Origin of the sequence: Streptosporangium vulgare, from assembly GCF_042428775.1 — a bacterium.
Lineage (GTDB): Bacteria > Actinomycetota > Actinomycetes > Streptosporangiales > Streptosporangiaceae > Streptosporangium > Streptosporangium vulgare.
Map to the genome: position 1 here is coordinate 109257 of NZ_JBHMBS010000016.1, position 86521 is coordinate 195777.

The 86521-nt window shown below is 70.1% G+C and carries 65 protein-coding genes; 16 read left to right on the top strand and 49 right to left on the bottom strand.

Annotated elements, in window-relative coordinates:
* Positions 1 to 457: 457 nt before the first annotated feature.
* The 3 genes from ACFFRH_RS28885 to ACFFRH_RS28895 form a co-directional block, all read right to left on the bottom strand.
* Positions 458 to 5014, bottom strand: coding sequence for a non-ribosomal peptide synthetase (locus ACFFRH_RS28885; protein WP_344747160.1), 4557 nt, complete (start codon positions 5012 to 5014; stop codon positions 458 to 460).
* 228 nt (positions 5015 to 5242) lie between these two features.
* Positions 5243 to 5944 carry a LuxR C-terminal-related transcriptional regulator gene (locus tag ACFFRH_RS28890; protein WP_344747161.1) on the bottom strand — a complete coding sequence of 234 codons (702 nt, stop codon included), beginning with the start codon at positions 5942 to 5944 and terminating at the stop codon, positions 5243 to 5245.
* Between the two features lie 13 nt (positions 5945 to 5957).
* A complete protein-coding gene (locus ACFFRH_RS28895) occupies positions 5958 to 9104 on the bottom strand; it encodes a non-ribosomal peptide synthetase (RefSeq protein WP_344747162.1) in 3147 nt (1048 codons plus the stop codon).
* 438 nt (positions 9105 to 9542) lie between these two features.
* On the opposite strand from ACFFRH_RS28895, the gene ACFFRH_RS28900 reads away from it, so the two are divergent.
* On the top strand, positions 9543 to 9701 hold the full coding sequence (locus ACFFRH_RS28900) for a hypothetical protein (RefSeq protein WP_344747163.1): 159 nt from the start codon (positions 9543 to 9545) through the stop codon (positions 9699 to 9701).
* Positions 9702 to 9740: 39 nt separating this feature from the next.
* On the opposite strand, the gene ACFFRH_RS28905 is transcribed toward ACFFRH_RS28900, so the two are convergent.
* The 3 genes from ACFFRH_RS28905 to ACFFRH_RS28915 all read right to left on the bottom strand — a co-directional run bounded on the left by ACFFRH_RS28905 (position 9741) and on the right by ACFFRH_RS28915 (position 15149).
* On the bottom strand, positions 9741 to 12590 hold the full coding sequence (locus tag ACFFRH_RS28905; RefSeq protein WP_344747164.1) for an AfsR/SARP family transcriptional regulator: 2850 nt from the start codon (positions 12588 to 12590) through the stop codon (positions 9741 to 9743).
* 559 nt (positions 12591 to 13149) lie between these two features.
* Positions 13150 to 14487 (bottom strand): MFS transporter, encoded by a 1338-nt coding sequence (locus ACFFRH_RS28910; protein WP_344747165.1) that lies wholly within the window; start codon positions 14485 to 14487, stop codon positions 13150 to 13152.
* Positions 14484 to 15149, bottom strand: a complete 666-nt coding sequence (locus ACFFRH_RS28915) for an ArsR/SmtB family transcription factor (RefSeq protein ID WP_344747167.1) — start codon at positions 15147 to 15149, stop codon at positions 14484 to 14486. The genes ACFFRH_RS28910 and ACFFRH_RS28915 overlap by 4 nt, the downstream gene beginning before the upstream one ends.
* A gap of 224 nt (positions 15150 to 15373) precedes the next feature.
* Between ACFFRH_RS28915 and ACFFRH_RS28920 the strand changes: the two genes are divergently transcribed.
* Together ACFFRH_RS28920 and ACFFRH_RS28925 are read left to right on the top strand one after the other, a co-directional pair.
* Positions 15374 to 17269, top strand: coding sequence for a propionyl-CoA synthetase (locus ACFFRH_RS28920; RefSeq protein ID WP_386160934.1), 1896 nt, complete (start codon positions 15374 to 15376; stop codon positions 17267 to 17269).
* A gap of 153 nt (positions 17270 to 17422) precedes the next feature.
* Entirely contained in the window at positions 17423 to 19636 is a 2214-nt protein-coding gene (locus ACFFRH_RS28925) for a WD40 repeat domain-containing serine/threonine protein kinase (RefSeq protein WP_386160935.1), read from the top strand.
* Positions 19637 to 20369: 733 nt separating this feature from the next.
* On the opposite strand, the gene ACFFRH_RS28930 is transcribed toward ACFFRH_RS28925, so the two are convergent.
* The 13 genes from ACFFRH_RS28930 to ACFFRH_RS28990 all read right to left on the bottom strand — a co-directional run bounded on the left by ACFFRH_RS28930 (position 20370) and on the right by ACFFRH_RS28990 (position 36382).
* The gene (locus ACFFRH_RS28930) at positions 20370 to 21728 is read right to left on the bottom strand and encodes an extracellular catalytic domain type 1 short-chain-length polyhydroxyalkanoate depolymerase (protein WP_386160936.1); all 1359 of its coding nucleotides are present in this window, start codon (positions 21726 to 21728) and stop codon (positions 20370 to 20372) included.
* A 20-nt stretch (positions 21729 to 21748) separates the two neighbouring features.
* Complete coding sequence (locus ACFFRH_RS28935) at positions 21749 to 23146, bottom strand: endo-1,4-beta-xylanase (RefSeq protein ID WP_386160937.1); 1398 nt, start codon at positions 23144 to 23146, stop codon at positions 21749 to 21751.
* A 494-nt stretch (positions 23147 to 23640) separates the two neighbouring features.
* Complete coding sequence (locus tag ACFFRH_RS28940; RefSeq protein WP_344745442.1) at positions 23641 to 24870, bottom strand: cation:proton antiporter; 1230 nt, start codon at positions 24868 to 24870, stop codon at positions 23641 to 23643.
* A 68-nt stretch (positions 24871 to 24938) separates the two neighbouring features.
* Positions 24939 to 25271 (bottom strand): hypothetical protein, encoded by a 333-nt coding sequence (locus ACFFRH_RS28945; protein WP_344745443.1) that lies wholly within the window; start codon positions 25269 to 25271, stop codon positions 24939 to 24941.
* Positions 25272 to 25279: 8 nt separating this feature from the next.
* A complete protein-coding gene (locus ACFFRH_RS28950) occupies positions 25280 to 26446 on the bottom strand; it encodes a DUF418 domain-containing protein (RefSeq protein ID WP_386160938.1) in 1167 nt (388 codons plus the stop codon).
* Between the two features lie 384 nt (positions 26447 to 26830).
* Positions 26831 to 27907, bottom strand: a complete 1077-nt coding sequence (locus ACFFRH_RS28955; protein ID WP_386160939.1) for an N-acetylglucosamine kinase — start codon at positions 27905 to 27907, stop codon at positions 26831 to 26833.
* A 5-nt stretch (positions 27908 to 27912) separates the two neighbouring features.
* Positions 27913 to 28800, bottom strand: a complete 888-nt coding sequence (locus ACFFRH_RS28960; RefSeq protein WP_386160940.1) for an alpha/beta hydrolase — start codon at positions 28798 to 28800, stop codon at positions 27913 to 27915.
* Positions 28801 to 29104: 304 nt separating this feature from the next.
* Positions 29105 to 30499, bottom strand: a complete 1395-nt coding sequence (locus ACFFRH_RS28965; RefSeq protein WP_386160962.1) for an NAD(P)/FAD-dependent oxidoreductase — start codon at positions 30497 to 30499, stop codon at positions 29105 to 29107.
* A 260-nt stretch (positions 30500 to 30759) separates the two neighbouring features.
* Positions 30760 to 31611 carry an ABC transporter permease gene (locus ACFFRH_RS28970; RefSeq protein WP_344745447.1) on the bottom strand — a complete coding sequence of 284 codons (852 nt, stop codon included), beginning with the start codon at positions 31609 to 31611 and terminating at the stop codon, positions 30760 to 30762.
* Positions 31608 to 32459, bottom strand: coding sequence for an ABC transporter permease (locus ACFFRH_RS28975; RefSeq protein WP_386160941.1), 852 nt, complete (start codon positions 32457 to 32459; stop codon positions 31608 to 31610). The genes ACFFRH_RS28970 and ACFFRH_RS28975 overlap by 4 nt, the downstream gene beginning before the upstream one ends.
* 42 nt (positions 32460 to 32501) lie before the next feature.
* Entirely contained in the window at positions 32502 to 33710 is a 1209-nt protein-coding gene (locus ACFFRH_RS28980; RefSeq protein ID WP_386160942.1) for a polyamine ABC transporter substrate-binding protein, read from the bottom strand.
* A gap of 43 nt (positions 33711 to 33753) precedes the next feature.
* Positions 33754 to 34899: an ABC transporter ATP-binding protein gene (locus ACFFRH_RS28985; protein WP_344745449.1), complete on the bottom strand. Its 1146-nt coding sequence runs from the start codon at positions 34897 to 34899 to the stop codon at positions 33754 to 33756.
* A gap of 25 nt (positions 34900 to 34924) precedes the next feature.
* Positions 34925 to 36382, bottom strand: coding sequence for a gamma-aminobutyraldehyde dehydrogenase (locus ACFFRH_RS28990; RefSeq protein ID WP_344745450.1), 1458 nt, complete (start codon positions 36380 to 36382; stop codon positions 34925 to 34927).
* Between the two features lie 193 nt (positions 36383 to 36575).
* Here ACFFRH_RS28990 and ACFFRH_RS28995 point away from each other — a divergent pair, with 193 nt between their 5' ends.
* Positions 36576 to 37070, top strand: a complete 495-nt coding sequence (locus ACFFRH_RS28995; RefSeq protein ID WP_344745451.1) for an Lrp/AsnC family transcriptional regulator — start codon at positions 36576 to 36578, stop codon at positions 37068 to 37070.
* Between the two features lie 210 nt (positions 37071 to 37280).
* On the opposite strand, the gene ACFFRH_RS29000 is transcribed toward ACFFRH_RS28995, so the two are convergent.
* Both ACFFRH_RS29000 and ACFFRH_RS29005 read right to left on the bottom strand, forming a co-directional pair.
* A complete protein-coding gene (locus tag ACFFRH_RS29000) occupies positions 37281 to 37889 on the bottom strand; it encodes a DivIVA domain-containing protein (RefSeq protein ID WP_344745452.1) in 609 nt (202 codons plus the stop codon).
* A 349-nt stretch (positions 37890 to 38238) separates the two neighbouring features.
* On the bottom strand, positions 38239 to 40995 hold the full coding sequence (locus tag ACFFRH_RS29005) for a glycosyl hydrolase family 95 catalytic domain-containing protein (RefSeq protein WP_386160945.1): 2757 nt from the start codon (positions 40993 to 40995) through the stop codon (positions 38239 to 38241).
* 623 nt (positions 40996 to 41618) lie between these two features.
* Between ACFFRH_RS29005 and ACFFRH_RS29010 the strand changes: the two genes are divergently transcribed.
* From ACFFRH_RS29010 to ACFFRH_RS29025, 4 genes are all read left to right on the top strand, one after another.
* Positions 41619 to 43742, top strand: coding sequence for a ThuA domain-containing protein (locus ACFFRH_RS29010; protein ID WP_386160947.1), 2124 nt, complete (start codon positions 41619 to 41621; stop codon positions 43740 to 43742).
* 48 nt (positions 43743 to 43790) lie between these two features.
* The gene (locus ACFFRH_RS29015; RefSeq protein ID WP_386160949.1) at positions 43791 to 47165 is read left to right on the top strand and encodes a galactose-binding domain-containing protein; all 3375 of its coding nucleotides are present in this window, start codon (positions 43791 to 43793) and stop codon (positions 47163 to 47165) included.
* A gap of 269 nt (positions 47166 to 47434) precedes the next feature.
* Positions 47435 to 48271: an ABC transporter ATP-binding protein gene (locus ACFFRH_RS29020; RefSeq protein WP_386160951.1), complete on the top strand. Its 837-nt coding sequence runs from the start codon at positions 47435 to 47437 to the stop codon at positions 48269 to 48271.
* On the top strand, positions 48268 to 48939 hold the full coding sequence (locus tag ACFFRH_RS29025) for a hypothetical protein (RefSeq protein WP_386160952.1): 672 nt from the start codon (positions 48268 to 48270) through the stop codon (positions 48937 to 48939). Before ACFFRH_RS29020 ends, ACFFRH_RS29025 begins: the two co-directional genes overlap by 4 nt.
* A gap of 111 nt (positions 48940 to 49050) precedes the next feature.
* Here ACFFRH_RS29025 and ACFFRH_RS29030 read toward each other — a convergent pair whose 3' ends face one another.
* The 4 genes from ACFFRH_RS29030 to rlmN all read right to left on the bottom strand — a co-directional run bounded on the left by ACFFRH_RS29030 (position 49051) and on the right by rlmN (position 53744).
* Positions 49051 to 50448, bottom strand: a complete 1398-nt coding sequence (locus ACFFRH_RS29030; RefSeq protein WP_386160963.1) for an alpha/beta fold hydrolase — start codon at positions 50446 to 50448, stop codon at positions 49051 to 49053.
* A 581-nt stretch (positions 50449 to 51029) separates the two neighbouring features.
* Complete coding sequence (locus ACFFRH_RS29035) at positions 51030 to 51722, bottom strand: hypothetical protein (RefSeq protein ID WP_386160953.1); 693 nt, start codon at positions 51720 to 51722, stop codon at positions 51030 to 51032.
* Positions 51719 to 52291: an RNA polymerase sigma factor gene (locus ACFFRH_RS29040; protein WP_386160954.1), complete on the bottom strand. Its 573-nt coding sequence runs from the start codon at positions 52289 to 52291 to the stop codon at positions 51719 to 51721. The genes ACFFRH_RS29035 and ACFFRH_RS29040 overlap by 4 nt, the downstream gene beginning before the upstream one ends.
* A 328-nt stretch (positions 52292 to 52619) precedes the next feature.
* Positions 52620 to 53744, bottom strand: a complete 1125-nt coding sequence (gene rlmN / locus ACFFRH_RS29045) for a dual-specificity RNA methyltransferase RlmN (RefSeq protein WP_386160955.1) — start codon at positions 53742 to 53744, stop codon at positions 52620 to 52622.
* Between the two features lie 72 nt (positions 53745 to 53816).
* On the opposite strand from rlmN, the gene ACFFRH_RS29050 reads away from it, so the two are divergent.
* Positions 53817 to 54908 carry a suppressor of fused domain protein gene (locus tag ACFFRH_RS29050; protein ID WP_344746384.1) on the top strand — a complete coding sequence of 364 codons (1092 nt, stop codon included), beginning with the start codon at positions 53817 to 53819 and terminating at the stop codon, positions 54906 to 54908.
* A 36-nt stretch (positions 54909 to 54944) separates the two neighbouring features.
* Here ACFFRH_RS29050 and ACFFRH_RS29055 read toward each other — a convergent pair whose 3' ends face one another.
* From ACFFRH_RS29055 to ACFFRH_RS29080, 6 genes are all read right to left on the bottom strand, one after another.
* On the bottom strand, positions 54945 to 55769 hold the full coding sequence (locus ACFFRH_RS29055) for a phosphatidate cytidylyltransferase (protein ID WP_344746385.1): 825 nt from the start codon (positions 55767 to 55769) through the stop codon (positions 54945 to 54947).
* An 80-nt stretch (positions 55770 to 55849) separates the two neighbouring features.
* Complete coding sequence (gene frr, locus ACFFRH_RS29060) at positions 55850 to 56407, bottom strand: ribosome recycling factor (RefSeq protein WP_344746386.1); 558 nt, start codon at positions 56405 to 56407, stop codon at positions 55850 to 55852.
* 266 nt (positions 56408 to 56673) lie between these two features.
* Entirely contained in the window at positions 56674 to 57441 is a 768-nt protein-coding gene (gene pyrH / locus ACFFRH_RS29065) for a UMP kinase (protein WP_386160956.1), read from the bottom strand.
* Between the two features lie 50 nt (positions 57442 to 57491).
* Entirely contained in the window at positions 57492 to 58325 is an 834-nt protein-coding gene (tsf, locus tag ACFFRH_RS29070; protein WP_344746387.1) for a translation elongation factor Ts, read from the bottom strand.
* A 109-nt stretch (positions 58326 to 58434) separates the two neighbouring features.
* Entirely contained in the window at positions 58435 to 59382 is a 948-nt protein-coding gene (rpsB, locus tag ACFFRH_RS29075) for a 30S ribosomal protein S2 (RefSeq protein WP_344746389.1), read from the bottom strand.
* Between the two features lie 227 nt (positions 59383 to 59609).
* The gene (locus ACFFRH_RS29080) at positions 59610 to 60230 is read right to left on the bottom strand and encodes an ArsR/SmtB family transcription factor (RefSeq protein ID WP_344746391.1); all 621 of its coding nucleotides are present in this window, start codon (positions 60228 to 60230) and stop codon (positions 59610 to 59612) included.
* A gap of 118 nt (positions 60231 to 60348) precedes the next feature.
* On the opposite strand from ACFFRH_RS29080, the gene ACFFRH_RS29085 reads away from it, so the two are divergent.
* A complete protein-coding gene (locus ACFFRH_RS29085) occupies positions 60349 to 61638 on the top strand; it encodes an MFS transporter (protein WP_344746392.1) in 1290 nt (429 codons plus the stop codon).
* Between the two features lie 203 nt (positions 61639 to 61841).
* Here the strand turns inward: ACFFRH_RS29085 and ACFFRH_RS29090 are convergent, their stop codons facing one another.
* On the bottom strand, positions 61842 to 63254 hold the full coding sequence (locus ACFFRH_RS29090; RefSeq protein ID WP_344746393.1) for a CoA transferase: 1413 nt from the start codon (positions 63252 to 63254) through the stop codon (positions 61842 to 61844).
* A 379-nt stretch (positions 63255 to 63633) separates the two neighbouring features.
* On the opposite strand from ACFFRH_RS29090, the gene ACFFRH_RS29095 reads away from it, so the two are divergent.
* Positions 63634 to 64161, top strand: a complete 528-nt coding sequence (locus tag ACFFRH_RS29095; protein ID WP_344746394.1) for a murein hydrolase activator EnvC family protein — start codon at positions 63634 to 63636, stop codon at positions 64159 to 64161.
* A gap of 76 nt (positions 64162 to 64237) precedes the next feature.
* Here ACFFRH_RS29095 and dprA read toward each other — a convergent pair whose 3' ends face one another.
* From dprA to ACFFRH_RS29180, 17 genes are all read right to left on the bottom strand, one after another.
* On the bottom strand, positions 64238 to 65305 hold the full coding sequence (gene dprA / locus ACFFRH_RS29100) for a DNA-processing protein DprA (protein WP_344746395.1): 1068 nt from the start codon (positions 65303 to 65305) through the stop codon (positions 64238 to 64240).
* 518 nt (positions 65306 to 65823) lie between these two features.
* A complete protein-coding gene (locus tag ACFFRH_RS29105; protein WP_344746397.1) occupies positions 65824 to 67503 on the bottom strand; it encodes a YifB family Mg chelatase-like AAA ATPase in 1680 nt (559 codons plus the stop codon).
* Between the two features lie 122 nt (positions 67504 to 67625).
* The gene (locus ACFFRH_RS29110; protein ID WP_344746398.1) at positions 67626 to 67979 is read right to left on the bottom strand and encodes a YraN family protein; all 354 of its coding nucleotides are present in this window, start codon (positions 67977 to 67979) and stop codon (positions 67626 to 67628) included.
* Positions 67980 to 68253: 274 nt separating this feature from the next.
* Positions 68254 to 68577, bottom strand: a complete 324-nt coding sequence (locus tag ACFFRH_RS29115) for a DUF2469 domain-containing protein (RefSeq protein WP_030511723.1) — start codon at positions 68575 to 68577, stop codon at positions 68254 to 68256.
* Positions 68578 to 68616: 39 nt separating this feature from the next.
* Positions 68617 to 69306 (bottom strand): ribonuclease HII, encoded by a 690-nt coding sequence (locus ACFFRH_RS29120; RefSeq protein WP_386160957.1) that lies wholly within the window; start codon positions 69304 to 69306, stop codon positions 68617 to 68619.
* A 64-nt stretch (positions 69307 to 69370) separates the two neighbouring features.
* The gene (gene lepB / locus ACFFRH_RS29125; RefSeq protein WP_344746401.1) at positions 69371 to 69964 is read right to left on the bottom strand and encodes a signal peptidase I; all 594 of its coding nucleotides are present in this window, start codon (positions 69962 to 69964) and stop codon (positions 69371 to 69373) included.
* A 9-nt stretch (positions 69965 to 69973) separates the two neighbouring features.
* Positions 69974 to 70840, bottom strand: a complete 867-nt coding sequence (gene lepB, locus ACFFRH_RS29130) for a signal peptidase I (protein ID WP_344746402.1) — start codon at positions 70838 to 70840, stop codon at positions 69974 to 69976.
* Between the two features lie 156 nt (positions 70841 to 70996).
* Positions 70997 to 71350: a 50S ribosomal protein L19 gene (gene rplS, locus ACFFRH_RS29135; RefSeq protein ID WP_344746403.1), complete on the bottom strand. Its 354-nt coding sequence runs from the start codon at positions 71348 to 71350 to the stop codon at positions 70997 to 70999.
* A 191-nt stretch (positions 71351 to 71541) separates the two neighbouring features.
* Positions 71542 to 72342 carry a tRNA (guanosine(37)-N1)-methyltransferase TrmD gene (gene trmD / locus ACFFRH_RS29140; RefSeq protein ID WP_344746405.1) on the bottom strand — a complete coding sequence of 267 codons (801 nt, stop codon included), beginning with the start codon at positions 72340 to 72342 and terminating at the stop codon, positions 71542 to 71544.
* Position 72343: 1 nt separating this feature from the next.
* A complete protein-coding gene (rimM, locus tag ACFFRH_RS29145; RefSeq protein ID WP_344746406.1) occupies positions 72344 to 72880 on the bottom strand; it encodes a ribosome maturation factor RimM in 537 nt (178 codons plus the stop codon).
* Between the two features lie 93 nt (positions 72881 to 72973).
* Positions 72974 to 73216: an RNA-binding protein gene (locus ACFFRH_RS29150; protein ID WP_329091253.1), complete on the bottom strand. Its 243-nt coding sequence runs from the start codon at positions 73214 to 73216 to the stop codon at positions 72974 to 72976.
* Between the two features lies 1 nt (position 73217).
* Positions 73218 to 73721, bottom strand: coding sequence for a 30S ribosomal protein S16 (rpsP, locus tag ACFFRH_RS29155; RefSeq protein WP_344746407.1), 504 nt, complete (start codon positions 73719 to 73721; stop codon positions 73218 to 73220).
* 1297 nt (positions 73722 to 75018) lie between these two features.
* Entirely contained in the window at positions 75019 to 76575 is a 1557-nt protein-coding gene (gene ffh / locus ACFFRH_RS29160) for a signal recognition particle protein (protein ID WP_344746408.1), read from the bottom strand.
* 85 nt (positions 76576 to 76660) lie between these two features.
* Complete coding sequence (locus ACFFRH_RS29165; RefSeq protein ID WP_031158879.1) at positions 76661 to 77221, bottom strand: GTP-binding protein; 561 nt, start codon at positions 77219 to 77221, stop codon at positions 76661 to 76663.
* A 13-nt stretch (positions 77222 to 77234) separates the two neighbouring features.
* Complete coding sequence (locus ACFFRH_RS29170; protein WP_350975940.1) at positions 77235 to 77633, bottom strand: DUF742 domain-containing protein; 399 nt, start codon at positions 77631 to 77633, stop codon at positions 77235 to 77237.
* An 84-nt stretch (positions 77634 to 77717) separates the two neighbouring features.
* Positions 77718 to 78131 carry a roadblock/LC7 domain-containing protein gene (locus ACFFRH_RS29175; protein WP_326646986.1) on the bottom strand — a complete coding sequence of 138 codons (414 nt, stop codon included), beginning with the start codon at positions 78129 to 78131 and terminating at the stop codon, positions 77718 to 77720.
* A gap of 43 nt (positions 78132 to 78174) precedes the next feature.
* The gene (locus ACFFRH_RS29180; protein ID WP_344746409.1) at positions 78175 to 81174 is read right to left on the bottom strand and encodes a sensor histidine kinase; all 3000 of its coding nucleotides are present in this window, start codon (positions 81172 to 81174) and stop codon (positions 78175 to 78177) included.
* 657 nt (positions 81175 to 81831) lie between these two features.
* Here ACFFRH_RS29180 and ACFFRH_RS29185 point away from each other — a divergent pair.
* The 5 genes from ACFFRH_RS29185 to ACFFRH_RS29205 all read left to right on the top strand — a co-directional run bounded on the left by ACFFRH_RS29185 (position 81832) and on the right by ACFFRH_RS29205 (position 86421).
* Positions 81832 to 82821: an ABC transporter substrate-binding protein gene (locus ACFFRH_RS29185; RefSeq protein WP_344746410.1), complete on the top strand. Its 990-nt coding sequence runs from the start codon at positions 81832 to 81834 to the stop codon at positions 82819 to 82821.
* Positions 82818 to 83606: an ABC transporter permease gene (locus ACFFRH_RS29190; protein WP_344746411.1), complete on the top strand. Its 789-nt coding sequence runs from the start codon at positions 82818 to 82820 to the stop codon at positions 83604 to 83606. The genes ACFFRH_RS29185 and ACFFRH_RS29190 overlap by 4 nt, the downstream gene beginning before the upstream one ends.
* Positions 83606 to 84397 carry an ABC transporter permease gene (locus tag ACFFRH_RS29195; RefSeq protein WP_344746412.1) on the top strand — a complete coding sequence of 264 codons (792 nt, stop codon included), beginning with the start codon at positions 83606 to 83608 and terminating at the stop codon, positions 84395 to 84397. Before ACFFRH_RS29190 ends, ACFFRH_RS29195 begins: the two co-directional genes overlap by 1 nt.
* A gap of 9 nt (positions 84398 to 84406) precedes the next feature.
* A complete protein-coding gene (locus tag ACFFRH_RS29200; protein ID WP_344746413.1) occupies positions 84407 to 85189 on the top strand; it encodes an ABC transporter ATP-binding protein in 783 nt (260 codons plus the stop codon).
* A gap of 227 nt (positions 85190 to 85416) precedes the next feature.
* The gene (locus ACFFRH_RS29205; protein WP_344746414.1) at positions 85417 to 86421 is read left to right on the top strand and encodes a methyltransferase; all 1005 of its coding nucleotides are present in this window, start codon (positions 85417 to 85419) and stop codon (positions 86419 to 86421) included.
* Positions 86422 to 86521: the final 100 nt, after the last annotated feature.

Consider the following 86521-nt stretch of genomic DNA (forward strand, 5'->3'; position numbering starts at 1 on the left):
CGCCCGGCACGGAGGGAACTCGGCGTGTCACGGCGGCCAGGGACGACGCCCGGCACGGAGGGAACTCGGCGTGTCACGGCGGCCAGGGACGACGCCCGGCGCGGAGGGAACTCGGCGTGTCACGGCGGCCAGGGACGACGCCCGGCACGGGTAAGGCTCGCCGCCCAGGCCGAGGACGACGCCCGGCACGGGTGAGGCTCGCCGCCCAGGCCGGGGAGTGACCAGGCGGCGGTGGATCCGAGCACTCGTCTCCGGGGCGGTGAGCGAGTGAGCATGCGGTGTGACCCCCACACCCTCACGGCCCTCCCCGAGGCTTCCAGGCTCGTACGGGGAGGGCCGATCTTGGACGTTGACGCTCACGTCGACGCTCACGCCGCCGCCGGGCACGGACCACGCCGCCCCCGAGACCATCGGCGGTGTCGCCGATCGGGGGCGGCGTGCTCGGGCCGGAGGCGTCCTACGGCAGCATCGCCCGGAGCGCGCGCACCGAGCCGGAGGAGTGCGACGCCATGAGTTCGAGGGTCCTCACCACACGGTCGGCCAGCGTCCGGACCCGCTCGCGGTCAAGTCCCCCGTCGTGGAAGGCGAACCGCAGTGAGACCGGCTGACCGCTCTCCACCAGGAGGGTGAGCGAGAGCGGGTAGTGCACCTCTTCGTACCCCAGTGCTCGCTGGAACGTCCGGGCGGAACTCGCGTCCGACACGTCCTCGACGACGAAGATGTTGTCGAAGGGCTCGCCCTGGGCACCCGGCACCCTCCGCTGGAGATCGGCCAGGGAGTGGTGGCCGTGGCGCACGGTTTCGCTCAGCTGGTCCCTGAGGTCCGCCAGCGCCGTGGCCACCGTCGCCGAGCCGTCCGGATCCCAGATCACCGGCACCGTGTTCATCACCAGCCCCACGATGCGGTCGATCTTCGCGAGGTCCCAGGTCCGTCCGTCGACCACGCATCCCACCATGACGTCGTCCCGGCCGAGGGCGGCCGACACCGTGACCGCCCACGCCGCGATGGTGGCGACGGCGGGCGTCACGCCGTGCCGGCTCGCCAGACGTTGGAAGTGCGTCCTGGTATCCGCCGACAGGTCGACGGTGAGCAGGCGCTCCCCGCCTCCGGCGGCCTGGCCGGGCGGTTCGAGGTAGCAGGCACGACTGCCCGCGAGGCGCCCGGTCCAGTACCCGCGCGCCGCGCGCCGCCGCTCCGGGTCGCGCAGCCACTCCACGTAGCGGCGGTACGGAACCGGCGCCGGCAACGCTTCTCCGCCACCCGTGAGCGCCGTGTGCATCCGGCTCGCCTCGTCGGTCAGCACGCCGACGCTCCAGCCGTCGATCCACAGGTGATGGCAGTTGAGCACCACCTTCAGCCGGTCGCCGTCCGTGCGGGCCACCGTCACCCGGGGCCGCCAGCCCCGGCTCTCGTCGCTCGCCGTGTCGATGAGGTCCTCCGACCAGGGGGCGATCCCGACGTCCACCGACTCCACCGGATGCACCACCTGGACCGGCCGGTCCAGGCCCTGCCAGTGCACGCCGCTGCGGAGCACGGGGTGCCGCCGGACCAGCTCGCGCCACACGTCGGCCACCGCGGACTCGTCGAGGCCGGGGGCGCACTCGATGATGTGACACCCGCCGTAGTCACCGCCCATCAGGCTGTGCAGCAGCATCCCGCTCTGGAGGGGGGTGAGGTCGTACAGGTCGTCCACCCGGCCGGTCTCCTTGAGGATCCGGTCCAGTTGCTCCCGCGTGACCGACGCCAGCGGGAAGTCCGACGGCACCCGCGCCGCGCGTACCCCTGACCCGCGCCGGACCAGGAGCTCGATGGTGCTCATGCAGCGCCGTGCGACCGACTCGATCGTCTGCCGTCTGTGCAGCGCCGGCGCGTAGAGCCAGCGGAAGGTGAGCCGGTCGCCGGCGACGTCGACCTCCAGTTCGATGTCGTGACTGCGCTCCTGGCGGGCCGACCGCTCCTCGCCGGCGGCTCCGACGGCCGCGCTGAAGCTCTCCGCCTGGAACTGGGTCTCCAGATGGCCCGAGTAGTTGAACATGATCATGCCCGGGTTGGCCGGCTCGGCCTCGATGTCGCACTCCAACCGGTCCGCGGGCCCGGCGACCATCGCCTGTTTCACCCGGTGCACCGCGTCGCGCAGCCCCGGGTCACTCTCCGCGTCAAGGGTGAAGGAGTCGAGCGTCACCCGGTGCACCCCGGCGAACCAGCCCACCGCGTCAGAGCGATCGGGGCCGGGAAGGCGGCTGTCCCGGCCGTGCCGTTCCACGTCGAACGTCACCGACGGCAGGTCATGGGCCGCGCTCAGGGCGTCGGCGAGCGCGGTGAGGAGCACGACCTCGACCGGGCTGCTGTAGTCGCTCGGCGTCACCCGCAGCAGCTTTCGCGTGGTGGACGTGTCCAGCCGCACCTCGACGCACTCGGCGCCCCCCACGGTGTTGGCGCCGTCCGGGTTGTCCCGGGGAAGGGAGACCGGCCCGCGCGCCGCGTCCCGCCCGCCGCCGGACGTGGCCGCTTCGCGCGGGCGTACGACGGCGAGCGCGCTCGCCCACTGCGAGAAGACGAAGGAGTCCTCGGGCAGGCCGGGGTCACGTCCGGCGACGAGGTTCGTGTACGCGACGTCCAGATCGCGCACGATCCTCGGCCAGGAGAAGGTGTCGACCGCCAGGTGGTGAACGGCGATCAGCAGAAGGCTCGGGCGTTCGGCGCCGGAGATCAGCGCGGCGCGGATCACCCGTCCGCTCTCGATGTCGAGCGAGCGCTGCAGCCGGGTGGCCGCCTCCTGGAGCGCACGGTCCGGATCGGCGTCCTCATCGAGATAGACCTCGGACAGCAGCTCGAACCCGGGCGGCGCCTCGCCGGCCTCCTGCCGCCACCCGTCCGCGCTTCGCGTGAAGCGCAGCCGGAGCGCGTCGTGGGCGTTGACCAGCGCCTCAAGGGCGGTCTCCAGCGCGAAGACCTCGGGCTCGTCCTCCCACTCCAGGAGGACGGACTGGTTGTTGTGGTCCCGGTCCACCGGCTCGCGGTCGACGAACCACTGCTGGATCGGCGTCAGTGGCAGCGGCCCGCTGACATCGACCGTGGTCTCGGCCACCGTATCCGACCGCACCACCAGGGACGCCAGAGCGTGGAGCGTCGGACAGCGGAACACGTCGGTGAGGCTCAGCTCGTAGCCCTGCTCGCGCAGTGCCGACGCGAGGCGGACCGTCGAGATCGAGTCGCCGCCGAGCTCGAAGAAGTTCGCGTCGGGGTCCACCGTGCTCACGCCCAGGACGGACTTCCACGCCTCGCGCAGCACGTCCTCCACGCTTCCCGCACCCGGGTCGTCCGTGGCCGGCTCGGGCTCGGGACTCCGCTCGGCCTCCTGCCGCGCCAGTGCGGAGCGGTCGACCTTCCCGTTCGCGTCGAGCGGGATCGAGGCCACCGTGGCGTACTGCCGCGGGATGGCGTAGTCCGGGACGTGATCCGCCATCCACTCGACCAGCCCCTCCGGCACGGCCCCGTCGACGACCAGGTAGGCCTTCAGGACGAGCGGCGCGTCGGGCCCGCCGCGGTGCCCCACGACGGCCGCGTCACGGATGTCCGGGTGCCGCCGGAGTGCCGACTCGGCCTCGCCCGGTTCCACGCGGTAGCCACGGATCTTCAGCTGGCGGTCCGACCTGCCCAGGAAGAACGCGTTGCCCTGGTCGTCCCAGGTCGCCCGGTCGCCGGTGCGGTACATCCGGGCCCCCGGCTCCGGGGCGTACGGGTCGGGAACGAACTTCTCGCCGGTCAGGTCCGGCCGGCCCAGGTAGCCACGGGCACAGCACACCCCGCCGATGAAGATCTCCCCCTCCACGCCGGCCGGGACCGGCCGGAGGTCCTCGTCCAGGATGTACATCGAGGTGTTCTCGATCGGTTTGCCGATCGGGATGGTCTCCCCGGAGAAGCCGTCCGGGGTCATGAAGAAGGCGTTGGCCACCGAGGCCTCGGTCGGCCCGTACTCGTTGAGCACGGGTGTCGCGGAGTCGAGTGCGCGCCACCGCCGCAGCGACTGCACCGGGAAGAGGTCGGCCCCGACGGCGAGCAGCCCCGCGAGGCTCCGCGCCCCTTCGGTGCCGGTCATCGACGTGACCAGGTCGAGCTGTCCGGGTGTCAGCTTGATGAAGCCGTACGGTCCCGAGGACAGCATCTCGGAGATCTGCGCCGGCAGGTCCTGGTCGTCGGGGACGAGCCGCACCGCCTGGCCGCACCACAGGGGGGCGTAGATGTTGGGCACGACCATGTCGAAGCCGACCGAGGAGAAGAGCGGTGCGCCGCCGGTGCCGAGCGTGGTGTAGGTCTCGACCGCCCAGTCGAGGTAGTTCGCCACCCCGTGGTGAGGGCACATCACGCCCTTGGGCCGGCCGCTCGACCCGGACGTGTAGATGACGTAGGCCAGTTGCTCCGGCCTGACCTCCTCGTCCAGGTTTCTCCGCTCGGCCGGGCCGGCGGTCGCCGCGGACTCCAGCAGCTCGTCGACGCACAGGGCGGTCGAGCCGGCGAACTCCTCGTCACCGACGTGACCGGCGTCGGTGACGACGACGGTGGGCCGGGCGTCCTCCACGATGTGCCGCCGCCGCCGATCCGGGTCACCGGGCGACAGCGGCACGTACGCGCCACCGGCCTTCATCACCGCGAGGAAGCTGACCAGCAGCTCCACGGACCGCGGCAGGCACACGACGACCAGCGACTCGGCCCTCACGCCGTGGGCGCGCAGCCGGCGCGCCAGCACGTTCGCCCGCGCGTTGAGCTCCTCGTAGGTCAGCGTCACCCCGCGGGCGCGTAACGCGACGCCGTGCGGAGTGCGGGAGGCCTGGGCCTCGAACCCGCCGTGGATCGTCTCCGCCCGGACGGCTCGCCGTGGGGCCCACCCCCCGGGTAGGTCGTTCGGTGCCGAGGCCCCGTGGGCACCGGCCACCGCCGCCCGGGTGACGACCGCTGTGCCGGGCCCGGCAGATGTGTCCGGAGCTCTCGACTCGCCGGACTCCGTCATCGTCATCGTCTCTCCAAGCTTCTGATCGGCCGATATCTGACACGACTGGCGATCAACCGTCGCTCGCGCGGCTCTCGGATCGCGGAATCCGGAAGGCCACGATCTCTTCGGCGGCTCGCACGCGGGCCGTGTTCCCGTCCCGTCGCCGGCTTCGCCACCGGCGCCGGGCCGCACACGCGGCGTCCGGCGGATTCGGCCCGCCGCGCCACCGCGTTCCGCCGCGGTGCGGACCACTCAACGCCGCCCCCGAGTACGGGACAGGGCCGAGAACCGTACGTTCCCGGACGGCACGGGGCGGCGGACCGGCCGGTGGGCGAGCATCACCACTTCGAGCCGGCTGGTCAGGCCGAGCCTCTTGAGGATTCCCTGCACGTGTGTCTTCACCGTCGAGTTGGCCAGCGTGAGTGAGGCGGCGATCTCCGTGTTGGACATACCGCGGGCGAGAAGGCGGAAGACCTCCCGCTCCCGCGGTGTCAGCAGGCGCATGTGCGCCGCCTCGTCCGCCCTCTCCTCCAGTGCGCGGTGGGCGAACTGTTGCGCCAGGCGCCGCTCCACGGGGAGGTAGCCGGTGGCGAGCAGCCTGACCGAGGAGACCAGGTCGGCAGAGCTCATGCGTGACCGTTTGAGGACGCACGCGCCCAGCCTGATCAGTTCCAGATTGCCCTGGGCACCGTCGTCGGTGAGCAGGACCAGCGGCCGGTCCGCCAGGTCGACGAGCGACCGGATCCGCCGCGCGTGGACTTCGCCGCCGGCCGGGGGTCCGGAGGCGTCGATGATGAACAGATCCGGATCCGTCCGTCGTTGCAACTGCGGTATGTCGGCGAAGTTCGCCGACTCACCCACCACGTTGACCGTGTGGTCGACCGACAGCATGGACCGGATCCCGTCACGGACGAGTGCTTCGGCGGCGATGATGGCTGCCTTGGTGTGCGTCACCCGACGTCCTTTCTTATCGTCGCAGCTCGACCGGCGAGGACGAGTGCCATTCCGCGATGGTCGCGTCCGCCCCACCGCCGTCTGCCAGGAACCGAAGGAGAGACCGAAGGTCACCGGAGAACCGCTCGACGGAAGCCGCGTCGAAGAGGTCGGTGGCGTAGGTGAGCGAGCAGGAGATCCTCTCCTTCGACTCGACGCAGGTCAGGTCGATGTCGAACTTCGACGAGGACATCGGCCAGTGCAGACACGTCGCCCTGGCGCGCGGCGGCTCCCAGCGGGGCATGTCGTTCTGCGTCTCGTAGGAGAAGAACACCTGGAAGACGGGGTTGCGGTCCAGGTGCCGTTCGGGCTGCAGCTCCTCGACGACCTGACCGTAGGACACCAGGTTGTGCCTCATGGCGCCGAGGGTCGCCGCCCGCACGTCTCCCAGGACGTCGCGGAAGGTCCGCTCGTCGGAGACCGCGCACCTCAGCACCACGGTGTCGGTCAGGAAACCGACCAGCTCCTCGAGCTCGGGAAGCGAACGGCCGGTCATCGCGGCCCCCACCGCGATGTCGCCCTGCCCGCTCCAGCGGGCCAGCACGACCTTGAAGGCGGCCAGCAGGACCATGAACGAGCTCGAGCTCTCCTCGGCGCAGAGGCTCCGCAGACCGAGGACCACCTCCGCCGACAGCGTGAACTCCACCGACGCGCCGTGCCCGGACCAGTAGGGGGGCCTTGGCCGGTCGATCGGCAGCTCCAGGGTGGCCAGATCCTTCAGTCGCTCGCGCCAGTACGCCAGGTGAAGATCCGACTCCCCGGCCGACTGATCCCGTGCCCACACGGCGAAGTCGAGGAACTGCAGACCGGGTTCCGCGAGCTCGTCCCGCGGCTCGCCGGCCGCCTGGCGGTACAGGGCCTCCAGGTCGCGCATCACCGTCGGGAGCGAGCTGCCGTCGATGGCGATGTGGTGGAAGACGAGCAGGAACAGTACGTCGCCGGGGTGGCGGTGGTCCGTGAAGAGCCGGGCGCGGACGAGCGGCGCCGTGCCGAGGTCGAACGGTTCCTCGGCGAAGGCGCGGACCTCCTCGGGGATGGCGTCCGCGGGTCCCCCCGGGGGAAACCCGACGGGCTCCCGCGACAGCCGGAACCGGACCGCGTCCGCCGGCTGGACGACCTGGCGGGGGCCGTCCTCCCCGGGGACGAACAGCGTGCGCAGGATCTCGTGACGCCGGACCAGCGCGTCGAGCGCCTCTTCGAGCGCCTCGGCGTCCACCTCACCCGTCAGGTGCCAGAGCGACGGCACGTTGTAGTGGTAACCCGAGGGGTCGAGGCTCTGGATGATCCACAGCCGCTCCTGCCCGGCCGAGAGCGGTCCCTCGATCCGCCCGTGGCACCGCGTCGGCGCCGGGGCGCTGTCCACGGCCGGCTGGAGGGAGCCGGTCGCGGCCGCCATACCGGCGACCGTCGGGTGCTCGAAGACCGCCCTGAGCGGCACCTCCTTCCCGGTCGCGGCGCTCACCCGGGAAGCGAGCCGGAAGGCGAGCAACGAATGTCCGCCGAGGTCGAAGAAGTTGTCGTGCACGCCCACGCTGTCGACCTGCAGGACCTCGGCCCAGATCGCCGCCAGCAGGGCCTCGGCCGGGGTCGCCGGCTCGGCGGGGGGTTCCGCGGACGCGGAGCGCACCGGGGCCGGTTCGGGCAGCGCGTTCCGGTCGATCTTGCCGTTCGGCGTCAGGGGGAAGGTGTCGAGCTCCACGACGGCCGCGGGCACCATGTACGCCGGCAGTACGGCCTGGAGCGCCCTGCGCGGTTCGGCGGTCTCGCCGGCCTCGGCGGTGGTCGTCACGTACCCGATCAGCCGGGCGTCGCCCGCGGCGTCGGAGCGGGCCACGACCACCGCGCCGGACACCCCGGGCAGCGCGGCCAGCGCGGACTCGACCTCACCCAGCGCGATCCGGTATCCGCGGATCTTGACCTGGTCGTCGGCGCGCCCGAGGAACTCCAGCGAGCCGCCGGGCGACCACCGGCCGAGGTCTCCGGTCCGGTAGAGACGTCCGCCGGGCGGGCCGAAGCGGTCCGGGACGAACTGCCTCTCGGTCAGCTCCGGCCGGTTGAGGTATCCGCGGGCGACCCTGTCCCCGCCGATGACGATCTCCCCCACCTCGCCCGGCCCGACCTCCGCTCCGTCCTCGCCCACCAGATGGACGCGGGTGCGGGGCACCGGCCGGCCGATGGGGACGGGATCGCCCTCGGCCACCTCGCTCACGTCCTGGACCAGGGCGGTGATGGTCGCCTCGGTCGGGCCGTAGACGTTGAGCACGCGTTTTCCGGCGAGGCCGGTGCGGGCCGCGTGCACGATTCCGGAACGGATCACGTCGCCGCCCGAGACGACCAGCCGGACGGTGTCCAGGTCGGTGCTCTCACGCAGCACCGCCTCCAGGTAGACCGGCGTCATGTTGAGCACGGTGACGGAGTGTTCGCGCACGTACCGGATCACGTCCTGGGGCGCGACGACGTCATCGGGCCGGATGACCGCGGTCGCCCCGCAGACGAGCGGTGTGAGCATCTGCTCGATGGACACGTCGAAGGCGGCGCTCACGGACACGAGGGTCCGATCGTCCTCGGTGCAGCCGAAGGCCTCCGCGATCGCGCCGAGGTGGCTGGTCAGGGCGGCGTGTTCGACCATCACGCCCTTCGGTTTCCCGGTCGAGCCCGAGGTGTATATGACGTACGCGACATCCCGCGGGCCGGCCGTCGGCGGCGGGCCTTCCGTACGGGCCGCGTCCGGACCCAGCTCGTCGAGGAGGACGATCCGGGCCCGGCCGTTCGTCAGCCCCCGGGCGAGGGTCCGGGTGGTCAGCACCACCGGTGCGCCCGTGTCCTCCAGGACGAACCTGTTTCGCTCCGCGGGATACTGGGGGTCGAGGGGCACGTAGGCGCCCCCGGCCTTCAACACCCCGAGCAGCCCCACCACCATGTGCGGCGAACGCTCGACGCAGACCGCCACGGGAACATCCGGGCCGACGCCGGAGTCCTTCAGCAGCCAGGCGACTCCGTTGGCCCGCGCGTCCAGCTCGCCGTAGGTCAGCGTCCGCGTACCGGAGATCACCGCGGGGGCATCCGGCCGGGCCTGTGCCCGGACGGCGAACAACTCGTGGACGGAGCCCTGATCAGGCATTGACGTATTCAACGCTAATTGCTCCAGACATCATTGGCGGCTGTCCCGAAAGCCGTGGAGTTAACTTGGTCGACGCTCCGATGACCGCGAAATCGGACCGCTCCTCGGGCAGGTATTCGGTGACCGTTTTCCGATAGGTCCCGGTGTCACCGTGCGATCGGCCGCCGGACGGCGGGAATTTCCCTCGATTTCCCTCGGTGCGCCCCGGCCACCCGTCCTCTTCGGCATTGCCTGCCTCCCGCGGCCGGCGACGGCGGCCATGAGTCGGTCTCCTGACCTCCTACAGTGGGAATCCCGCTGTCATGGGGCTATCGCGGCGCTATCACGGCCCGGCGGCGGGTCGGGTAAGACACGGGATAGGGACACGAACGACGGCCTCGATAACGTCCGTGACGTAACAGGAAACACCGGGAAACCCGAGGTAAAGGGGTCCGAGCCATGCGGGCAAGGAAGCTGATCATCACCGTCGTCGTCGCAGTCGCCACGCTGCTCGGCCCCGCCGCCGCCATCGCGAACGCCGACACTCCCTGGGACGGCCCCACTCCCACCGACACTCCCTGGGACGCCCCCACCCCTACCGACACTCCCTGGGACTGAACCACCGGACCCGGTCTCGCCGGCCGACAGGCGGCGGGGTCACCTACGGTCGAGGAGGGCCGCCAAGATCTCGTCGGCTCTCCTCGACCACTGTTCGGCCTGTCTCTCCTGGAACATCGCGAGCGCCTTTTCGGCGATCTCCACCGCCTGGACGACGTCCCCGCGGGCGGCCAGCACCTCGGCCAGGTCCAGCCGGACCTGTGATGCCCCCAGGTGGTCCATGACACTTTCGCGGATCTCCAGTGCCTGCCGCAGCGTGCGCTCGCTCAGGTCGAAGGAGCCGCGCCTGCCGTACACCAGACCGAGGTTGTGCAGCGCGTAGCTCTCGCCGATGACATCACTGTTGTCCCTGACCATGCGCAGGACCGCCCGCTCCATCTGCTCGGCCCGTTCGAAGTCCTCGTTCAGCAGGTGGACCTTGCCGAGCTTGTGCAGCACCTGAGCCTGGACGCGGGTGCTGCCCGTCCGTTCGGCGATCTTGAGCGCGCGGTCCAGCCGCGACTCGGCCTCGCCGTACTCCCGACGGTCCAGCTCGATCTGGGCGGTGTTGGCCAGCACGTGCGCCTCCCCGACCAGGTCGCCGACCTCACCGAACCCGGTCAGCGCGGTGTCGTACAACCCCGCGGCCTTCTCCAGAGCGCCCTGCCGGTAGTGGAGCATGGCCAGGTTACGCGCGGCCAGCGCTCCCCCGTGGATCTCGCCGATCTCGTGGAAATGCGTGCGCGCCGACTCCAGCAGCGGCAGGGCGAGGGACGGGCGCCGCTGGTTGAGATGCATCGAACCGAGTGAGCACATGAGCGCGGCCATGCCGCGCCGGTTGCCCGCGTTCCTGGCGGCGCCGAGGGCCTGCTCGTGGGTGCGCTGCCAGTCCTCGAAGTAGCTGCGGGTCTCGAACAGCGTCACCAGCGTGACCGCGAGGTCCCAGCAGGCCTCGTCCATGCCGTGCTCGCCGGCCTGCAGCACCGCCGCGCACAGGTTGGCGCGCTCGCTGTCCAGCCAGTTGAGCGGGCTGGCCAGGAGCCGGTCGAGGTGCTCCTGGGGGAGCTTCCAGCGTGGGGCCGAGCCGTGCAGCACCGTGTAGTCGCCGCCGTGGAGCCTGCGGTGCGCCTCCGCGGCGATGTCCAGCCAGCAGCCCACGACGCGACCGAGCACAGCGAGCATGGTCTCCCGCGTCTCGCGCTCGTGCAACCGTTCGCGGGCGAACACCCTGATCAGACCGTGGAACCTGTAGCGGGGATCGCCGCCTGCGTCGACGCCCGACACGTCCAGCATCTGATCGTCGACGAGCTGCTCCAGCCTGTCCATGGACCGTTGGACGTCGCCGTCCAGCAGAACCGCCGCCAGCCAGGCGGGGATGGCCTCGACCTCGGCGAGGCCCAGCAGCCGGAACACCCGGCGAGTCGTGTCGTCCATACCGTCGTAGGTGAGCGACAGGCTCTGCCGCACGATCATCTCGCCGTACGCCAGCTCGTCCAGGCGATGCCACTCGTCGGACAGGCGGCCGACCATCGAGGCCAGCGACCAGTGGGGGCGCGCGGCCAGCCGGGCGGCCAGGATGCGAAGCGCCAGCGGCAGTCCCCCCACGACCTTGGTGAGGGCCACGGCCGCCTCGGGTTCCGCCGCGACCCGGTCCGCGCCGATGACCTTTCCGATGAGCTCCAGCGACTGCTCCTGGTCCATCACGTCGACGTCGAGCTGGAGCGCGCCGGGCAGGCCGGTGAGCCGGCTGCGGCTGGTGATGATGACCGAGCATCCGGCGCTGCCCGGCAGCAGCGGCATCACCTGGTTCTCGCCGGCCACGTCCTCGAGCACCACCAGCATCCGGCGATCCGCCAGCAGGCTGCGGTACATGGAGATCCGCTCGTCCGCCTCACTCGGTACGGCGGGGCCGGGGATGCCCAGTGAGCGCAGGAACGTCCCGAGCGTGTCGGCGAGCGGCATGGCCTCCAGCTGGCTGCTGCGCAGATCCCGGTAGAGCTGCCCGTCCGCGAAGTCGGACGCCAGCCGGTGCGCGACATGCACGGCCAGACAGCTCTTCCCCACCCCCGGCTTGCCGCTGAGCACCACGATCCGGACCGCCGCGGCATCGCCGGTCCGCAGGAACTCCTCGGCTTTCCCGACGAGGTCGCGGCGCCCCGTGAAGTCGTGCGTGTCGGCGGGCAGCTGGTGAGGGGTGACCGTCAGCGGCATCGGGGACGTGCCCGCCAAAGCCGCGGTCGCCTGCGCCACGGGCGACGGGGTGTCGAGCATCAGCGAGTCGTCGCCCAGCAGGATCGCCGATTCGAGCTTCCTCAGCTCCTCGGCCGGTTCCAGGCCCAACTCGTCGATGAGGTGGGCGCGCCCGGCGCGGTAGACCTCCAGGGCCTCCGCCTGCCTTCCCGACCGGTGCAGGGCGAGCATGAGCTGACCGCGCAGCCGCTCGCGCAGCGGGTTGCGTTCCACCAGGTCGGTGAGCTCGCCGATCAACTCGTGGTGCCGGCCCACGCTCAGCTCAAGGTCGATGCAGGTCTCCTGGGCGGCCAGCCGGCTCTCGTCCAATCGGAGGGCTTTGCTCTCCAGCAGGCGGCTGACGACACCGCCCAGCGCCTTGCCACGCCACAGGCTCAGGGCTCGCCGCAGTGTCGCGGCCGCGGTGATCGCATCGTTCTTCTGCACCAGCTGCTGCGCGTCCTGCACCATCTGCTCGAAACAGTAGTGGTCCAGGTCTTCCGGTGACATCCGGAGGAGGTAACCGGGCGCGCGCCGGATGATCTCGGCTCCGACCGGCAGGAGAGCCAGCAGCCGCCTGAGCGCCGAGATGCAGATCTGCACCTGACCGCGCGCGCTGGGCGGGGGGTCGTCGTCCCACACGGCGTCGATGAGGTGCTCCGTACTGACCGTACGGTTCACCTCCAGGAGCAGTGCTCCGAGAATGATCGGCTGCCGACCGGGGGCGAGAGGGAGAGAGGTTTCACCGTCATGCAATTCGATGGGGCCCAGGATACGGAAGCATGTTTCTAAACCCCCCGTCACAGCCCGCCTCCAATCAGTGAAAACTGGGCAAACCCTCTCAGAAGGTATGTGAAGAGATGTGGATGGTCAACCAATCCTCAACCCCGCCCGACTACGCCCGGCCTGAGCACGCCCGGTAAACAACTGCCGGAGCTCATTCGAAGCCATCCAACCCGCTCGGTGCCGTTTGAGAAAACCGTTTATGAGTGTTTCGGTCACAGACGTGGCGTGGCCGACGTCGGGCGGACCGGTTTCGTGGGGTCGCTTTAAATGACTTACATACCTCCTCTCCCTTCAGAACAGCGAGGGAATATCCCCCCGAGTTCCGCCGCACGGTCCGAGGGGCTGCCGAAGGCCGGCCGGACCGTGCGACGGGTGGCCTTCGATCTGCGGATCGGCGACCGGCGCGAGCGGGAGCCGTCTGCCGCCGCGTTCCAGGCGTCTCGGAGCCGGGCTGTCATGTCGCCACATCCGCACCGCCCTGTGAGGCGTCTTCCTTGGCGTGTGGCCTCGGGCCGCCCCGCCCACCCGTACGGTCCATCTCGCGCCACTCCGGCCGCAGTCCCGCCAGGTTCGTGGTGAGAAAGTACACGGCCCCGCAGACGAGCAGTACCGGCGCGAGTCCGGCAGCGGCCACCGCCGCCCCGGCGAGCAGGCCGCCGAGAGGGATCCCGGCCCAGGCCAGCGAGTCACCGAGCGCGTTGACCCGGCCGAGCATGCGGCGCGGCACCCGTTCGAAGAGGACGGCCCCCAGCACCGGGTTGATGAAGCCGGAACCGAACCCGCTGACGGCGAAGACCACCAGTACCGCCCACAGCGGGACGTCGAAGGCGAGGACCAGGAACCTCGGCGCCCCGGCCAGCAGGAATCCGACGAGAACCACCGCCCTGCGATTCAGCCTGTGCGCGGCCGCCGCGGCGATCAGGCTCCCGGCGACCGCGGCGGCTCCCGTCACACTGCCCATCAGGCCGATCGCGGTCGGCCCGTTGCCGGACTCCTTGGCCCAGACGGGGATGAGCACCGAGTTGATCGCCGCGTCCAGCAGGTTGGTGATCCCCACCATGACGATGACGGTGAGCAGCAACGGCTCGCCGCGAAGGAAGGTGAAGCCCTCGCCGAATCGTCGCCAGTAGCCCGGCTCCGTTTCGCCGGCCTGTGACGTGGTCTCCACGGTCGCGCGCCCCATACCGCGAGGCAGCGCCAGCCCGATGATCACCGATCCGAGAGTGAAGCAGCACGCGTTGACGACAAGCCCCGTCAGAGGGCCGAGCAGCGCCACCAGTGAGCCGCCGACCGCTGGGCCGATGGTGGAGGCGAGCCGCTCGATCACGCCGGACAGACCGGTGGCCCGCTCCAGCGGCACCCCACCGCGCTCGGCCGCCTCCGGCACCATGACCTCCTTGGCCAGGTCGCCCGGGCCACGGGCCGCGCCGATCACCGCGACCAGGGCCAGCAGGAGCGGAAAGGACAGCAGGTGCAGGGCATGGAGCAACGGAACCATGGCGGCGGCGGCAGCGCTGACCAGATCCGTGGTCCAGGAAACAGGCCGTGGGCCGATCCGGTCCACCAGCGGCCCGGTGAACGCCTTGACCACCACGTACGGGGCCATCTGGAAGAAGGCGACCAGCCCGGTCTGGGTGGCGCTGCCGGTCGTCACGAGCACGAACCAGGGCAGTGCCACGGCCGAGATCCGGGTACCGGTCAGCGACACGGCCATGGCCGCCAGCACCCCGCCGAGCGGCCGTAAGGACCGCTTGCCGGACATGTGGTCGGCGCCCGAAACATCCTCCCTCATGACTTCTCCGTTCCTAAGGCGTTCTCGGGACCGGCCTGAACCGCCGCCGCCGCGGGCGCGTCCAGCTCAGGCAGGAGATAGGTGACAAGGGCGACCCGTTCGGCTCCCTCGGGGGCCCTCGCCGCCGCCTCCGGCGTGTCCCGCCGGTAGCGGGCGACGACGTCCCGCAACTCCCGGTACAGAGCGGCGGTCTCCTCGGGCGTGAGCCGAAGGGACCAGTCGCTCATGTCGAAGGAATCGCGCCACACGCGCGGCATCGTCCGCAGCTCGTTCAGCGTCTGCTGGGTGCGCAGGGTGTAGATGGCGGCGACGGACTGCAGGTAGGCCAGTGCGGCCTCGGGCTCTCGCTCGGCCAGGTCCGGGTCGTTGAACCAGGTCGTCCGGTGCACCGAGCGCCACCAGCGCTCCCGCGCGTTCCCGCGTTCCGTGTCCTCCTCGACGAAACCGGCCGCGCCGAGCTGACGCAGGTGGTAGCTGGCCGTGCCGGAGTTCACGTTCAGCCGTTCCGCGAGGCGGGTGGCCGTGGACGGGCCGTACTTCCGCAGCAGCCCGACCAGCTGCACGCGCACCGGGTGTGCCAGGGCGCGCAGTCCCTTGGCGTCCAGAACGAGCGCGTCCGCCTCGGTTTGCGGACCATCCGGCTCCACTCTTGGGTCAGTCATACCGTCGACCCTAAACCGCGAAGAGTTCTTCGCAAAGACTTCTTCGCAAACAAGTCTTCGCGGTTTGGGACGCCTTCCGGTGCCGCCGCCCATCTTGTCGACCGGTCGAAAGTCCGCGGCTCCACCGGTAACCGCTCTTCCCGTACGAAGTCACGTACGAAGTCACGTGCGAAGGCCGGAGAGGGGCCTCGACCCTGGAGTCCGGGGAAGAGCATGATGGCCTGATGTCGTACGCTGACGCCTTCGCCCGCAGCATCGCCGATCCCGAGGACTTCTGGGCCGAGGCCGCCGAGGCGGTCACCTGGAGCAGGCCACCGCGCGAGGTGCTGGACGCCGGAGCGCCGCCCTTCTACCGGTGGTTTCCCGACGGGGAGCTGAACACCTGCCACAACGCGCTGGACCGCCACGTCGAGGCCGGTCACGGCGACCGGGTCGCGCTGATCCACGACAGCCCGGTGACGGGCACCGGCAGGCGCTACACGTACGCCGAGCTGCGCGACGAGGTCGCGAGGTTCGCCGGGGTGCTGCGCCTGCTCGGGGTGGAGCAGGGCGACCGGGTGGTGGTCTACATGCCGATGGTGCCCGAGGCGGTGATCGCCATGCTGGCGTGCGCGCGGCTGGGGGCGGTGCACTCGGTGGTGTTCGGCGGGTTCGCGCCCAAGGAGCTGGCGGCCAGGATCGACGACGCGCGTCCCAAGGTGGTCGTGTCGGCCTCCTGCGGGATCGAGCCCACCCGCGTGGTGCCGTACAAGCCGATGCTCGACGCCGCGCTCGGCCTGGCCTCGCACGCGCCCGCGCACTGCGTGATCCTGCAGCGCGAGCAGGCCCCCGCCGAGCTGGTGGAGGGACGGGACGTCGACTGGGCGAGCGCGAAGGCCGAACCGGCCGACTGCGTGCCGGTGCGGGCGACCGACCCGCTCTACATCCTCTACACCAGCGGCACCACCGGCCTGCCGAAGGGCGTCGTGCGCGACAACGGCGGGCACGCGGTGGCGCTGCTGTGGAGCATGGCCAACGTCTACGACATCGCGCCGGGCGAGGTGTTCTGGGCGGCCTCCGACGTCGGCTGGGTCGTCGGGCACTCCTACATCGTGTACGGGCCGCTGCTGCGCGGCGCCACCACCGTGCTGTACGAGGGCAAGCCGGTCGGCACCCCCGACGCGGGCGTGTTCTGGCGGGTGATCGCCGAGCACCGGGTGACCGCGCTGTTCACGGCGCCGACCGCGTTCCGCGCCATCAGGAGGGCAGACCCGGAGGCGGCCCTGCTCGGCGGGTACGACATCTCGTCGTTGCGGACGCTCTTCCTCGCCGGGGAGCGCCTGGACCCCGACACCTACCACTGGGCGGCGGACAGGCTGGGCGTGCCGGTCGTCGACCACTGGTGGCAGACCGAGACCGGCTGGCCCGTCGCCGCCAACCTGCGCGGGCTGGAGCCCATGCCGGTCAAGCCCGGCTCCCCCACCGTGCCCGTCCCCGGATACGACGTGCGCGTGCTGCGCGCCTCGGGCGAGGAGTGCGCCCCGGGTGAGGAGGGCGCGATCTGCATCCGGCTCCCGCTCCCGCCGGGCACCCTCCCCACCCTCTGGCAGGACGACGAGCGTTACGTGAGGTCCTACCTGTCGGCCTTCCCCGGCTACTACCTGACCGGCGACGGCGGCCACCTCGACGAGGACGGCTACCTGTTCGTGATGGGCCGCACCGACGACGTGATCAACGTGGCCGGGCACCGGCTGTCGACCGGGTCCATGGAGGCGGTGCTGGCCGCGCATCCGGCGGTGGCCGAGTGCGCGGTCATCGGGGTCGCCGACGAGCTGAAGGGGCAGGTGCCGCGCGGTTTCGTGGTGCTGAAGAGCGGGGTGGACATCTCCCCGGAGACCCTGCGGGCCGAGCTGGTCCTCGCCGTCCGCGAGCAGGTGGGCGCCGTGGCGGCCTTCCGGCAGGTGGACGTGGTCCCGGCCCTGCCGAAGACCCGCTCGGGAAAGATCCTGCGCAAGACCATGCGCGGCATCGCGGAGGGCTCGGACGAGCCCGCCCCCTCGACCATCGAGGACGCGGCGGTGCTGGACGTGCTGCGCCCCATCATCGGCCGCGGCACGTCCGGCACCGCCGCGGACGGCTAGGAAACGGCCGGGACCCCGCCCGCGTCACCCCGGGCTTTCCCGGGAATTCACACGACGGCCGCGCCGATCGAACGGCCCACACCCGGCATCATCACGGTCACAATCAGTTTCTCCCCGCCACTCACGACGCCATGACGTCGTTAAATTCTTTTTGTGGCGAATGACGCGGGCAGGCTGGTCGCCGGACGATACCGGTTGATGGACGTGCTGGGCCGCGGCGGAATGGGCACGGTGTGGCGGGCCCGGGACGAGAGCCTGCACCGCCAGGTGGCGGTCAAAGAACTCACCCTCCCCGACTACCTGGACGTCTCCGCGCGCGAGACGCTCTACAAGCGAATGCAGCGCGAGGCCCGCGCCGCGGCGCAGCTGAAACATCCGTCGATCATCACCGTCCACGACCATGTCGTCGAGGCCGACGGCCGCCCGTGGATCGTGACGGAGATCATCGACGGACACTCGCTGGACGAGGTGCTGAGGACCCTGGGGCGCCTGCCGCCCCAGCGGGTGGCGGCGATCGGCGGGCAGATTCTCGCGGCGCTGGCGGTCGCGCACGCCGCCGGGATCACCCACCGCGACATCAAACCGGCCAACGTCCTGCTCGAAGGCGAGCGGGTCGTGCTGACCGACTTCGGGATCGCCGCCGTCGAGGGAGACGTCACGCTCACCGGCGCCGGCGTCACCCTGGGCACCCCCGCCTTCATCTCCCCCGAGCAGATCAACGGCCACCCCGCCACCGCGGCGTCGGACCTGTGGTCGCTGGGCGCCACCCTGTACGCCGCGGTCGAGGGCCGCCGGCCGTTCAGCGGCACGACGCACGGATCGATCTACGTCTCGATCGTCACCCGGCCGCCCGCCCCGCCCGTGCACGCCGGTCCCCTGGCGCCCGTTCTGGAGGGGCTGCTCCGCAAGGACCCCGCCCTCCGCCTCACCGGCCCCCAGACCGCCGTCGCGCTCGCCGAGATCGCCGCCACCCCGGCCCCCGATGACTCCTCCGCCGGACCGGAACCGGCTCCCCCTCCCCCGCCGACCGAGCCGTACGCCACCGCGCACCAGGAGGCACCGCCGCCCGTCACGCTGCCGTTCACCTCCGTGTCTCCCACCGCCACCCCACCCGCCGCCTCCTCTCCCTCTGTCACCTCGCCCGCCGCCACCTCGCCCGCGCTCGCGTCCGCGCGGACCGCGGCGCGCGTCCCCCGGCACCGGCTCCGCCCGGCGATCGCGGTGGCCGCGGCGCTCCTGGCCACCGCCGCCGTCGCGGCCTACCTGTTCTGGCCCGCGCCGGACCCCGCGAAAGTGACCAAGGTCGCCCAGCTCAGGGGTCACACCGAGACGGTGAACACGGTGGCGTTCAGCCCCGACGGCAGGCTCCTGGCCGGCGGCGACGGTGACGGCGCGGTGATCCTGTGGGACACACGGACCCGGCAGCCGATCGGCGAGCCGATGAAAGGCCACACCAGGGCGGTGGAGGCGATGGCGTTCAGCCCCGACGGCAGGCTCCTGGCCAGTGGCGGCAACAACGACAACGGGGCCGACCCCGACGAACACACGGTGATCCTGTGGGACGTCGCGACCCGGCAGCAGGTCGGCGCCCCCCTCACCGGCCACACCGACTGGGTACGGTCGGTCGCCTTCAGCCCCGACGGCAAGACCCTCGCCACCGCCGGCGCCGACAAGACCGTGATCCTGTGGGACGTGGCGACCCGGCAGCAGGTCGGCGACCCCTTCACCGGCCACACCGACTGGGTGCAGTCGGTCGCCTTCAGCCCCGACGGCAAGACCCTCGCCACCGGTAGCGACGACACGACGGTGATCCTGTGGAACGTGGCGACCCGGCAGCCGATCGGGGACCCCCTCACCGGCCACACCGGCTTGGTGCGGTCGGTCGTTTTCAGCCCCGACGGCAGGACCCTCACCAGCGGCGGCGGCGACAAGACGGTGATCGTCTGGGACGTGGCGACCCGGCGGCCGGTCGGCGACCCCCTCACCGGCCATCCGGACGAGATCCACGCCCTCGCGCTCAACCCGGACGGCGGCACCCTGGCCGTGGGCACCGGCTCCGCCGTACGGCTGTGTGACACGCGGACCCGTCAGCCGATCGGCGGCCCGCTCACCGGGCACACGGGTCCGGTGTGGTCGGTCGCCTTCAGCCCCGACGGCGGGACCCTCGCCACCGGCAGCGACGACAGGACGGTGATCCTGTGGGACACCTCCTCACCGGCCGGGGCGGGCAGGACCGTTCCGTGGCCGTGGCTCGCCGGGGCGGGCGCGCTCGTCGTGGCGGCGGGAGCGGTGGTGACGCTGCGGCGCCGCGGCGGCCGGGTTCCGGCCCGGGAGGCGACCGAGGCCGAGGCTTCGGCGACCCGCTAGGGGAACCCGCCTCCCGGGAACAACCCTCTCAGAACAACCCTCTAAAGGGTCAGGACCCGGGGAGAGCCTCCGGGCGATGTCTCGGGCTCGGGGGTCCAGGAGCCGGACGGCCCCTGTCGGCGGCGAACGCGCGAACCCGGCCGGTGACCGGCGCGGCACCGCCGGTCGTCGGCCGGATCACCTCCCGAACGAGGTGTCACGTATCAGTCTGACGGTGGGCGAAGAGAACTCGGAGGCGTTTCTCATATGTGCGAGAACCTGACCGGCGAGTTCCGCGATGAATACGGCGCTCATCGCCGGCCCGATATCAGACTGCCACGTTTGAACGGGTTGAAGAGATGTGAACGCTAATAATGCGCAGACGGTACCAACCTTTTCCGACCCCTCGGATATTTCGTTGGTGACGATGCACAGCAAACACTAAACAAAAGGAGGTCGTCAAGAGTATGAAACATGGCTTTCCCGGGCTGTCATGTCCACCTGTGACGTCGGCGTCTCACCTGCCCCGGCGGATCTGACGCGGTGAGAACTTTCCGGCGAACACGCCGACGCCACCCTGTCCGACCAGGGCGGCAGGCGACCACGGCATCATCGCGCACGCACCCCGCGGTATCGCCGCCGGACCCACCCGGCACCGGTCCCATCCTGTCCGCCGCCGAGCCGATGGCCCCTCCGAATCGCTCGGAGGGGCCACCGGGTGTAATTCGTTATCGCGGAAGGCGCCATTCGTCCTTCAGGCGTTTCCGCCCCAGGTCCACCGCTGGTTGTTGCCGCCGTGGCAGGAGTAGAGCTGGAGGCGGGTGCCGTTGGCGACGCCATTGTTCGCGGCGTCGAGGCACAGCCCCGACTGCACGCCGACGATGGTGCCGTCCGGGTTGACGCGCCATTTCTGGTTGTTACCGCCGTGGCAGGCGTAGATCTGAATTCTGGCCCCGTTTCCGGTCCCCGCCGAATCCAGGCACTTGTTGCCGAGGATCCGCAGTTCCTGCGCCGAGGTCAGGCTCCACCTCTGGTTGCCGCCGCCGTGGCAGTCCCACAGCTGGAGCTGGGTGCCGTCAGCGGTGCTGGAGTTCGGCACGTCCAGGCATCGCCCGGATGCGACTCCCCTGATCTCCCCGTTCCCCCCGGGAGTCACCGTGGGCGTGGGAGTCGGGGTGGGGGTCACGGTTGGAGTGGGGGTGGGGGTGGTGGTGCGGTCGAGGCCGAAGAACCGGATGGCGTGGACGGCCATGCCGGGGTGCGGCAGGTTGTGTCCGGCCCTGTCGATCGTGTACGCCTCGACCTGGCCCGAACCGTAGACGCGCCGCGTCCACCCCGACTGCGGGCTGGTCGTCGAAGTGGGCGTCTGGCTCACTCCGTGCACGTTGGTCCACTGGTCGACCTCCTTCTGCAACATGCTGAAGTTCAGCACGTCGTCCGCGGTGCCGTGCCAGGCCATCAGACGGGGCCGGGCACCGGTGTAACCCGGGTAGGCGTTGCGGACCAGGTCTCCCCACTGCTGCGGTGTCCGGTCGTTGCAACCGGGCGGGCCGAGGCAGCCGAAGGGCACACCGGAGAAGGGGGCGCCCGCCTTGAACACGTCGGGGTAGGTGGCGAGCAGGTTGACCGTCTCCATCGCGCCGGAGGAGAAACCGGTGGCGAAAACCTGGGCGGGGTCGCCGCTGTGGCGCTGCACCACGTAGTTGACCATCGACACGATCGAGACGGGGTCGCTGCCGCCCCCGTGCTGGAGGGCCTCGTTCGACCACACGTCGAAGCAGTTCGACAGGCCGTTGGCGCTCTTGTTGGCCTGCGGGTAGATGACGATGAAGCCGTACCGGTCGGCCAGGGACGCGAACTCCGTCTGCTGGTAGAAGTCGGTCGCCCGGCCGTTGCAGCCGTGCATCGCCACCAGGATTCCGGGACGCGGAGCCACGTTGTCGGGCACGTAGAGGTGCATCTGGATGTTGCCGGGGTTCGTGCCGAAGTTGCCGATCTGGGTCAGCGTCGCCGCCCGCGCGCCAGGCGCCTGGACGACGAGACCGGCCAGGACGGCGATCACCGTAGCGATCACCGCCCCGACCCCGATCGGCACCGTCTGGTGCCGTCTCATGATTCGACTCCCTATCGGCCCTAGCTCCGGGTCCACTTCTGGTTGTTGCCGCCGTGGCAGCTGTAGAGCTGGATCAGGGTGCCGTTGGCGGTTCCGGTGTTGGCCGCGTCCAGGCACAGGCCCGACTGGACGCTCGCGATCGAGCCGTCCGAGTTGAGACGCCACTTCTGGTTGTTGCCGCCGTGGCAGGCGTAGATCTGGGCCTTGACCCCGTTGGCGGTGCCGGCGGCGTCCAGGCACTTGTTGCCGTAGACCCTGAGCTCCTGCGCGGAGGTGTAGGTCCACTGCTGGTTGGGGTTGGTGTGGCAGTCCCACAGCTGGACCTGGGTGCCGTCGGTCGTCGAGGAGTTCGGCACGTCCACGCAGCGGCCGGAGGCCACGCCCCTGATCTGTCCCCCGGTTCCCGGGGTCGGCGTGACCGTCGGGGTGACCGTCGGGGTGGGCGTGGGGTTGGGGCTCGCGCTGTTGAGGGCGTTCAGGACGGAGTTGTAGGCGGCCTTCTTGTTGCCCGAGCTGTCGAAGAGCAGGGGGGTGGTGTTGGCGCCGAGCCAGGAGTCGCTGTCGCGGACGCCCCAGACGGTGATGCCGTTGCAGCGCGGCACCGCCAGGCAGTCGTTGGTCACCGCGGCGTAGGTCTGGGCCGAGCCGCCCTGGATGTCCAGCTCGGTGATCTGCACGTCGACGCCGAGGGCGGCGAAGCTGGAGATCGTGGTGCGGTAGTTGCTGTTGTAGGCGCTCTGGCTGTTGAAGTGCGACTGCAGGCCCACGCAGTCGATCGGCACGCCACGCGACTTGAAGTCGCGGACCATGTTGTAGACGGCCTGCGTCTTGGCCCACGACCAGTTGTCGATGTTGTAGTCGTTGTAGCAGAGCTTGGCGGCCGGGTCGGCGGCGCGGGCCGTGCGGAAGGCGACCTCGATCCAGTCGTTGCCGGTGCGCTGCAGGTTGGAGTCGCGCCGTCCGCCGGAGTTGCCGTCGGCGAACGCCTCGTTCACCACGTCCCAGGCGTAGATCTTGCCCTTATAGTGGTTCACCACGCCGTTGATGTGGTTGATCATCGCCTGGCGCAGCGCGCTGCCCGACATGGCCTCCATCCAGCCCGGCTGCTGGGAGTGCCAGGCCAGGGTGTGGCCGCGGACCCGCTTGCCGTTCTGCACCGCCCAGTTGTAGATCCGGTCGCCGTTGGTGAAGTTGAACTGGTTCTGGTTCGGCTCGGTGGCGTTGATCTTCATCTCGTTCTCGGCGGTGATCATGTCGAACTCGCGGTTCGCGATCGTCGTGTACTGGGAGTCGCCCAGTTTGCCCGCCGAGATCGCGGTGCCGAAGTAGCGCCCGCTCTGCTGAGCCGCCGCCCCCAGCGTGGACGCGGCCGCGTCCGCGGGAACCGACGCCATCATCGCCGCACCTACGACACCCACGATGCCGACGACGATGCCCCTGCGAAGGACACCGAGATGTCGGTACGCGGATGACGCTGAAGCTTTCATGCCCATGCCTGACTCCATACTGAAATCACGGGAAGAGGGAATGCGGGGAACCCGGCGGACGACGCCGCGCCCCGGCCGGAGGCGCGCACCACGATGGCGTCATAACCGGCGGCCCTCGCCGATCACCACATCAGGTAGGGCCGACCGCCTTGAAGACATAGTGTGGAAACGCAGCCGAAACATGTCAATATCAGTACGAAACTTTCGGCTTCAAGAAGTCGGTCCGTTGGCGCCGCACCCGGTACGACCAGGCTGTTACAGGACGCTTTTCCCAAGCGGGCCGAGAAAATTTTCCAGACAGCACTGCTTGAAACTTTCATGTTGAGTCCGCAACTTGCGGATACGAGGAGGGCCGCGTACGGGCGAGCGGCACCTCCTCGGCATGGTCGAGCACGGAGGCCCTCCGACGAAGGGGGAACGAGGTGCTAGGAGATCCGTTCCCGTTCCCCGGCCTCCGCCGGGTCCGCCGGGTCCGCCGCCTCGGCGTCGCGTCTCCTGCCGGGGAGCAGCCGGGTGATCTGCTCGGAGCGGCTCGCGACCAGCGGGCCCAGCAGGGCGAGGATGAGCACGTACCCGGCGATGAACGGGGCGAGCCTGCCGTCCAGCCCGGCGGCCAGCGCCATGGTCGCCAGGACCAGGGCGAACTCGCCGCGTGAGAGCACGGTCAGCGAGATGTTGACCGCCTCGGCCCGGCCGAACGCGTTGAGCCTCGCCGCCAGCACCCCGGCCGCGACGTTGAGCACCACCGTGACCAGCACCGCGATCGCGATGGGCCAGGCCACGGAGAGCATGTCGCCCGGCTCGATGGACAGGCCGAAGGCGAAGAAGAACAGCGCGGCGAAGGCGTCCCTGAGCGGGTGGACGAGCTGCCGGATGCGCGGGGCGGCCCTGCTGGAGCTCAGGATGAGCCCGATCATGAAGGCGCCGATGGCGTCGGAGACGCCCAGTTCCTCGGCGATCCCCGCGGTGAAGATCGCCAGGCCGGTGAACATCACCACCAGCAGTTCCTCGTCCCTGGTGGTGACCAGCTTGTTGACGAACCGCGTACCCCACCGCGCCAGCGCGGTCAGCACGATCAGGAAGGCGAACGCCTTGCCGAAGGAGAGCGCGGCGGCGCCGAAGCTGTCGGCTCCGCTGAGGACCGGCTGCAGCACGGCGAGGTAGAGCGCGAGGAAGACGTCCTCGACGACGATGATCCCGAGGATGAGGCGGCTCTCGGGGTTGCCGAGGCGTCCCATGTCCACCAGGAGCTTGGTCACGATCGCCGAGGAGGAGATGCCGATCACCCCGGCCAGGACCATCGCCTCCCTGGTCCCCCAGCCCACGGCGAACCCGAAGGCCAGGCCGCCTCCGACGTTGAGCACGATGTAGCCGACCCCGGCCAGCACCAGGCGCCTGCCTCCCGCCACCAGGTCGTCGAGGGAGAACTCCAGGCCGAGGTAGAACAGCAGGAAGATCAGGCCGAGCGCGGCGATGACCTTCAGGTCCGCCGGGTTCTCCACGAGGGCGAGACCGGGCGTGTGCGGGCCGAAGATGATGCCCGCCAGCATGAACAGGGGGATGGTCGGCAGCCCTATCCGGGTGCCGAGCCTGGCGATGATCCCGGCGGCGAGGAAGGAGCCGCCGAGCGCGACGAGAGCGTCACCCAGTGCCATACGGCCCTCCCCCGAGGACGACCGCGGGCATGGCGAACACATATTCGTGGAACATGGAAAAACCTCCGTCAAACGATCTCGGGCGGGAACCTCTGCTGATCGCTTGACGGAGGCGCTCGGGGCGAGCTGTCGTCGTACAGGGTGTGCGTGGCCGGGACCGGCCAGGCGGGCAGCGGCGCGACCCTCGCCGACGGGCCGGGCGGAGCGAGACCCGGGCCGGGCGGGCACAGGTCGCAGACCGGCGCGTGGGGGGTGGCGGGAGCGAAGCCGACCCCGCTGGCCAGCGTGATCGCGGCGCCGGGGACGGCGGGATGATGGGCGGGCCCCGGCAGCGGGGCGTACACGAGGGCGATCAGGGAAAGCAGAAGGGCCGCGACCGTACCGGCGACCCTCCGCGACAAACCGTGCCCTAACGTTTGGTGGAAACTTCTACCATTTTATCAGAACGCTTCGAGCGCCCCTGCGGCACCAGGTACGCCCACTGCCAGAGCGTCTCGACGGGACCGCGTTCGAAGCGCCGCAGCCACAGCGTGGACAGCGTCATGAAGAGCGCGCAGATGCCCGCCCAGGCCGCCACGACCCACCACGGCCGCAGGCCGTCGAGCGACGCGGCCAGGCCGAGCCCCCAGCCGTAGCAGAGCACCGACGCGACCAGGTTCTGGAAGATGTAGGAGCTCAGGGCGGTACGGCCGACGTTGGTCAGCCCTCGCCTCAGCACGCCGGGGGCGCCGGTCGCCCGCCGCGCGAGGGTCGCGACGAGGCCGAGCAGGCCCAGCGCCACCAGCGGGGGCAGCAGGTACCGGTCCACCAGGAACCAGCCGGGACCGGCGAAGGCGGTGAGCAGGTTGAGCGGCAGGGCCACGGCGAGCCCGACGACCATGAGCTTCCGGCGCAACGCGGTGCCCCGCGCCGAGTCCTCGAACACCCCGGCGCGCATCAGCCGGGAGCCGAGCAGGAACAGCACGATGCCCATCGGGACGATGAGGACGATCTCGATCCGGTAGAGGCCGATCATCTCGATCCGGGCGGCGACCTGCTGCGGGTAGGTGCCGTCGGTGAAGAGCGTGGAGGGCTCCGACGCCCCGCCCGTACTCGCCTGGCCGGCGAGCATGCCGAGGGTGAGCAGGCCGATCAGCACGACGAACACCGCCCCGACGGTGATCATCCACGCCTTGACCGCGCGGTCGCTCCTGCCGATCAGGTACGCCACGATGATCGAGGTCAGCGCGTAGCCCATCAGCACGTCGAACTCGAAGATCAGCAGGTAGTGGATCAGCCCCTCGACGAACAGCAGCCCGGCCCGCCACAGGTACCAGCCGGGCCACGGCACGCCACGGCGCGCGGCCGAGCGGTACTGGAGTTCGAGCCCGACCCCGAAGAGCAGGGTGAGCAGCGCGAGGAACTTGCCGTTGGTGAGAAAGCGGAGGAAGGTCTCCACGGTTCCCGGCTGGCCCAGCGCCTTGACGACGTCGGCGGGGCCGCCGGGATCGGTGAAGATCCAGATGTTCGTGCCCAGGGTGCCGACGATGGCGATCCCCCTGAGCAGGTCGAGCACTTCTATGCGGCGAGTTGTCACGCCTTCCACGATCCCGTCCGGCGGGCCCGCGGACATCGTCACGCAGGCCCATCCGGGACGTACATCGATGTATGTACCGGGACCGGATTCCGGCCCACCGGACCGATCGAACCGCACAGCCCGCACAGGGCGCACAGACCATCCAGCCATCCGAATGGCAGCCCCCGCCCGGACCGCACGACGTGGGAGCGCCGGGGGTGACCGCGACCACCGCCGGAAGCCGAAACCCGGGAACCGGGAACCGGGAACCGGAAGCCGGGAGAAAACCGGACCGGTCGCGGAAACGGAGCCCGGCCGGCCCCTGGAGCCCAAGTGGTTCCTGGAGCCCGACTGGTTCCCGGACCCCGGTCAGCCCCCGGAGCCCGGTCAGCCCATGGACCCCGGTCAGCCCCCGGAGACGATGCGGGCGTGGAGCCGGGCGGCGGTCGCCGGGTCCCAGCCGAACGCCTTCCGGCCCGCCAGCCACGCCGCCGCCCCCGCCCCGTCGCCCGCGAGGACCGTCGAGGGCCCCAGCCTCTCCCGTACCGCGGAGGCGATCGGTCCCTCGCTGGTCACCACGCTCCCGGCCAGCACGATCGGGCTCGTCTCGCCCGCCTGGCGGACCTCGGCCACCGTCTCGCAGAGCAGCCGCGCCGCGGTGGACACGATCTTCAGGGCGGCCGGGTCACCCTCGGCCGCCGCCCGGCTGACGAGCGGGGCGAGCCGGGCCAGCTCCAGCGGGGGCCGCGACTGCGCGCGGACCACCAGCCTGATCGCCAGCGCCCGCATCTCCTCCACCGAACCCCCCGAGCCCCCCGAACCACCCGAACCCGCCGAATCCACCGCACCCACCGAGCCCGTCGAACCTGCCAAATCCGCCGAACCCGTCGTACCGGTCCCCATCTCGCCGATCCCCGTCCCGGGGATCTCCTCCTCCAGGAGGGCGCCCGTGACGAGGCGGGTGAGCCTGCCGCCCGCGTCGCCCCGGCTGAGGGCGCGGGCGGCGGAGCCGGCCGCCTCCCTGCCCAGCCAGAACCCGGAGCCCTGGTCGCCCAGCAGCCAGCCGAGCCCGTCGGCGATCATCACCGGCTCGCCGTCCTCGATCCTGGCGGCGATCGCCCCGGTCCCGGCGATGAGCGCGGTGCCGCGCGGCTCCGCCGTACCGGCGGCGAAGGCGATGCCCAGGTCGCCGGTGAGCCGGGGCGGGACGCGCAGGCCCGCGGCGGCCCACATGGGGTCGAACACCAGCCGGTCCAGCGCCCCGCCGCCCGCCAGCCCGATGACCGCCCCGGCCACCAGGCCAGGATCGATCCCGCGCAGGGCGAGCTCCAGCGCCAGGCCGATGTTGGCCACCGCGACGGCGTTGCCGTGGGCCGCGGGGTTGCCGCCCGGCGCCTTCCCGTACCCGGCCCGCCGCCCCGAGGCGTCGAGCAGGAGGGCCCGCGAGGAGGTCCCGCCGACGTCCAGCCCGAGGACGTACATCGCGTTCAGAGGTGCTCGCCGAAGAACGCGGTGACGGCCTCGACCGCCCGGGTGACGTGCGGTTCGGTGTCGTAGAGGTCGATGTGCAGCTTGGCGTCCAGCCAGACGAGCCTCTTGGGCTCGTCCATCCGCCGGTACGCCTCCTCGGCGCCCTCGGGCGAGCAGAAGCGGTCGACCACGCCGTGCACGATCAGGCCGGGCTTGGGCGACAGGAAGTCGGCGCCCGTCATGTTGTCCACGGTGATCAGCTCCCGGACGGAGGCCCGGGTGACCTCGTTGCGCCAGTGCTCCGAGGCGCCCCTGGAGGTGCCGTAGTAGGCGAACGGCTCGTCGCCCGGCATCGCCGCCTCCCCCTCCTCGGCCACCACGGGCAGGTACTCCACCTCACCACCCCCGTCCTGGCGCTCCAGCACCTCTGTGAAGGAGGCCAGCGCCTCCTGGTATCCCGAGGGTGACATCCCGGCGCGCATGCCGTAGGGGTTGTTGTAGGCCCCCGCGATGCCCGCGAACGCCTTCACCCGGGGGTCGAACGCGGTGAACTTGAGCGCGTAGCCCCCGCCGAGGCAGATCCCGACCGCGCCGATCCTGCCGCCGTCCACCTCGGGACGCGAGCGCAGCAGCGAGACCGCGGCCCGCAGGTCCTCCAGCTTGCCCTGGGCGTCCTCGTGGTTGCGCGGCTCCCCGCCCGACTCCCCCCAGTTGCGGTGGTCGAAGGCGAGAGTCGCGTATCCCGCCTCGGCCAGCCGGGCGGCGTACAGGCCGGTGACCTGGTCGCGGGTGCCGGTGAACGGGCCCGTGAGGACCAGGGCGGGGTGCGGGCCCGGCGCCGCCGGAATCCGCAGGTCGCCGACGAGGGTGATCCCTCCGGCGGTGAACTTCACCTTTTCGGACATGCTCCAAGTCTGTACGGCCCGCGCGACGGAAGCCAGCGGCCTCCCCTGCCGGCCCCGGCGTCCCCTGGAGCCCCTCACGGTCCCTGTCGGCTCCACCTCGTCCCCAGAAGTCTCCTGAAATCCCCAAAAGTCCCCTGAAGTCCCTCGTCGTCCCCGGCCGTCCTCCGCCGTCCATCGCCGTCCCCGCCCCGCTCGTCCGGCCTGAGCCGGGAGCGGAAGCGGAGACGGAGACAGGGACGGGGACGGCTCTCAGGAACCTCGGAAAACCCCGGGAATTCCAGAAGCCCCAGGAACCCCACGAACCTCAGGAGTCGAAGCCGAGGCCCATCCGGTCCAGGGTCCGCAGCCAGAGGTTGCGGCGCCCCTGGTGCAGGTCGGCCTGGGCGATCGACCAGCGGGTCATCTGGATCCCGGCCGAGCGGACCGGCTCGGGCGGGAACGGGACGGGCTTCTCCTTGACCATCCGGAGCTCGGTCCGCTCGGTCCGCTCTCCGGCGAGCAGGTCGAGCATGACGTTCGCCCCGAACCGGGTCGCGCCGACGCCCATGCCGGTGTATCCGGCCGCGTAGGCGAGGCGCCCGCCGTGCGACCGGCCGTAGAAGGCGCTGAACCGGCTGCAGGTGTCGATGACGCCGCCCCACCTGTGGGTGAAGCGCAGCCCGGAGAGCTGGGGGAACGTGGTGGAGAAGTGTTCCGCCAGCTTGACGAAGGTCTCGTCGCGCTGCTCGTACTCGGGCTTGATCATGCCGCCGTTGTAGTAGACCGCGTCGTAGCCGCCCCACAGGATCCGGTTGTCCTCGGTCAGCCGGTAGTAGTGGAACTGGTTGGCCGCGTCGCCGACCCCCTGCCGGTTGTGCCAGCCCACCGAGGCCAGCTGGCCGGCCGAGAGCGGCTCGGTCATCAGCGCGTAGTCGTAGACCGGCACCAGGAAGTGCTTCAGCCGCCGTAGCAGCGGCTGGAACACGCCCGTGCCGAGGGCGACCTTGCGCGCCCTCACGCTGCCGTGCGGGGTGATCAGGTCCAGGCTCGTCGGGGTGTCCCTCATCGTGCGTACCGGCGTGCGCTCGTAGATGCGCACGCCCAGCGAGAGGCAGGCCTGCCGGAGCCCCCAGGCCAACCGGGCGGGGTCGAGCATGGCGCAGCCGTCGCGCTCCCAGTGGCCCCCGATGTACGTGGGCGAGTTCACCTCCGCCCGCACCTGTTCGGTGTCGAGGACGTCGAAGCGGGCGCCCAGGTCGCGGGCGACGCCGACGTTGCGGTTCATCTCCTCCAGCTGCCACGGCTCGGTGGCCACGTGCAGCTCGCCGGTGCGCTCGTAGCCGCAGTCGATGCCGTACCCCGCGACCGCCTCGCCGATCTCGTCAAGGTTGTCGAGACCGAGGCGTTCGAGCGTGGAGATCTCCTCGGGCCAGCGCTCCAGCCCGTTGGCGATGCCGTGGGTCAGCGTGGCCATCGCGAAGCCGCCGTTGCGGCCGGACGCCGCCCAGCCGACCCTGCGTCCCTCAAGGAGGACGACGTCGAGCGAGGGGTCGCGTTCCTTCGCCATCAGGGCGGTCCAGAGCCCCGAGAAGCCGCCGCCGACCACCGCCAGATCGGCGCCGGTCTCGCCGAAGAGCCGCGCCAGCGGCTCGGGTTTCGCCGGACTGTCGAGCCAGTACGGCTTGCGCTCCGCGTCAGCAAGAGCCTTCAGCGGATCCACAAATCTCACTTCCCTACGTGAGTCAGGTTGTCTTTGTGTGTATCGCGTGGTCATGGAGATCACGCGCGGGTTCCCCCCGCCTGGGTCCGATCTCGCCTCCCTGTTCTCTGCCGGGAATCTGCTCTTTGTCAGGAATCTGTTCTCTGCCGGGATATTGTCCGCCGCGGCCCTCGCCGCCGGGGATCCGGGGACCCGGAATCGGGAACCCGGATACACCGAAGCCCCGTGCCACCCGGTGAGGGCACGGGGCTCGGCGGCGACTAGGTGCGGCGGCGCGCGGTGACCGTGTTGACCACGGCGATGGCGACGCCTACCGCGAATATAAGCGTTCCGAGGATGTTGACCTGAGGCGGCACCCCGATACGGGTGGCGCCCCAGATCCACAGCGGGAACGTCTGGGTGGCTCCGCTGGTGAACTGGGTGATCACGAAGTCGTCGATGGAGAGGGCGAAGGCGAGCAGCGCGCCCGAGACGACGCCGGGCAGGATCATCGGGAAGGTGATCCGCCAGAACGTGATCCAGGTGGACGCGCCGAGGTCGCGCGCCGCCTCCTCGATCGACCGGTCGAGCCCGATCACCCGGGCCCGTACGGTGATCGCCACGAAGGAGAGCGAGAACAGCACGTGCGCGACGACCACGGTCTCGAAGCCGGTCTGCACGCCGACGCTGATGAACAGCGACAGCAGCGAGGCGCCCATGACCAGCTCGGGCGAGGCGATCGCGGCGAACATCACCAGGTTGGTGGCGCCCTGCCCGCGGAACCGGTAACGGCCCAGGGCGAGGCCCATGAGCGTGCCGAGCAGCGTCGTGATCACCGTGGCGAGCAGGGCGATCTTGAGGGAGTTGGACACCGCGTCGAGCAGCTGGGGGTACTCGTCCAGGCGGCCCCACCACTTGAGGGTGAAGCCCTGCCAGGTCACGTTCGACTTGCTCTGGGTGTCGTTGAAACCGAACACGATCATGACGGCGATCGGCAGGAACAGCCAGATCAGGATCAGCCACACGTAGCCGAAGAGCAGCCGGTCGCCCAGCCGCCTGCCTCTGCGCGGGGACCTCCGCCCGGCGGGCGCGTCCGCCACCGGGGCCTCCGTGACGTCGATGGTGCCGCTCATCGGGCCGCCGCCTCCAGGACGTTCTCGGTGCCGAGCGCCCTGGCGTAGGCGAAGATGCCGACCAGCATCGCCGCCATCAGCGTGAACGACAGCGCGGCGGCGGTCGGGTAGTCGTTGTTGACCAGATACTCGGTCTGGATGATGTTGCCGATCATCGTGTTCTCCGGGCCGCCGAGGATGCCCGCGTTGACGTAGTCGGCGGTCATCGGGACGAACGTCATCAGCACCCCGGCGAACACGCCCGGCAGCGAGAGCGGCAGCACGATCTTGGTGAACGCCTCGCGCCTCGCCGCGTAGAGGTCCTGGGCGGCCTCGACCACCTTGGGGTCCACCCGCTCCAGCGCGACGTAGATCGGCAGGATCATGAACGGCAGGTAGTTGTAGACCAGCCCGCCGATCACCGCGAACGTCGTCTGCAGCACGTGGAAGTCCTCGGGCAGCAGCCCGGCCGACTTCAGCGGCCCCAGCAGCATGCCGTCGTCGGCGAGCAGGAACCTCCACGACACCGTGCGCAGCACGAACGACACGAAGAACGGCAGCAGCACCAGCAGCAGGTAGGTGGACTTGCGGCTGCCGCCCTTGAAGGCGATCCAGTAGGCCATCGGGTAGGCGAGCGCGATGGAGATCACGGTCGCGGCCAGGCCGTACCCCGCCGAGCGCAGGAACTGCGTCTGGTACTGCGCCAGGGCGTCGCCGTACACCGAGAAGTTGAACGTCTGGACGAATCCGTCGACCACGTTGCCCTCCTGGGTGGAGACCGAGGCCATGAAGACCATCGGCACCACCAGGAAGATCGCGAGCCAGAGTCCGCCGGGCAGGATGAGCAGGTAGGGGGCGAGGCGCTTCACCGGCCGCTGGCCCCTTCCCGTCCGAGTCGCTCTCTCATCCGCCTAGCCCTGCGTGACCGGCTGGAAGATGTCCTCGAAGACCTTCTCCTCCGCGGAGGTCAGCGTCTTGTACGACCTCAGCTTGGCCATGTCCTCCTCGGAGGGGAAGATCAGCGGGCTCTCGGCGATCTGCTCCAGCGCCTTCTTCTCGTCGCCCTTGGCCTTGGCCGCGTCGGCGAGGACGAGGTCCTTGGCGGAGGAGACCGGCGTGATGAAGTTGATGTACTCGACCAGCATCGTGGCGATCTTGGGCTGGTAGACGTAGTCCATCAGGGTGAGCGCGTCGACCGGGTTCTGCGCGGTCTTGGGGATGCACATGTTGTCGGTCCAGATCGTGCCGCCCTCGTCGGGCACCACGAACCTCAGGTCCTTGCCCTCGGCGACCTGCTGGAAGATGTCGCCCGACCAGGCCATGGTGATCCAGATGTCGCCTCTGGCGAGGGCGTCGACGTAGTCGTTCTCGTAGTACTTGCGCACGAGACCCGCGTCGCGCTGCTCCTTGAGCTTCTCCCCGGCCTTCTTCCAGTCGGCCTCGGTGGACTTGTCGGGGTCGATGCCCAGGGCGAACATGCCGAAGTTGGCGACCTCCTGGGTGTCGAGCATCATGCCGACCTTGCCCTTGTACTTGGGGTTCCAGAGGTCCTGGATGCTCTTGACCTCGTCCACGTACTTGGGGTTGTAGGCGATGCCGGTGACGCCGACCGTCCACGGGATCGTGTGGGCGTTGTTGGGGTCCCAGGTGGGGTTCTTCACCGCGGAGCTCGCGTTGGCCGCGAAGTTCGGCAGCTTGGAGTGGTCGAGGGGGACGAGGTAGCCCAGCGCGATGGCCTTGCTCAGCTGGAGGCCGTTGGTCAGCACCATCAGGTCGTAGCCGATGTCGTTGTTGGCGGCGAGCAGCGGCTGGACCTTGCCGAAGAACGTGCTGTTGTCCTGGATGGCCTCCTGGTACTCCACCTTGATGCCGGTGTCGGCGGTGAACAGCTCCAGCGAGGGGTAGCGCTGGCCGTCCTTGTCGATGTAGAGCGGCCAGTTGGCGAAGCGCAGCGTGCCGTTCTTCTTCTTGGAGCCCCAGTACTCGGCGACGGCGTCCCTGGGGGGGACCGCCGCCACCTTCTTGCCCTGCACGCCGCAGGCGGCGAGGGCGAGACCGGCGGCCGAGAGCCCGCCGAGTCGGAGGGCGTCACGTCGCGTGACGGAGCGGCTCTGCGTCATGCCTCGCAGAAAGGCGGGGTTCGTGCGGGGGTCCATGTCGAGCTCAACTTCCGATCGCGTACGAGTGGTGCGGCAGCCACGACAGCCAGACGGCGTCTCCACGTTCCGCCGTGCTCGCGCTGTCGAGTGCGTTCTGCTGGAAGACGGTCACCTCCGCGCCGTGGGCCAGAGAGACCGTGTAACTGGTGTAAAGCCCCAGATAGACCACCTCTGAGACGGCGCCTCGCACTATGCTGAGATCTCCGGTGGGCTCTTCCGTGGTAATCCTGATCTTCTCCGGGCGTACCGTGATCGCGATCGGTTCCCCGGCACGGAACGATCCGCCCTCGGCGAGGACGTGGTCGTCATCCCCCAGCTTAAGCACCGCGAAGCCGGACTGGAAATGGTCGACAGTGCCGCTGAGCAGGTTGGACGTCCCGATGAACCCGGCCACGAAAGCAGTCGCGGGCCGCTCGTAGATCTCTCTGGGGCTGCCGAGTTGCTCCACCTGACCGTCGCTCATGACGGCGATGCGGTCACTCATCGTGAGCGCCTCGCTCTGGTCGTGGGTGACGTACACGAAGGTGATGCCGACCTCGCGCTGGATGCGCTTGAGCTCGATCTGCATGGCCTGGCGGAGCTTGAGGTCCAGGGCGCCGAGCGGCTCGTCCAGCAGGAGCGCGCGGGGGTTGTTGACCAGGGCGCGGGCTAGGGCGACCCGCTGCTGCTGGCCTCCGGACATCTCCCGGGGGCGGCGTTTCTCCCGCCCGGTGAGATCGACGATCTCCAGGATCTCCCCGACCCGGCGCTTGATCTCGGTGTCGGCCACCTTCTTGCGCCGGAGGCCGAACGCGACGTTCTCCCAGACGTTCATGTGCGGGAAGAGGGCGTACGACTGGAAGACCATGTTGACGTCGCGCTTGTTGGGGGGGACGTCGGTGACGTCCTGACCGTGCAGCCGCACGGTGCCGCGCGAGGGGTCCTCGAAGCCGGCGATCATGCGCATGGTGGTGGTCTTGCCGCACCCCGAGGGGCCGAGGAGCGAGAAGAACTCCCCCTCGGCGATCGACAGGGTGACCCCCTTGACCGCCTGGACGACCTCGCCGTGGGAGACGTACTCCTTGACGACCCCGTCAAGTTCGATTGCGGGTACGTGGGGCGGGCGGGAGACGGTGTCGGCCGTCTCCGTGCCCGCCTGGATATCGGTCATTCCAGGCTTATCCCTCTGTTCGCGGCTATTCGCCGATGTAGTGCATGACGTGCTTGACGCGCATGTAGTCGTGCAGCCCGAAGACGGACAGATCCTTGCCGTAGCCGGAGTGCTTGAAGCCTCCGTGCGGCATCTCCGAGACGAACGGGATGTGGGTGTTGACCCACACCACGCCGAAGTCGAGACGGTTCGACACCCGCATCGCCCGGCCGTGGTCGGAGGTCCACACCGAGCCGGAGAGGCCGTACTTGACGCCGTTGGCCTTGGCGAGCGCGTCGGCCTCGTCGGAGAAGGTCTGGACGGTGATCACCGGCCCGAACACCTCGTTCTGCACCATCTCGTCGTCCTGCCTGAGGCCGTCGACGACGGTGGGGGCGAAGAAGTAGCCCCGGTCGCCGATCCGGTTGCCGCCGGTGAGGACCTTGGCGTGACCGGGGACCCGGTCGAGGAAGCCGGTGACGCGGGCCAGCTGGTCGGCGTTGTTGAGCGGGCCGTACAGGGCGTCCTCGTCGGAGAGGTCGCCGGTGACGGTGCTCGCCGCCGCCTCGGTGAGCGCGGCCACGAACTCGTCGTGGACGTCCTCGTGGACGAGCACGCGGCAGGCCGCGGTGCAGTCCTGGCCGGCGTTGTACAGGCCCGCGGTGGCGATGGACTCCGCGGCGGCCTTGAGGTCCCTGACGTCGTCGAACACGACGACCGGCGCCTTGCCGCCCAGCTCCAGGTGCACCCGCTTGAGGTCCTCGGCGGCGCTCCTGGCCACGGCCATTCCCGCGCCGACCGAACCGGTGATCGCGACCATCGACGCGGTCGGGTGGCCGACGACCAGCGCGCCGGTCTCCCGGTCGCCGACGACGACGTTGAAGACGCCCTTCGGCAGGACCTCGCCGAGGATCTCGGCCAGCTTGACCGTGGAGACGGGGGTGGTGTCCGAGGGCTTGAGCACGACGGTGTTGCCCGCGGCGAGCGCCGGGGCGATCTTCCAGACCGCCATCATCATCGGGTAGTTCCAGGGGGTGACCTGGCCCACCACGCCGATCGGCTCGTGCCGGATGACGGAGGTGTGGTCGGCGAGGAACTCGCCCGACGTCGGGCCCTCCAGCGTGCGCGCGGCCCCCGCGAAGAAGCGGAAGTGGTCGGCCGCGATCGGGGTCTCGTCCTCGGCCATCCGGGCGCGCGGCTTGCCGGTGTTGCGGCACTCGGCCTCGTTCAGCTCCCCGGCCCGCGCGTCGATCGCGTCGGCCACCTTGAGGAGGAGGTTGGCGCGCTCACCCGGGGTGGCCTGGCTCCACGACTCGAACGCGGCCGCGGCCGCGGCATAGGCCGCGTCCACGTCCTCGGCACCCGACACCGGGGCCTTAAGGTAGATCTCGCCCGTGCACGGATCGATGACGTCGGAGAACCGGCCGCTCTTGGCCTCCGCGAGTTCGCCGCCGATGTAATTTCGCAGGCGGGGGAATTCGCTGGTCTCAACCGGGGTGGTCACCGTCGGCCTCCTAAGGATCGGGGCTGAGTTGTCGCGACTCTTACAGAGCGACAGCCTCACGACAAGGGATTTCGTTGTTAAGATACCAAATTGCTACGAAATCGCTTGACAGAGGCGCCGGAACTGACAGCATGTCGCATCGGAGCCGCAACATGACGGCAACAGCCCCGCAACATGACGCCAGGGAGCGCCCATGACGACGCCGCCCAAGGTTCGCCGTGAGAACGACGCCAGGAACGGCCCCGTCGTCCTCGACGAGATCTCCAAGCAGATCATCGAGCAACTGCAGACGGACGGGCGCAAGCCGTACGCCGCGATCGGCAAGGCGGTGGGGCTCTCCGAGGCCGCCGTGCGCCAGCGGGTCCAGCGCCTGCTCGACGCCGGGGTGATGCAGATCGTCGCGGTGACCGACCCGCTCACCCTGGGCTTCCCCCGCCAGGCCATGATCGGCATCAAGTGCGAGGGCGACCTGGAGACGGTGGCCGACGAGCTGTCGGCCATCAGGGAGATCGACTACGTCGTGCTGACCGCCGGGTCGCTGGACATCATGGTCGAGGTCGTCTGCGAGAGCGACCAGCATCTCCTGGAGATCCTCGGCAAGATCCGGGCCATCCCCACCGTGCGCGCCACCGAGACCTTCGTCTATCTCAAGCTCCACAAACAGACCTACTCCTGGGGTACCCGCTGACGGGTCCCGGCGCGCGCTCCGGCGCCTCCGCGTCCGGCCGCCGCTGACGCACCGGTTTCGCGAGAGGCGCACGAGGCGTGCGGCCCTCCCGCCGCAGGTCGCGGGAGGCGTACGGGGAGGCGTCCCGCGACGGGCCACGAGAGGCGTGCCACCAGAGGTCACGAGGGGTCGCCAGAGGTGACGGGCGGTCGCCAGAGGTGACGGGGGTCGCTAGAGGTCACGAGGGGTGTCGTCGCCGGCCGGGTGGGGCTCCGGCTCCAGGGCGCCCGCGAGCTCCTCGAGGAACTCGTCGACCTCGCCGATCGCGTACCCCGGCCTCAGCATCACCGTGGCGAACCTCGCCTCGCGCACGTCGCCGGGGGTGAGAGGCGTGTCGGTGGTGCCGCGCAGGGTGGCCACGATCCGGTCGAGGAAGGCGTCGACCTCGTCCTCGTCGTAGCCCATGCCGAGCCGTCCCGGCCGGAAGGCGACCCGCTCGACCCGGGCGGCGCGGTCCTCGTCGTCGTCCCGCTTCTCCCGCGCCCCCTGCCCGGGCTCCTCGGGGGCGGCACGGCGGGCGGGGACGACCGGGCGCCCGTCCGCGCCGGTGGGCCGGGTCTCGATCGCCACGATGAAGGCCTCCAGCGCGAAGTCGACGGCGACCTCGTTGTAGCCGCCGAGCCTGACGCGGAACCGGGCGTCGCGGATCTCGTCCGCGGTGACCGGCTCACCTTCCGGGGCGCCCCTGCCGAGGGTCGCCTCGATCCGGCGGACCAGCAGGTCCACCTGGTCCGTGTCGTATCCCAGGCGAATCCCGAGAACCCGTGGAAAGCGGTTCAAACCCGCGTCCTTTCGCGTCTCCCTGACAGGGTCTTTACCCGATGTATCCATTCTGGAGGAAATAACCGGATGAAAGCGAGACGTCGGAGGCGGGCGCGAAGCCTGGTGTGCCAAGGGGCGTCGAGGCCGGGGTCCCGCGGCGACGAATGGCGACCGAATGACGGCGAGGTCGCCTAGGGGATATCAAGGGATATCTGCGGACATCGAGGACATCCGGGGGTGACAGGTCGGCTGAGCGGCGGGAATGCCGGAGATCGGGCGTCGCGGATCGGGTGACCGCGGGGAAAGGCGGAAACCGAGCCCGGCGGGCCGGGGGCCCACCGAACTCGGTTTCCGGAAAATTCCTGATTTAGTTATTTATCAGGTCGAAGCTCTCCCAGGGGCCGACCGCGTCGCGGTTCGCGATCAGCGGCTGGGCGCCACCGCCCTCGGCGCACACCAGCTTGCCGTTGACCTGGGCCCTGAGGCTCACCGAGCCGTCCGGGTTGGTGATGAGCTGGAACACCTCCCAGGGGCCCACCGCGTCGCGGTCGGCGATCAGCGGCTGGGCTCCGGCGCCCTCCGCGGCCACGAACTTGTCGTTGACCCTCGCCCGGAGCGCGATGGTGCCGTCGCTCTGGTTGACCCGGTCGAACTGCTGCGCCGTCCCGATGGACGTCCCGTTCGCGATCAGCGGCGAGCCGTTGGCGGCGGTGACGTAGAGGCCGTTCGCCTTGGAGCGCAGGCTGATCGTCCCGTTGCTCGTGCCGCCCGGCAGGCCCAGGGTGGAGGCGGTGCCGCTCAGGGCCTTGACGCCCTGGTTGGCCGAGCCGGTCAGCGTCGTCGAGGCGTACCCGCTCAGCGGCTTGGCGGTCCGCTCCACGACGTACACGGTGTTGGCGGCGGTGGCGAAGGAGACCTCGCCGGTGGAGACGGTGGTCAGGACGGCGTTGTCGGAGGCGCGGCGCACCCGGATCTGCTGGGTGCCCCAGGGGTTGACCACCGTGGCCTGCTTGCCGTGCAGGCTCCTGAGCCCGACGTACTTGGTCTCCCCGGCCTCGCGCTCGGAGCTGACCAGGAAGCCGTCCTTGGCCAGGAGGGTGAACTTCCCGACGAAGGAGGAGTCGCCCGGCGCCGCGGGGAACACCCTGATCTTGTCGTTGTAGCTCTGCATGAGCGACTCGTTCAGCGCCGACAGGTGCACGCCGAGATACTCGAAGACGCCGTTGGTGTTGGTCGTCATGCCGTTGGGGTGGTTCTGGTACTTCTGCAGCATCGTCTTCATGCCCTGGTACGCCTGGTCGCCGAGGCCGAGGCGGGCCGCCTGCACCGCGTCGTTGGACCAGACGTTGCCGTAGGGGAACGGCCGCTGGTTCCAGGTGTTCAGCGCGGTCTGATAGTCGGGGTAGCCGATGCCGGTGATGTTGTACGGCCAGATCAGCTCCGAGGCGACGTTCTCGTTGTTCCTCGTCTGCGAGATCGGCGGCTGGTGCGGCTGGTAGGCGCCGTTGGCGACGACGTAGGGGGTGAGGTTGTCCAGGATGTTCTGCCAGTCGGCGCGCAGTCCGGCGTCGAGGCCGAGCTGCTGGCTGGCCTGGATCGTGAGCGGGAAGATGCTGCGCACCGCGGCCAGGTCGGTGATCGCGTTGCGGACGTTCCAGTACGTCTCGTGCGAGTTGGAGTTGGCCATGTAGTACTTGCCGGTCGGCCCGTCGAAGGACAGCAGACCCTTGTAGAGCTTCGCGGTCTCCCGCATGTACGGGTACGCCACGTCCCGCAGGTAGGTCGCGTCGTTGGTGTAGCGGTACTGCAGGTACATGTTGTACGCGGCCTGGTAGCCGGTCGTCAGGATGTTCTTGGTGTAGTCGCTGTTGATCGTGCCGCGGGCGTTGCCGTCCCAGCCCATGGTCTCGGGCACCCACAGGGCGTCGATCCCGTACCTCGTCTGCGTGTACGCCTTCAACGCGGTGTGGTTACGGCTGTAGAGCCGGTTGAAGGTGTTCATCAGCTCGGTGTGGTTGGAGGCGAAGAACGAGTTGTAGACGTCCCGCTGGTTCCAGTACCAGTAGGCGTTGCTCCACTTGGAGTTGTCCTGCGTGGCGCGGAAGACACCGTTGATGAAGTGCAGCGGGTAGTTGCCGTAGCCGCCCGCGGCGATCATGTACGTGCTGAGGTAGTAGACGTTCTCCATGTAGTCCGCGTCGCGGTTGGAGTTGGAGTACTGGACGAACGACTTCTCCCAGAACGCGTGCCACCAGTTGCGGTAGTTGTTGTACGTGGTGGTGTAGCCGGTGTTCTTCACCGAGGCGAGCTGGCTGCGGGCCTGGGCGACCGAGTCGCGGTTGGGAGCGTTGATCCGGCTCGCGGCGGTGAACCAGATCGTGTAGCTGGAGGTGGGCGTGATGTTCAGCCGCACGTTCCTGCCGTTCACGACCTGGGTGGTGAAGTTCGCGCCCTCGACGGTGGCGGCCATGGTGTAGCCGAAGCCGTTCGCGTCGGTCTGGCCCCGGCTGAACCCGGCCACGCCGGAGTCGGAGAAGGTGGAGATGGTCCGCCAGGTGTTCAGGTCGGGCACGTCCGCGATGTTCTGGACGGTGGCCGGGTCCCACATGCTGAGGTCGAACGCCACGTTGGACACGCCGCCCCGGGTGTCCTCGACGTGGATGCCCATGACCTCGGAGTTCGGCGACCCCATCACGGTCACGGTCCGGTTGGAGTCGTACTTGGTGGTCAGCGTCCCGTCGTACAGCGACAACCGCTGCTGGAAGGTCGTGTACCCGCTGTCCATGGCCGGGCTGGTGCTGAGGTTCGCCAGGCCCGCCGCGTAGGTCGACTGCTGCGACAGGTCCACCCCCGACACCTGCATCGTGAGCCCGTTCTGGTTCCAGGCCATCGCCCCGGTGCGGCCGTTGCCGACGGTGAGGCCCTGGATCGGGTTGGTGTTGGGACGGTTGTAGACGATGTCGTGCTTCGACAGGTACGACCCGTAGTTGACCTTCAGGGCCCCGGTCGCCTGGTCGAAGGCCGTGTCACCCGGTGCCGCCCACGCCGGCACGGCCATGCCGACCGCGGCCAGGCATGTCACGAGGAACCACATGAATAAGAGGCGTACTGGTTTTCTCGACATGATCTTCCTTAATCGCCACCGGGGACGGCGGCCACGCCGCCCCGCCCTGACCAAGCGCGCGACTCACCCACCTGCGTGGCCGGCGCCTCCGCCTGGGGGGAGATCGGGTCGCTTCGGCGGCACGGGGCGGCCGGTGGGTGACGTGATGCAAGGGGAGTACGCCGGGGAGTTAGGGAGCCGCCGCCGGCAATCGGCGACCGGCGGCGGCTCCCTAACTTCCCCGTGGGGACAGATCCGTCACCAGGACACCTGTGGTCACAGGCCGGGCCTGTTTCACATTTGGTAGATCGGATCTGTCAGCCGTAGTTAACATCGGATGTCTTCGAACGTCAAGATGTGAAATATCCCCTTTGGACAGAAAAAACTGGACACCCGATCGGAATAAGCCGGTGACCAGGCCATATTTTGTCCATCCCGTCCGGAAATTACAGCGTGCCGCAAATAAATACATCCGATGTATCAAGATCGTCGCGAGCGAACCATCTGTTAGCGCTCTCATGCGTTGACGCTTTCGCCGGTCCATGCGAATGTTTTGTCATAAGGCGGCGAATGTATGGACATCTCCGCCGAAAGGTTGTCACCAGGTGCGGCGGCGCGCTCCTCTCCCCCCTAGGAGTAGACGTATGCGCCGGATCTCGCGGGTTCTCCTCGCGCTGGCCGTCATGATCACCGGAGCCATAGCCCTGCTACCCGGCACCGCCTCCGCGGCCCCCCTGACCAAGGTCCTCATCTTCTCCAAGACGGCCGGCTTCCGGCACTCGTCCATCCCTCTCGGGATCTCCGCCATCCAGCGGCTCGGCACCGCCAACGGCTTCACGACGGTCGCCACGGAGGACGCGGGCGCCTTCACCACCGCCAACCTCGCCCAGTACCAGGCGGTCGTCTGGCTGTCGACCACCGGCGACGTGCTCGACGCGGCGCAGCAGACCGCGTTCCAGTCCTACATCGCGGGCGGCGGCGGATACGTCGGCGTCCACGCCGCGGCCGACACCGAGTACGACTGGCCCTGGTACGGCGGCCTGGTCGGGGCGTACTTCAACTCCCACCCCGCCACCCAGCAGGCGACGATCCGCGTCGAGGACCGGGCGAACCCGTCCACCTCGCACCTGGCGCCCACCTGGACCCGCACCGACGAGTGGTACAACTACCGCGCCAACCCGCGCGCCGCCGTCAAGGTGCTGGCCAACCTCGACGAGTCGTCCTACAGCGGCGGCGGCATGGGCGCCGACCACCCGATCACCTGGTGCCAGGACTACCAGGGCGGCCGGGCCTGGTACACCGGCCTCGGCCACACCGACGAGTCCTACGCCGACCCCGACTTCACCAGGATGCTGCTCGGCGGCATCCAGGTCGCCGCGAGGGCGAAGGCCGCCGACTGCCGTCCCGAGACCGGCTACACGCCGCTGTTCGACGGCACACAGGCGAGCCTCGGCCAGTGGCGGCAGGCCGGGGCCGGCGGTTTCACCCTGGCCAACGGGACGCTGTCCTCGGTCGGCGGCATGGGCCTGCTCTGGTACCCCGTCTCGACCTTCTCCAACTACTCGCTCAAGCTCGACTGGATGATGCCGGGCGACGACAACGGCGGCGTCTTCATCGGCTTCCCCGACCCGGGCAACGACCCGTGGCGGCCGGTCGACCTGGGGCACGAGATCCAGATCGACGCCTCCGACGCCGACCCCACCCGGACCACGGGCAGCGTCTACGGCTTCAAGGCGCCCGACACGGCCGCCCGCGCCGCGGCGCTCAACCCGCCCGGCTCCTGGAACACCTACGAGATCGCGGTGCACGGGCAGCGCGTCGAGATCTACCTCAACGGCACCAAGATCAACGACTACACGAGCACCCGGAACATCGCCAACGGCTACATCGGCGTCCAGAACGACGGTGACGGGCTCGACATCAACTACCGCAACATCCGCATCAAGCAGGACGGCCCCTCGAACCCTCCGGCCACCGACCTGGCACAGGGCAGGCCGGTCACGGTCAGCAGCGTGGAGACCGGCAGCGCGCACGCCGGGGCGAACGCGGTGGACGGCAACCCCGCCACCCGCTGGGGCAGCGCCTACGCCGACCCGCAGTGGATCACCATCGACCTGGGGGCCACCCGCTCGATCAGCCGGGTCCGGCTGAACTGGGAGGCCGCCTACGGCAAGGCGTACCAGGTGCAGACCTCCACCGACAACAGCACCTGGACCAACCTCCACTCCACCACCACGAGCGACGGCGGCGTCGACGACCTCACCGTCACCGGCACCGGCCGCTACGTCCGCGTCTACGGCACCCAGCGCGCCCTGCCCGCCTACGGCTACTCCCTGTGGGACCTCAACGTCTACGGCACCCCCGCCACCTCGACCCCCACGCTGCTGTCCACCGGCAGGCCGGTCACGGTCAGCAGCGTGGAGACCGGCAGCGCGCACGCCGGGGCGAACGCGGTGGACGGCAACCCCGCCACCCGCTGGGGCAGCGCCTACGCCGACCCGCAGTGGATCACCATCGACCTGGGGGCCACCCGCTCGATCAGCCGGGTCCGGCTGAACTGGGAGGCCGCCTACGGCAAGGCGTACCAGGTGCAGACCTCCACCGACAACAGCACCTGGACCAACCTCCACTCCACCACCACGAGCGACGGCGGCGTCGACGACCTCACCGTCACCGGCACCGGCCGCTACGTCCGCGTCTACGGCACCCAGCGCGCCCTGCCCGCCTACGGCTACTCCCTGTGGGACCTCGACATCTACGGCACCTGACACCCCCTGCCCGCACGCATCTGCCTTTCCATCCCCCAGGAGACCTTCGTGTTAGGTTTCACGCGCCTTCGTACGGCCTTGGGCGTCCTCGTTCTCGCTCTCGCCACCGCCACGGCGGGAGCCACCGGCACCACCGCCGCGGCCTCGACCGCCCCCACGCTCGGCACCACCACATCACTCGAAACCGGCTCCGCCACCACGCTCGGCACCATCGCGTCGCTGGGCACCACCGCCGCTCTCGCTCCCCCGCCGACCAGCGCCTTCGAGAAGGTCAAGCTGGACGGCGGGCTGTCGATGGGCGAGCCCATCGAGCTCTCCGTCCTGCCCGACGGCAAGGTCCTCTACATCAACCGGGGCACCACCTCCGGCGGCGGCCAGGTCCGCCTCTACAACCCGGCGACGAAGGCCACGACCGTGGCGCTCACGCTCCAGCTGGACGCGCGCTTCGAGGACGGGCTCATCGGCATCACCCTCCACCCGCGGTTCGCCACCAACCGCTGGGTGTACCTCTTCTACTCGCCCAAGGTGACGCCGCTGGTGAACCGGATCTCCCGGTTCACCTTCAACGCCACCACCAACGTCCTCGACCCGGCCAGCGAGGACATGATCATCGAATGGCCCACCGAGCGTGAGCTGTGCTGCCACTCGGCCGGATCGATGAGCTGGGACAGCGACGAGAACCTGTACTTCGCCGTCGGCGACAACACCAACTCCGGCGGCGACTCGGCGGGCATGGCCCCGATCGACGAGCGCACCGGCCGCAACCCGCAGTACGACGCGCAGCGCACCTCCGGCAACACCAACGACCTGCGCGGCAAGATCAACCGGATCCACCCGGAGAACAACGGCACCTACACCGTTCCCGCGGGCAACCTCTTCGCGCCGGGCACCGCGCAGACCAGGCCCGAGATCTACATCATGGGCACCCGCAACCCGTACCGCATCTGGGTCGACAAGAAGTCGGGCGACACCCTGCACTGGGGCGAGGTCGGCCCCGACGCGAACGCGACCCTCGCCAACCGCGGCCCCGCCGCCTACGACGAGTTCAACCGCGCCACCGGACCCGGCAACTACGGCTGGCCCTACTGCGGCGGTCCCAACGTCGCCTACAACGACTGGGACTTCGCGGCCAACGCCCCCCGCGGCTGGTTCCCCTGCGGCGGCACGACGGGCCCGGTCAACAACTCGCCGCGCAACACCGGCCTCCAGCAGCTGCCCCCCACCAAGCCGGCGCTGGTCTGGGAGCAGCACGGCGGCAGCAAGGAGTGGCCCGCCCTGGACAACCCCGGCGGCTGCGGCTCTCCCAACCACGCCGAGGTCTACCACTACGACCCGAACCTCGTCTCGGACGTGAAGTGGCCCGTCTACTACGACAACAAGCTGCTGATCTCCGAGTACTGCCGCAACTGGATCAAGGAGGTCCAGTTCAACAACGGCAACCCGACCACCGGGACGCCGACCGTCATCGAGCCGGTGCTCGCGGGGATGAACCTCGTGCACCCCATCGACATGGAGTTCGGCCCCGACGGCTCGCTCTACCTGCTGGAGTACGGCAGCGGCTACTTCTCCGGCGCCGCCGACGCCGGCCTCTACAAGATCAACCACGTGCAGGGCGGCCGGTCGCCGATCGCCCAGGCCACGGTCAACCGGGACAACGGGCTCGCCCCGCTCGCGGTCACCTTCTCCAGCGCCGGAACCTCCGACCCCGACGGTGACGCGCTCACCTACGCCTGGGACTTCGACGACAACGGCACCGTCGACTCCACCGCCGCCAACCCCGCGTACACCTACACGACCAACGGCGACAAGCGGGCCAGGCTCACCGTCAGGGACCCGGGCAACCGCACCGGGACCGTCGTGATCCCCATCGTGGTGGGCAACAACCGGCCTGCGGTGACGCTGAACGGCCTGCCCGCCGGAGGCATGTACGGCTGGGGTGACGACCTGACCTCGACCGCGACCGCGACCGACGCGCAGGACGGCACGCCCGCCTGTGCCGACGTCGTCATCCGCGCCGCGCTCGGCCACCAGGAACACGCCCACGAGGAGGGCCAGGGCACCGGCTGCGGCTTCACCGTGAACACCGGCCCGATCCACGCCGGGCTCGACGCCGTGCAGTTCTTCGTGATCCGTAGCAGCTACACCGACCGCGGCGCGACCGGCTCCGTCCCGCTCACCGGCGAGAAGGAGATCACCCTCTGGCCCAAGCAGTGGCAGGCCGAGCACTACGCGCAGCTCAACGGCCCCAAGGTCGTCGACCAGGCGGCGGCGGAGGGCGCCAGGCGGCTCGGTGACATCCAGAACGGCGAGTGGGTCAAGCACCACGCCGTCAGCCTCAAGGGCATCACCGGGGTGAAGGCGCGCGTCTCCTCGGCCAACGCGGGCGGCACCCTGTCGTTCCGCTTCGACTCGCCCACCGGCCCCGAGGTCGCCCGCCTCACGGTCGGCGGAACCGGCGGCTGGGACAACTACGCCGAGGTGACCGCCCCGGTCACCAAGCCCGACGACGGCACCCACGACCTGTACATCGTCTTCACCGGGACCGGCACCGGCGCCCTGTACGACCTGGACAGCTACACCTTCACCGGTGCGGGCGCCGGCACCCCGCCCGGCGACCCCGACCCCGGGGGCGACCTCGCGCGGGGCAGGCCGGTCACCACCTCCAGCGTCGAGGACGGCAACGTGCTCGTCGGGGCGAACGCGGTGGACGGCAACTCCGCCACCCGCTGGGGCAGCGCCTACAGCGACCCGCAGTGGATCACCGTCGACCTGGGCGCGACCTACAACCTCAACCGGGTGCGACTGAACTGGGAGGCCGCCTACGGCAGGGCGTACCAGGTACAGACCTCCACGAACAACAGCACCTGGACCAACCTCCACTCCACCACCACGAGCGACGGCGGCGTCGACGACCTCACCGTCACCGGCACCGGCCGCTACGTCCGCGTGTACGGCACCCAGCGCGCCCTGCCCGCCTACGGCTACTCCCTGTGGGACCTCAACGTCTACGGCACCCCCGCCACCTCGACCCCCACACTGCTGTCCACCGGCAAGCCGGTCACGACCAGCAGCGTCGAGGAGGGCAACGGCCGGGTCGGCTCCTACGCGGTGGACGGCGACCCCGCGACCCGCTGGAGCAGTGCCTACAGCGACCCGCAGTGGATCACCGTCGATCTGGGCGCCACCCGCTCGATCAGCCGGGTCCGGCTGAACTGGGAGGCCGCCTACGGCAAGGCCTACCAGGTACAGACCTCCACCGACAACAGCACCTGGACCAGCGTCTACTCCACCGTCGCCTCCGACGGCGGCGTCGACGACCTCACCGTCAGCGGCAGCGGGCGCTACGTGCGCGTCCACGGCACCCAGCGCGCGCTGCCCGCCTACGGCTACTCCCTGTGGGACCTCGACGTCTACGGCGGCTGACCCCGTGAACGCGAAACCGGACGGCGACCCGTGACACCGCACAGGCCCGACGACGGAGACCTCGCGTTCGCGCGGGGTCTCCGTCCGCGTTCCGGAGGACGCGACGGACACCGGGAAGCGGGAGACCGGAAACACGGACGAAGGAACGGACACCGGAGAGCGCGCGTCCGGGGACGCGCACGAAGGAGCGGACACCAGGAATACGGCCGGAAACCGGGAGATCGAGAGCGCGGGCCGGAAAGCGGATGATCACGGTAGGGTTGCGGCTTATGCGGCTCTCCACGGTGTCCTTCCGATACTCGCGGCGCGGCCCCTGGATCCTGCGGGACGTCGAGCTCACGCTCCGCCCCGGCTCCGTCGTCGAGGTCACCGGTCGCAACGGCGCGGGAAAGTCGACGCTGCTCCGCCTGACGGCGGGGTTCGTCCCCCCGTCCCGGGGCTCGATCTCCGACCGGCCGGGCGTCGTCGGCTACGCCCCCGACGTGTTCCCCGTGGACCAGCCGTTCACCGTCGCCGCCTACCTGGCCCACATGTCCAGGGTCCGGGGCCTCTCCTCCGGCTCCGCCGCCGGGGACCTGGCGGAACGGCTGAACGCGACCCACCTGCTCGACCAGCCGCTCGGCGACCTGTCCAAGGGCAGCGCGCAGAAGGTGGGGCTCATCCAGTCGCTGCTCGCCCCGCCGGACCTGCTGATCCTGGACGAACCCTTCGCCGGGCTCGACGAGCAGACCCGGACCGAACTCCCCGTGATCATCGAGGAGATCGCCGCACGCGGCGGCACGGTCGTGGTCAGCGACCACCAGAAGCAGCTCCAGGACTTCCCCGGCGCCGAACACTGGCTCGTCGAGGACGGCGACGTCACCGTCGGCACCCGCGGGCCCTCGGCACTCCCCACCCCCGGAGCCCATCCCCCACGAGACCCCTCCGGAGGACCGCTCCCCCGGCTTCCCCGGGACGCCTCGGAAGAGCCCTCGCCGCCTCCCCCGCCCTCCTCGGAGGGATCGTCCCGGCAGGTGGTCATCGAGGTCGTCGTGGACGCGGACGACGCCGACGAGGTGGAACAGAAGCTCCGCGCCGACGGCTACCTCACCCGGCGGTCATCATGATCCACCTCGTACGCTTCAAGCTCGCCGCCTACGCCCGGTCGCACCGGCTGCTCCAGCCGATGATCGGGCTCTTCGCGATGCTGGCCATCTTCTACTCCACGCTGACCCCGCCCGGCAAGGAGCTGTCCGCGTACGCCGACTCGGCCGGGCTGCTGATCCTCATCTTCGCCTGGGCCGCCCGGGGGCTGCTCGACACCGAGCCTCCGACCCAGCGACTGATCTCCATGACCGCCGCCGGACGGCCCGGCCGCGAGATCGGGGCCGGGCTGCTCGCCGCGCTCGCCGTCAACCTCGGCATGGCGGCGATCGCGATCGGGCTCCCGCTGGTCCACGGCTTCGCCGCCCTGCCCGCCCCCGCCGACCTGGCGCTCGGCATCGCGCTGCACGTGCTCGGCGTGAGCGCGGGAACGGCCCTGGGCGCGCTGACCAGCCGCCCGATCCTGGCCTCCCCCGCCGTCTCGATGCTCGCCCTGTTCGGTGGCTATCTCGCCCTGCTGCTGATCAGCCTCACCCCGGTGGGCCACCTCTCGGTGCCGATCATGCCCTGGATGCGTGCCGCCAACGACGGCCTGCTCGACACGGTCATGCTCCCCATCTCCGCCGCCACCCTCTTCTGGACCGCCGCGAGCCTCGTCCTGTACGCGCGGCTCCGCCGCCTGACCCCCTGAACGGGTGTCGTCGAACCACCGGACTCGCCGTGGTTCGACGACACCCACCCACTCGACAGCCGCGCGGATCTCACCCGGACGAGCCGCCCGGGTGGAGGCCCGCCTCCGGACTCAGAAGGCGGGCGAGGCCGCGACCGGGCCGGCCGCCCAGTGGTTCGGGCCGGTCGGCCACGTCCGCGACGGCGTCCGCTGCTTGAGCACGCTCTCCTCGGGCGTGCCCACGGCGCAGCGCGTGCCACGCGGCGGCACCTTCAGCGAGATCAGGTACTCGTCGAAGATGTCCGTCTGGCACTTGTCCTTGCCGTAGATGCGGTGTCCCCAGCCCTCGTATGTGAGCAACACCGCCTTGGACCCGAGCTGACGGGCCGCGTTGGCGGACCATATCCACGGGGTGGCCGGATCGTGCAGGGAATTCCCGAGCAGCAGCGGGGCGTCGCCCGTGTATCGCAGTGCGTGCGGCGCGTTTGTGGTCGGGTAGTTCATGCAGATCGGCAGATCGTCGATCGGGTACGGGTGGTACCCCGTGTCGGGTGCGAGCCGGTTGGAGACACGCATGAGCGCGGCGTACTCCGAGTAGTCACGCAGCTTGAGGTTGTAGTCCTGGCAGAGAACCGCGGTCGGCAGATACGCGACGTCACCCTCCACGGGCTGCCGTCCGGACAGCGGGGGCGCCCACTCCGGCTCCGGCCCGCCGTTCAACCAGTTGATCACCTCGCTCAGCAGGCGCCAGGCCGGCCCCTCGGTGCCCAGTGCGGCGTTGTAGATGACCTGCAACTCGGTCATCGTCTGGCCCGTGCTCGGGTACTTCAGCTCACCGCGCCGCGCCTTCTCCCGCAGGTCCTTCCAGATCCCACGGACGTCACGCCCATACAGGACGCAGGTGGTGTCCTGCTCGCACCAGCCGACGAACTCGTCGAACGCGTCCTCGACGGCGATCGCCTCGGTGGCCAGGAAGCCCGCGACACCGAGGCTGTGGTCCATGTTGCTGTCGAGCCCGAGGGCCCGGACGCGGCCGGGGAACAGCTCGGCGTACATCTGGCCGATCAGCGTGCCGTACGAGATCCCGTAGTAGGTGAGCTTCTCCTCACCCAGGGCGGCGCGCAGCGCGTCCAGGTCACGGGCGACGTCGGCGGAATCGACGTGGTCGTACAGCGGACCGGTACGAGCGCGGCAGTCGGCGTGCAGCTTCTTGGTGAACGCGTCCCAGGCGTCGAAGTCGGCCTGGCCTCTCATGACGGTGTGCGGCATCCGGTTGTACACCGACGCCGAGCAGATCACCGGGTTGCTGCGCCCCACGCCCCGAGGGTCGAACCCGACGATGTCGAACCGTCGCCGCAGTTCCTCGGTGTAGGACCCGGGAGCGCCGTACACGGCCTCCACGCCCGACCCGCCCGGACCACCGGGATTGATCACCAGCGAACCGACCCGCGCGGCCGGATCCGTGGCCTTCCGCCGCGCGACGGCGATGTCGACCTTCGCCCCGTCCGGCTTCGACCAGTCGATGGGCACGCTCAACGTGCCGCACTCGGCGGCGGGCTCCTCCTCACAAGGCGCCCAAACGATGGTTTGCGCCCTCGCTACCCCGGTGTCCGCATTGGCCACCGCGACCGGTAAAACCGTCACCATCGCCAGGAGGACGGCGAACCAAGAGATTCTTCTTCGCACAATGCTCCAGTCTCTAGTCGATCTTCTGTCGTAACGGGCGACGGTAGCGAATCACCACATATTCGAAGGCGGAAACAGGAGAAAATGGCAGTATTTACCGCAATAGGCATCCGGTCCGGTGGGATTCGCGCCCTGTCATCGACGTGGACGACGACACCGCCACGCGGACGTACGACCGGTGAAACAGGACCCGCCGGGTCCGCCTCGGGTCCTCTCACGAGCGCTTCGAATCTTCTGACGCCTGGTCCGGACAGCGAAAAAGCGCCCGACCACCAGAGGTGGCCGGGCGCGCTGCCTGCTTCGCCGGGGATGCCCCCGAAGGGATGCCTTCAGGCTGAACGGTCAGACCAGATCGAACCGGCCACCCTTGACGCCGGAGACGAAGGCGCTCCACTCACGCGGCCCGAAGGCCGACGCGGGAGAGGTCAGCTACCCGCGGGCGGGAACGCCTCGGGGTTCTTCTCCGGGTCGAGGGGGGCGTCCCAGGACGGGTCCTCGACGACCGTGCACGGTTTGACGGGGCCCTCGGCGAGCTGGAACGAGTACTGCCAGAGTGTTCTCGGCCTCTCCGGCCCCGAGGTCTGGTCCGCGTTCCCGGCGAACTGCATGACCACGCGCTGCCCCGCCTTGATCTCCTTCGTGTAGATCTTCACCCCGCCGGGAATCCTGTCGTACACCCTCTCCACGGGCGAGGTCTCAAGCGTCTTCCTCACCCGTGCCTTGACGGCGGGGTCCGTGCTCTTCAACTCCTCGGGGGTGAAGGCCGGCTCCCCCAGGGCCGTGAACCGCCCCGGGGCGCACCACGTTCCGGGCTTGAGGTAGGAGATGTCGGCCTCCACCCCCAGGTCGGCCAGATCCCGTTCGACCCGGTCGGGGTCGCGGAACTCCTTGATCTGCAGCGTGATCGACCCGTCGTCGCCCTGCGTCAGCGCGTACGCCGGGTTCCCCGCCCCCATCACCAGCGGTACGGCCACCAGCGCCGCGGCGGCGACGCCCGCGACCGCCGCCCCCGCCCCCGCCAGCAGGCGGCGGCGTGGCCTCGAACGGACCGGCCCTCGCGCGGCCCTCTCGCCGATCTCTGCCTTGAGCTCCATGAGCAGTCTCTCCTCGAAGTTCATCGGAGTCCTTCCATGACCTTGGGAGGGATGACGCCGGGAACGTGGCGCAGTGACCGGCGGGCGCGGTGCAGCCGGACCCTGGCGGTCCCCTGCCGGATGCCGAGTGCCGCAGCCGCCTCCGCCACGGAGAGCTGGTCGACGACGACCAGTTCCAGGACGGCGCGCTCGCTCTCGGGCAGTCCGGCCATGGCCTCGAAGGCCCGCCGGGCCGTGCTCTCCGCGTCCAGACGCTCCTCCATGCGCGACAGGTCGTCCGCGTCGAGGAGTCTGCGTCCGCCGATCCTGCTGGCGAGACGCATCTCACGTGCCGCCCGCCGCCGCTCGGCGGACAGGGTGTTGCGTGCCACGCCGTACAGCCAGCCGATCTCACTGCCCAGGCCGGAGCGGTAGGTGTGCGCCGAGTCGAGCACCGCGACGAAGACCTCGGCGACCAGGTCGGCCACCGTGTGGGGGTCGTCCACCCGCCGGGCCAGAAATCGCGTGACCGCTTCGACGTGGCGCCGGTAGAAGGCTTCGAAAGCCTCGGGGTCGGTGGAGATCTCCGCCAACCCCGTCTGTTTGAGGCGCACCGGCCATGTTCCCTTCGTCGTCCTCCCGAATACACCACTGCTTGGAAGGAGACCGACAAAGCGTTACATGAACGGGTGAATCAGCCTGTTGATGCCCACCTCGTAGGGGCCGAGGTCATGCCCAGGAACGGACGAGGGCCCGGACGGGCCACGCCGGGCCGGTCGGCATCGCGGCGGGGGGCGGGGCGGGATGGTCGGCGTCGCGGCGGGAGGGTGGGAGGGGCGGGGAGCGCCGCCCCGAGGCGTGGGCCGGGGCGGGGAGCGCCGCCCCGAGGCGTGGGCCGGGGCGGCGGTCGGCGCCTCGGGGGGCGCAGCCGTACGGTAAGGGCTACTCGGCGGCGGCGAGCTGGCCGCAGGCGCCGTCGATCTCGCGGCCACGGGTGTCGCGGACCGTCACCGGCACGCCGTGGTACTCCAGGCGCCGGACGAAGGCCCGCTCGTCCTCCGGGCGGGAGGCGGTCCACTTCGAACCCGGGGTCGGGTTGAGCGGGATCAGGTTGACGTGCACCAGCTTGTTCTTGATCAGCTTGCCGAGCAGGTCGGCGCGCCACTCCTGGTCGTTGATGTCCTTGATCAGCGCGTACTCGATGGAGACCCGGCGCTTGGTCCTGGCCGCGTAGTCCCAGGCCGCGTCGAGAACCTCGGCGACCTTCCAGCGGGTGTTGATCGGCACCAGCGTGTCGCGGAGCTCGTCGTCGGGCGCGTGCAGCGAGAGGGCCAGCGTCACCGGCAGGCCCTCGGCCGCGAGCTTGCCGATCGCGGGGACCAGGCCGACCGTGGAGACGGTGACGCCGCGGGCGGAGATGCCCAGGCCGTCGGGGGCGGGCTCGACCATGCGGCGGACGGCGCCGATCACGGCCTTGTAGTTGGCGAGCGGCTCGCCCATGCCCATGAAGACCACGTTGCTGACCCGCCCGGGACCGCCCGGGACGTCACCGGCCGCGAGCGCGCGGGCCCCGGCCACGACCTGCTCGACGATCTCGGCGGTGGTCATGTTACGGGTGAGACCCGCCTGGCCGGTGGCGCAGAACGGGCAGTTCATACCGCATCCGGCCTGCGACGACACGCACATGGTCGTCCGGTCGCTGTAGCGCATCAGGACCGACTCGACCAGCGCGCCGTCGAAGAGCCGCCACAGCGTCTTGCGGGTGGTGCCCGCGTCGGTGGTCATCTCCCTGACCGAGGTCAGCAGGCTGGGGAACAGCGCGGTGGCGAACTTCTCCCTGGCCGCGGCCGGAAGGTCCGTCATCAGCCCGGGATCGCCGTTGAACTTCTCGAAGTAGTGCCGGGAGAGCTGGTCGGCGCGGAACGGCTTCTCGCCCAGTTCTGCGACGACCGCCCGGCGCTCGGCCATGGTCAGGTCGGCCAGGTGACGGGCGGGCTTGGCCCGGCGCGGCGCCACGAAGGTGAGCTGGCCGGGTACGGGGGTCCCGGACGGGCTGACGGTCGACAAGTCCAACGCCTTCTCTCAACGGTTACGCGAATGCTCGAAGCGGTGCCCGACAGTGATCTAGAGTCCGGAGGTATGGCGACAAACCGCCCCACGGGCCCCGCGGGAGAGCGGGGAGACGGCGTCGAGGTCGTGCTCACCGACGTCAATCCCTACGGGAGCCGCACCCTGGTGGTCGAACGCGACGAGACCTCCTCGGTAGCTTACCTGTGCGGGCCGGGCGGAACGGTGCACGGAGCCGTCTGGCTGGCCAACCACCGGCCGGCCCCGGACGGGATCGACCCCGATCGCCTGAACTCCGCGCTGCCGCCGATGGCCCCGAGGGCGAACACCCGCCACCCCGGCGGCAGAGGACCCCTGGGCACGCTGAGGCCGCTGTGGTTCGAGGAGGGCGACGGCGTCGCCCTGTACGAGAACGACGAGCTGCTCGCGGTCATTCCTGGGTGGGCGGACATGAGCCGGGGGATGCCCGGCTACTCCCGCGACGCGCTGGGCGAGTCCCCGTTCGCATGGTCGCTGGAGGAGGCCTACGACGGCCTGGCCTCCCGGATCGCCAAGGCCCGCGCCTACTGGGAGTGGCGCGGAGGGGACGGCTCCTGGGCCTCGTTCCAGCAGTTCGTGATGGGCCACCTGGACCGCGCGGTCGGCACCGCGGGCAGGTTCTGGGACGCGGGGGGCGGGCGGATGCCCGCGGTGGGCATCACCGAGCGCCCTCCGGAGCGGGACAGGGAGCACACGATCCTGTCCACGGTCGGGATGAGCTGCCAGCGGATGCCCACCGTCGAGCAGTACATCGACCGGCCGGACGCGTACGCCCGGGTGGAGCTCGCCGTCGCCTCCCCCGGCGACGCCCGCGACGCGGCCCGGCTGTTCCTGTGGCTGGGGCAGTATCCGTGGCACTCGGTCACCTGGCTGGGCCACGGCCACACCGCCAAGTGGTACCACCGTCCCGAGACCTTCCCGCTCGGCTCCGCCTACGGCGGCGTGATGATGCTGACCGGGCTGCCGGGACTGCCCGACCTGTCGGGCTTCTCCTTCGGCGGCGACTCCGTGCAGTGGCTCTGGCTCATCCCGATCACCCCGGACGAGCTGAGCCTGGTCTCGGCCGAGGGCTACCGGGCGGTGCTCCCGCGCCTGTCCGCGACCCGGCTCACCCGGGCGGGCTGACCTGGCCGTACGGGACCCCGGGCGGGATCGGGCGAGTCACACCAGCAGGGTGAGCAGCACCCAGACCGGGATCAGCGCGGCCACCATGGAGTCGAGACGGTCCATCATGCCGCCGTGGCCGGGAAGCACGCTGCCCATGTCCTTGACGCCGAGATCGCGTTTGATCACCGACTCGACCAGGTCGCCGAGCGTGGCGAAGACCACCACGACCGCGCCGATGAGGACGCCCTTCCAGATGTCGTCCTCCAGCAGCCACGCCACCAGCCAGCCGCCCACCGCCATGCAGGCCAGCGCCGATCCGGCGAAGCCCTCCCAGGTCTTCTTCGGGCTGATCACCGGGGCCATCTTGTGCCTGCCGAGGGAGATCCCCGCGAAGTACCCGCCGATGTCGCTCGCGGCGGTGGTGGCGATGAAGACGACCACCCGGTCCGGGCCCTGGTCGGGGTCGGCGAGCAGCAGCGCCACGAACCCGGCGAGCAGGGAGGGGTAGACGACGACCAGGATGGTCGCGGTGATGTCGCGGACGTAGTTCTCGGTGCCCTGGAACATCCGCCAGATCATCAGCACGAGCACGGTCATCGCGAAGACGCCGACCAGCCAGGCGGTCCCGCCCCAGTAGGCGCCGGTCAGCATGGCGGTCATGCCGGCCAGGACCGGGACGAGGGGGACGGTGATGCCTCTGGCCTCGAACGACCTGACCAGTTCCGTCACGCCGATGCCCACCGCCGCGATCACCACGGCGAGGAAGAGCACCTTCACGAAATAGAGGGAGGCGATGATGACCGCCGCCAGGGCGAGCCCCACCGCCACCGCGACGGGGAGGTTCCGGCCGGTACGGCTACTGCCCGCCACGGGTTCCACAGGGGGTCCTACTTTCATACCTGCACAAAATCCTTGCCCCGCACGGACGACAACGGCCCGTACGGGACAAGGATCGTGGTTCAGACCTCGAGCAGCTCGGATTCCTTGTGCTTGAGCAGCTCGTCAATCTTGGCGACATGCTTCTGGGTGAGGTCGTCGAGCTCCTTCTCCGCCCGGCGCACCTCGTCCTCACCGGCCTCGCCATCCTTGATCAGCTTGTCCAGGGTCTCCTTGGCGTTACGGCGGATGTTGCGGATGGAGACCTTGGACTGCTCCGCCTTGTTCCGGGCGACCTTGATGTACTCCTTGCGGCGCTCCTCCGACAGCTCGGGGAAGGCCACGCGGATCACCGCTCCGTCGTTACCGGGGTTCACACCGAGGTCCGAGTTGCGGATCGCCTTCTCGATGGCGGACATCGAGCTCTTGTCGAAAGGCTGGATGATGACCATGCGCGCCTCTGGCACGTGGAACGAGGCGAGTTGCTGAATGGGGGTGGGTGTCCCGTAGTACTCAGCGTTGATCTTGTTGAACATCGACGGGGTGACACGACCTGTGCGGATGCCCGCGAAGTCGTCCTTCGCCACCGACACGGCCTTGTCCATCTTTTCCTCGGCTTCGAGGAGGGTTTCGTCGATCACAGTGGCTCCCTGTCTTCTCGGTCACTCCCCATCCTCACGCACTTCGCGGGACGTCATCACGCCGGAGGTCCACCCGGGACCGCCACGGTCGCGTACCGCTCGGCTCGTTTCGTCAGGTTCGCATCCTGTCCTCCGGTCGCTCACCACTCCTCACGCGCTTCGCGGGACGCACCTACCTCGCGTACCACTCCACTCGCTACGTCGGGCTCGCTCCCTTGCCGTACCGGCCCTGTCGCCGGGCCGGCTCGCCTGCCGGGCCGGCTCCGTCACCGGGCCGGGCTCACCAGCGTGCCGATCTTCTCACCACGTACCGCCCGCAGGATGTTGCCCTCGCCCATGAGGTCGAAGACCACGATGGGCAGGCTGTTGTCCATGCACAGGCTGATGGCGGTGGCGTCCATGACTCCGAGGCCCCGGGTCAGCACCTCACCATATTCGAGATGGTCGAACCTGACGGCGTCGGGGTTCTTGCGGGGGTCGGCGTCATAAACGCCGTCCACCTGGGTGCCCTTGAGCAGCGCCTCGGCACCGATCTCCAGCGCTCGCTGCGCGGCGCAGGTGTCGGTGGAGAAGAACGGCGAGCCGAGCCCCGCCCCGAAGATGACCACGCGCCCCTTCTCCAGGTGGCGGATCGCCCGGCGGGGCAGGAACGGCTCGGCGACCTGCTGCATGGTGATCGCCGTCTGGACCCGGGTGTCGATGCCCCGCTTCTCCAGGAAGTCCTGGAGGGCCAGGCAGTTGATGACCGTGCCGAGCATGCCCATGTAGTCGGCCCTCGCGCGGTCCATGCCACGCTCGGACAGGGCGGCGCCCCGGAACATGTTGCCGCCGCCCACGACGACCGAGACCTGCACGCCACCGCGTACGGCCTCGGCGATCGAGTCGGCGAGATGGCCCACGACGCCCGGGTCGATGCCCAGCGGCTCCCCGCCGGCGAACGCCTCTCCGGACAGCTTCAACATCACCCGCTTCCAGCGGAGCGGGTCCGAGTACGAAGAAACCGCCGGCGTAGCGGGTCCTGGATTCTCCTGCACGGCGGCGGCCTCCTCGTTTGGTGCTCTGCTTGAAGAGCGGATGTCAGGGATTAGGCCTGGCCGACCTTGAAGCGGACGAAGGCCTGGACCTTGACACCATTCTCGTCCGCGAACTTCGCGACCGACTTCTTGTTGTCCTTGACGAAGGACTGCTCAAGGAGGGTGAAGTCCTTGTACCAGCCGTTGATCCGGCCATCGACGATCTTGCCGATGGCGGCCTCGGGCTTGCCCTCCTCGCGGGTCATCTCCTCGAAGAGCGCGCGCTCCTTCTCGACGACGTCGGCCGGGACCTCGGCGGGGCTGAGGTACTTCGGGGCCATCGCGGCGGCGTGCTGCGCGATGTCCTTGGCGACGTCGGCGTTCGGGGAGTCGAGCTGCACGAGCACGCCGACCGCCGGGGGAAGCTGGGGATCGGTCTTGTGCATGTAGGCGCCGACGAAGCCGCCCTCGAGCACGGCGAACCTGCGGACCTCGATCTTCTCGCCGAGCGCGGCGTTGGCCTCGTCGAGGTGCGTCTTGACGGTCTTGCCGGCGAGCTCGGAGTCGAGCAGCGAGGGCACGTCGGACGGCTTGGTGGCCAGGATGTGGTCGACCACCTGGGCCGCGAGCTCCTGGAAACGCTCGCCCTTGGCGACGAAGTCGGTCTCGCAGTTGAGCTCCAGCAGCGCGGCGGCGGAGTCGCCCTCCTGCTTCAGGGCGACCAGGCCGTTGGAGGCGGTACGGGCCTCACGCTTGCCGACGTCCTTGGCGCCCTTGAGGCGGAGGATCTCGACCGCGCGGTCGAAGTCGCCCTCGGAAGACTCGAGAGCCTTCTTGCAGTCCATCATGCCGGCGGCGGTCAGCTCACGAAGCCGCTTGACGTCGGCCATGTTCACGGAAGCCATTGTCTTTTCCTCGTGGGAATCGTCGTGGATCGGGTGGGTGCCCCCGTCTGAGCGGCACCCACCCGGAAGGGTCTTGCGGGTCGTACGGCCGGAGCCGTACGAGAGTGACCTAGGCCTGCTTCTCGGTCTTCTCGGCGGACTCGTCCTCGGCGGCGGGAGCGTCCGTCGCCTCGGCCGGAGCCTCCGCGGTCTCGGTCGCGGCGGCCTCGGTCTCCGCGGCCTCGGCGGGGGCCTCCGCGGTCTCGGTCGCCTCGGCGGCCGGGGCGCTGTCGGCGCCGCCCGCGAGCAGCTCCTGCTCCCACTCGGCCAGCGGCTCGGCGCCACCGGCGACGGCCGGCTTGTCGTCGCCGCGGTTGGCACCGGCGCGGGCCATCAGACCGGCGGCGACGGCGTCGGCGACGACGCGGGTCAGCAGGCCGACGGCGCGGATGGCGTCGTCGTTACCCGGGATCGGGTAGTCGACCTCGTCGGGGTCGCAGTTGGTGTCGAGGATGGCGACCACCGGGATGTGAAGCTTGCGGGCCTCGCTGATCCCGATGTGCTCCTTCTTGGTGTCGACGACCCACACGGCGCTGGGAATCCGGGACATGTCGCGGATGCCGCCGAGGGTGCGCTCGAGCTTCTCCTTCTCGCGGCGGCGCATGAGGAGCTCCTTCTTCGTGAGCCCCGAGGCGGCCACGTTGTCGAAGTCGAGCTCCTCCAGCTCCTTCAGGCGCTGGAGCCTCTTGTGCACGGTGGAGAAGTTGGTGAGCATGCCACCCAGCCAGCGCTGGTTGACGTACGGCATGCCGACGCGGGCGGCCTGCTCGGCGATGGCCTCCTGGGCCTGCTTCTTCGTGCCGATGAACATGATCGTGCCGCCGTGCGCGACGGTCTCCTTGACGAAGTCGTAGGCCCTGTCGATGAAGGCCAGCGACTTCTGGAGGTCGATGATGTAGATGCCGTTGCGCTCGGTGAAGATGAAGCGCTTCATCTTCGGGTTCCAGCGACGGGTCTGGTGGCCGAAGTGCACGCCGCTTTCCAGCAGCTGTCGCATGGTGACGACGGGGGTGGACATTGATCGTCCTCCAGATCGGGGCGCCCATCTCTGGGCGCTGTTCTCGGTTGGACGCGACAGCCTGCGGCTGTCGCCCTGATGCCCCGAACAGGATCCAGCCGGGCTCTCGCCCGGACCGAGGGACCCCGGTTCTTGACGGGGCATGCGAAGTCGGCCCATGACTCACAGGCCTCCAAAAGTGTACCCGCAACCGCGCCTCTTCCCGACCTTCGGCCGTCAGGCTGCCTTTACCCGTCGCGTGGAAGGCCGTGCGGGCGGCGCCGGGCGCGGGGGAAGAGGCTGATCTGCGCCTCGGCGACCCGGGCGCCGGGCGGGGCGTTCTCCCGGTCCCTCACGGTGGTCTTGTAGGGGGCGAGCAGCTCGTCGATCCGCTCGTTCAGCATCCTCAGCTCCTCGGCGTCGACCAGCATGACGGCGCGGTTGAACATCGCGGCCTCGCGCCACTCGCGTGACTCCCGCTCAAGGCCCTCCAGCGCCCTGCTCGCCTCGTCCGCCGCCTGCTCCCGGAACGCCTTGATCAGGAACTCCTTGGCGCTGCGCACGTCCGGGCCGTCGTCGGGATCGGGGCTGACGCTGAACCCCCCGGCGCTGGAACGCCACAGGCGCTCCCTGCCGTCACCCCGGCCATCCCCGCGCGCGGGCGCGTCCTCGACGAAGCCGTACTTGGCGAGCATGCGCAGGTGGTAGCTGGCCGCACTGGGGGTGATCCCGACGACCTCGGCGACCTCGGTCGCGGTGCAGGCGCCCTCGGCCTGGAGCCGGTTCAGGATCGCGAGCCGCGCGGGGTGCGCCAGGGCGCGCATCGCCGTGGGATCGGTGAGGGACTTGCGCCCCGATGCCTCGGTCATGTGCAGACCGTACCCACTCCATATGTGAAGCATTGCCTTCACAACTATGAAGGGTTATCTTCACAGTTGTGAAGCATTCCCTTCAGAGTTTCCGGAAGCCGGAAAGGGGCCGATTCCCATGACCTCCGGGTCCCCCGCGACCAAGCCGGTGCCCCTCAGGAAGCAGCGCGACTACCGGCTCCTGCTCTCCGCCCGCGCCGTCACCGAGACCGGCACCGAGGTCTCCCGGCTCGCGGTGCCGCTGACAGCCGCCGTCCTGCTCGGCGCCTCCCCGGCCCAGATGGGCGTGCTCACCGCCGCGACCTCGCTGCCCTACCTGCTGATCGGGCTCCAGGCGGGGGCCCTCGCCGACCGGCTGAGGCGGCACCGGCCGGTCATGGTCGCCTGCGACACGGTCTCGGCCGTCGCCATGGCCACGATCCCGGCGGCCTGGATCACCGGGCTGCTCAGCGTGCCGTGGCTGATCGCGGTGGCGTTCGTCGTCGGCACCTGCTCGGTGATCTTCCGGGCGGTCAACTTCCCGCACCTGGCCACGGTGATCCACGAGAGCCAGCGGACCGAGGCGCTCGCGGGCTTCCAGTCGGCCTTCGCCGTGGCGACCGTCGCGGGACCCGGCCTGGCCGGACTGCTCGTCCAGCTGATCACGGCCCCGTTCGCGATCCTGGTCGACGCGGTGTCGTTCCTGGCCTCGGCGTTCCTGATCAGGTCGATCAAGGCGCCGGAGAACCACACGCCCGCCGCTCCGCGCGGCATGTGGACCGAGATCCGCGAGGGTCTGGGCACGGTGGCCGGGCACCCGGTGCTCCGCGCGCTCTGCGCCGCCGGAGTCACGATCAACTTCTTCGGCAGCGTGTACATGGCGCTGTTCGTGCTCTACGCGCTCACCGCGGTCGGCCTGCCCGCGGGGCTGGTCGGCGCCGTCACCGCCTGTTTCGGCGTCGGCGGCCTGCTCGGCGCGGCCGTCGTCCCGCGCCTGACCCGGCGGTTCGGCGAGAACCGGGTGCTGGCCTGCTCCGTGCTGCTCTTCCCCGTCGACTTCGTGGTCGCCGCGCTCGCCTCGGGACCGGTGTGGCGCAGCTTCCTCCTCCTGGCCGCCAGCGCGGTGACCTCCGGCATCGCCGTCGTGGCCTTCTCCGTCTGCATGGGCGCCATCACCCTGCGCGAGACCCCCGCCGAGCTACGCGGCCGGGTCAACGCCACGCAGTCGTTCATGATCCAGGGGGTCCTCACCCTCGGCGGCCTCGCGGGCGGCCTGGCGGGCGAGCTGCTCGGGTTGCGCCCGGTGTTCTGGATCTCCGCGGCCGGGGTCCTGACCACGATCGGGTGGATCTGGCTCTCTCCCCTGCGCCACTCCCCCACCCCCGTCCCCACCGCCGACGCCCCCGACGCCCCCGCCCGAACCCGATGACCCACGGCGGGCGGGCCGCTCGCTCCCGCAAGCAGGACTGCGCGGAGACCACGCACGGCTGCACGGAAACCACGCACGACTGCACGGAAACCATGCACGACTGCGCGGAGACCACGCACGACTGCGCGGAAACCATGCACGACTGCGCGGGGACCATGCACGACTGCGCGGGGACCACGCATGGCTGTGAGGGGACCACGGCCTCACCACCAGGCTGGAGGATGCTCACCCCGCTCCGGAGGCGGGCTCGACCAGTACGGTGACACGCCGTCGACGGTGCCGGGCGGCCGGACATAGGTCAGCCGTCCGAAGGCGCTGTCCGTCTCCTCGAGCATGCCGGTGACGTCAGGCTCCGGCGTGGCCGCTCCACCGACCCGGCCCAGGTCGTCCAGCCACCGCGCGGTCCGGGCCAGGGAGAGCTCCACTCTCCAGGATCCGCCCTCGGTGGACCGGCGGAGCAGGGCGGCCATCGCGCCGAAGGCGGCCAGGTGGCCGGTGGCGTGGTCGAGGACCTGCGCGGGCAGCGGGTGCGGCCGTGATCCGTCACCGCCCTCGTGGGCGATGCCGGACACCATCTGCACCAGGCTGTCGAACCCGCGCCTGCCCGCCCACGGCCCCCGCCCGCCGTACGCCGAGATGTCGACGCACACGATGCCCGGCCTGATCTCGGCCAGTCTCCGAGGGCCGAACCCCAGCGCTTCGAGGGCACCGGGCCGGTAGGACTGCACGAACACGTCGGCCTCCGCCACCAGGTCGCGCAGCGCGGCGCTCCCGGCCGGAGTCCTCAGGTCGAGGTGACAGGACCGCTTGCCGAACGCGGTGCCGACCACCAGCCCCGGCACCTCGGGAAGGTGCCGGGCACCCACCCTGAGCACCTGGGCCCCGTGGGCGGCCAGCGTGCGGGTCGCCACCGGCCCGGCGATCACCCTGGTCAGGTCGAGCACCCGCACCCCGTCGAGCGCCCGCCCTCCCCCGCCTCTCGGAGCACCACCCCTTGGAACACCGCCTCTCGGAACGTCGATCCCCGGACCACCGGTCCCCGGACCACCGATTCTCGGACCACCGGGATCGCCGATCCGGGTCAGGTGGACCAGCGGCGACGCGGCGACCGCCCGCGACTGCGGGTGCTCACGCCATCCGGCCCGGTCGCGCATGGCCGCCGCGCATCCTCCCGCCGCCGTCACCGCCTCCTCGACCTCGACGGCGGTACGCCCGGCGCAGGCGCGTTCGACGCCGTCCCTGCCCGTGCCGTCGGGCAGTCCCAGCGCCGCGAGGGCCGCGTCACGGTGGTGGTCGAAGTTGCAGTGCAGCCGCACCCAGCCGTCGGCGGTGCGGTAGTCGCCGGAGAGGGAGGCCCACAGATCCATGGCGGCTCCGTCGATCCTGAAGTGACGCTCGTCCAGGAAGGCGATCGTCGCCTCCCGCACGTCCACCGCCGCCCGGCCCCCGCCCCCTTCGAGCGCCACGGCCGCCGCGGTGGTGGCCCCGACGGCGACGGCGGCGGCGGTGCCCACCCGGAAGACGGAGGGCAGCACCGGATCGTCCCCGGTCACCCGGACCGGCGGCAACGCGACGCCCACCTCCCTGGCCAGCTCGCGGATACGCTCTTCGACCACCTGATCCCCCATTCACACTCGGCGTTCCTGGGCTCTCTTCACCCTGGCTCTCTTCACCCTGGCTCTCTTCACCCTGGCTCTCTTCGCCCTGGCCTCAGCGTCCTCGGCCACGTCCCCGGCCGCTTATCCACAGAATCCCATTCGGCTCACACTCGACCCATCATGAGTCTTCATGCTCACGGGCATGAAGACCGTCCACACCGTGGGGCTGCGAGCCCTGCTGTGCTCGCTGATCCTGGCCACACCGACGGCAGCGGACGCCCGTCACGCGACCTCCCTCGCGCACCCCACCGGCGTGACCGGCCACGCACCCGGCCCCTACCGGTCTTACGGGCCTTATAGGTTTTGCAGGTCTTATAGGTCTTGCAGGTTTTACGGCGTGACGACTCCCGCGACCATCCCCACCTCCGTCCGCGCCGGTGCGCGCGGCCCGGTGAGGACGACGCGCCCGACTGGAGCACCCGCCTCCTCTTCTCGCTGGGAATGGCCGCTCGCGGGACGGCCACGGGTGCTCAGGGGCTTCGCACCACCGGCGCAGCCGTGGCTGGCGGGCCACCGGGGCACCGACCTCTCCGCGCCTCCCGGAGCCGGGGTGCGCGCCGCGGGAGCGGGAACGGTCGGTTACGCCGGGCCGCTCGCCGACCGGGGCGTGGTGACCGTGCTCCACCCCGGTGGCCTGCGGACGACCTACCTGCCCGTCCAACCCTCGGTGCGGCGCGGGCAGGCGGTCGCCGCCGGCGAGGTGATCGGCACCCTCCAGGACGTCCCCGGGCACTGCCCCGCCGCCTGCCTGCACTGGGGCCTGCTCCGCGACCGCGCCTACCTCGATCCTCTGCTCCTCCTCGGCCACGGCCAGGTCCGCCTCCTCCCCCTGTGGCCCGCCCCGCCCTCGCGACCCGCTCCATGACCCGCAGACCCTTCCCGTTCTTGGGCTCGACCGGCGAGAGCCCGTCGTGGCCCGAGAATCGCGGCCCGAGAGCGGGCTATCCGCCGGGAGGGCGGTCGGGGCGGAGGCGCCAGCCCTGGGAGACGCGTTCGACGTAGCCCGCGGCCGCCAGGCCACCGAGGCAGGAGAGCACGGTCTCCAGGTCGACGCCCGCGGCGACGGCTATCGTCGCGGGCCCCACACCGATCCGGGTGGGCATGGCCTCGACGACCTTCCGGGTCTCCGGGTCGAGCCGGTCGCGGGGAAGCACCGGACCACGCGCCTCGGGGGCCAGGTCGGCGCCCATCGTGCCGACGAGTTCGATCACCTCCTCGGGGCCGGTGACGCAGATGGCCCGGCCCTGGCGGATCAGCCGATGGCACCCCGCCGAGAACTCCGAGGTCACCGGGCCGGGCATCGCGGCCAGATGACGGTTGAGCGTGATCGCGTGCCCGGCGGTGTTGAGCGCCCCGCTGCGCACGGCCGCCTCGACGACCACGGTGCCCCTGGACAGGGCCGCGATGACGCGGTTTCTGATCAGGAACCGCGGCCGGGTCGGGTGCGCCCCCATGGGGCACTCGCTGACCAGCACCCCCCGCGCCCGGATGGCGGCGAACAACTGCTGGTGCGCGCTGGGGTAGGCGACATCGGCGCCACAGGCGAGCACGGCGACGGTCGGCCCCTCACAGGCGAGGGCACCTCGATGGGCGGCCCCGTCGACGCCGTAGGCGCCCCCGGAGACGACGCCCCACCCCCGCTCGCTCAGCCCCGCCCCGAGCTCCGCCGCCACATGCGTGCCGTACGGCGTGGCGGCTCGGGAACCGACGACCGCGACGGATCTGAGGCAGGAGAACCGCAGGTCGGCGTCGCCGTGGAGCCAGAGGCCATAGGGCCGGGAGTCTCCCAGGTCGTCGAGCTGGGTCGGCCACTCGGGATCGCCGGGAACCACCAGCCTGGCTCCTATCCGCTCGCCCTCGGCCAGGTCACGCCCGGGGTCGGCCGCCCTCAACCGGGCCGCCCAGGAGGCGACCATCCGATCCAGCCTGGCCGCGAGCCGCTCATCCCGCGCGGCCTCCGAGCCGTTGTCCGCTCCAGACCGGCCGCCACCGGATCGGCCGCCGGACACACCTGGTCTCCCGTGCCGCACCGCCTCCGAGTCGTCACGCTGGAGCGGTCGTTTCCCGGATGGGCCGGATGCCCCGTCTCCCTGCTCCGGGCTCCCGTCACACGACCCCTCGCCCGCAGCACGCGGAGGAAGCCGTTCGCCGGATGAGCCGGACCGTCGGCCCAGCGGCCCCGGACTCCCGCCATGCCGGCCCGGGCTCTCGCCATGCCGGCCCGGACTTCCGCCGTGCCGCGCCGGGCTCTCGCCACCCGGACCGGGATCTCGGTCATGGAGACATGGGACCACCTGACGTGGACCGGAGCTCCCGGCCGGTGGGCCAGGGCTGCCAGCCGCCCGGCCGGGATCTCCGGCCTGGCGGCCGTGCGTGTCGACGAACCACCGGGTGAGACCCGCGTCCGCGGCCCCTCTCCGGACCAGGGCGACGGCGGCCTCGGGGCCATACAGGGCGACGAGAGCGCCCATCACGGCGTCGCCCGGCTCGGCGAGGCGCATCAGGGTGAGCCGTGCGAGCCTGTCGCTCATCGTTCTTCCCCCAGCCAGAGCCCCAGCGCGGAGTTGGTCTCGTGGAGCTCCGGCCGGTCCTTGCCCGCGAGGTCGGCGAGAGTCCAGGCCACCTTGAGAATCCGGTCGAGACCCCGGGCGCTCAACCGGCCGCTGTCGAGATGCCCGAGCAGCGGTGCCATCGCCGCGGGCGGCGGCCGGTATTCGGTGTGGAGGGCTCGGGCGGGCACCTCCGCGTTGCACCGCCACGGCGTGTTCGCGAACCTTTTGGCGGCCCGCTCACGCGCGAGCAGGACCCGCTCGGCCACCACACCGCTCGACTCGATGAACCGGCGGTCGGCGAGGAGCTCGCGCCTGGTCGAACGGAACAGGCCGACCTTGACGTCCACCCGGTCGAGCAGCGGGCCGGAGAGCCTCGCGAGATAGCGACGGCGGGCCGCGGGAGCGCACGCGCACGGGTCGTCCGGGGTGGAGGGCCGCGCGCACGGGCACCTGTTGGCCGCCAGCACCAGCATGAACCTGGCGGGGAAGGTCACCGACCCCAGCGCCCTGGAGACCGTCACCCGCCCCGATTCGAGCGGCTGCCTGAGCGCGTCGAGAACGGTCGTCGAGAACTCGGGCGCCTCGTCCAGGAAGAGCACTCCCCGATGGGCGAGTGAGACCGCCCCCGGACGGATCATCCCGCTGCCGCCGCCGATGACGGAGGCGACGGTCGCGGTGTGGTGGGGCGCCACGAACGGCGGACGGACCAGCAGAGGGCGATCCCTGGGCAGCACACCGGCGACCGAGTGGATGGCGGTCACCTCCAGGGCCTGGTCACGCTCCAGAGCGGGGAGCAGGGTCGGCAACCGCTCGGCGAGCATGGTCTTGCCGGTGCCGGGAGGACCGAGCATCCAGAGGTTGTGTCCTCCGGCGGCGCAGATCTCCAGCGCGCGACGGGCGAGCGGCTGCCCCGCGACGTCTCCCAGATCGGGAGCGTCGCCCGGACCGTCCCCGGCATCGGGAGCGTCTCCGGGACCGATCTCGCCGGGAAATCCCGGCGGGAGCGGGACCGCTGCCCCCGAGCCCCGATCTCCGGCACCGGCACCGGGCTCTCCTCCGCAGACCGCTCCGGCTCCTCCGGCACCTCCGGCACCTCCGGCACCGGCGCTTCCGGCGCCCGGATGGAGACCCGCCACCGGTTCGTCGCTCCGCAACCAGCTCACCAGCGCGCCCAGCGTGGTCGCGGGAACCACGGTCACCCCCGGCACGAGACCGGCCTCGGTGGCGTTACGAGCGGGAACGACGACGGTGCGGGCACCGGCGGCGACGGCCGCCAGCACGGCGGGGAGCACGCCCCTCACCGGCCTGACCGAGCCGTCCAGGCCGAGCTCGCCCAGGAAGAGCGGCTCGGCGACCCTGGCGGCGGGCACGAACCCGGCCGCCGCGAGCAGGGCCATGGCGATCGCGACGTCGAACAGGCTTCCGCGCTTGGGCAGGCTGGCGGGAAACAGGCTGACCGTGATCCGGGCGTCGGGCCAGGCGTAGCGGCTGTTGACCAGGGCGGAACGGACCCGGTCCCGGGCCTCGCTCAGCGCGGTGTCGAGCATGCCGATGAGGTGGAGACCCGCCACACCGCTGCCGACATCGGCCTCGACCTCGACGAGACGGCCGGTCACCCCGACCAGGGCGACGCAGCGCGTGCGTGCGACGGCCACTCACCCCACCCCCCGCGGGGAGCGAACGATCCACGACAGGCCAGGAGACATCGACAGACCGGAAGGCTTCGGCACGCCGAAAGAGATCGACACGCCGGGAGGCGCCGGCAGGGCGGGAGGCATCAGCACACCCCCCGCTCGTGACGGACGACGAAATCCCCGGCGAACCGCTCCAGGGCGACGACGTCGACGCGGATCGCGTCGAAGCTCTCCTGACGCCCGGCGAGCCAGCCGGCCGCGAGCCTGTGCAGGCGAGCGACCTTCGCGTTGGTGACCGCTTCGAAGGCCGTGCCGTGGCTGCGGCCCGAACGGGTTTTCACCTCCACCGCGACGAGCGTGCGCCCCTCCCGGGCGACGATGTCGATCTCCCCGTCCGGGCACCGCCAGTTGCGATCCAGGATCTGCAGGTCGTGTGCCAGCAGATAGTCGACGGCGATCTGCTCACCGTGCTTGCCGAGCTCATCCTTCGCGGCCATGGAACCACCTCCGGTCCCAGACCTTCGCTCAGCTCACCGCACCCCCGAGAAGCCGAACGCGATTCTGTGGAAATCCGGCAGGGCACGAGACATGGCTGTGGACAACGTCTCGCGGCCGCTCAGCCGCACCATGAGGGCTCGAAGGGCTCGGCCCCGCCCACAGTGCACCCTGACCCTCCAGCCCCGTGGACGGCGCCCTCAGGGCCGCCGAGGAAAAGCCCAGGGAAAACGGCCCGGGAAAAGGGGGGCCGGGAGAACCTCTCACGGAGGCCGCTCAGGAGGAGAAGCCCTCCTTCGGCATCTCCAGGTCGGGCTTGGCGAGCTCCTCGACGTTCACGTCCTTGAAGGTCACCACGCGGACGTTCTTGACGAACCTCGCCGGGCGGTACATGTCCCAGACCCAGGCGTCCTGCATCTTCACGTCGAAGAACACGTCACCGTTCTCAGCGGTGCGCACGTCGAGATCGACGGAATTGGTGAGATAGAAGCGCCGCTCGGTCTCCACCACGTAGGTGAAGAGGCCGACAACGTCGCGGTACTCACGGTAAAGCTGCAGCTCCATCTCGGTTTCGTACTTTTCGAGATCCTCTGCGCTCATACCGGTCCTCCTGTTAAACGCCCACCCCGGCCCGCCCGATCAGACGGCACCGGCCCCCACTTCATTCTCACCCATCACCTCGCCCGCTCCTGACCGCGCCACCGTCGAGAACGAGAAGCGGTGATCCGGACACGGACCGTAGGTGCTGAGAGCCCTTCGATGATCGGCGGTGCCATACCCCTTGTGCACGGCGAATCCGTACCGGGGATGGCGTTCGTGCAGCGCCACCATCATCTCGTCCCGCGTCACCTTGGCCACGATCGAGGCCGCGGCGATGCAGGCCGCGACCTGATCTCCCTTCCACACGCCCAGCGACGGTGCGGGCAGGCCGGGAACGGGGAACCCATCGGTCAGAACGTAGCCGGGGTGACAGGGTAACCGTGCCACGGCCCTGCGCATTCCTCCGATGTTGGATCTGTGGAGCCCCCGGGCGTCGATCTCACCCGGCGGGATCACCACCACGCTCACCGCCTTCGCGGTCACCGTGATCCGCTCGAACAGCGACGCGCGCCGGGAGGCCGTCAGCAGCTTGGAGTCGTCCAGGCCGTCGATCATCCGGTCGCCCAGCACCACGGCGGCGACCACCAGCGGCCCGGCGCAGGCGCCCCGGCCCGCCTCGTCGACTCCCGCCACGGGACCGAGCCCGCGGCGGCTGAGAGCCCGCTCGTAGCCGTACAGTCCCGAATCCCGCCGGACCACACTGGGTCTGGGGCGAAACGCAACCGTCATGGCACCACAGGTGACAGAGCGACCATGACCAGAGAGTACGCCCCCTCCGGGGCATTCGGTACCGCTATCTCACCTTGAGGAAGCTCTCCGGTCTCGAAAGGACCGTGGCCCTGGAGAACGGCCAGTAGATCGCGACGGCACGGCCGATGACGTCGCTCTCCGGAATCGAGCCCTCTCCCTGCCGCTCCTCGTGGGCGCGCGAGTCGGCGGAGGCGGTCCGGTGATCGCCCATGACCCACAGCCGCCCCTTGGGGACGACCTTCTCGAACGGCTCCCCCGAGGGGAAGTCGCCGGAGAAGAGGTAGGAACCCTCTTCGAGCGGCACCCCGTTGACGGTGATCCGCTGCTTGGCGTCACAGCACTTCACCGTGTCACCGCCGACCGCGATCACCCGCTTGATGGTGTCCTCGTTGTTCCAGCCCCTGAAAACCACGATGTCGCCACGCTCGGAGTCGCCGTGCAGCTTGTTGACGACCACCCGGTCACCCACCAGAAGGGTGTTCTGCATCGACTCCGACGGGATCCAGAACGACTGGAAGACGAAGGCCTGCAACAGCAGCGCCACCACCACCCCGCACACCAGCAGGAACAGCGACTCGCGCAGGCCACCGCCCTTGCCGCTCTTCTCTTTCTTCTCAGCCTCGGGTTCTACGGTCATGAGAGGGGGCTACCGCCTTGAGAGCCGACGACGACGCCACAGCACCAGCGGCACGGCACCCGTGAAGCCCGCGAGGAGCGGAGTGGCCCCTCCCAGGGCCGCGGCGGCCTTGAGGGCCGGCTGGCCGAAGGTGTCGGGAATGGGAAGGGTCGTGGCCCTGGAGAACGGCCACACGATCACGAAGGCCCGGCCGATCACCTTGTCCACCGGGATCGTCCCGCCCCCGGGATCGCCGAGGTGGGAACGGGAGTCGAGGGAGACCAGCCGGTGGTCGCCCATCACCCACAGACGCCCCTCCTCGACCTTGGCCTCGAAGAAGCTCTGGGAGGGCACGTCGCCGGGGTAGAGGTAACCCTCGTCGAGGGGGACGCCGTTGACCGTCACCCGGCCCTGGGCGTCACAGCACTTCACGGTGTCGCCGGCGACGCCGATGACCCGCTTGATGTAGTCCTTCTCACCGGGGACCACGCCGAAGGCGGTGCCGACCCAGCGGAAGAACCCCGCGACCGGGTTGGACGGCTCCTCGATGGGAACCTCGGGATCCCAGGAGTCGACCCCGGAGAAGACCACCACGTCACCGCGCTCGATGTCGCGGACGCGGTAGACGAGCTTGTTGACCAGGACCCGGTCGTTCGTGAGGAGGGTGTTCTCCATCGACTCCGACGGGATGTAGAAGGCCTGGATCACGAAGGTCTTGATTATGAGGGCGAGCACCAACGCCACGACGACCAGGACAGGCAACTCCTTCCAGAAGGAGCCCTTCTTCTTGCCCTTGCCGTCGTCGGCGGTCTTCTGAGTGTCTTCGGCGACCACGTCCACCTCGTCCTCGACAGGTCGACGCGAGACCGCGCCGTACTCCCGGTCTTCGCTAGTCATCGCTGACGAGCCTAGATGATGGGCGGTACCCAGCGCTTGAGTGACGGGGTACCGCATAGCCATGCGTATTGCCATAGGAGGTCAAACCTCCTTACATGCGACTGGCCCGCTCCCCGGTGAAAGGGAGGCGGGCCAGGTCGGGAGACGCTGACGCGCCTAGCGGGCGTCGCGCTTCTCGCGGATGCGGGCGGCCTTGCCGCGCAGGTCACGCATGTAGTAGAGCTTGGCGCGGCGGACGTCGCCACGGGTCACGAGGGTGATCTTCTCGATGACCGGGCTGTGAACGGGGAAGGTCCGCTCGACACCGACGCTGTAGCTGACCTTGCGGACGGTGAAGGTCTCGCGGGAGCCGCCGCCCTGGCGACGCAGGACGAAACCCTTGAAGACCTGGACACGGGACCGGCTGCCCTCGATGACCCTGACGTGGACCTCAAGCGTGTCACCGGGCCGGAAGTCCGGGACATCGGTGCGAAGCGCGGACTTCTCGAGCTCGCTGATCAGCGTGTGCATGGCAGTGGTACCTCATTTACGAGCGCACACGGAGGTCCATCCGGCCGCGACGGGGCGGCATCGCGATGGACACGCGTACTGAAGTGGACTATGTCTCGGAGCTGGCCGGCCGCGATGAGACCGGTCTGGGGACCGGATGGGCAGTCGGCGGCAACGCTTCAGTCTGCCATATTTTCCCGACCGACCGGAAATCAACCGGTCAGAGCGGCCGGACCGGCCGGACCCGTCCCGGGCAGGTCCAGCTCCGCCAGGGCCCGCCTGTCGTGCTTGTCCAGGCTCTCCGGGTCGAGCGCCGCCAGCAGCTCGGGCCGGTTCCTCGCGGTACGGCGCAGCGCCTGGTCCCGCCGCCACCGGGCGATCTTCCCGTGGTGCCCGGAGAGCAGGATCTCCGGCACCTCGTGCCCCCGCCACTCGGGCGGCTTGGTGTAGACGGGGCCCTCCAGGAGGTTCTCCATCGCGCCGGGCGCGAAGGAGTCGTCCACGGCCGAGTTGACGTTGCCGAGCACGCCCGGCAGCAGCCGCCCGACGGCCTCGATCATCACCAGCACCGCCACCTCGCCCCCGGCGAGCACGTAGTCGCCGATGCTGACCTCGTCCACGCGCATGCGGGCGCCGTACTCGGCCATCACCCGGGAGTCGATGCCCTCGTAGCGGGCCGGGGTGAACAGCAGCCACGGCTCGGCGGCGTACTCCATCGCCAGCCTCTGGGTGAAGGGCACGCCGCTGGGGGTCGGCACGATCATCCTCGGCGGGTCGGCCGGGCCGGAGGCGAGGACCGCGTCGACGGCCTCCCCCCAGGGGCCCGGCTTCATGACCATGCCGGGACCGCCGCCGTAGGGGGTGTCGTCCACGGTGCGGTGCACGTCGTGGGCGTGGTCGCGGAGCTGGTGGAGGTGGACGTCGAGGATGCCGCGCTCGCGCGCCTTGCCGATGAGGGAGACGTCGAGGGGGGCGAAGTACTCGGGGAAGATGGAGATGACGTCGACGCGCATGTCAGACGATCTCGTCCGGGTCGAGGAGTCCGGCGGGGCCGTCCACGACGAGGATGCCCTTGACGAGATCGACCTCGGGGACCAGCGCCTTGACGAACGGCACGTAGACCTCGGTGGTCCCGGCCCCTGCCCCGGCCTTGCCGCGCCGTACGACGAGCAGGTCCTGGCCGTGGTGGAGCACGTCGGACACCTCCCCCACCGTCTCGCCGTCGGGCTTGACCACGGTGAGGCCGATGAGCTGGTGGTCGTAGAACTCGTCGGGGTCGTCGGAGGGCGGGATGTCGTCCGAGTCGATGACGAGCATGGTGCCGCGGAGCTCCTCGGCCTGGTCACGGCCGGTCACGCCCTCGAACCTGACCAGCAGGATCCCGGAGTGCCAGCGGCGGGACTCGACGACCAGCGGGCCCGCCGACACGGGGTCGGTGGCCAGGGCGGTGCCCGGGGCGAAGCGCCGGTCCGGCTCGTCGGTGCGCACCTCCACGGACACGTCCCCGCGGAGCCCGTGCGGGCGGCCGATCCGGCCTACGACGAGCTGCACGCCCGCCTCCTCACGTAGTGGTGTCTATGGAAAGCAGACGGGCCACCCACACTGGGCGGGTGGCCCGTTCGCTCGATGGACGCGTCTCGCCGGCTAGCGGGCCTCGTTCAGGTCGAGAAGATCGACCCGGACGTACTTGCCGTCGCCGAGGGCGTTCACGACCGTGCGAAGCGCCTTGGCCGTACGGCCGCCGCGGCCGATGACCTTACCGAGGTCCTCGGGGTGGACCCGGACCTCAAGCACACGCCCGCTGCGGATGCGGCGAGCGTGAACCTGGACGTCGTCAGGATGCTCGACGATGCCCTTCACCAGGTGCTCGAGGGCCTCCTCGAGCACCTCAGGCCTCGCCTTCCGGCTTCTCCTCGGCGGCCGCGGTGGGCTCAGCCGGGGTCTCGGCGGCGGCCTCTTCGGCCTTGGGGGCCTCTTCGGCCTTCGGAGCCTCGTCAGCCTTGGGAGCCGCCTTGCGGGTCGACTTCTTCGGCGTGGTGGCGGCCTCCAGGGAGAGCGCCTCCTTGGCCGCGGCCTCGTAGACGGCGTGACGGTCGGCCTTGGGCTCGGCGACCAGGAGCGGAGCCGGAGCCGGCTCGCCCTTGAACTTCTGCCAGTCGCCGGTGAGCTTGAGGAGCTTGAGCACGGGCTCGGTCGGCTGCGCGCCGACACCCAGCCAGTAGGCCGCCCTGTCGGAGTCGACCTCGATGCGCGAGGGGTTCTCCTTCGGGTGGTACAGGCCGATCTCCTCGATCGCCCGGCCGTCACGCTTGGTGCGGCTGTCGGCGATGACGATGCGGTACTGCGGGTTGCGGATCATGCCGAGCCGCTTGAGCTTGATCTTGACTGCCACTGGTGTGGTCTCTCCTGCATTAGAGCGTGGGTGAGCGGCGTCTCATCGAGTGGGGCACGAGGAGAGGACCGATCGAGGGACAGGCATGGCACGCGGGAGTGAGAGGGCAACCACGTGTCACGATGTTCCAACATGTCATTGTGCCAGACGCGCGGGGGTGCCCGGCCAACCCGCGGCCATCCGGTACGGCGGCCGGAGGGCAAATCTCGGTAATCCCCGTGTGTCCGGGCCCCCGGGCGGGCCGGCCTGGTGCGCTAAATGGCCGCCGTGGCAACCACCCTCAGATCTCTGCTGCTGACCGCGACCGGATCCGTCACCGTGCTGGGCGCGGTGCTGGCCATCAGGGCGACGACCCCCGCGGGCCAGGCCGACGTGTCCCCGCCCCCCGTCTCCTCCCCTGCCGGAACCCCCACCGGAACTCTCGGAGAGAACCTCGGAACTCTCGGAGAAGACCTCGGAATCCTCGGAGGGGTCCTCGGGAACCTCCGAGGGAGTACCGGAAGCACCGGGAGCACGGGAACCGCCGGGGTCTCGGGACCTCTCGGCCCCCTCGAACCCCTCGGAACCGGCCGGGACCACGTCACCGGACACTCCCAGGTTCCGTGGGGGGCGCCCGGATCACCCGCACCACCGGCCGGGCCGGGCACCCAGGCCCCGGAAGCTCCCGTACTGTCCGGGACGGTCGCTCCGTCCCGGCTCCCGGCTCTCCCCTGGAGGGCCACCCGGCAGGAGGCGCCGCTCCCCGCCGGGGCGCCCGCGCGGCGTGGAGACCCCGTCACGCCGGAGGCCGTGCCCGGGACTCGGTATCCGAGGGACCCGAAAGACCCGAGATACCTGAAGGACCCGAGAGACCCGAGGACCCCGCGGGGAAGCGTGATGCCGCCGAAAACACCCGGCTCACCGGTGGTCCCGGTCCCGTTCGGGGCCTCGGTCCCGCTCGGGATCCCGGCCCTGCCGGGGATCCCGGTCCCACCGGGATCTCCCGCACCGGCCCTGCTCTCACCGCCCCTGCTCACGCGGTTCCCGTCGGCCTCGCCGTTCCGGCCGCTCTCGTCGTTCCCGTCGCTCGCGCCGTACTCGACGCTCGGGCCGTACTCGACGCGCGGGCCGTACTCGACGCGCGGGCCGTACTCGACGCGCGGGCCGTACTCGACGCGCGGGCCGGAGGGCGGCGGGCTCCGGTGGGAGCGCTATTTGGGGCGTACCCCGAGGAGTTCGAGCACGGCGACGAGGATGAAACCACCGACGATGATCACCCAGATCCACCTGGCACGCGAGTGGAAGCCGTCGTCGCTCATTACTGCCCGGGGAGCTTGAACTTCGAGGGGTCGAAGCCCGGCGGCAGCTCCAGGCCCGGCGGCAGCTGCTGCCGGGAGCCCAGCTTGCCGAGGAGGCCGTTGCCCGCGGGGGTCGCGGGCTCGTCGGTCTTGTCGGCGGCGGCCTTGCCGAGCGCCGCCTTGCGCGGGTCACCGCTCACCCTGCGCCCCTTGGCCGCCTTCTTCTGCGCGGCCTTGCCGGCCTTGCGGCCGCCCGGCATGCCGGGGATGCCCATGCCGCCGGCCATCCGCTTCATCATCTTCTGGGCGTCGAAGAAGCGGGTGACCAGACCGCTCACCTCGGTCACCGTCACGCCGGAACCCTTGGCGATGCGGGCCCGGCGGGAGCCGTCGATCATCTTCGGGTTGTGGCGCTCGGCTGGGGTCATCGAGCGGATGATGGCGGCGATGCGGTCGAGATCGCGGTCGTCGACCTGGTTGAGCTGCTCGCGCATCTGCCCCATGCCGGGCATCATCCCGAGCAGGTTCTTGATGGGGCCCATCTTCTGGACCATCATCATCTGCTCGAGGAAGTCCTCCAGGGTGAAGCCCTCGCCCGAGGTGAGCTTGCTCGCCATCTTGGCGGCCTCGGCCTCGTCGAAGGTCTTCTGCGCCTGCTCGATCAGGGTGAGGATGTCACCCATGTCGAGGATTCGGGACGCCATCCGGTCGGGGTGGAAGGCGTCGAAGTCCTCGAGCTTCTCACCGGTCGACGCGAACATGATCGGCCTGCCGGTGATGTGGCGGACCGACAGGGCCGCGCCGCCGCGGGCGTCGCCGTCGAGCTTGGTCAGCACGACGCCGTCGAAGCCCACGCCCTCCATGAAGGCCTGGGCCGTGGAGACGGCGTCCTGGCCGATCATGGCGTCGACGACGAACAGGACCTCGTCGGGCGAGACCGCGTCGCGGATGTCGGCCGCCTGCCTCATCAGCTCCTGGTCGATGCCCAGGCGGCCCGCGGTGTCGATGATGACGATGTCGTGCTGCTGCCGCTTGGCGTGGTCGATCGACTGGCGGGCCACGGCGACCGGGTCGCCGACGCCGTTGCCCGGCTCGGGCGCGTAGACCGCGACGCCCGCGCGCTCGGCCACGACCGAGAGCTGCTGGACGGCGTTGGGCCGCTGGAGGTCGGCGGCGACCAGCAGCGGCGTGTGGTTCTGCTCACGCAGCCAGCGGGCCAGCTTGCCGGCCAGGGTCGTCTTGCCCGCGCCCTGCAGGCCCGCGAGCATGATGACGGTCGGCGGGTTCTTGGCGTAGCGAAGCCGCCGGGTCTCGCCGCCGAGGATCCCGATGAGCTCGTCGTTGACGATCTTCACGACCTGCTGCGCCGGGTTCAGCGCCTGGGAGACCTCGACGCCGCGGGCGCGTTCCTTGACCTGGGCGACGAACGCCTTGACCACGGGCAGCGCGACGTCGGCCTCGAGCAGCGCGATGCGGATCTCGCGGCAGGTCGCGTCGATGTCGGCCTCGGACAGCCGACCCTTGGATCGAAGGGAGGAGAAGACCGATGTCAGCCGGTCGGAAAGCGTCTCGAACACGTGATTGGCCAGCCTCTGCGCTACAGGTCTGCGACTCGACCTCCCAGCCTATCCGCTGGGAGGTGCGACTGACGCCCTCCAGCGGTCAGCGGCCCCAGCCGGGGACGGCCATCCGCATGGTGAGCGCGTGCTCCACAAGCGTGATGAGCGTGGCCTTCACCGCGTCGCGCGAGCGGGCGTCGGTCCGGGAGATGGGGATGTGCGGGGCCAGTGTCAGCGCCTCGCGCACCTCCTCCTCACCGTGGAGGTAGGTGCCGTCCCAGCCGTTGACCGCGACGACGAAGGGGAGCTTGGCCTCCTCGAAGTAGTCGATCGCCGGGAAGCTGTCGGCCAGCCGCCGGGTGTCGACGAGCACGATCGCGCCGATCGCGCCGCGGACCAGGTCGTCCCACATGAACCAGAAGCGGTGCTGACCCGGCGTACCGAACAGGTACAGGATCAGGTCGCGGTCCAGCGAGACACGGCCGAAGTCCATGGCGACCGTGGTGGTGGTCTTGTTCGGTGTGAGGCCGAGATCGTCGATCCCGGCGCTGGCGTCGGTCATCACCGCCTCCGTGGTCAGCGGCAGAATCTCCGACACCGCCCCCACGAAGGTGGTCTTGCCAACACCGAATCCCCCGGCGACGACGATTTTCGTCGATGTCAGGCCGCCGCCGCGGCTAGAGCCTGCGAAGTCCACTGAGCACCCTTTCCAGCAGGTTGAGATCCGGCTTGCCCGCGTCCAGCTGCGGCTGGTGGATCTGCACCAGGCCCTCGGCGGCCATGTCGGCCACCAGGATCCTGGTCACGCCGAGCGGGATGCGAAGCATCGCGGAGATCTCAGCGACCGAACGCACTTGCCGGCACAGGGCACTGATCCCCTGATACTCCGGGGTGCGGGTGGATAAATCATGATGTATGGAGGTCGCCGAGGAGACCAGGGCCTCCAGGGCGAGTTGGGTCCGGGGGGCGGTGCGCCCCCCGGTAACGGCGTACGGACGGACGAGGGAGCTCTGCTCCGACGGCGCCGAGTGCATGAGATGGGAAGGACCGCCCTGATGCCGGTGGGGGTCGTCCATCGATTGATAGGGATACCCGCCGTGCGGGTCGCCCTCACCGGTCCAGCCGCGGCCTGCCACGACAGCCTCCTAGCGTCATCGCCGTCACCGTGAGTGGGAAGACTGCAGTTCGGCGCGGACTGCCGGGGTCAGCACCTGACCCGCCCGCTCGACGAGCATCGTCATCTGGTAGGCCACCAGCCCCATGTCACAGTCGGCGGCGGCGAGCACCGCCAGACAGGAACCGTCACTGATGGACATGATGAGGAGCAGCCCTCGCTGCATCTCCACCACGGTCTGGGTGACCGCACCACCCTCGAAAACCCGCGAGGCACCCTGGGTCAGGCTGATCAGGCCGGCCGCGACCGCGGCCAGCTGGTCCGCCCTGTCCCTGGGAAATCCGTCCGAGTACGCCAACGGCAGACCGTCGGCTGACACGACGACCGTGTGCGCCACACCTGGGACGTTGTTCACAAAGTCGGTGATCAGCCAATTGACCCCCCGGGCGGCCTGGCTCATTTCGCGCACGTGTCATCCTCCTTGGCGACCATGATGAGCTCGCTCACCGGTCCTCCTTGTTTCCTTCAACATCCCGGCCGAAGTCGGGATACGGCCGCCCGTCCCCGGCGCCGCCCCTGGCGGCCGCGCGGCCCTGCCGTACTCCCTGCTGGAAGCTCGCCAGCCTGCTGCGCACCGCCTCGGGAGAGACAGTCGGCCGGTGCACGGGAGTCTGGGGGGCCGCGCTCAGGTCGGGCGCGGCCGTACCGGGTACCAGGTTCGCCTTGGGCACCCGCTTGGGCAGGCCGGAACCGGTGACCCCGCCGAGCGAGGGCTCGCTGGCGGCCTTGGCGGCCTGCCAGCCCACGTCGGCGGGCGACGACCACCCGTTCCCCGAGGCGGGGGCGGCCGGTTGCGAGAGCTGGACGGTCTCCTGGGCGGCCTGCGCCTGGGGGACCTCCTCTGCCCGTTCCTGGACGACCGGGGCCGGCTCGACCTTCTTGAACCAGTCGGACTCGACGGCCGCGAAGATCGGCAGGAACTCCTCCTTCGCCTCCTCCATGGGGGAGGCGTCGGGGATCACCGGCAGCGGGCCGGTGTTGTCCGCCGGGTCGAAGACCCGCCGTCCGAACGGCCCGGAGTTGCCGGTGGACGGCCAGCCTCCGGAGTCGCCGCGCGAGGAGGTGGACCAGACGTCGGAGCCGGTGTCCCTGCTCTGCTGACCACCGGGCCAGACGGGGGCGTCGCCGCGCGGGGCCACGTTCGGGCCCGTGGACCACACCCCCGCGTCACCGCGGGGACCGCCCTGCCCCTGCCGCCACCCCGAGGGGTCGGGCTGGGAGGCGTTCGGCCAGCCGTGGCCGGGGTCGGCGCCGGGCGGCGGTACCTGTCCCGGCCAGGGGGTGTCGACGGGTGCCTGCCCGAACTGGCCGCCTCCGAAGGGAGGCTGCGAGGCCTCGAAGGAGTTGAACTGCTGCCCCATGTCGAAGGAGGCGAACGAGTTCTGGTGGGCGGCCTCGAACGAGGCGAAGGACGGGATCGGGGGGGCGGTGGGACTGGCCAGCACGGGCGGGCGGTCCATGGAGGCCATGGATCCGGCCCAGTCGCCGCTCTGCATGCTGGGGGAAGGCCCGCCCGGGCGGTTGGTGACGGCGAGCAGGTTCTCCGGGAGCAGGACCATCGCGGTGAGGCCGCCGCTGTCCTGCTGCCTGAGCTGGACGCGGATGCCGTGCCGCAGGGCGAGGCGGCCGACCACGAACAGGCCCATCCGGCGGGAGACGGAGACGTCCACCACCGGCGGGTTGGCCAGCCGCCAGTTGGCCTGGGAGAGCTCCTCGGCGGTCATGCCGATGCCGATGTCGGTCACCGAGACCATCACTCCGCCGCCGTCGATGCGGTTGCTGGAGACGATGACCTTGGTCTCGCGGGGGGAGAAGGAGATCGCGTTCTCCACGAGCTCCGCGACCAGGTGGACGACGTCGTTGACGGAGGTGCCCACCACGGACACGCCCGCGGACAGCTGCAGGTCGACGCGCTCGTAGTTCTCGACCTCCGACAGCGAGGCGCGGACCACGTCGATGAGCGGGACCGGCTGGCTCCACCGGCGGGCGGGTTCCTGGCCGGCGAGGACCAGGAGGTTCTCGGAGTTGCGGCGCATGCGGGTGGCGAGGTGGTCGAGCCGGAAGAGGCTGCCCAGCCGGCCCTCGTCCTGCTCGCCCTGCTCCAGGCTCTCGATGAGGGAGAGCTGGCGTTCGACCAGGGTCTGGCTGCGCCGGGAGAGGTTGACGAACATCGAGTTGACGTTGCTCCGCAGCGTGGCCTCCTGGCCCGCCAGCCGCACGGCCTCACGGTGGACCTCGTCGAAGGCCCGCGCCACCTCACCGATCTCGTCGTCGGAGGCGACACCGATCGGGGTGATGTCGGCGGTGGAGACCTCGCCGCTCTCGCGCATCGTCTGGACGGTCTCGGGGAGACGCTGGCCGGCGATGGACAGCGCCTCGGTACGGAGCCTGCGCAGCGGCCTGACCAGCGACCGCGCCATGATGGCGGTGACGATCAGGACGAGGAGGAGCAGCAGTCCACTCAGCCCGGCGGCGATCAGCGCGCCGCGCTGCTCGGACGCCTGCAGGTCCGCGCTCTGCATGATGAGGGTCTTGGCGACCTGCTCCTCCACCGCGCGCATGCGGTCGATGATGTCGGTGGAGGAGTCGAACCAGGACTGCAGGTCGCTGAGCTCGCTGTTGGAGACGTCGACGTTCACCAGCGGCCGGCTGTTGAGGGCGAGGAAGACGGCGCGGGCGCGCGTCGCCGCCGCGCGGTCCTTCTTCGGGCTGCTCACCGTGTCGTCGTAGAGCTGGCGCTGCTGGATCGACGCCTCGGAGCGGAAGGCCGCGAGCTCGCTGTCGAACTGCGCGCGGGCGGCCAGCATGGCGTCGAGGCCCTCGGCGCTGAACCCCCTGACGACGAGGGCGGCGGCGAGGTTCGCCCGCTCCCTGGACACCTGCTCCTTGGCCCTGGTCAGCGCGGCGAACGCGGCCGCGCCACCCGTGAGGTTCTCATCCGAGACACCCTGGATGATCTCGTCGTGCAGGGCCATCAGGTCCACGATGGTGCGGGAGTACATGGCGATCGTGGGCTGGGCCGGCAGGCTGGTGTTCGCGCCCGCGGCCAGTTCGCGCATGCTCTTGAGCTCGTCGATGCGGCGGCGGATCTGGGTGAGCTCGGTCTCGCCCCGGGTGCCGAGGGCCTCCAGGAGACCGCTGTCGGCCATGGCGTTGTTGACGAGAGGGCTCACCTGCCCGACGACCTGGTCGACGGACCCGTACTGCTTGCGCAGGGTCGCCTTGCTGCCGGCCTGCCTGCCTCCCGCCACGTGCCGGGCCGACAGGTCTCGTTCGAGCTGCAGTTCGTTGATCAGGTCGCTGAGACCGGCGGTGAGTTCGGCGGTGGTGCGCACGCGCTCGTACTCGGCGGCGCTGCTGATCGAGCCGGTGACCCGCAGGCCGCCCAGCACGATCGCGGCGACGGTGGGAATGACGATGAGCGCGATCAGCCGCGATCTCACCCGCCAGTTCTTGAGCGCGAGCCGGCCGCCGTTGCGCGCGGACTTCTCTGAGTCGCGACCGTCGAGATCCTGACCCGGGCCGCTCTGCGGCCGCCCCCCCTGATTGTCGAATCCCAGGGCAGGTGCCAGCCCGGATTCGCGTTCGCTGGGGATTGACGCTGTCCTCACTGGCCTCCGCTGCCTCTCCTCGGATCGTCTGCTTGGAGGGGATCGCGTCACGCAATGATGTGCGAGTGACGCCGACGCATCCATGGGGTAGGGGTTATTGGAGCACAGCCGGATGAGTTCGGCCAACAGTACATAACTCGCATTCTTCACCTAACAGGCACACAGCATCCGCAACCGGGCGATGACTCTCCGTCCTGTAACCGCAAACTTCCACAAAGTTGCGAAACAGATTTATTGACTTCTCTGACTATGCCCGCTAAGCCCGCACATCCCGCGATTGATACGCGTGAGGCGACTGGGAGCCCTGTGGCCGTTTTGCGGCTTAGGGGCGAAAGAGGAGATATTTGTAATTTGACTGATCTACTCCGCTACTCTGTCCGCGGTCGGCATACCCCCCTTGACCACCATGCCTCCCGGGACCCCCTCCATGTCGCCCGATGAGTCACCGCGAGTTCCGGCAGGGGCGGTCAAACGCAGCTAAGGAGACCCATGAGGTTCAAACTTGCGAGCCGGGCCGTCATCGCGGGAGTAGCCGCAGCCCTCGCGCTGAGTGCCTGCGGAAACTCTGACACGCCCGACGACTCCGTTTCCGCCGCCAACGCGGGCGGCCTGGAGAAGACCAGCCTCACGATGGGGGCCCTGCCGATCCCCGACTCAGCGGCGCTCTACATCGCCAACAAGCGGGGCTTCTTCAAGGAGGAAGGGCTCACCGTCAAGATCGAGCCGGTGCCCGGAGGCGCCCAGGCCCAGCAGGGTCTCATCGGAGGCACCTTCGACGCGACGCAGACGAACTACGTCTCGACCTTCCTCGCCGTCTCCAAGGGCCAGAAGATGAAGATCATCTCTGACCTCTACCAGGCCGCCCCGAACTCGTTCAACCTCATGGTGCCGAAGGACTCCGGGATCAAGACGCCCGCGGACCTCAAGGGCAAGAAGATCGCGGTCAACAGCAAGCAGAACATCGGCACCCTGGCGGTGACGACGGTGCTCAAGACGCACGGCCTCACCGACAAGGACGTGGAGTTCGTCGAGTTCCCCTTCCCCGAGATGGGGGCCCAGCTGGCCAGCAAGACCGTCGACGCCGCCTGGATGACGGAGCCGGCCCTGACCGCGGCGCAGAAGAACCTCGGCGCCCAGAAGCTCGCCGACACGATGGTCGACTCCACCGCCGACTTCCCCATCGCGGGTGTGGCCGTCACCGAGAAGTTCGCCGCCGAGAACCCCAAGACGGTCGCCGCCTTCCAGCGCGCGGTCGCCAAGGCCCAGCAGATCGCCGCCACCGACCGCAAGGCCGTCGAGGAGATCCTGCCGACCTACACCAAGATCGACGCCGCGACCGCGGCCGTCATCACGCTCGGGTCCTTCCCCACCAGCCTTGACGAGACCCGCCTGCAGCGCGTCGCCGACCTCATGCTCGAGCAGGGGTACCTCACGAGCCCGCTCCAGGCCAAGGCCATCCTCCCCGGAAACCTCGGGTGACAAGGCGCAACCCGCTCGACAGCAGACTGCTCTGCGGCGCCCTCGGCGTCGCAGGGCTGTTCTGCGTCATGGAGGCCGCGGGCCGGGCCGGGCTGATCGACCCGCTCGCGTTCCCGCTGGTCTCCACGGTGCTCGGCCGGGCGGTCGCTCTCGTGGCGGACGGGGAGTTCCTCTCCGACGTCGCCTCGACCCTCGGCGCGTGGGCGACCGGGCTGCTGATCACGGTCGCCATCGCGGTGCCCGCGGGGTTCCTGCTCGGCACCCTGCCCCGCGTGGAGAACGCGCTGCGGCCGATCGTGGAGTTCCTGCGCCCGATCCCGTCGATCGCGCTGATCCCGCTCGCTCTCGCCGTGTTCTCCGACAGGTTCGACATGAAGGTCACCCTGGTCGTCTACGCGGCGACCTGGCCCGTCCTGATCAACACGATGTACGGCCTCAAGGACGTCGACCCGCTCGCCAAGGAGACGCTCCGCAGCTTCGGGTTCGGGAAACCGGCCGTGCTGTGGCGGGTCTCCCTGCCGAGCACCGCGCCCTTCATCGCCACCGGCATCCGGCTGGCGTCGGCGATCGCGCTCATCGTGGCGATCAGCACGGAGCTGATCGGCGGCGGTGCCGACGGCATCGGCAGCTACGTCCTGGAGAGCGCGGGCGGCGTGAACGCGACGGAGTACGTCATCGCCGCCGCCATGTGGGCCGGCGTCATCGGCATGGTCACCAACAGCCTGTTCGTGCTCGCGGAGCGGCGGCTCTTCCGCTGGCACACCGCCCGTACGGAGGTGGTGTGATGAGCGGCGCGATGCGTGTCGCCGGCCGGGTGTGGCCGGTCGTGGTCGTCGTGGCGCTGTGGGAGCTGCTCACCCGCTACCTGGAGATGCTGAGCTTCCCGCCTCCGTCGCAGATCGCCACCAGCGCGTACACGATGTGGCTGACCGGCCCCGCGGAGCGGTTGTGGCTCACCGACGCGGCGCTGGAGAACGTTCCCGCGAGCGTCGGCCGGCTGCTGGCCGGGTGGGTGCTGGCCGGGGTCGTCGGGATCGCGCTCGGGGTCGCCCTGGGCCGCTCCCCGCTGCTCTTCCGCCTCGTCGACCCGCTGGTGCAGTTCGCCCGCGCCATTCCCCCGCCCATGCTGCTCGCGCTGTTCCTGGCGCTGTTCGCCATCGGCCCCCGGATGCAGATCAACTTCATCGCGTTCGGCATCGTCTGGCCGGTCCTGATCAACGCCTGCGAGGGGGCCAGGCACGTCGACCGCCAGCACCTGGACACCGCGCGTGTCTTCGGGCTGACGGGCGGCGAGCGGCTGTTCCGGATCATCCTGCCCTCGGCCATGCCGAAGATCTTCGCCGGGCTCCGGGTCAGCCTGTCGCTGGCGCTCATCCTCATGGTGCTCTCCGAACTGATCGGCAGCACCGACGGGATCGGCTTCCAGCTCCTGGACGCCCAGAGGTCGTACGACTTCCCCGGCGTGTGGGCGACCATCGTGGTGCTCGGCGTCCTGGGATACGCGCTCAACTCGGCGTTCCTGGCGGCCGAGCGACGTGTCCTGTCCTGGCACCGATCCGCCAAGCAGACGACCTGAGGACCTGCTGTGCTCGAAATCACGAACCTGTCCCATACCTACGGCAGCGGGCCGACCGCGCACAACGCGCTGGGCGGCGTCGATCTGAGGGTCGCCCAGGGTGAGCTGGTGTGCGTCGTCGGCCCCTCCGGATGCGGCAAGTCCACCCTGCTGCGCTCCATCGCGGGGCTGATCCGGCCCACCGGCGGCCAGGTCACGCTCAACGGCGTCCGCGTCGAGCAGACACCCGACAACCTGGCCGTGGTCTTCCAGGACTACAGCCGCTCCCTGTTCCCCTGGATGTCGGTGGCCGACAACGTCTCGCTCCCGCTGCGCCGCAGGGGCCTGGACAAGCGGCGGCGCAGGGAGTCGGCGCTGGAGGCGCTGGAGGAGGTCGGGCTGCAGGGAGCCGCGGCCAAATACCCGTGGCAGCTGTCGGGCGGCATGCAGCAGCGGGTGTCCATCGCCCGCGCGCTGGCCTACCGTCCGGCGCTGCTGCTGATGGACGAGCCCTTCGGCTCCGTCGACGCCCAGACCCGCGAGGACCTGGAGGACCTGACCCTGCGGGTCCGGGGCCTGCACAACATGACGATCGTGCTGATCACCCACGACATCGACGAGAGCGTCTACGTCGGTGACCGCGTCGTGGTCCTGTCCAAGGCCCCCGCCGGGATCGTGGGCGACCTGCGCGTGGACCTGCCGGGGCCGCGCGACCAGATCACCACCCGCGAGCACCCCGACTTCGTGCACCTGCGCGCCGAGGTCGGCCGCCTGGTACGCGGCAGGCGGAGCCCGACGGCCTCGGCCCCCTGAGCCCGGCCCTCCCCGCTCCCGGCACCGGCCCCCGCCCCGGGCTCCCGGTCCCGGACCGCGGTGGGCACGCTCGCGGGCCCACCGACGGGCCCGGCTCCCCGGTGCCGTGAAGACACCCGCCGGAGCCGGCGCCCCCCGCCCGGGCGCACCGGCTCTCCGGCGTGGACGCCCGACCCGGACGTGCCGGTCCCCCTCACGGATCCGCACGCCGTACAGAGAGGATCTCCATGAGCAACCCACAGGCACCGGTCTGGGACGCGATCGGCGGCGTCTCCCGCTTCGCCGCCCTCGCGACGATGGCCGAGCTCGGCTGCGCCGACCACCTGCGCGACGGGCCCCTGGACGTCGACGAGCTCGCGCTGCGCTGCGGCGCCGACGCGCCCGCGCTCGGCAGGGTGCTGCGCGAACTCGCCTCCATGGGCATCGTCGCGACGGTACGGCCCGGCGTGTACGAACTGACCGAGGCCGGAGCCACCCTCCGCGACGACGTGCCCGGCTCGTTGCGCCCGGCGGTACGGATGATCTCCGAGGAGGGCTTCTGGTACGGCATGGGCAAGGTCCCGCAGACCGCCCGCACCGGCAGGTCGGGCTTCGCCGAGCGGCACGGCCCGCTGTACGGCTACCTCAAGGCCAACCCCCGGGCCGGGGCCCTGTTCAACGACTACATGGTGGTCCGGGCGAAGCCCTTCGCGGAGGCGGTCGCCGAACGCTACGACTTCTCCGGCGTGCGCACACTGGTGGACGTGGCCGGCGGCAAGGGCCACATCCTGGCCTCCGTTCTGAACCGGTATTCAAATGTCGCGGGCGTTCTTTTCGACCAGGAACAGGTGGTCGACGACGCCAGGCGATTCTTCGCCGAGGCCGCTCTTGAAGACCGGTGCAAATTCGTCTCCGGCGATTTCTTCGCCTCGGTACCCGAGGGCGGCGACGCCTATCTGTTGAGCAGCGTCATCCATAACTGGTCCGACGAGGACTCCGTGCAGATTCTGCGCAATGTCCGTAAGGCCATTTCCGATGACGGCCGGGTGCTGTTGGTGGAGGCCGTGGTGCCCGAGGACGACCGGCCGCACATCAGCAAGGACATCGACATGCGCATGCTCGCCCTGTTCGGGGACGGCATGGAGCGCAGCGCCTCCGAGTACGCCGCACTGCTGGAGGCCTCCGACTTCCGGCTCAGCCGGCAGGTGGAGCTGCCCCAGGGAGCCTCCATCGTGGAGGCCCTGCCTGTGTGACGGGCCTGTGTGACGGGCCTGTGTGACGGGCCTGTGTGACGGGCCTGTGTGACGGGCCTGTGTGACGGGCCTGTGTGACGGGCCTGTGTGACGGGCCTGT

What these genes read in the sequence shown, in the direction of transcription:
- ACFFRH_RS29085 (WP_344746392.1), top strand. Translation starts at nt 60,349, where the DNA reads ATGACCTCCGGGTCCCCCGCGACCAAGCCGGTGCCCCTCAGGAAGCAG.
- lepB (WP_344746402.1), bottom strand. Translation starts at nt 70,840, where the DNA reads ATGACTAGCGAAGACCGGGAGTACGGCGCGGTCTCGCGTCGACCTGTC.
- ACFFRH_RS29005 (WP_386160945.1), bottom strand. Translation starts at nt 40,995, where the DNA reads ATGTCGAGAAAACCAGTACGCCTCTTATTCATGTGGTTCCTCGTGACA.
- ACFFRH_RS29035 (WP_386160953.1), bottom strand. Translation starts at nt 51,722, where the DNA reads ATGAACTTCGAGGAGAGACTGCTCATGGAGCTCAAGGCAGAGATCGGC.
- ACFFRH_RS28940 (WP_344745442.1), bottom strand. Translation starts at nt 24,870, where the DNA reads ATGGCACTGGGTGACGCTCTCGTCGCGCTCGGCGGCTCCTTCCTCGCC.
- ACFFRH_RS28960 (WP_386160940.1), bottom strand. Translation starts at nt 28,800, where the DNA reads ATGTCCGAAAAGGTGAAGTTCACCGCCGGAGGGATCACCCTCGTCGGC.
- ACFFRH_RS28910 (WP_344747165.1), bottom strand. Translation starts at nt 14,487, where the DNA reads ATGAGGGAGGATGTTTCGGGCGCCGACCACATGTCCGGCAAGCGGTCC.
- trmD (WP_344746405.1), bottom strand. Translation starts at nt 72,342, where the DNA reads ATGCGCGTCGACGTCATCTCCATCTTCCCCGAGTACTTCGCCCCCCTC.
- ACFFRH_RS29195 (WP_344746412.1), top strand. Translation starts at nt 83,606, where the DNA reads ATGAGCGGCGCGATGCGTGTCGCCGGCCGGGTGTGGCCGGTCGTGGTC.
- rplS (WP_344746403.1), bottom strand. Translation starts at nt 71,350, where the DNA reads ATGCACACGCTGATCAGCGAGCTCGAGAAGTCCGCGCTTCGCACCGAT.
- lepB (WP_344746401.1), bottom strand. Translation starts at nt 69,964, where the DNA reads ATGACCGTAGAACCCGAGGCTGAGAAGAAAGAGAAGAGCGGCAAGGGC.
- ACFFRH_RS29110 (WP_344746398.1), bottom strand. Translation starts at nt 67,979, where the DNA reads ATGGCCGCGAAGGATGAGCTCGGCAAGCACGGTGAGCAGATCGCCGTC.
- ACFFRH_RS29010 (WP_386160947.1), top strand. Translation starts at nt 41,619, where the DNA reads ATGCGCCGGATCTCGCGGGTTCTCCTCGCGCTGGCCGTCATGATCACC.
- ACFFRH_RS29025 (WP_386160952.1), top strand. Translation starts at nt 48,268, where the DNA reads ATGATCCACCTCGTACGCTTCAAGCTCGCCGCCTACGCCCGGTCGCAC.
- ACFFRH_RS28895 (WP_344747162.1), bottom strand. Translation starts at nt 9,104, where the DNA reads ATGCCTGATCAGGGCTCCGTCCACGAGTTGTTCGCCGTCCGGGCACAG.
- ACFFRH_RS29205 (WP_344746414.1), top strand. Translation starts at nt 85,417, where the DNA reads ATGAGCAACCCACAGGCACCGGTCTGGGACGCGATCGGCGGCGTCTCC.
- ACFFRH_RS28920 (WP_386160934.1), top strand. Translation starts at nt 15,374, where the DNA reads ATGTCGTACGCTGACGCCTTCGCCCGCAGCATCGCCGATCCCGAGGAC.
- ACFFRH_RS29175 (WP_326646986.1), bottom strand. Translation starts at nt 78,131, where the DNA reads ATGAGCCAGGCCGCCCGGGGGGTCAATTGGCTGATCACCGACTTTGTG.
- ACFFRH_RS28915 (WP_344747167.1), bottom strand. Translation starts at nt 15,149, where the DNA reads ATGACTGACCCAAGAGTGGAGCCGGATGGTCCGCAAACCGAGGCGGAC.
- ACFFRH_RS29170 (WP_350975940.1), bottom strand. Translation starts at nt 77,633, where the DNA reads ATGGACGACCCCCACCGGCATCAGGGCGGTCCTTCCCATCTCATGCAC.
- ACFFRH_RS28930 (WP_386160936.1), bottom strand. Translation starts at nt 21,728, where the DNA reads ATGAGACGGCACCAGACGGTGCCGATCGGGGTCGGGGCGGTGATCGCT.
- ACFFRH_RS28980 (WP_386160942.1), bottom strand. Translation starts at nt 33,710, where the DNA reads ATGACGCAGAGCCGCTCCGTCACGCGACGTGACGCCCTCCGACTCGGC.
- ACFFRH_RS28985 (WP_344745449.1), bottom strand. Translation starts at nt 34,899, where the DNA reads ATGACCGATATCCAGGCGGGCACGGAGACGGCCGACACCGTCTCCCGC.
- ACFFRH_RS29185 (WP_344746410.1), top strand. Translation starts at nt 81,832, where the DNA reads ATGAGGTTCAAACTTGCGAGCCGGGCCGTCATCGCGGGAGTAGCCGCA.
- ACFFRH_RS29115 (WP_030511723.1), bottom strand. Translation starts at nt 68,577, where the DNA reads ATGAGCGCAGAGGATCTCGAAAAGTACGAAACCGAGATGGAGCTGCAG.
- ACFFRH_RS28900 (WP_344747163.1), top strand. Translation starts at nt 9,543, where the DNA reads ATGCGGGCAAGGAAGCTGATCATCACCGTCGTCGTCGCAGTCGCCACG.
- ACFFRH_RS28955 (WP_386160939.1), bottom strand. Translation starts at nt 27,907, where the DNA reads ATGTACGTCCTCGGGCTGGACGTCGGCGGGACCTCCTCGCGGGCCCTC.
- ACFFRH_RS29050 (WP_344746384.1), top strand. Translation starts at nt 53,817, where the DNA reads ATGGCGACAAACCGCCCCACGGGCCCCGCGGGAGAGCGGGGAGACGGC.
- ACFFRH_RS28995 (WP_344745451.1), top strand. Translation starts at nt 36,576, where the DNA reads ATGACGACGCCGCCCAAGGTTCGCCGTGAGAACGACGCCAGGAACGGC.
- ACFFRH_RS28885 (WP_344747160.1), bottom strand. Translation starts at nt 5,014, where the DNA reads ATGACGATGACGGAGTCCGGCGAGTCGAGAGCTCCGGACACATCTGCC.
- ACFFRH_RS29120 (WP_386160957.1), bottom strand. Translation starts at nt 69,306, where the DNA reads ATGACGGTTGCGTTTCGCCCCAGACCCAGTGTGGTCCGGCGGGATTCG.
- ACFFRH_RS28970 (WP_344745447.1), bottom strand. Translation starts at nt 31,611, where the DNA reads ATGAGCGGCACCATCGACGTCACGGAGGCCCCGGTGGCGGACGCGCCC.
- rpsB (WP_344746389.1), bottom strand. Translation starts at nt 59,382, where the DNA reads ATGTCCACCCCCGTCGTCACCATGCGACAGCTGCTGGAAAGCGGCGTG.
- ACFFRH_RS29020 (WP_386160951.1), top strand. Translation starts at nt 47,435, where the DNA reads ATGCGGCTCTCCACGGTGTCCTTCCGATACTCGCGGCGCGGCCCCTGG.
- ACFFRH_RS29080 (WP_344746391.1), bottom strand. Translation starts at nt 60,230, where the DNA reads ATGACCGAGGCATCGGGGCGCAAGTCCCTCACCGATCCCACGGCGATG.
- tsf (WP_344746387.1), bottom strand. Translation starts at nt 58,325, where the DNA reads ATGGCTTCCGTGAACATGGCCGACGTCAAGCGGCTTCGTGAGCTGACC.